This window comes from Clostridium rectalis (assembly GCF_900626095.1).
GTDB classification, from domain to species: Bacteria; Bacillota; Clostridia; order Clostridiales; family Clostridiaceae; genus Clostridium_AS; species Clostridium_AS rectalis.
Genome location: NZ_UYZZ01000006.1, coordinates 1 through 115,343 on the forward strand (window position 1 = coordinate 1; position 115,343 = coordinate 115,343).

General features: G+C 31.2%; 129 protein-coding genes, 3 tRNA genes, 1 rRNA gene, 2 riboswitches and 2 other annotated features (1 of these 137 running past the window's edge). Of the genes, 128 read left to right on the forward strand and 5 right to left on the reverse strand.

Going from position 1 to position 115,343, the window contains the following annotated elements; genetic code table 11:
- Nucleotides 1-38 precede the first annotated feature (38 nt).
- The 3 genes from rrf (at nt 39) to fusA (EJL03_RS10220) (ending at nt 2,578) form a co-directional block, all read left to right on the forward strand.
- Nucleotides 39-155: ribosomal RNA gene (gene rrf / locus EJL03_RS10210) — 5S ribosomal RNA — on the forward strand.
- 8 nt (nt 156-163) lie between these two features.
- A tRNA-Asn gene (locus EJL03_RS10215) sits at nt 164-238 on the forward strand.
- Nucleotides 239-499: 261 nt separating this feature from the next.
- Complete coding sequence (fusA, locus tag EJL03_RS10220) at nt 500-2,578, forward strand: elongation factor G (RefSeq protein ID WP_125153884.1); 2,079 nt, start codon at nt 500-502, stop codon at nt 2,576-2,578.
- A 37-nt stretch (nt 2,579-2,615) separates the two neighbouring features.
- On the opposite strand, the gene rbr is transcribed toward fusA (EJL03_RS10220), so the two are convergent.
- Nucleotides 2,616-3,200 (reverse strand): rubrerythrin, encoded by a 585-nt coding sequence (gene rbr, locus EJL03_RS10225; RefSeq protein WP_125153885.1) that lies wholly within the window; start codon nt 3,198-3,200, stop codon nt 2,616-2,618.
- Nucleotides 3,201-3,394: 194 nt separating this feature from the next.
- Between rbr and EJL03_RS10230 the strand changes: the two genes are divergently transcribed.
- From EJL03_RS10230 to disA, 11 genes are all read left to right on the forward strand, one after another.
- A complete protein-coding gene (locus tag EJL03_RS10230; RefSeq protein WP_125153886.1) occupies nt 3,395-3,637 on the forward strand; it encodes a hypothetical protein in 243 nt (80 codons plus the stop codon).
- A 49-nt stretch (nt 3,638-3,686) separates the two neighbouring features.
- Complete coding sequence (locus tag EJL03_RS10235) at nt 3,687-4,646, forward strand: ROK family protein (protein WP_125153887.1); 960 nt, start codon at nt 3,687-3,689, stop codon at nt 4,644-4,646.
- Entirely contained in the window at nt 4,643-5,278 is a 636-nt protein-coding gene (locus EJL03_RS10240; protein WP_125153888.1) for a histidine phosphatase family protein, read from the forward strand. Before EJL03_RS10235 ends, EJL03_RS10240 begins: the two co-directional genes overlap by 4 nt.
- A 215-nt stretch (nt 5,279-5,493) precedes the next feature.
- A complete protein-coding gene (locus tag EJL03_RS10245) occupies nt 5,494-5,952 on the forward strand; it encodes a CtsR family transcriptional regulator (RefSeq protein WP_125153889.1) in 459 nt (152 codons plus the stop codon).
- Nucleotides 5,953-6,014: 62 nt separating this feature from the next.
- Nucleotides 6,015-6,551, forward strand: a complete 537-nt coding sequence (locus tag EJL03_RS10250; RefSeq protein WP_125153890.1) for a UvrB/UvrC motif-containing protein — start codon at nt 6,015-6,017, stop codon at nt 6,549-6,551.
- The gene (locus tag EJL03_RS10255; RefSeq protein ID WP_243108705.1) at nt 6,544-7,575 is read left to right on the forward strand and encodes a protein arginine kinase; all 1,032 of its coding nucleotides are present in this window, start codon (nt 6,544-6,546) and stop codon (nt 7,573-7,575) included. Before EJL03_RS10250 ends, EJL03_RS10255 begins: the two co-directional genes overlap by 8 nt.
- A 29-nt stretch (nt 7,576-7,604) precedes the next feature.
- Entirely contained in the window at nt 7,605-10,037 is a 2,433-nt protein-coding gene (locus EJL03_RS10260; protein ID WP_125153892.1) for an ATP-dependent Clp protease ATP-binding subunit, read from the forward strand.
- 101 nt (nt 10,038-10,138) lie between these two features.
- On the forward strand, nt 10,139-10,864 hold the full coding sequence (locus tag EJL03_RS10265; protein WP_125153893.1) for a GntR family transcriptional regulator: 726 nt from the start codon (nt 10,139-10,141) through the stop codon (nt 10,862-10,864).
- The gene (nagB, locus tag EJL03_RS10270) at nt 10,861-11,595 is read left to right on the forward strand and encodes a glucosamine-6-phosphate deaminase (protein WP_125153894.1); all 735 of its coding nucleotides are present in this window, start codon (nt 10,861-10,863) and stop codon (nt 11,593-11,595) included. The genes EJL03_RS10265 and nagB overlap by 4 nt, the downstream gene beginning before the upstream one ends.
- A gap of 124 nt (nt 11,596-11,719) precedes the next feature.
- Nucleotides 11,720-13,084, forward strand: a complete 1,365-nt coding sequence (gene radA / locus EJL03_RS10275) for a DNA repair protein RadA (protein WP_125153895.1) — start codon at nt 11,720-11,722, stop codon at nt 13,082-13,084.
- Between the two features lie 16 nt (nt 13,085-13,100).
- Nucleotides 13,101-14,174 (forward strand): DNA integrity scanning diadenylate cyclase DisA, encoded by a 1,074-nt coding sequence (gene disA, locus EJL03_RS10280; RefSeq protein WP_125153896.1) that lies wholly within the window; start codon nt 13,101-13,103, stop codon nt 14,172-14,174.
- A 41-nt stretch (nt 14,175-14,215) separates the two neighbouring features.
- Here disA and EJL03_RS10285 read toward each other — a convergent pair whose 3' ends face one another.
- The gene (locus EJL03_RS10285) at nt 14,216-14,614 is read right to left on the reverse strand and encodes a nucleoside triphosphate pyrophosphohydrolase family protein (RefSeq protein ID WP_125153897.1); all 399 of its coding nucleotides are present in this window, start codon (nt 14,612-14,614) and stop codon (nt 14,216-14,218) included.
- A gap of 298 nt (nt 14,615-14,912) precedes the next feature.
- Between EJL03_RS10285 and EJL03_RS10290 the strand changes: the two genes are divergently transcribed.
- The 85 genes from EJL03_RS10290 (at nt 14,913) to EJL03_RS10710 (ending at nt 81,224) form a co-directional block, all read left to right on the forward strand.
- A complete protein-coding gene (locus tag EJL03_RS10290; RefSeq protein WP_125153898.1) occupies nt 14,913-16,013 on the forward strand; it encodes a PIN/TRAM domain-containing protein in 1,101 nt (366 codons plus the stop codon).
- Nucleotides 16,014-16,039: 26 nt separating this feature from the next.
- Nucleotides 16,040-16,726 carry a 2-C-methyl-D-erythritol 4-phosphate cytidylyltransferase gene (gene ispD, locus EJL03_RS10295; protein WP_125153899.1) on the forward strand — a complete coding sequence of 229 codons (687 nt, stop codon included), beginning with the start codon at nt 16,040-16,042 and terminating at the stop codon, nt 16,724-16,726.
- A gap of 65 nt (nt 16,727-16,791) precedes the next feature.
- Nucleotides 16,792-16,966: a binding site (T-box leader), on the forward strand.
- Nucleotides 16,967-17,046: 80 nt separating this feature from the next.
- Nucleotides 17,047-18,759 carry a proline--tRNA ligase gene (locus EJL03_RS10300; RefSeq protein ID WP_125153900.1) on the forward strand — a complete coding sequence of 571 codons (1,713 nt, stop codon included), beginning with the start codon at nt 17,047-17,049 and terminating at the stop codon, nt 18,757-18,759.
- Between the two features lie 43 nt (nt 18,760-18,802).
- Nucleotides 18,803-20,014: a threonine ammonia-lyase gene (ilvA, locus tag EJL03_RS10305; protein ID WP_125154075.1), complete on the forward strand. Its 1,212-nt coding sequence runs from the start codon at nt 18,803-18,805 to the stop codon at nt 20,012-20,014.
- An 18-nt stretch (nt 20,015-20,032) separates the two neighbouring features.
- Complete coding sequence (gene cysS, locus EJL03_RS10310) at nt 20,033-21,436, forward strand: cysteine--tRNA ligase (RefSeq protein WP_125153901.1); 1,404 nt, start codon at nt 20,033-20,035, stop codon at nt 21,434-21,436.
- Nucleotides 21,437-21,465: 29 nt separating this feature from the next.
- Nucleotides 21,466-21,909 (forward strand): Mini-ribonuclease 3, encoded by a 444-nt coding sequence (locus EJL03_RS10315; protein ID WP_125153902.1) that lies wholly within the window; start codon nt 21,466-21,468, stop codon nt 21,907-21,909.
- Nucleotides 21,893-22,627: an FAD-dependent thymidylate synthase gene (gene thyX, locus EJL03_RS10320; RefSeq protein WP_125153903.1), complete on the forward strand. Its 735-nt coding sequence runs from the start codon at nt 21,893-21,895 to the stop codon at nt 22,625-22,627. Before EJL03_RS10315 ends, thyX begins: the two co-directional genes overlap by 17 nt.
- A gap of 24 nt (nt 22,628-22,651) precedes the next feature.
- Nucleotides 22,652-23,401, forward strand: a complete 750-nt coding sequence (rlmB, locus tag EJL03_RS10325; protein ID WP_125153904.1) for a 23S rRNA (guanosine(2251)-2'-O)-methyltransferase RlmB — start codon at nt 22,652-22,654, stop codon at nt 23,399-23,401.
- On the forward strand, nt 23,398-23,910 hold the full coding sequence (locus tag EJL03_RS10330; protein ID WP_125153905.1) for an NYN domain-containing protein: 513 nt from the start codon (nt 23,398-23,400) through the stop codon (nt 23,908-23,910). Before rlmB ends, EJL03_RS10330 begins: the two co-directional genes overlap by 4 nt.
- Nucleotides 23,911-23,981: 71 nt before the next feature.
- A complete protein-coding gene (gene sigH, locus EJL03_RS10335; RefSeq protein ID WP_423243345.1) occupies nt 23,982-24,629 on the forward strand; it encodes an RNA polymerase sporulation sigma factor SigH in 648 nt (215 codons plus the stop codon).
- A 70-nt stretch (nt 24,630-24,699) separates the two neighbouring features.
- Nucleotides 24,700-24,774, forward strand: a tRNA-Gly gene (locus EJL03_RS10340).
- A 14-nt stretch (nt 24,775-24,788) separates the two neighbouring features.
- Nucleotides 24,789-24,864: transfer RNA gene (locus EJL03_RS10345), tRNA-Thr, on the forward strand.
- A gap of 78 nt (nt 24,865-24,942) precedes the next feature.
- On the forward strand, nt 24,943-26,136 hold the full coding sequence (gene tuf, locus EJL03_RS10350; protein WP_125153906.1) for an elongation factor Tu: 1,194 nt from the start codon (nt 24,943-24,945) through the stop codon (nt 26,134-26,136).
- Between the two features lie 193 nt (nt 26,137-26,329).
- Nucleotides 26,330-26,479 carry a 50S ribosomal protein L33 gene (rpmG, locus tag EJL03_RS10355; RefSeq protein WP_125153907.1) on the forward strand — a complete coding sequence of 50 codons (150 nt, stop codon included), beginning with the start codon at nt 26,330-26,332 and terminating at the stop codon, nt 26,477-26,479.
- A gap of 45 nt (nt 26,480-26,524) precedes the next feature.
- On the forward strand, nt 26,525-26,755 hold the full coding sequence (gene secE, locus EJL03_RS10360) for a preprotein translocase subunit SecE (protein WP_164509065.1): 231 nt from the start codon (nt 26,525-26,527) through the stop codon (nt 26,753-26,755).
- 49 nt (nt 26,756-26,804) lie between these two features.
- Nucleotides 26,805-27,326, forward strand: coding sequence for a transcription termination/antitermination protein NusG (gene nusG, locus EJL03_RS10365; protein ID WP_125153908.1), 522 nt, complete (start codon nt 26,805-26,807; stop codon nt 27,324-27,326).
- 73 nt (nt 27,327-27,399) lie between these two features.
- Nucleotides 27,400-27,825 carry a 50S ribosomal protein L11 gene (rplK, locus tag EJL03_RS10370; RefSeq protein ID WP_125153909.1) on the forward strand — a complete coding sequence of 142 codons (426 nt, stop codon included), beginning with the start codon at nt 27,400-27,402 and terminating at the stop codon, nt 27,823-27,825.
- A gap of 57 nt (nt 27,826-27,882) precedes the next feature.
- Nucleotides 27,883-28,572, forward strand: coding sequence for a 50S ribosomal protein L1 (gene rplA / locus EJL03_RS10375; protein WP_125153910.1), 690 nt, complete (start codon nt 27,883-27,885; stop codon nt 28,570-28,572).
- 38 nt (nt 28,573-28,610) lie between these two features.
- Nucleotides 28,611-28,743 (forward strand) — a sequence feature (ribosomal protein L10 leader region).
- A gap of 26 nt (nt 28,744-28,769) precedes the next feature.
- Nucleotides 28,770-29,270: a 50S ribosomal protein L10 gene (rplJ, locus tag EJL03_RS10380; protein ID WP_125153911.1), complete on the forward strand. Its 501-nt coding sequence runs from the start codon at nt 28,770-28,772 to the stop codon at nt 29,268-29,270.
- Between the two features lie 36 nt (nt 29,271-29,306).
- On the forward strand, nt 29,307-29,672 hold the full coding sequence (gene rplL / locus EJL03_RS10385) for a 50S ribosomal protein L7/L12 (RefSeq protein ID WP_125153912.1): 366 nt from the start codon (nt 29,307-29,309) through the stop codon (nt 29,670-29,672).
- A gap of 271 nt (nt 29,673-29,943) precedes the next feature.
- Nucleotides 29,944-33,666, forward strand: a complete 3,723-nt coding sequence (gene rpoB, locus EJL03_RS10390) for a DNA-directed RNA polymerase subunit beta (RefSeq protein WP_125153913.1) — start codon at nt 29,944-29,946, stop codon at nt 33,664-33,666.
- Between the two features lie 20 nt (nt 33,667-33,686).
- Nucleotides 33,687-37,244, forward strand: coding sequence for a DNA-directed RNA polymerase subunit beta' (gene rpoC / locus EJL03_RS10395; protein ID WP_125153914.1), 3,558 nt, complete (start codon nt 33,687-33,689; stop codon nt 37,242-37,244).
- 119 nt (nt 37,245-37,363) lie between these two features.
- Nucleotides 37,364-37,606 (forward strand): ribosomal L7Ae/L30e/S12e/Gadd45 family protein, encoded by a 243-nt coding sequence (locus tag EJL03_RS10400; protein ID WP_125153915.1) that lies wholly within the window; start codon nt 37,364-37,366, stop codon nt 37,604-37,606.
- A 53-nt stretch (nt 37,607-37,659) separates the two neighbouring features.
- Nucleotides 37,660-38,037, forward strand: coding sequence for a 30S ribosomal protein S12 (gene rpsL, locus EJL03_RS10405; protein WP_125153916.1), 378 nt, complete (start codon nt 37,660-37,662; stop codon nt 38,035-38,037).
- A 151-nt stretch (nt 38,038-38,188) separates the two neighbouring features.
- Complete coding sequence (rpsG, locus tag EJL03_RS10410; protein ID WP_125153917.1) at nt 38,189-38,659, forward strand: 30S ribosomal protein S7; 471 nt, start codon at nt 38,189-38,191, stop codon at nt 38,657-38,659.
- 101 nt (nt 38,660-38,760) lie between these two features.
- Nucleotides 38,761-40,824, forward strand: coding sequence for an elongation factor G (fusA, locus tag EJL03_RS10415; RefSeq protein ID WP_125153918.1), 2,064 nt, complete (start codon nt 38,761-38,763; stop codon nt 40,822-40,824).
- A gap of 40 nt (nt 40,825-40,864) precedes the next feature.
- Nucleotides 40,865-42,058, forward strand: coding sequence for an elongation factor Tu (gene tuf / locus EJL03_RS10420; RefSeq protein ID WP_125153906.1), 1,194 nt, complete (start codon nt 40,865-40,867; stop codon nt 42,056-42,058).
- 361 nt (nt 42,059-42,419) lie between these two features.
- Nucleotides 42,420-42,728: a 30S ribosomal protein S10 gene (gene rpsJ, locus EJL03_RS10425; protein ID WP_125153919.1), complete on the forward strand. Its 309-nt coding sequence runs from the start codon at nt 42,420-42,422 to the stop codon at nt 42,726-42,728.
- Nucleotides 42,729-42,804: 76 nt separating this feature from the next.
- Entirely contained in the window at nt 42,805-43,434 is a 630-nt protein-coding gene (gene rplC / locus EJL03_RS10430) for a 50S ribosomal protein L3 (protein WP_125153920.1), read from the forward strand.
- A 25-nt stretch (nt 43,435-43,459) separates the two neighbouring features.
- Nucleotides 43,460-44,080 carry a 50S ribosomal protein L4 gene (rplD, locus tag EJL03_RS10435; protein ID WP_125153921.1) on the forward strand — a complete coding sequence of 207 codons (621 nt, stop codon included), beginning with the start codon at nt 43,460-43,462 and terminating at the stop codon, nt 44,078-44,080.
- A complete protein-coding gene (gene rplW, locus EJL03_RS10440; RefSeq protein ID WP_125153922.1) occupies nt 44,080-44,376 on the forward strand; it encodes a 50S ribosomal protein L23 in 297 nt (98 codons plus the stop codon). Before rplD ends, rplW begins: the two co-directional genes overlap by 1 nt.
- A 72-nt stretch (nt 44,377-44,448) precedes the next feature.
- Nucleotides 44,449-45,279, forward strand: coding sequence for a 50S ribosomal protein L2 (rplB, locus tag EJL03_RS10445; protein ID WP_125153923.1), 831 nt, complete (start codon nt 44,449-44,451; stop codon nt 45,277-45,279).
- A gap of 68 nt (nt 45,280-45,347) precedes the next feature.
- Complete coding sequence (gene rpsS, locus EJL03_RS10450) at nt 45,348-45,632, forward strand: 30S ribosomal protein S19 (RefSeq protein WP_125153924.1); 285 nt, start codon at nt 45,348-45,350, stop codon at nt 45,630-45,632.
- Between the two features lie 22 nt (nt 45,633-45,654).
- Complete coding sequence (rplV, locus tag EJL03_RS10455) at nt 45,655-45,990, forward strand: 50S ribosomal protein L22 (RefSeq protein ID WP_125153925.1); 336 nt, start codon at nt 45,655-45,657, stop codon at nt 45,988-45,990.
- A gap of 17 nt (nt 45,991-46,007) precedes the next feature.
- Nucleotides 46,008-46,676, forward strand: a complete 669-nt coding sequence (gene rpsC / locus EJL03_RS10460; RefSeq protein ID WP_125153926.1) for a 30S ribosomal protein S3 — start codon at nt 46,008-46,010, stop codon at nt 46,674-46,676.
- A gap of 17 nt (nt 46,677-46,693) precedes the next feature.
- A complete protein-coding gene (gene rplP, locus EJL03_RS10465) occupies nt 46,694-47,137 on the forward strand; it encodes a 50S ribosomal protein L16 (RefSeq protein WP_125153927.1) in 444 nt (147 codons plus the stop codon).
- On the forward strand, nt 47,127-47,339 hold the full coding sequence (rpmC, locus tag EJL03_RS10470) for a 50S ribosomal protein L29 (protein ID WP_125153928.1): 213 nt from the start codon (nt 47,127-47,129) through the stop codon (nt 47,337-47,339). The genes rplP and rpmC overlap by 11 nt, the downstream gene beginning before the upstream one ends.
- Nucleotides 47,340-47,360: 21 nt before the next feature.
- Nucleotides 47,361-47,615 (forward strand): 30S ribosomal protein S17, encoded by a 255-nt coding sequence (rpsQ, locus tag EJL03_RS10475; RefSeq protein ID WP_125153929.1) that lies wholly within the window; start codon nt 47,361-47,363, stop codon nt 47,613-47,615.
- 29 nt (nt 47,616-47,644) lie between these two features.
- The gene (gene rplN / locus EJL03_RS10480) at nt 47,645-48,013 is read left to right on the forward strand and encodes a 50S ribosomal protein L14 (protein ID WP_125153930.1); all 369 of its coding nucleotides are present in this window, start codon (nt 47,645-47,647) and stop codon (nt 48,011-48,013) included.
- Between the two features lie 18 nt (nt 48,014-48,031).
- On the forward strand, nt 48,032-48,352 hold the full coding sequence (gene rplX / locus EJL03_RS10485; protein WP_125153931.1) for a 50S ribosomal protein L24: 321 nt from the start codon (nt 48,032-48,034) through the stop codon (nt 48,350-48,352).
- Between the two features lie 21 nt (nt 48,353-48,373).
- On the forward strand, nt 48,374-48,916 hold the full coding sequence (gene rplE, locus EJL03_RS10490; RefSeq protein ID WP_125153932.1) for a 50S ribosomal protein L5: 543 nt from the start codon (nt 48,374-48,376) through the stop codon (nt 48,914-48,916).
- A 15-nt stretch (nt 48,917-48,931) separates the two neighbouring features.
- A complete protein-coding gene (locus tag EJL03_RS10495) occupies nt 48,932-49,117 on the forward strand; it encodes a type Z 30S ribosomal protein S14 (protein WP_035147442.1) in 186 nt (61 codons plus the stop codon).
- Between the two features lie 30 nt (nt 49,118-49,147).
- On the forward strand, nt 49,148-49,546 hold the full coding sequence (rpsH, locus tag EJL03_RS10500) for a 30S ribosomal protein S8 (protein ID WP_125153933.1): 399 nt from the start codon (nt 49,148-49,150) through the stop codon (nt 49,544-49,546).
- Nucleotides 49,547-49,568: 22 nt separating this feature from the next.
- Complete coding sequence (rplF, locus tag EJL03_RS10505) at nt 49,569-50,111, forward strand: 50S ribosomal protein L6 (RefSeq protein ID WP_125153934.1); 543 nt, start codon at nt 49,569-49,571, stop codon at nt 50,109-50,111.
- 23 nt (nt 50,112-50,134) lie between these two features.
- Nucleotides 50,135-50,494 (forward strand): 50S ribosomal protein L18, encoded by a 360-nt coding sequence (gene rplR / locus EJL03_RS10510; protein WP_125153935.1) that lies wholly within the window; start codon nt 50,135-50,137, stop codon nt 50,492-50,494.
- 16 nt (nt 50,495-50,510) lie between these two features.
- Entirely contained in the window at nt 50,511-51,008 is a 498-nt protein-coding gene (rpsE, locus tag EJL03_RS10515) for a 30S ribosomal protein S5 (RefSeq protein ID WP_125153936.1), read from the forward strand.
- A gap of 11 nt (nt 51,009-51,019) precedes the next feature.
- Entirely contained in the window at nt 51,020-51,202 is a 183-nt protein-coding gene (rpmD, locus tag EJL03_RS10520; RefSeq protein WP_125153937.1) for a 50S ribosomal protein L30, read from the forward strand.
- Between the two features lie 19 nt (nt 51,203-51,221).
- Nucleotides 51,222-51,662 (forward strand): 50S ribosomal protein L15, encoded by a 441-nt coding sequence (rplO, locus tag EJL03_RS10525; protein ID WP_125153938.1) that lies wholly within the window; start codon nt 51,222-51,224, stop codon nt 51,660-51,662.
- A gap of 1 nt (nt 51,663) precedes the next feature.
- Complete coding sequence (gene secY / locus EJL03_RS10530; RefSeq protein WP_125153939.1) at nt 51,664-52,947, forward strand: preprotein translocase subunit SecY; 1,284 nt, start codon at nt 51,664-51,666, stop codon at nt 52,945-52,947.
- Nucleotides 52,948-52,969: 22 nt separating this feature from the next.
- A complete protein-coding gene (locus tag EJL03_RS10535; RefSeq protein WP_125153940.1) occupies nt 52,970-53,620 on the forward strand; it encodes an adenylate kinase in 651 nt (216 codons plus the stop codon).
- Complete coding sequence (map, locus tag EJL03_RS10540; RefSeq protein ID WP_125153941.1) at nt 53,621-54,370, forward strand: type I methionyl aminopeptidase; 750 nt, start codon at nt 53,621-53,623, stop codon at nt 54,368-54,370. It begins immediately after the preceding gene.
- Between the two features lie 5 nt (nt 54,371-54,375).
- Nucleotides 54,376-54,666 (forward strand): RNA-binding protein, encoded by a 291-nt coding sequence (locus EJL03_RS10545; RefSeq protein WP_423243346.1) that lies wholly within the window; start codon nt 54,376-54,378, stop codon nt 54,664-54,666.
- Between the two features lie 6 nt (nt 54,667-54,672).
- Nucleotides 54,673-54,891, forward strand: coding sequence for a translation initiation factor IF-1 (infA, locus tag EJL03_RS10550; RefSeq protein ID WP_027625101.1), 219 nt, complete (start codon nt 54,673-54,675; stop codon nt 54,889-54,891).
- A gap of 15 nt (nt 54,892-54,906) precedes the next feature.
- Nucleotides 54,907-55,020 (forward strand): 50S ribosomal protein L36, encoded by a 114-nt coding sequence (gene rpmJ, locus EJL03_RS10555; protein ID WP_035147466.1) that lies wholly within the window; start codon nt 54,907-54,909, stop codon nt 55,018-55,020.
- Nucleotides 55,021-55,149: 129 nt separating this feature from the next.
- Nucleotides 55,150-55,521: a 30S ribosomal protein S13 gene (rpsM, locus tag EJL03_RS10560; RefSeq protein ID WP_125153943.1), complete on the forward strand. Its 372-nt coding sequence runs from the start codon at nt 55,150-55,152 to the stop codon at nt 55,519-55,521.
- Between the two features lie 34 nt (nt 55,522-55,555).
- The gene (rpsK, locus tag EJL03_RS10565) at nt 55,556-55,954 is read left to right on the forward strand and encodes a 30S ribosomal protein S11 (RefSeq protein ID WP_125153944.1); all 399 of its coding nucleotides are present in this window, start codon (nt 55,556-55,558) and stop codon (nt 55,952-55,954) included.
- A gap of 28 nt (nt 55,955-55,982) precedes the next feature.
- Nucleotides 55,983-56,603, forward strand: a complete 621-nt coding sequence (gene rpsD, locus EJL03_RS10570) for a 30S ribosomal protein S4 (RefSeq protein ID WP_125153945.1) — start codon at nt 55,983-55,985, stop codon at nt 56,601-56,603.
- A 65-nt stretch (nt 56,604-56,668) separates the two neighbouring features.
- Entirely contained in the window at nt 56,669-57,616 is a 948-nt protein-coding gene (locus EJL03_RS10575) for a DNA-directed RNA polymerase subunit alpha (RefSeq protein WP_125153946.1), read from the forward strand.
- A gap of 47 nt (nt 57,617-57,663) precedes the next feature.
- The gene (rplQ, locus tag EJL03_RS10580; protein ID WP_125153947.1) at nt 57,664-58,005 is read left to right on the forward strand and encodes a 50S ribosomal protein L17; all 342 of its coding nucleotides are present in this window, start codon (nt 57,664-57,666) and stop codon (nt 58,003-58,005) included.
- Nucleotides 58,006-58,078: 73 nt separating this feature from the next.
- Nucleotides 58,079-58,924: an energy-coupling factor transporter ATPase gene (locus EJL03_RS10585; RefSeq protein WP_125153948.1), complete on the forward strand. Its 846-nt coding sequence runs from the start codon at nt 58,079-58,081 to the stop codon at nt 58,922-58,924.
- Nucleotides 58,909-59,766, forward strand: coding sequence for an energy-coupling factor transporter ATPase (locus tag EJL03_RS10590; RefSeq protein WP_125153949.1), 858 nt, complete (start codon nt 58,909-58,911; stop codon nt 59,764-59,766). Before EJL03_RS10585 ends, EJL03_RS10590 begins: the two co-directional genes overlap by 16 nt.
- A gap of 49 nt (nt 59,767-59,815) precedes the next feature.
- Complete coding sequence (locus EJL03_RS10595; protein ID WP_125153950.1) at nt 59,816-60,619, forward strand: energy-coupling factor transporter transmembrane component T family protein; 804 nt, start codon at nt 59,816-59,818, stop codon at nt 60,617-60,619.
- Complete coding sequence (gene truA, locus EJL03_RS10600; RefSeq protein ID WP_125154078.1) at nt 60,619-61,356, forward strand: tRNA pseudouridine(38-40) synthase TruA; 738 nt, start codon at nt 60,619-60,621, stop codon at nt 61,354-61,356. The genes EJL03_RS10595 and truA overlap by 1 nt, the downstream gene beginning before the upstream one ends.
- A 138-nt stretch (nt 61,357-61,494) precedes the next feature.
- On the forward strand, nt 61,495-61,929 hold the full coding sequence (rplM, locus tag EJL03_RS10605) for a 50S ribosomal protein L13 (RefSeq protein WP_125153951.1): 435 nt from the start codon (nt 61,495-61,497) through the stop codon (nt 61,927-61,929).
- A gap of 31 nt (nt 61,930-61,960) precedes the next feature.
- Complete coding sequence (gene rpsI / locus EJL03_RS10610) at nt 61,961-62,353, forward strand: 30S ribosomal protein S9 (protein WP_125153952.1); 393 nt, start codon at nt 61,961-61,963, stop codon at nt 62,351-62,353.
- Between the two features lie 128 nt (nt 62,354-62,481).
- Nucleotides 62,482-63,183 carry an N-acetylmuramoyl-L-alanine amidase CwlD gene (gene cwlD, locus EJL03_RS10615; protein WP_125153953.1) on the forward strand — a complete coding sequence of 234 codons (702 nt, stop codon included), beginning with the start codon at nt 62,482-62,484 and terminating at the stop codon, nt 63,181-63,183.
- Nucleotides 63,184-63,502: 319 nt separating this feature from the next.
- Nucleotides 63,503-64,441, forward strand: coding sequence for a GntR family transcriptional regulator (locus tag EJL03_RS10620; protein ID WP_341472424.1), 939 nt, complete (start codon nt 63,503-63,505; stop codon nt 64,439-64,441).
- A gap of 58 nt (nt 64,442-64,499) precedes the next feature.
- Nucleotides 64,500-64,913 carry a methylaspartate mutase subunit S gene (glmS, locus tag EJL03_RS10625; protein WP_125153955.1) on the forward strand — a complete coding sequence of 138 codons (414 nt, stop codon included), beginning with the start codon at nt 64,500-64,502 and terminating at the stop codon, nt 64,911-64,913.
- 45 nt (nt 64,914-64,958) lie between these two features.
- Complete coding sequence (glmL, locus tag EJL03_RS10630; protein ID WP_125153956.1) at nt 64,959-66,347, forward strand: methylaspartate mutase accessory protein GlmL; 1,389 nt, start codon at nt 64,959-64,961, stop codon at nt 66,345-66,347.
- Between the two features lie 15 nt (nt 66,348-66,362).
- Nucleotides 66,363-67,820 carry a methylaspartate mutase subunit E gene (locus tag EJL03_RS10635; protein WP_125153957.1) on the forward strand — a complete coding sequence of 486 codons (1,458 nt, stop codon included), beginning with the start codon at nt 66,363-66,365 and terminating at the stop codon, nt 67,818-67,820.
- Between the two features lie 115 nt (nt 67,821-67,935).
- Nucleotides 67,936-69,177 (forward strand): methylaspartate ammonia-lyase, encoded by a 1,242-nt coding sequence (locus tag EJL03_RS10640; protein WP_125153958.1) that lies wholly within the window; start codon nt 67,936-67,938, stop codon nt 69,175-69,177.
- Between the two features lie 141 nt (nt 69,178-69,318).
- On the forward strand, nt 69,319-70,161 hold the full coding sequence (locus tag EJL03_RS10645; protein ID WP_125153959.1) for a fumarate hydratase: 843 nt from the start codon (nt 69,319-69,321) through the stop codon (nt 70,159-70,161).
- Nucleotides 70,162-70,174: 13 nt separating this feature from the next.
- A complete protein-coding gene (locus EJL03_RS10650; RefSeq protein ID WP_125153960.1) occupies nt 70,175-70,732 on the forward strand; it encodes a Fe-S-containing hydro-lyase in 558 nt (185 codons plus the stop codon).
- Between the two features lie 78 nt (nt 70,733-70,810).
- Nucleotides 70,811-71,074 (forward strand): citrate lyase acyl carrier protein, encoded by a 264-nt coding sequence (gene citD / locus EJL03_RS10655; protein WP_125153961.1) that lies wholly within the window; start codon nt 70,811-70,813, stop codon nt 71,072-71,074.
- Between the two features lie 47 nt (nt 71,075-71,121).
- Nucleotides 71,122-71,997 (forward strand): HpcH/HpaI aldolase/citrate lyase family protein, encoded by an 876-nt coding sequence (locus EJL03_RS10660; RefSeq protein WP_125153962.1) that lies wholly within the window; start codon nt 71,122-71,124, stop codon nt 71,995-71,997.
- Nucleotides 71,998-72,045: 48 nt separating this feature from the next.
- The gene (citF, locus tag EJL03_RS10665; RefSeq protein ID WP_125153963.1) at nt 72,046-73,587 is read left to right on the forward strand and encodes a citrate lyase subunit alpha; all 1,542 of its coding nucleotides are present in this window, start codon (nt 72,046-72,048) and stop codon (nt 73,585-73,587) included.
- Nucleotides 73,588-73,735: 148 nt separating this feature from the next.
- Entirely contained in the window at nt 73,736-74,779 is a 1,044-nt protein-coding gene (gene citC / locus EJL03_RS10670) for a [citrate (pro-3S)-lyase] ligase (RefSeq protein WP_125153964.1), read from the forward strand.
- Nucleotides 74,780-74,781: 2 nt separating this feature from the next.
- Nucleotides 74,782-75,294 carry a citrate lyase holo-[acyl-carrier protein] synthase gene (gene citX / locus EJL03_RS10675; protein ID WP_164509066.1) on the forward strand — a complete coding sequence of 171 codons (513 nt, stop codon included), beginning with the start codon at nt 74,782-74,784 and terminating at the stop codon, nt 75,292-75,294.
- A 14-nt stretch (nt 75,295-75,308) separates the two neighbouring features.
- Nucleotides 75,309-76,217: a triphosphoribosyl-dephospho-CoA synthase CitG gene (gene citG, locus EJL03_RS10680; protein WP_125153966.1), complete on the forward strand. Its 909-nt coding sequence runs from the start codon at nt 75,309-75,311 to the stop codon at nt 76,215-76,217.
- Nucleotides 76,218-76,233: 16 nt separating this feature from the next.
- Nucleotides 76,234-76,899, forward strand: a complete 666-nt coding sequence (locus tag EJL03_RS10685; RefSeq protein WP_243108706.1) for a tetratricopeptide repeat protein — start codon at nt 76,234-76,236, stop codon at nt 76,897-76,899.
- A gap of 97 nt (nt 76,900-76,996) precedes the next feature.
- Nucleotides 76,997-77,554, forward strand: coding sequence for an RNA polymerase sigma factor (locus EJL03_RS10690; RefSeq protein ID WP_125153968.1), 558 nt, complete (start codon nt 76,997-76,999; stop codon nt 77,552-77,554).
- Nucleotides 77,551-78,522: a DUF4652 domain-containing protein gene (locus tag EJL03_RS10695; RefSeq protein ID WP_125153969.1), complete on the forward strand. Its 972-nt coding sequence runs from the start codon at nt 77,551-77,553 to the stop codon at nt 78,520-78,522. Before EJL03_RS10690 ends, EJL03_RS10695 begins: the two co-directional genes overlap by 4 nt.
- A gap of 106 nt (nt 78,523-78,628) precedes the next feature.
- Nucleotides 78,629-79,852: a tetratricopeptide repeat protein gene (locus tag EJL03_RS10700; protein WP_125153970.1), complete on the forward strand. Its 1,224-nt coding sequence runs from the start codon at nt 78,629-78,631 to the stop codon at nt 79,850-79,852.
- Between the two features lie 96 nt (nt 79,853-79,948).
- On the forward strand, nt 79,949-80,266 hold the full coding sequence (trxA, locus tag EJL03_RS10705; protein WP_125153971.1) for a thioredoxin: 318 nt from the start codon (nt 79,949-79,951) through the stop codon (nt 80,264-80,266).
- Nucleotides 80,267-80,360: 94 nt separating this feature from the next.
- Nucleotides 80,361-81,224, forward strand: coding sequence for an NAD(P)/FAD-dependent oxidoreductase (locus tag EJL03_RS10710; protein ID WP_125153972.1), 864 nt, complete (start codon nt 80,361-80,363; stop codon nt 81,222-81,224).
- A 79-nt stretch (nt 81,225-81,303) separates the two neighbouring features.
- Here the strand turns inward: EJL03_RS10710 and EJL03_RS10715 are convergent, their stop codons facing one another.
- Nucleotides 81,304-81,831 (reverse strand): cell wall hydrolase, encoded by a 528-nt coding sequence (locus EJL03_RS10715; RefSeq protein WP_125153973.1) that lies wholly within the window; start codon nt 81,829-81,831, stop codon nt 81,304-81,306.
- 1 nt (nt 81,832) lies between these two features.
- Nucleotides 81,833-81,958: riboswitch (cyclic di-AMP (ydaO/yuaA leader) on the reverse strand.
- A gap of 28 nt (nt 81,959-81,986) precedes the next feature.
- A complete protein-coding gene (locus EJL03_RS10720) occupies nt 81,987-82,970 on the reverse strand; it encodes a hypothetical protein (RefSeq protein WP_125153974.1) in 984 nt (327 codons plus the stop codon).
- 170 nt (nt 82,971-83,140) lie between these two features.
- Between EJL03_RS10720 and cdaA the strand changes: the two genes are divergently transcribed.
- The 15 genes from cdaA (at nt 83,141) to EJL03_RS10795 (ending at nt 103,113) form a co-directional block, all read left to right on the forward strand.
- On the forward strand, nt 83,141-83,989 hold the full coding sequence (gene cdaA, locus EJL03_RS10725; RefSeq protein WP_125153975.1) for a diadenylate cyclase CdaA: 849 nt from the start codon (nt 83,141-83,143) through the stop codon (nt 83,987-83,989).
- Nucleotides 83,959-85,215: a CdaR family protein gene (locus EJL03_RS10730; protein ID WP_125153976.1), complete on the forward strand. Its 1,257-nt coding sequence runs from the start codon at nt 83,959-83,961 to the stop codon at nt 85,213-85,215. Before cdaA ends, EJL03_RS10730 begins: the two co-directional genes overlap by 31 nt.
- Nucleotides 85,205-86,800 carry an NAD(P)/FAD-dependent oxidoreductase gene (locus EJL03_RS10735; protein WP_125153977.1) on the forward strand — a complete coding sequence of 532 codons (1,596 nt, stop codon included), beginning with the start codon at nt 85,205-85,207 and terminating at the stop codon, nt 86,798-86,800. The genes EJL03_RS10730 and EJL03_RS10735 overlap by 11 nt, the downstream gene beginning before the upstream one ends.
- Nucleotides 86,801-86,989: 189 nt before the next feature.
- The gene (gene ptb, locus EJL03_RS10740; protein WP_125153978.1) at nt 86,990-87,901 is read left to right on the forward strand and encodes a phosphate butyryltransferase; all 912 of its coding nucleotides are present in this window, start codon (nt 86,990-86,992) and stop codon (nt 87,899-87,901) included.
- A 28-nt stretch (nt 87,902-87,929) separates the two neighbouring features.
- Entirely contained in the window at nt 87,930-89,000 is a 1,071-nt protein-coding gene (buk, locus tag EJL03_RS10745) for a butyrate kinase (protein WP_125153979.1), read from the forward strand.
- 283 nt (nt 89,001-89,283) lie between these two features.
- Nucleotides 89,284-90,630 (forward strand): phosphoglucosamine mutase, encoded by a 1,347-nt coding sequence (glmM, locus tag EJL03_RS10750; RefSeq protein WP_125153980.1) that lies wholly within the window; start codon nt 89,284-89,286, stop codon nt 90,628-90,630.
- Between the two features lie 434 nt (nt 90,631-91,064).
- Complete coding sequence (glmS, locus tag EJL03_RS10755) at nt 91,065-92,891, forward strand: glutamine--fructose-6-phosphate transaminase (isomerizing) (RefSeq protein WP_125153981.1); 1,827 nt, start codon at nt 91,065-91,067, stop codon at nt 92,889-92,891.
- Nucleotides 92,892-93,422: 531 nt separating this feature from the next.
- Nucleotides 93,423-96,149, forward strand: coding sequence for a magnesium-translocating P-type ATPase (gene mgtA / locus EJL03_RS10760; protein ID WP_125153982.1), 2,727 nt, complete (start codon nt 93,423-93,425; stop codon nt 96,147-96,149).
- 455 nt (nt 96,150-96,604) lie between these two features.
- Nucleotides 96,605-96,952: a cupin domain-containing protein gene (locus EJL03_RS10765; RefSeq protein WP_125153983.1), complete on the forward strand. Its 348-nt coding sequence runs from the start codon at nt 96,605-96,607 to the stop codon at nt 96,950-96,952.
- 141 nt (nt 96,953-97,093) lie between these two features.
- Nucleotides 97,094-99,805 (forward strand): sigma-54-dependent transcriptional regulator, encoded by a 2,712-nt coding sequence (locus EJL03_RS10770; protein ID WP_125153984.1) that lies wholly within the window; start codon nt 97,094-97,096, stop codon nt 99,803-99,805.
- Between the two features lie 156 nt (nt 99,806-99,961).
- A complete protein-coding gene (locus EJL03_RS10775; protein ID WP_125153985.1) occupies nt 99,962-100,270 on the forward strand; it encodes a PTS sugar transporter subunit IIB in 309 nt (102 codons plus the stop codon).
- Between the two features lie 40 nt (nt 100,271-100,310).
- Nucleotides 100,311-100,607, forward strand: coding sequence for a PTS sugar transporter subunit IIA (locus EJL03_RS10780; protein WP_125153986.1), 297 nt, complete (start codon nt 100,311-100,313; stop codon nt 100,605-100,607).
- Nucleotides 100,608-100,678: 71 nt separating this feature from the next.
- Nucleotides 100,679-101,764 carry a DUF871 domain-containing protein gene (locus EJL03_RS10785; protein ID WP_125153987.1) on the forward strand — a complete coding sequence of 362 codons (1,086 nt, stop codon included), beginning with the start codon at nt 100,679-100,681 and terminating at the stop codon, nt 101,762-101,764.
- Nucleotides 101,765-102,026: 262 nt separating this feature from the next.
- A complete protein-coding gene (locus EJL03_RS10790; protein ID WP_125153988.1) occupies nt 102,027-102,548 on the forward strand; it encodes an ECF transporter S component in 522 nt (173 codons plus the stop codon).
- Nucleotides 102,541-103,113, forward strand: coding sequence for a class I SAM-dependent methyltransferase (locus tag EJL03_RS10795; protein ID WP_125153989.1), 573 nt, complete (start codon nt 102,541-102,543; stop codon nt 103,111-103,113). Before EJL03_RS10790 ends, EJL03_RS10795 begins: the two co-directional genes overlap by 8 nt.
- A gap of 14 nt (nt 103,114-103,127) precedes the next feature.
- Here the strand turns inward: EJL03_RS10795 and EJL03_RS10800 are convergent, their stop codons facing one another.
- A complete protein-coding gene (locus tag EJL03_RS10800) occupies nt 103,128-103,550 on the reverse strand; it encodes a DUF3842 family protein (RefSeq protein WP_125153990.1) in 423 nt (140 codons plus the stop codon).
- 156 nt (nt 103,551-103,706) lie between these two features.
- Between EJL03_RS10800 and EJL03_RS10805 the strand changes: the two genes are divergently transcribed.
- The 14 genes from EJL03_RS10805 to EJL03_RS10870 form a co-directional block, all read left to right on the forward strand.
- On the forward strand, nt 103,707-104,369 hold the full coding sequence (locus EJL03_RS10805) for a Dph6-related ATP pyrophosphatase (RefSeq protein WP_206427363.1): 663 nt from the start codon (nt 103,707-103,709) through the stop codon (nt 104,367-104,369).
- 69 nt (nt 104,370-104,438) lie between these two features.
- On the forward strand, nt 104,439-105,248 hold the full coding sequence (locus EJL03_RS10810; protein WP_279222077.1) for a YihY/virulence factor BrkB family protein: 810 nt from the start codon (nt 104,439-104,441) through the stop codon (nt 105,246-105,248).
- A gap of 119 nt (nt 105,249-105,367) precedes the next feature.
- A riboswitch (SAM riboswitch) is annotated at nt 105,368-105,477 on the forward strand.
- Nucleotides 105,478-105,552: 75 nt separating this feature from the next.
- Nucleotides 105,553-106,875, forward strand: coding sequence for a Na+/H+ antiporter NhaC family protein (locus EJL03_RS10815; RefSeq protein ID WP_125153992.1), 1,323 nt, complete (start codon nt 105,553-105,555; stop codon nt 106,873-106,875).
- 427 nt (nt 106,876-107,302) lie between these two features.
- Nucleotides 107,303-107,662 carry a DUF6514 family protein gene (locus EJL03_RS10820; protein WP_125153993.1) on the forward strand — a complete coding sequence of 120 codons (360 nt, stop codon included), beginning with the start codon at nt 107,303-107,305 and terminating at the stop codon, nt 107,660-107,662.
- Nucleotides 107,663-107,738: 76 nt separating this feature from the next.
- Nucleotides 107,739-108,143, forward strand: a complete 405-nt coding sequence (acpS, locus tag EJL03_RS10825; RefSeq protein WP_125153994.1) for a holo-ACP synthase — start codon at nt 107,739-107,741, stop codon at nt 108,141-108,143.
- Nucleotides 108,115-109,617 carry an NAD(P)H-hydrate dehydratase gene (locus EJL03_RS10830; protein ID WP_125153995.1) on the forward strand — a complete coding sequence of 501 codons (1,503 nt, stop codon included), beginning with the start codon at nt 108,115-108,117 and terminating at the stop codon, nt 109,615-109,617. Before acpS ends, EJL03_RS10830 begins: the two co-directional genes overlap by 29 nt.
- A 71-nt stretch (nt 109,618-109,688) precedes the next feature.
- A complete protein-coding gene (locus EJL03_RS10835; RefSeq protein WP_125153996.1) occupies nt 109,689-110,312 on the forward strand; it encodes a germination lipoprotein GerS-related protein in 624 nt (207 codons plus the stop codon).
- Between the two features lies 1 nt (nt 110,313).
- Nucleotides 110,314-111,474 carry an alanine racemase gene (alr, locus tag EJL03_RS10840; RefSeq protein ID WP_125153997.1) on the forward strand — a complete coding sequence of 387 codons (1,161 nt, stop codon included), beginning with the start codon at nt 110,314-110,316 and terminating at the stop codon, nt 111,472-111,474.
- A gap of 120 nt (nt 111,475-111,594) precedes the next feature.
- A complete protein-coding gene (locus EJL03_RS10845) occupies nt 111,595-111,915 on the forward strand; it encodes a CopG family ribbon-helix-helix protein (RefSeq protein ID WP_125153998.1) in 321 nt (106 codons plus the stop codon).
- A complete protein-coding gene (locus EJL03_RS10850) occupies nt 111,875-112,228 on the forward strand; it encodes a type II toxin-antitoxin system PemK/MazF family toxin (RefSeq protein WP_125153999.1) in 354 nt (117 codons plus the stop codon). The genes EJL03_RS10845 and EJL03_RS10850 overlap by 41 nt, the downstream gene beginning before the upstream one ends.
- Before the next feature lie 62 nt (nt 112,229-112,290).
- The gene (locus EJL03_RS10855) at nt 112,291-113,115 is read left to right on the forward strand and encodes a transketolase (protein ID WP_125154000.1); all 825 of its coding nucleotides are present in this window, start codon (nt 112,291-112,293) and stop codon (nt 113,113-113,115) included.
- Nucleotides 113,115-114,056 (forward strand): transketolase family protein, encoded by a 942-nt coding sequence (locus EJL03_RS10860; protein ID WP_125154001.1) that lies wholly within the window; start codon nt 113,115-113,117, stop codon nt 114,054-114,056. Before EJL03_RS10855 ends, EJL03_RS10860 begins: the two co-directional genes overlap by 1 nt.
- 82 nt (nt 114,057-114,138) lie before the next feature.
- Nucleotides 114,139-114,489 (forward strand): hypothetical protein, encoded by a 351-nt coding sequence (locus tag EJL03_RS10865; protein ID WP_125154002.1) that lies wholly within the window; start codon nt 114,139-114,141, stop codon nt 114,487-114,489.
- 20 nt (nt 114,490-114,509) lie between these two features.
- A protein-coding gene (locus tag EJL03_RS10870) for a YitT family protein (protein WP_125154003.1) crosses the window boundary here: on the forward strand, nt 114,510-115,343 show its 5' portion. It continues 21 nt past the right edge of the window; the window shows 834 of its 855 coding nt (coding positions 1-834); the start codon lies at nt 114,510-114,512; its stop codon lies off the right edge, out of view.

Here is a 115,343-nt window from a genome sequence, read left to right on the forward strand (position 1 = left end):
TGATTTAAAGTGAAATCGAAGATTTCTGTAAATCAGTATCTGGTGATTATGGCTTGAAGGTAACACCCGTTCCCATACCGAACACGAAGGTTAAGCTTCAAAGCGCCGATGGTACTGCAAGGGAGGCCTTGTGGGAGAGTAGGTCGTCGCCAGGTCAAAATGTTCCGTGGTAGCTCAATGGTGGAGCATTCGGCTGTTAACCGAAGGGCTGAAGGTTCAAATCCTTTCCACGGAGCCATTTTTTATTTTTTGACACTTTTTTATTTATTATTATATAAAAGTAATTTAACTTAATTTTAAGTTAAATTACTTTTTTTTTCACATAAAGTGAGTAATTAATTGTGGATAATGTGTATATATTTAAATGTATAAAGAGGTTTAATATTTACAAATATTAAATTCTAATAATTTTGAAAATTGTTTTTATTTAAAAGGATTTTTTAAACAGGGAATAGAATATATTATGGTAGGGACAAAAGTATGTTAGGGGGAATTGCTTATGAAAGAATATAAAACTAAAAACTTAAGAAATTTGGGAATTATAGGACACAGTGGTTCCGGAAAGACAACATTGGCAGAAGCAATACTTTATCGTACGAAGGCAATAGATAGATTTGGGAAAGTGGATGAAGAAAATAGTATATTAGACTATGATTTAGAAGAGAAGAAAAAGAAGATATCTATATCTACAGCTACAGCACAATGTGAATGGAAAGATGTAAAGATAAATTTAGTTGACATGCCAGGATATTTTGATTTTGTAGGAGAGATGATTCAGGGTTTAAGAGCCATGGATGTAGCTCTTATAGTACTTTCAGCTACTTCAGGTGTTCAAGTGGGTACTGAAAAATCTTGGAAATATGTTAATGAAAATGATTTCCCAAGAGCTTTCTATATAAATAAATTAGATAGAGAAAATAGTAATTATGAAAAAACTTTAGTTAGTTTGAAAGATAAGTTTGGAATATCAGTGGTTCCTATCCAATATCCTATAGGAGAAGAAGAAGGTTTCCAGGGAGTTATAGATCTTGTTTTAAACAAAGCTATGATTTATAATTCAAAAACAGATGATATAGAGGAAGTAGAAATTCCAGAAAATTTAAGGGATAAAGTAGAAGAGTATAAAAATATGATAATGGAAGCCGTAGCAGAGACTGATGAGGAGTTGTTAGATAAGTATTTTAGTGAAGGTACCTTAAGTGAGGAAGAGTTATTTAAGGGATTAGTAGAAGGATGTGCCACAGGAGAAATAGCCCCCGTAATGTGCGGATCGGCTTTAACTGGGAAAGGAATAAAGACTCTATTAGATGACATAATTCAATGTTTCCCATGTCCCGAAGATATATTAGCTTTAAAAGCTAAAGAGATAAGTTCTGGTAAAGAAATAGATGTAAAAATTGATGAAAATGGAGAATTTTCGGCCTTTGTATTTAAAACTATAGCGGATCCCTTTATAGGTAAGTTGTCTATGTTTAGAGTTATTACTGGAAAAGCAAAACAAGATATAATTGCCTATAATCCTAATAAAGATAAGCAAGAGAAATTTGGTGCCATATACTTCATGAAGGGTAAACAACAAGTTACTACACAAGAGATAATAGCTGGAGATATTGGTGCCGTAACTAAATTACAACATACTTGTACAGGAGATACATTATGCAATCCTAAATTTAAAATTATTTATAAAGAAATAAAATTCCCAGAGCCTTCAATGGCAATGGCAGTGATTCCTAAATCTAAAAACGATGAAGACAAGATATCATCAGGACTTTCAAAGTTACTAGATGAAGATCCAACTTTTAAAATATCTAGAGATGTAGAAAACGCTGAAACTATTATTTCTGGTATGGGGGAAACACATTTAGAGATAATAGCAAGTAAATTAAAAAATAAATTTGGGGTAGAAGTAGAATTACAATTACCTAAAGTTCCATATAGAGAGACTATAAGAAAAGTCTCAGATGTTCAGGGAAAACATAAGAAACAATCTGGTGGACATGGTCAGTATGGAGATGTTAAAATAAAATTTGAACCTAGAGTAGATGGTGACGAGTTAGAATTTGTTGATAAAATAGTAGGAGGAGTGGTACCAAGACAATACATTCCTGCAGTTGAAAAGGGATTAAAAGAATGTATAAATAAAGGAGTTTTAGCAGGATATCCTGTTATAAGATTAAAGGCAACATTGCATGATGGATCATATCATCCGGTGGATTCATCAGAAATGGCCTTTAAAATGGCAGCTTCTATAGCATATAAAAAGGGTATGAGAGAGGCAGAGCCTATTTTATTAGAGCCAATAATGCATGTTGAAATAATTGTACCAGATGAATATATGGGAGATATAATAGGAGACATAAATAAAAAGAGAGGTAGAGTTCTTGGTATGGAACAGTCATCCAATCTTCAGAAAGTAATCGCTGAAGTACCACAATCTGAAATGTTTAAGTATGCTACAGATTTAAGATCATTAACTCAAGCTAAAGGTAGTTTTACTATGAAATTTGAAAGATACGAGGAAGTGCCATTTACAGAGGCATCTAAAATTATAGATGAGAAAAAAGAAGAGACCTTATAAAATAAACCCCTGTTGATTCAGGGGTTTTTAACTTTAATTAATAATTTTCACAAAATACTTCAAAATAACTTTGGGGGTGAGAGCAGGCAGGACAAATTTCTGGAGCAGCATCTCCTTCATAAATATATCCACAGTTTCCACACTTCCACAATACTTTTGTATCCTTTTTAAATACTAGTTTTTTATTTAAGTTGTCTAATAGTTTTCTATATCTATTTTCATGCTTTTGTTCTACTTCAGCTATTTTTCTAAATGTATTTGCTATATTATGAAACCCTTCATCATCTGCTACTTTAGCAAACTCTGGGTAGAGCTTATTCCACTCCTCATTTTCACCATTAGCTGCATATTCTAAATTTGTCTTTGTATCACTTAATCCTACAGGATAGTCAGCATTTATTTGTAAAGCTTGTCCATTCAAATCCTCTGTTAAATATTTAAAAAATACTTTAGCATGTTCCTTTTCATTTTCTGCTGTTTCAAGAAATATGTTTGAAATTTGAACAAATCCTTCTTTTTTAGCTTTAGATGCATAGTAGGTGTATCTGTTTCTAGCCTGTGATTCACCAGCAAAGGCTTTCATTAAATTCTCTCTAGTTTTTGTATCTTTTAGTGACTTCATATATTTATACCTCCCTTTTTATACTTGTATAGATTATAGCATTATTAATTATAAGTTTAAAGTATATAAAAATCATATAGTTTTAGATTTTATGCTGTATATGAATATTATATATATATATAGAAAAAATATAGTTAACTAATAATAAAGTTTGATTATTAGGCATAGATTTAAATACGTAAGGGGGAGTTTATATGTCATATTATAAATTAGATATAAATGGTAATATTGATTTGTCAGATTATAGTAATATAAATGATTATATGGATGTTGTATCAGAGGAGGATAGTCTGCTTATTAATCTAATTGATGATAATAAAGAGAATTTTGATATTATATGTAGTATGTTAATAGATAAAGGATTTAATATTATAGATAGAGAACAACAAATGTATAAATATAAGATATTAGCTAATAAGAAACCAAAGGATTTTTGAAGCTATGGTATAATGTAAATAATAAATTTTGTATTGTGAGGGATTATTTATGGGGGGGAAATACGTTATAGGAATTGATTTAGGGGGAACTAAAATAAATTGTGCCCTTTCGGACTTTAAAGGAGATATAATTAGTCAATCAATAATATCTACAAAGGCTTATAAAGGAGAAGAGGGTGTGGTAAATAGAATAATAGGTTGTATAGATAATATTATATTTGATGCAAAAGTAGATATTTATGATATAGTATCTATAGGTATTGGTTCGCCAGGACCATTAGATTATAAAAAAGGTGTAATAATTACTACACCTAATCTACCTTTCAAAAATTTTAATATAGTACAACCTATAAGTAATAAATATAATATACCTACATATTTAGATAATGACGCCAATGTGGCTGCATTAGGAGAATATGTATTTGGTGCTGGGAAAAATACAAACAATATGGTTTATGTAACAGTAAGTACAGGAATAGGTGGAGGAGCAATAATTAATGGAAATGTATATAGAGGAAATACTTCTAATGCACTAGAAGTTGGACATATGACTATTAATCCTAATGGGCCAAAATGTAACTGTGGAAACTATGGATGTGCTGAAGCTTTAGCATCTGGGACAGCAATATCTAAAAATGCTAAAAAAATTGTAGAACAAGGTAAAAAAACTACATTGGTGAAATATGATAAAATAACCTCATATGAAGTATTTAAGGAGGCGAAAAAAGGGGATTATGAATCTTTAAAAATAGTGAATGAAAGTTTAAACTATTTAGGTATATGTATAGCTAATATAGTATCATGTTTTGACCCAGAACTAATTTTGATTGGGGGAGGAGTTTCAAAAGCTGGAGATATTGTTTTTGATAAAGTAAGAGAGGTAGTTAATAAAAGGTGTTTTAAGACTTTATCTAAATCTTGCAGAATTGATAAAGCAGGGTTAGAAACTGATGCAGGAGTAAAAGGGGCAATAGCATTAGCATTAATAGAAAAGGGGATAGAAATATGAAAACTATTATATATATAACTAGACATGGGCAAACATTATGGAATACTGAAAAGAGAATGCAAGGGTGGAAGGATTCACCTTTAACTGAAACAGGACTTGAGCAAGCGAAAGCTTTAAGAAAGAGATTAAACCATATTAATATAGATATAATTTATTCCAGCCCTATAGGAAGAGCATTTAAAACAGCAGAGATAATTAAAGCAGGAAGAGATATACCTATATTTGTGGATAATAGAATAAAAGAATTAAATATGGGAATATGGGAAGGAATGAACCAAGAAGAAATAAAAGAACTATACGATAAAGAACTGTATTATTTCTGGAATGAACCCCATAAATATAAGCCCTATGGAGGTGAAACTTTTTACCAGGTGAGAGATAGGGTAGGTGATTTTATAGATGAAATTTTAAAGAATAATCTGGGCAAAAGTATATTGGTGGTTACGCACACTATAGCTTTAAAATCTATAATGAGTTGCCTTAAAAGTATACCTATGGAAAATTTCTGGGAACCACCTTACATTCATCCAACTAGTTTAACTAAAATAGAGGTAGAAAGTAAAAATATAAAAGTAGTTCTTAATGCAGATGCATCTCACTTAGAAGATGTTAAGGAGATTACAGCAGTCTAATTATTATAAAAGTAGTTTTAACAAAATAAGTTAAGGCTACTTTTTTTAATTGATGCAATAATCCTTAGAGTTATTAAACAATTAAAAGATATATTTAGGTAATTAAGGAGAGTTATTATACATGAAAAAAAATCATTGTTGAATAATAATGTAATTGATATTAATATAATAATAAGATAAAAGTCAAAGAAAGGCAAAGTCAAGAGGGTGTTAGTATGGCAAGATTATCAGATATTATTGAAGAATTTATAAAAGAAATGCTACAAAATAATGAGGAAAAAGAATTGCAAATACAAAGAAATGAGTTAGCAAACTATTTTAGTTGTGCACCATCGCAGATAAATTATGTTCTTACTACTAGATTTACTACTGATAAAGGTTATTATGTGGAAAGTAAACGAGGTGGTGGAGGTTGTATAATAATAAAACATATACAACTTAATCATAATGAATCATTATTTCAAATCTTAAATGAGGAAATAGGAGATAGTATAACTTTTGACAAAGGGGTAAGAATTGTTAATAGCTTGATGGAGTCAAATATGATAGAGGATAATCAGGCAAAACTAATAAAAGTAGCTATAAATGATAGAACTTTATATCTTGCATTGGAAAATAGAAATAAGATAAGGGCAGAAATATTAAAAAATATGATATATGTATCTTTATTGTAATATGATATAATTATGTTAAATAAAGGGAAAATATTACTAATTTCTAAAATGGAGGAATTGATATGTTATGTGAAATGTGTAAAAAAAATAAAGCTAATGTTCATATAACTAGGATAATAAATGGAACGACAAAACAAGCTAATGTATGTGAGGAATGTGCTAAACAAATGAGTGGATTTAACATATCTGCAGATATGAATGTAAATTCTCCATTTACTTTTCAAAACATATTAGGTGGCATTATGGATTATATAAATCAACCGACTCAAGATAATATAGATTCTATTTCTATATGTGAAAACTGTAAAACAACCTATAAGGATTTTAGAGAAACAGGATTAGTAGGGTGTAGTGAATGTTATGAAAAATTTAATAATATGATTATGCCGGTGGTTAGAAGAGTACAGGGGAGTATAGAGCATTCTGGGAAAATTCCAAAAAAATTTGGTAAGGATATTTTATATAAAAAGAAAGTTAATAAGTTAAAAGAAGAATTACAAAAGGCTATAGCAGTTGAGGAATATGAAAGAGCTGCTGAAATAAGGGATATGATAAAAAGTATTACTAATAATGAGAACAGGGGGGATAAGCTTGAATAATTGGGTTAATAATACAGGTTCCAATGAAGATATAGTATTAAGTAGCAGAATAAGATTAGCACGAAACCTAAAAGATATAGCTTTTCCTCATAAACTTAGTAAAGAGGATGGAAAAAAGGTAATTGATAGATTAGAAAATGTTTTTGTAAAATATCCTATAAAAGGACAGAATTTCAAAACGTATAGATTGTGGGAATTAGACTCTTTAGAGAGTAAAGTATGTATTGATAGGCATTTAATAAGTAATAAACTTTTAATTAACAATGATAAGGCAGCATTTATATTAAATGATGATGAAACTATAAGTATAATGATAAATGAAGAGGATCATTTAAGAGTACAATGTATAACTGCTGGTATTCAGTTAGATGAAGCCTATAATTGGGCCACAAAAATTGATGATATTTTAGAAAATCAGGAGGAATTTGCTTTTAATGAAAAATTGGGGTATTTAACTGCATGTCCTACTAATATAGGAACAGGACTTAGAGCCTCGATAATGATTCATTTACCGGCAGTGACTATGACTAATAAAATCAATAGTGTATTAAATGTTATAACTCAAATAGGTATGACTATAAGAGGATTATTTGGAGAAGGGTCTAAAACTGTGGGAAACATTTATCAAATATCTAATCAAGTTACTTTAGGATTAAATGAAAATGAAATTATAACTAACTTAAAAGGGGTAGTTAACAAAATAATATCTCAGGAAAAATTAGAGAGACAAAGATTGATAGGTAATTATAAATATGAACTAGAGGATAAAATATATAGAGCATTGGGTATCTTAAAAAGTGCTATACTTTTAGGAGGCATAGAATGTTTAAATCTTTTATCAGACGTAAGACTTGGTATAGAAATGGGGTTAATTGAGGATGTAAACAAACAGGATATAAATGGACTTATAGTAGATGTGCAACCTGCTATGATACAGAAAAATTATGGTGGAGAATTATCTGATAGAGAAATAAGCATAAAAAGGGCTCAATTAGTTAGAGAAAAACTGAATTTTATTCAATAGCATAAACTGTTTAAAGGATGGTGAACAATATGATGTTTGGTAGATTTACCGAAAGATCACAGAAGGTTTTAATGTATGCACAACAAGAAGCACAATCTTTAAAGCATGGATATGTTGGAACAGAACATATACTTTTAGGTATATTAGAAGAAGATGGTGAGGCCAAAAATTTGTTGAGTAATGTGGGTATTGATATAGAGGACGTTAGGAATTTAATAGAGCAATATGAGGGAAAGGGAGAAATAGAAATATACAGTAATGAGATTCCTTTGACACCAAGAACTAAACGCTTGTTAGAATTAAGTTTACTTGAGGCTAGGAATTTAAATCATAACTTTATAAGTCCAGAGCATATATTACTTGCACTTATAAAGGAGTCGGAGGGAGTGGCTTTCACTATACTGAGCAATCTAGAGGTGGATTTTGAAAAACTAAGAAATGAAATTTTGCAGAGTTTATCTGGTGAACAAACTATAGTAAATAAAGGTTATAATAAAAGTACAAACCGAAATACTCCATCTCTAAACCAGTTTGGAAGAGATTTAACTGATATGGCTAGAGAGGGAAAGTTGGATCCTGTTATAGGAAGGGATAAGGAAACTCAAAGGGTATTAGAGATATTGTGTAGACGTACAAAGAATAATCCTTGTCTTATAGGTGATCCTGGAGTAGGAAAAACAGCTATAGCTGAAGGATTAGCACAAAAAATTATGGAGGGGAATATACCAGAAATTTTGAAGGATAAAAGAGTAGTAACTTTAGATTTATCATCTATGATTGCTGGTGCAAAATATAGAGGAGAGTTTGAAGACAGATTAAAAAAAGTAATGGAAGAGATAAGGAATGCAGGTAATATAATATTATTTATAGATGAAATACACACTATAATAGGTGCAGGAGCAGCGGAAGGTGCTATAGATGCATCAAATATTTTAAAACCAGCTTTAGCTAGAGGAGAAATACAATGTATAGGAGCGACAACTATAGATGAATATAGAAAATATATCGAAAAAGATGCTGCTTTAGAGAGAAGGTTTCAACCAATAACAGTTGGAGAACCTACAAAAGAGGAAGCAATATTAATATTAAAAGGGTTAAGAGATAAATACGAAGCACATCATAGAGTAAAGATAACAGATGATGCTATAGATGCGGCAGTTAATTTATCAGATAGATATATTACAGAAAGATATTTACCAGATAAGGCCATTGATTTAATTGATGAGGCTGCATCAAAAATTAGAATAGAGAATATGATAGCTCCTTCAGATGTAAAAGATTTAGAAGTTAAATTAACAAAAATAACCAATGAAAAAGAGGATGCTATAAGAGTTCAAGATTTTGAAAAAGCTGCTCAGTTAAGAGATAAGGAGAAATCATTAAAAGATAAACTTGAAAACATAAAATCAGATTGGAAGACTCAAAAACAGGTATCAACTCTAACCGTAGGAGAGGAACAAGTAGCTGCAGTGGTTTCCAAATGGACTAATATACCTGTTGAAAGATTAACAGAAAAAGAAGCTGAAAAATTATTAAAACTAGAGGAAATTTTGCATAGTAGAGTAATAGGTCAAAGTGAGGCTGTGAAGTCTGTATCAAGGGCAGTTAGAAGAGCTAGAGTTGGACTTAAAGATCCTAATAGACCTATAGGGTCATTTATATTCTTAGGACCAACAGGCGTAGGGAAAACTGAATTAACTAAAGCATTAGCGGAGGCTATGTTTGGTGATGAAAATAGTATGATTAGGGTAGATATGTCTGAATATATGGAAAAACATACTGTATCTAGATTAATAGGGTCTCCCCCTGGATATGTGGGTTATGATGAAGGAGGTCAATTAACAGAGAAGGTAAGAATGAAACCTTATTCTGTAGTTTTATTTGATGAAATAGAAAAGGCCCATCCCGATGTATTTAATATACTGCTTCAAATATTAGAAGATGGGCGATTAACAGATGGGAAAGGAAAGACTGTTAATTTTAAAAATACTATTGTAATCATGACTTCCAACGTAGGAGCATCTACAATCAAAAAGCAAAATTCAATGGGATTTAATATGATAACAAATGAAAGTGAAGATGAGTATGAGAGAATGAAAGAAAATGTAATGGAAGAATTGAGGCATTCATTTAGACCAGAATTTTTAAACAGAATTGATGATATAATTGTATTCCATAGTTTAGATGAAAAAGACTTACAAAAGATTGTAGGTTTGATGTTGAGTTCTGTAAATAAAAGATTAGAAGAACAAAATATAAATATAAGTTTCGATAAAAAGGCTGAGGAGATATTAGCAGAGAAAGGGTTTGATCCGGTTTATGGGGCAAGACCATTGAGAAGAGCTATAACCAAAATAGTGGAAGATAGATTATCAGAGGAGATTTTGAAAGGGAATATAAGTAAGGGAGATAAAGTTCAGGTTAGTGCCCAGGGAAAAGAACTACTATTTCATAAGGAATAAGGAATAAAAAATAGTGATATATTAAATATATCACTATTTTTTTACATTACTGGTATAGACATCTATAAGTGTATATATTATAATATTAATGGGTGATAAAGATGGGAATAGATAAAGATAGCCCAATACCAGTATATTATCAATTAAAAGAAAAAATAAAAAAGAAGATAAATAATGAGGTATGGAAAGTTGGGCAATGTATAGATAGCGAGAGAGAATTATCAGATCATTATCAGGTAAGTAGAATGACAGTAAGACAAGCATTAGGTGAATTAGTGCAAGAGGGAATTTTAGTAAGAGAAAAAGGCAAAGGAACTTTTGTATGTGAACCTAGAGTAAAGCAAAGAGATATTATGAGTTTTTCTGAAATAGCTAAGAGGAATGGATTTGAAGTTAAAACTAAGGTGTTAGAGTTTTATAAGATGAAAACACCAGAATATTTATCTGACATTTTGCCTTTTGAGTATGTGTATCATATAAGAAGATTAAGAAAAATAAAGGATGATAATATTGCAGTGGAAACTGTGAATATTCCTTGTGATTATTGTGGATATATAGATGAAGATTTGCTTAAAGGATCATTATACAAACTATTAAATGAATATGGGTACATAATAGACCATTCAGAGTCTTATATACAAGCCATACTTATAGATGGTGAATATAAAAGGATGCTAGATATTAAAGAGGACATACCATTACTTAAAATATATAGTGAAAATTTTACAGAAGATGGTAAGGTGCTTTTTACAGAAGAATCGGTTTATAGAGGAGATAAATATTTGTTAGAGGTTAATATTTTTAGAAGAGAGGGAAAGATAAAATGAGAATTTTGGTAAAGGAAGATTATGAAAATATGAGTTTAGAGGCTGCGCTGGAAATAAAAAAACTAATTAATGAAAAACCTAATTGTGTATTAGGGTTAGCAACAGGAGGAACACCAGTTGGTACTTATAAAAAACTTATAGAGTTTAATAATGAAAACAAAGTAGATTTTTCAAAAGTTACAACATTTAATTTAGATGAATATGTGGGCTTAGGGGAAGAACATAAGCAAAGTTATAGATATTTTATGAATGATACATTATTTAATCATATAAATATAGATAAAAGGAATACTTATGTACCTAATGGAGTAGCTAGAGATGTTATAGGTGAGTGTAAAAGATACGATGAAGCTTTAGAAGATATAAATGGAGTAGATTTACAGATACTTGGTATAGGTACAAATGGACATATAGGTTTTAATGAACCACATAATTTTTTACAAATAAATACACATTTAACTGATTTATCAGAAGAAACTATTAAATCTAATTGTAGATTCTTTAGTACCATAGAGGAGGTACCAGTAAAGGCGATAACTATGGGTATAGGCAGCATAATGAAAGCAAAAAAAATAATACTTTTAGCTAATGGAAAGAATAAGGCAGGTATAATTAAAAAGATGCTAGATAATAAAATATCTACTGATTTACCAGCATCAATATTAAGGGTTCATCCAAATTGTTTAGTAATATTAGATAAGGATGCAGCCTCAGATTTAGATGGTGAATAATAAAATAAATATGTTATATTATAGGAAGTTTTAAATTTTTAAAACTTCCTTGTTTATTCTTAACAAAACATTGCAATAATATTGTATAATAATAATTTGGATAGGAATAGTAGGAGTTGATGTAATGGCTAAGATAAAAACATGTTTTATATGTCAAGAATGTGGATATGAATTTCCTAAATGGGCAGGGAAATGTACTAATTGTGGTGAATGGAATACCTTAGTGGAAGAACAGAAGGTTTCATCTAAAGCTTTAAGTACTTCTTTTGTAAATACTAATAATGTTAATAAACCACAAAGTATAGTTGACATAAAGTCTATTGCATATGATAGATTGGATACAGGTATTTCAGAATTAAATAGAGTATTAGGTGGGGGAATTGTAAAGGGCTCATTAACATTAATATCGGGTGATCCTGGTATAGGTAAGTCCACTTTACTTTTACAGGCTGCAAATAACTTATCTAAAAGATATGGTAAGGTTTTATATGTATCAGGAGAAGAGTCTGAAGAGCAAATAAAGATACGAGGAGATAGACTTGGAACATTATCTAAAGATCTTTATATTCTTTCCGAAATAAATATGCAAAATATAGAAAGTCATATACAAAACACTAAGCCTATATTTGTGATAATTGATTCAATACAGACATTATATAATTCTGAAATTTCTTCAGCACCAGGTAGTGTGTCTCAAGTAAGGGAAAGTTCAAACGACATTATGCGTATAGGAAAAACAAACAATATACCATTTTTTATAGTGGCCCATGTTACTAAGCAAGGTGTATTAGCGGGACCAAAAGTTTTAGAACATATGGTAGACACAGTATTATCTTTTGAGGGAGAAAGAACAGAAGAATTTAGGGTGCTTAGAACTATAAAAAATCGTTTTGGAACTACTAGTGAAATAGGAGTTTTTGAAATGATGGAGAATGGGTTAGAAGAAGTTGCTAATCCTTCGGCTGTATTTTTAGAAGATGCAGATTTTCAAAAGGAAGGGTCTGCTATAATTGGTCTAATGGAGGGAACAAGACCTATATTAGTAGAAGTTCAGGCTCTTGTAAGTGAAACAAAAGCAGTTATGCCTAGAAGGACAGCAGTGGGAATTGATACAGCTAGATTAAATCTTATATTGGCGGTTTTAGAAAAAAAATTGAGAATACCTTTTTATAATTGTGATGTATATGTAAATGTGGTAGGAGGATTAAATATAGAAGGGACATTTGGAGATTTAGGAATAGCACTGGCGTTAATATCTAGCATAAAGAGTTGTGAGATTAAATTGGAAAAAATGATTGTAGTTGGGGAAATAGGATTAACTGGAGAAGTGAGACCTGTAACATTTTGTGATAGAATTGTAAATGAAGGAAGTAAAATGGGATTTAAAAATTTTGTTATACCAAATAGGAACTTAGATAAAATTAATTATAAGGATTCAAAAATTATAGGAGTTTCAACTTTAAAAGAAGTGGTGAATAAAGTATTTTAGTATAGGGTGAGTAAAAGTGAGATTAGAAAAAGATAAAGAATTAATTAATATTCTAAAAATAATGGCACCAGGTACATCTTTAAGGGATGGACTTGAAAATATTTTGAGAGCGAAAACAGGTGGACTTATAGTTTTAGGGGATAATGAACAGGTAATAAATTTAGTTGATGGTGGCTTTACTATTAATTCAGAATATAGTCCATCATATGTATATGAATTAGCAAAGATGGATGGTGCTATTGTTATAAGTAGCGATCTTAAAAGAATAATACGGGCTAATGCCCAACTTATGCCGGATTCTTCTATACCAACATTTGAAACTGGAACAAGGCATAGAACAGCGGATAGAATGGCTAAACAAACTAATATAGTAGTGATAGCTATCTCTCAAAGAAGAAATATTATAACTATTTATAAAGGTAATATAAAATACGTTTTAAGAGATAGTAGTATTATTTTAGGAAGAGCAAATCAGGCACTGCAGACATTGGAAAAATATGTTGTAGTTTTGGACAGAGTTGTGAATAATCTAAATGTGCTTGAATTCCAGGATTTAGTAACTTTGTTTGATGTAATGACAGCTATACAGAGAACTGAAATGGTTATGAGAATTGTATCTGAAATTGAGATGTATATATGTGAGTTAGGAAATGAAGGTAGGCTTATATCAATGCAATTAAATGAACTTATAAAATCCGTAGAGCAAGATGGGATACTTTTAATAAGAGATTATTGTGAAACTTATATGGATTATGAGGAAGTTTATAAGCAAATACAAAACATGTCTTCAGAAGAATTATTGAACTTAGATAGTATATCTAAAAATTTAGGATATGCAGGAGTACCATTGGTTGATACACTTATTTCTCCTAGAGGTTATAGGATGTTAAATAAAATACCTAGAATTCCTACTAACGTTATTGAAAATTTAGTTAAAAACTTTCAAGAATTAAAGGCTGTTATGGAAGCTTCATATGAGCAGTTGGATAAGGTAGAGGGAATAGGGGAGGCTAGAGCAAAGGCTATTAAGAATGGTTTAAGAAGGCTTAGAGAACAAATTATGATAGATAAACATCAAATATATAAATAAAATAGAATAAGTAACCCTGTTACTTATTCTATTTTAAATAATCATCTAAGTGTATATTTCCCTAACATATTAATTCTATCGTATTCTTTTAAAAGAGCATCATATAGATTTAAATCTAAAGTACTACATAGGGAAGATAAATAGAATAAATGATTACCTATTTCACGTTCAATTACCTCTCTGCAATTTTCACAAAGATCTCCTTTCAAATGGGTTTTAAGATTTTTAGTTAGTTCATTTATATCATCACTATCTTGTGAGATTTGCTGTTTTCTTGCATCTATTTTAATGCAGCCACAGTTAGTAACAGATTTAGCGATTGCCCTGTTTATTCTCGCTTGAGATTCTTGAAGTTTTGTAACTATATCTAAAATACTTTTATGTCTTAACAAAGATTCATCCACTGAGTTTTGAAAGTTGTCAAATATTATATCTTTCATTTGCTTCAACTCCTTATTTTAAATGTTACTTCTAAACCTAATTATAGGTTTTTTCAGACAATTTTGTCAACTGAATTATGTAACTAAACTATATCGTTAATCTAAACTACAGCTATATAATATGGTATATTTAGAAAAAATCATAGGGGGATTATAGATAGTAAATTAAATTTTAGTGAATAAATGATTAAATAATTTTATCACTTATTGAAAATTATGCGCTAGTAATATATATTAAGTATTAACAGAATTGAAAATAGAAAAAGTGTCAATAATTATATTAGGAGGTGAAATAAGGATGTTAAAGAAGATATTAAGAGGATTATTTACTATTGCAGGTTTTACATTTGGGTATTTAATAGGTGAGGAAATTCTTACTTCAAACATCAGTCAATTACAGTATCTTCATGGGAATCCTATAAAAGGAGCGTTATTTTTAATTTTATGTGTTTTATTATCTGGACTTATATTATATTTAGTATCTCCTTGGATTATTTTTGTCATTATAAAGGTTATGGACTATGTTGAAAAAAATATTCAAAGGTTACCGGCTAATGAGGTTTTAATTGGTACAGTAGGTGCTATTTTAGGTCTGGCTATTTCAGCATTATTTGTAAATTTATTAGCTCGGTTACCCGTAGTAGGTGTAGTACTAGCTGTAGTTATAGCCGTAGTTATGGCGGCATTAGGAGCTAATATAGCTTTAAGAAAAAGAGAAGATATAATGACCTTATTTGCAAATTTAAAGAGAACTGGAGGTTCATCAACAAAGGAAAAAAAACATAAAGGACATAAAGCGGAACCAAAGGTTTTAGATACTTCTGTTATTATAGATGGAAGAATATTTGATATATGCCAAACAGGGTTTATAGAGGGAAGTTTGATAATACCAAATTTTGTATTAGAAGAGCTTAGACATATAGCTGATTCATCAGATGGATTGAAAAGAAATAGGGGCAGAAGAGGATTAGATATATTAAATAAAATTCAAAAAGAATTAAATATAGATGTACAGATATATGAAAAAGATTTTCCAGATATAGCGGAAGTTGATAGTAAACTTTTAAAACTTGCCCAAGTATTAAGTGGTAAGGTTATAACTAATGATTACAATTTAAATAAGGTAGCTGAATTTCAAGGAGTACCTGTACTTAATATTAATGAATTGGCCAATGCTGTTAAGCCTGTAGTTTTACCAGGAGAGGAAATGAATATTCAAATAATCAAGGATGGAAAAGAATCGGGACAAGGGATTGCATATTTAGATGATGGAACAATGATTGTAGTTGAAGGTGGTAGGAGACATATAGGCGAAATAGTTGATGTAATTGTAACGTCTGTATTACAGACTGCAGCAGGTAGAATGATATTTGCAAGGCAAAAAAATGCTAATGAGTAAACCTGTAATATTAAGAGGAGATATATATGAATAAAAATTATGCTATCATTGTTGCTGCAGGCAAGGGTAGCAGAATGAAAGCAGATATTAATAAGCAATTTATAAATATTAAAGATAAGCCTATTTTATACTATACTTTAAAAGCTTTTGATAACCATAAAGATATAGAGGCAATAATATTAGTAGCGGCAAAAAATGAAATAGAATATTGCAAGGAAAATATAGTAGACAAATATGGAATAAAGAAAGTGATTACTATAGTAGAAGGGGGAAAAAATAGACAGGAGTCTGTATTTAATGGATTAAAGGCTGTTGAAAATTGTGATATAATTTTAATTCATGATGGTGCAAGACCCTTTGTTAGTAAAAAAATAATATCAGATGGAATAAACTATGCAAAAATATATGGAGCTTGTGCTTGTGGAGTTAAGCCTAAGGATACTATAAAAGTTAAGAGTAATGACGGATTTTCTATAGAAACTTTAGATAGGAATAGACTAATTAATATACAAACTCCACAATGTTTTAAATATGAATTAATTTATAGCTGCCACAGTAATATTATAAGAAAACATATAGAGTCTACAGATGATACGACGGTGGTAGAATATTTTGGGCATAGAGTATATATATATAATGGTGAATATGAAAATATTAAAATAACAACTCCAGAGGATTTATTTTTAGCTACAAAACTTATAGATAATAGATAAAAAATACTTTATAATCTTGACAGTATTTTAAATCTTAATATAGTATATATATAGTTAAAATTTTATAGATAGCTATGATAAAGAATAGTAAAAGCAATTTTACAGAGAGAAAATTCTATGGTGAAAGATTTTCAACTGCTTTGAACCCACTTTGGAGCTGTAGGAAAAACCTACCGGCGTAGACCGTTATTTGAAATAAGCACAAAATTAGGTGGTACCGCGAGAAAACTCGCCCTAAATTATTAGGGCGAGTTTTATTTATATTATTTTAAGAAAAATGTAATTTAATATAATTAAGATTTGTAAGGAGGAAAACATCTATGAAATTATCTAATATGTTAATAAGTACATTAAGAGAAACACCAGCAGAGGCGGAAATAGTGAGTCATCAATTAATGTTAAGATCAGGTATGATGAGAAAAATGGCATCGGGTATTTACAATTTTATGCCTTTAGGGTTAAGAGTTATAAAGAAAATTGAAGATATAGTAAGGGATGAAATGAATAAAGCTGGAGCTCAAGAGTTTTTAGCATCGGCTGTTATACCAGCAGAGTTATGGAAAGAGTCTGGAAGATGGGACGTATTTGGACCAGAGATGTTTAAATTAAAGGATCGAAATGAAAGAGAATTTTGTTTAGGACCAACACATGAAGAGGTATTTACTGATATAGCTAGAAATGAAATAAAATCTTACAAGCAATTACCTTTGAATCTATATCAAATACAAACTAAATATAGGGATGAAAGAAGAGCAAGATTTGGGGTTATGAGATCAAGAGAATTTATAATGAAGGATGCTTATAGTTTTGATAAAAATCAGGAAGGATTAGATACTACATATAATAAAATGTACGAAGCTTATCATAATATATTTAAAAGGTGCGGATTAGAGTGTAAATGTGTAGAGGCTGACTCAGGGGCTATGGGGGGGTCAGGATCAGCAGAGTTTATGGTTAAATCAGAGATAGGTGAGGATGAGATAGTATTTTGTACATCTTGTGATTATGCGGCAAATGTTGAAAAAGCTCCTGCTGCAGTTGAAAAACAAGCGGAAGAAGAAAAGTTAGAATTAGAAAAGGTGTCAACACCAGATGTAAGAACTATTGAGGAATTAATAAACTTTTTCAATATAGCCCCAGAAAAATTTGCTAAAACTCTTATATATAAAGCTGATGATAAAACTATAGCAGTTGTGGTAAGAGGGGATAGAGAAGTAAATGAAGTAAAAGTAATAAATAGTTTGGGTGGAGTAGTAAGTTTTGAGATGGCTAGTGCATTTTTAGTTAAAAGTGTGACTTCTGCGGAAGTTGGATTTGCAGGACCAATAGGAATAAAAACGGATTTATTATTTGTTGATGAAGAAGTAGCTAATATGTATAATTTTATTATAGGAGCTAATGAAACAGGTTATCATTATAAAAATGTTAACTATGGAAGAGATTTTGAAGGCCGAATTGGTGATTTTAGAAAAGTTGTTGAGGGGGATACATGTCCTAAGTGTAAAAAACAGTTAACAATAGCAAGAGGAATAGAGGTAGGGCACATATTTAAACTAGGTACTAAATACTCAAAAGCCATGAATGGCGTATTTTTAGATGAAAATGGTGAATCTAAGCCACTTATAATGGGATGTTATGGAATAGGTATCAATAGAACAATGGCTACTGTAATTGAACAAAATCATGATGAGAATGGCATTATATGGCCACTAGCAATAGCACCTTATCAAGTAATAATCGTACCTGCTGTAATGAAAAATGAACAACAGGTAGAAATTGCAAAGGATATTTATAGTAAATTAGATAACATGGGTGTAGAAGTTTTGTTAGATGATAGAAATGAAAGAACAGGGGTAAAATTTAAAGATGCGGATTTAATAGGAATACCTATGAGAATTACAGTGGGGAAGAAAGTAAACGAGGGAAAAGTAGAATTTAAATTAAGAAATTCATCAGATATAGAAAATATAGATATAAATGAAATTTATAATAGAATAAAGAAGGAATTTATAGAAAATAATTTAAAACTATAGTAGGGTAAAATAATTTTATATCAAGGGGATTGAAAATATGGAGATGAATTTAAGCTTAAAAATTATTGAAAAGGCACAAGAAAATATAAAGGATGTTATTAGAAGGACTCCTTTATTTTATTCAGGAACATTTTCAAGGGAAAGCGACAATAATATATACTTAAAGTGTGAAAATAAACAAAAGACTGGAGCTTTTAAATTAAGAGGGGCATATAATAAAATAGTAAATTTATCAGAGGAAGAGAGAAAAAAAGGTGTTATAGCATCTTCAGCAGGTAATCATGCACAAGGGGTAGCTTTAGCTGCTACTAAAATGGGGATAAAGTCAACTATAGTAATGCCAGTTACGGCACCCCAAGCCAAAGTTCATGCTACAAAAGGATATGGAGCTGAGGTGATACAATATGGGGAAGTTTACGATGAGTGTTATTCTAAAGCTTTAGAGGTTCAAAATGAAACTGGAGCTACATTTATACATCCATTTAATGATGAAGATGTTATTGCAGGGCAAGGAACAATAGCTCTTGAAATATTAGAGGATTTACCTAATGTGGATGCTATAGTAGTTCCAATAGGCGGTGGAGGACTTATATCCGGTATTGCTTTGGCGGCTAAATTATCTAAACCTGATATAAAAATTATAGGAGTTCAACCATCTATAATAGCTTCATCTAAGGCATCACTAGAAAAAGATAAAGTAGTGACTTTACCTGGGGTTAAATCTTTAGCAGATGGAATATCTGTAAGTACTCCTGGGTCATTAACATTTCAATACATGAGAAAGTATGTAGATCAGATAGTGACAGTTTCAGAAGATGAAATAGCTTATGGGATATTTTGTTTAATGGAGAGAGGGAAACTTATAGCTGAGGGAGCTGGAGCTTCAACTATTGCAGCTATTTTAAGTGGAAAAATAAATTTGAAAGATAAAAATATAGTAGCCGTAGTAAGTGGAGGAAATATAGATATAGCATCTGTGTCCAAAATTATAGATAGACAGCTTATAATCTTAAGAAGAAGAATAAGGTTTGTTGTTGAATTACAAGACAAAGTAGGACAATTAGGTCAAATAGTTACAAATGTAGTGTCTATGGGAGCCAATGTTGTAAAGGTAAGACAGGATACTAATTGGAATGAAAAAGGATTAGATTATGCGAATGTTTTATTTGAGATAGAAGTTCAAACAAGGCAACATGCAAATCAAGTTATAGATACTTTAAGAAAAAAAGGATATAATTTAGAAATAGTAGGTTGATAAGAAGGAGGCTAATACATGAAAGTTTTTAATACTTTAACTAGAAAAAAGGAAGAATTTATCCCATTAAAAGAAAATGAAGTTAGTATGTATGTGTGTGGTCCAACTGTGTATAATTTTTTCCATATTGGGAATGGAAGAACGTTTATAGTATTTGATACTGTTAGAAGATATTTAGAATATAGAGGATATAAAGTTACTTTTATACAAAATTTTACAGATATAGATGATAAGATGATAAAAAAGGCAAATGAAGAGAAAATTACAGTAAAGCAGCTTGGAGATAGATTTATTGAGGAATATTACAAAGATGCTGACGCATTAAATATAGAAAGAGCTTCTACAAATCCGAGGGCTACTGAATTTATAGAGGAAATAGTAAATTTTGTAAAAGACCTTATAGATAAAGGATATGCATATGAGGTAGATGGAGATGTGTATTTTGAGACAAAGAAATTTAATAATTATGGTAAGCTTTCAGGACAAAATTTAGAAGATTTGCAGGCGGGGGCAAGAATAAACATAGATGAAAGAAAAAAGGATCCTATGGATTTTGCCATATGGAAAAAGCAGAAACCAGGTGAACCAGCATGGGAAAGTCCGTGGGGTATGGGAAGACCAGGATGGCATATAGAATGTTCTTGCATGGCACATAAACTTTTAGGGGAAACAATTGACATACATGCAGGCGGATATGATTTGATTTTTCCACATCATGAAAATGAGATTGCTCAAAGTGAATGTAGAACAGGGAAAGCTTTTTCAAAATATTGGATGCACTCTGCTTTCTTAAATATAAATAACCAGAAGATGTCAAAATCTCTTAATAACTTCTTTACGGCAAGGGAAGTACTAGAAGAATTTGAGCCCGATGTAGTAAGATTATTTATGTTATCTGGACACTATAGAACTCAATTAAATTTCAGTAAAGAACTACTTGAATCTGCAAAATCTGGTTTGGAGAGATTGTACAATGCCATAGGAAATTTAGAAAATCTTATGGAAGAAGTAAAAAAAGATAAAATTATGGAAAAGGAAAAACAATATTTAAAACATCTAGAGGGATATAAAGATAAATATATAGAAAAAATGGATGATGATTTCAATACAGCGGATGCTATAGCTGTTATATATGATATGGTAAGAGATATAAATAGTAATATAGATGGAAAATCATCAAAAGAACTAATTAAATTTTCGTTAGACTTAATTAGAGAATTAGGGAAGCCTTTAGGCATACTACAAAAGTCTATTAAACAAGAATTAGATGGGGAAATAGAAAAGCTAGTAGAAGAAAGACAACAGGCAAGAAGGAATAAAAATTGGGCTTTAGCGGATAAAATTAGAGATGATTTAAAGTCTAGAGGAATAGTTCTTGAGGATACATCACAGGGTGTTAGATGGAAGCAGATTGAACAATAAAGTTTTAAATATTGGATTGGAGAATATTAATGGAAATTGATTTACTAAAAGGGAAATTCAATATGCAAGATGCAAATGCATTGAATCCACTGGTATTAGCCTTTGTAGGAGATGCTGTATATGAAGTTTTTGTTAGAACATTTTTAGTGTCTAACAATAGAGAAAGGTGTGTGCATAAACTTCACAAGAATGCAGTAGAGTTTGTAAAGGCACATGCCCAAAGTGAATTTATGAAGAATATACAACAGTACCTAAATGAAAAAGAAGTATCTATATATAAAAGAGGCAGAAATGCAAAATCAGGTACTGTTCCCAAAAATGCTAATGTTCAGGAGTATAGAATGGCTACCGGTTTTGAAGCGGTAATTGGATTTTTATACTTGACAGAAGAGACAGAGAGATTAAACTATATATTTAAAAAAATAGTAGAAATATATGATAAACAGGAGGTAAAAGATGAGTTTAAAAGTTAAATTATTAGAATACACACCAAACCCAGAAAAAGTTATAGCATCTGCTGCAAAATTATGTTATAGCCCTGTAGGAATAGATGAAATTCAAGAGGGTTTAGATGAAGAAAGAGTAAATAAATTTTTAAACACTCTTATGTCTTATGGGCATGAATCGCCTATAGAGCATGTAAGTTTTACATTTGCTGCAGAAGGAGTATCTAGAAGTTTAACCCACCAATTAGTTAGACATAGAATAGCTTCTTACTCTCAGCAAAGTCAAAGATATGTTAAGTTAGATCAATTTCAGTATGTTATGCCTCCTGCCATTTATGAAGATGAAAAAGCTAAAAAGTTATTTATTAAAGCTATGAATGATAGTCAAGAAAGTTATAATATTTTAGTAAATATGCTTAATAAAAAATATTTAAATGAGGGTATGACTAAAAATTCAGCAGAAAAGAAAGCTATAGAAGATGCTAGATATGTATTCCCTAATGCTTGCGAAACAAAAATAGTTTATACTATGAATGCAAGAAGTTTGATGAACTTTTTTAGGCATAGATGTTGTAGTAGAGCACAGTGGGAAATAAGACAGTTAGCAGATGAAATGCTAAAAGAAGTAAGAAAAGTTGCTCCAATTTTATTTAAATATACTGGTCCATCCTGTGTAAATGGAGATTGTCCAGAGGGAAGAATGAGTTGTGGTAAAATAAATGAAATGAAAGAAAAATATAGATAAAAAAATAATAAACGAGGTTTTAACATGAAGGAAAATATTATAGAAGGTAGAAATGCAGTGACGGAAGCACTTCGTTCAGATAGAACTATAGAACAAGTATTAGTAGCTAAAGGTGACGTTAAGGGCTCAATAAATGTGATTTTTGCATTGGCAAGGGAAAAGGGTATTGTAGTAAAAGAAGTTGATAGAAAAAAATTAGATCAACTATCAGAAAGTGGGAATCATCAAGGTGTTATAGCATATGTAACTCCCTACAATTATGTTGAAGTGGAAGATATACTTAAATATGCTAAGGGGAAAAATGAAGACCCTTTTATCGTAATTTTAGATGAGTTAGAGGATCCTCATAATTTTGGAGCTATTATACGAACTGCAGAAATATGTGGAGTACATGGTATAGTAATTCCTAAAAGAAGAAATGTGGGAGTAACTCCAACAGTATACAAATCTTCTGCGGGTGCTATTGAGTATATGAAAATTGCTAAAGTTTCAAATATAAATTCTGCAATAGATGATTTGAAAAAAAGAGGATTGTGGGTATATGGTGCAGATATGTGCACAGATAGTTATTGTTATGAATCCGATCTTACAGGTCCTATTGTATTAGTAATAGGTAGTGAAGGAAGAGGAATATCAAAACTTACCAAGGAAAAATGTGATGTAATTGTTAAAATACCTATGATAGGGCAGATAACATCTTTAAATGCATCTGTTGCAGGTGGAATACTTATGTATGAAATATTAAAACAAAGGATATGTAGAGGTAAAAAGTGAGACACATATTCATTGATGGCTATAACGTTGTAAATAGTTGGCCTGAATTGAGTGAAATTAAGAATTATAGTTTGGAATCTTCAAGACAAAAACTTATAGAGGTTTTACAAAATTATGCCTCTTATAAGGGATATAAAATTTTTCTTGTATTTGATGCTCATATGGTGCCTAAAAGTATGGAGAAAAGGGAAAGATATGGTGATAGTTTAGTTGTTATTTTTACAAAGGAAGGAGAAACAGCGGATAGTTTTATTGAAAGAAAAGTGAATAATTCTGGAAGGAAAATGGAAATATGCGTTGTTACTTCTGACGCATTGGAACAACAATTAGTTTTTCAAAGAGGGGCCATAAGAATGTCCTCTCTGGAATTTTATTATGAGGTAATTTCCACAAATCAAAGAATAAATACAAAAATAGAAAAAAATGAAGTGAAAAAGAGAAATACAATTGAGGATAGAATAACAGGTGAAATTTTGGAAAAACTTGAAAAAATTCGCAAAAGTAACTGAAATACCTTGACTATGAAAATGATTGTAGAGTATAATTTAACTTGTAGCATAGATATTTAGGGGGGAATATTGTGGGAAAAGGGGTTAATCAGCAAGAAATAACGCAAGAAGTTTCCTTTAAAAACATGTTAGATGAAGAAGTGGTGATAGAGGCTAAAAAAGGAAATGTTAGGGCACAGGAATATTTGATAAGTAAGTATGAAAATTTTGTTAAATCAAAGGCGAAATCCTATTTTTTAATAGGGGCAGATAAAGAGGATATATATCAAGAGGGAATGATTGGTTTATATAAAGCCATAAGAGATTTTAAAGCTGACAAATTATCTTCATTTAAGGCCTTTGCTGAATTGTGTGTAACTAGACAAATAATAACAGCTATAAAAACTGCTACAAGGCAAAAACATATACCTTTAAATACTTATGTTTCACTAAATAAACCTATATATGATGAAGAATCTGATAGAACATTGATGGATGTTTTGTCAGAGGCTAAAGTGGCTGATCCAGAAGAACTAATAATTAGTAGAGAGGAAATGGGACATATACAAAATGAAATAGGAGAGGTACTATCTAATTTAGAAATGGAAGTACTTATGTCGTACATAGATGGAAAGTCTTATCAAGAAATTGCTTGTGATTTAGATAGGCATGCTAAATCGATAGATAATGCTCTTCAGAGAGTAAAAAGAAAGCTTGAAAAATGTTTGAATATAAAATGAATTAAATATTGACAAAAAGGTACTATTGTATTAAAATTAGTAATCGGTATACACTGATTCAATTTTATGGGCGGGAGTAGTTCAGTGGTAGAACACTAGCTTCCCAAGCTAGTTGCCGCGGGTTCGATCCCCGTTTCCCGCTCCAGTATATGAAAAATTGCCCATATAGCTCAGTAGGCAGAGCGTCACCTTGGTAAGGTGGAGGTCACCGGTTCGATCCCGGTTATGGGCTCCAAAATTATATATATAATAATTACAACACACCAGGGTAAGTTTACTTACGTAATATGTATAAATAAAGGAGGAAACAAAAATGTCAAAAGAAAAGTTTGAAAGAAGTAAGCCACACGTAAATATAGGAACAATAGGACACGTAGACCATGGTAAGACAACATTAACAGCAGCAATCACAACAGTATTAGCAAACAAAGGATTTGCAGAAGCATTTAAATATGACCAGATAGATAAAGCACCAGAGGAAAAAGAAAGAGGAATCACAATCAACACATCACACGTAGAATATGAAACAGACAACAGACACTACGCACACGTTGACTGCCCAGGACATGCTGACTACGTAAAGAACATGATCACAGGAGCAGCGCAGATGGATGGAGCTATCTTAGTAGTAAGTGCAGCAGATGGTCCAATGCCACAGACAAGAGAACATATATTACTAGCATCAAGAGTTGGAGTTGAGCATATAGTAGTGTTCTTAAATAAAGCAGATATGGTAGATGATCCAGAACTAATCGAATTAGTAGAAATGGAAGTAAGAGAGCTATTAAATGAATATGGATTTCCAGGAGATGATGCTCCAATAATAGTAGGATCAGCATTAAAAGCATTAGAAAACCCAACAGATCCAGAATCAATAAAATGCATAGATGACTTAATGGCAGAAGTAGATACCTACATACCAACACCAGAAAGAGCAACTGATAAACCATTCTTAATGCCAGTAGAAGATATCTTCACAATAACAGGAAGAGGAACAGTTGCAACAGGAAGAGTGGAAAGAGGTATCCTAAAAGTAGGAGACGAAGTAGAAATAGTTGGATTAAGTGATGAAAACAAGAAGACTGTAATCACAGGAGTAGAAATGTTCAGAAAGCTTCTTGACCAGGCAATGGCAGGAGATAATATCGGAGCATTATTAAGAGGAGTACAGAGAGATGACATCGAAAGAGGTCAAGTACTAGCAGCAATAGGATCAGTACATCCACATAAGAAATTTGTAGGTCAAGTATATGTATTAAAGAAAGAAGAAGGTGGAAGACATACACCATTCTTTAACGGATACAGACCACAGTTCTACTTCAGAACAACAGACGTTACAGGTTCAATCAAATTACCAGATGGAGTAGAAATGGTAATGCCTGGAGATCACATTGACATGGATGTAGAATTAATCACTTCAATTGCAATGGATGAAGGATTAAGATTTGCAATCAGAGAAGGTGGAAGAACAGTAGGTTCAGGAGTTGTTACTACAATAAAAGAATAATAATATCTTAAATTAGGACTGGGTTTCTAGACCTAGTCCTTTTAAGGATTTTAAAAATATAAAAACATAGAAATATAAAACATTGACATATAAAATGAATTATGTTAAATTATTTAAGTAATGCTTAAATTAAAATAGAGTATCTCCCTGCGTTTTATATAAATACCAGGATAAGTACCAGGAGGTGTAAACAATGAGAGTAAAAGTTACATTAGCTTGTACTGAATGTAAGCAAAGAAATTACGATTCAATGAAAAACAAGAAAAATGATCCAGATAGATTAGAAATGAGAAAATATTGTAAATTCTGCCGTAAGCATACTATTCACAAAGAAACAAAATAGGTTTAATACATAGAGGCATTATTATATTCCGGGGATGTGAAAAAAATGAGTGCAGAACCAAAAATGAAAAAAAATAATAAGGTAGCTCCAGAAAAAAGAGGAGTTATCCAATTCTTCAAAGGTATAAAAAGTGAGATTAAAAGAATTACTTGGGCCTCTAAGACGGATGTTAAAAAGGCAATAGCTACTGTGTTTACATTTTGTTTAGTGTATATGGTGGCTATAGGGATAATAGACTTTGGATTTAACAAAATATCTACAATGTTATTAAAATAAAATGTTAAAGGAGGTAGGGGGTCGAGATAGGATTCCCGTCCCTTAGAATATGGCAGAGAGAACTAGATGGTATGTTGTTCATACGTATTCTGGTTATGAAAATAAGGTGAAGGCAAATCTTGAAAAGACTATAGAAAATAGAAACCTTCATGACTGGATATGTGATGTTCAGGTTCCCATGGAAGAACAGGTTGAAGTAAAAGATGGGAAAAAGAAAGTAACACTTAAAAAAATATTTCCAGGTTATGTTCTTGTAAAGATGGTTATGACTGACGACTCATGGTATGTAGTAAGAAATACTAGGGGAGTTACTGGATTTGTTGGTCCAGGATCAAAACCAGTTCCATTAACTGATGAGGAAGTTATGTCTATGGGTATAGTTGATAAACCAATAGATATGGATATTGAAATAGGTGAAAGTGTAAAAGTTGTTTCAGGTCCATTAGAAAATTTCCCAGCGGTTATACAAGAGATTAACGTTGAAAGACAAAAGATTAAAGTGCTAGTTAACATGTTTGGCAGGGAAACACCTGTTGAACTTGATTTTAATCAGATAGAAAAGCTAGACTAAGCAAAAGACAAAAAAGTCTTAAATAAGTGGGAGGATTCTAATCCGTATTACCACATTATAGGAGGTGTAATTTATGGCTAAAAAAGTTACAGGAATGATAAAACTTCAACTTCCTGCAGGAAAAGCAACTCCAGCACCACCAGTAGGACCTGCATTAGGTCAGCATGGTGTAAATATTATGGCATTCTGTAAAGAATTTAATGCTAAGACTGCTAATCAGGCTGGATTAATAATACCAGTTGTAATTACAGTTTATCAGGACAGATCTTTCAGTTTTATACTAAAGACTCCACCAGCAGCAGTTCTTATAAAGAAGGCAGCTGGAATAGAAAGTGGTTCTGGTGTTCCAAACAAAACAAAAGTTGCTAAATTAACTAAAGATCAGTTGAAGCAAATAGCTGAAACTAAGATGCCAGACTTAAATGCTGCATCAATTGAAGCTGCTATGAGAATGGTGGCTGGTACAGCAAGAAGCATGGGCGTAACTGTAGAAGAATAGTTACATGTTTAAAATGGTGGGAGGTAAAAACCGCTAAAACCACAAAGGAGGAACAGTATGGGAAAGAATTATATTGAAAGTTCAAAATTAGTTGATAAGAACGCTTTATATACACCATCAGAAACAATGGATCTTGTTGTAAAGACTTCTAAAGCTAAATTTGATGAAACTATAGAATTAGCTGTTAGACTTGGAGTAGATCCAAGACATGCAGATCAGCAGGTAAGAGGAGCAATTGTACTTCCTCATGGAACTGGTAAAACAGTTAAAGTTTTAGTATTCGCAAAAGGCGAAAAGGCTAAAGAGGCAGAAGAAGCAGGAGCAGATTACGTTGGTGCTGAAGAATACATGGAAAAAATTCAAAAAGAAAATTGGTTTGATTTTGATGTAGTTGTTGCTACCCCTGATATGATGGGATTAGTAGGTAGACTAGGTAGAGTGTTAGGACCTAAGGGTTTGATGCCAAATCCAAAATCAGGCACTGTTACATTTGATGTAGCTAAAGCTTTATCAGATATTAAAGCTGGTAAAGTTGAATACAGAGTTGATAAAACTTCTATAATCCATGTTCCAATGGGTAAAAAATCATTTGGCTGTGAAAAATTAGCTGATAACTTTCACACTTTAATGGAAGCGATAGTAAAGGCTAAACCAGCAGCTGCTAAAGGACAGTATATTAAGTCAGTATCTGTTTCAAGCACAATGGGACCTGGAATAAAAGTTAACCCAACAAAAGTATTAGAATAGTATTGACATAATTAAAAAAGTTTGATATTATTTTAAAGGTTGAATAAGTAAATATACCGTAGACAGTAGGTGCGTAAGCGTAACGGGCAACCAACCTACCGAGGGTTCCAATATATAACGAGATATATTTGGTTTCTCCACGTCTACGGAGAAACCTTTAATTATATACAGTAAAACTGTGAGGAGGTGGACACACAGTGAATAACAATAGACAGATAAAAGAAGCAAAAGTAGCTGAAATAAAAGAAAAAATGGAAAAAGCTCAAGGTATTATATTAGCTCAGTATCAGGGATTAACAGTTGAAGAGGATACTGAATTAAGAACAAAACTTAGAGAAGCAGGAGTAGAATATAAGGTATATAAAAATACTTTAAGTATTCTAGCAGCTAAAGAATTAGGATATGTTGGATTAGAAGAATTCTTAACAGGACCTATTTCAATAGCTTTTGGATACGATGATCCAACTGCACCAGCTAGAGTTCTTAATGATTTTGCAAAAAATCATAAGAAACTAGAATTAAAAGGTGGAATAGTTCAAGGTGAATTATTTGATGCAGAAAAGACAAAGCAGCTTGCTGCAATACCACCAAAAGATGTACTTATTGCAAAATTACTTGGAAGCTTCAAAGCTCCATTGTCAAATCTTGCATACTTATTGAATGCTATAAAAGAAAAGAAAGAATCAGAAGAAGTTTAATATTATTAGGAAGAAAAAATTTGGAGGTGCTTAATAATGACTAGAGAAGATATAATTCAAGCTATAAAAGAAATGAGCGTTTTAGAATTAAATGAATTAGTAGAAGCATGTGAAGAAGAATTTGGTGTAAGTGCAGCAGCACCAGTTGCTGCAGCAGGAGCAGCAGGAGCAGCAGGAGCTGTAGAAGAAAAGAGTGAATTTGATGTGGTACTAGCAAGTGCTGGATCAGAGAAGATAAAAGTTATAAAGGCTGTTAGAGAAATCACTGGATTAGGACTTAAAGAAGCTAAAGGAATAGTTGATGGAGCTCCTAAGACATTAAAAGAAGGAGTTGCTAAAGAAGAAGCTGAAGCTATGAAAGCTAAATTAGCAGAAGTTGGAGCAACTGTAGAATTAAAATAGTTTTAATGACATAAGAAGAGGTACTTTTTTAAGTGCCTCTTTTTTAAATAAAAGCTATTATGTACATAATCATTATTGACAAGAGTAAGTTGTTATGGTAATATAGTAAATTGCATTGATTATATAAACATAATATAGTATAATAAATTTTATTTCATAAAGGTGAATTTATTATACAAAAGTGGATATACTAATATGATGCAATATGTTAATCCAGAGACACCAGGGAGTGTTTTTGGTTATTTTTAGTTTATGCAAGGGGTGAAAGTTAATGGTACATCCTGTCCAGGTTGGTAAAAGAACTAGAATGAGCTTTTCTAAACTTAAAGAAGTCGGTGATATGCCTAATTTAATTGAAGTACAATTAGATTCTTATCAGTGGTTTTTAAAGGAAGGTTTGCAGGAAGTTTTCGATGATATTAATCCAATACAAGATTATACTGGTAACTTAAATCTAGAATTTATAGGTTATAAGTTAGACATGGATAATATCAAATATTTAGTTGAAGAGTGCAAGGAAAGAGATTCAACTTATGCAGCACCTTTAAAGGTAAGCGTTAGACTTATAAATAAGGAAACAGGAGAAGTTAAAGAACAGGAAGTGTTCATGGGAGATTTTCCGCTTATGACAGAGCAGGGAACTTTCATTATAAATGGAGCTGAAAGAGTAATTGTAAGCCAGCTTGTTAGATCTCCAGGTGTATATTATAATATGGCCTTAGATAAAACAGGTAAACAATTATTTTCATCCACTGTTATACCTAACAGAGGAGCTTGGCTTGAGTATGAAACGGATTCAAATGATATTATATATGTAAGAATAGACAAGACTAGAAAATTGCCTATTTCTATTCTTATAAGAGCATTAGGATATGGTACAGACGCAGAAATATTAGATTTATTTAGTGAAGATGAAAGATTGAAGGCAACAATTGAAAAAGATAATACAAAAACAAAAGAAGAAGCTTTACTAGAAATATATAAAAGATTAAGACCAGGTGAACCACCTACTGTTGATAGTGCTATTGCACTTATTGAATCTTTATTTTTTGATGCAAAGAGATATGATCTTTCTAGAGTTGGAAGATATAAGTTCAATAAAAAATTGGCACTAAATTTAAGAATAGCAAATCAAATTGCACATGAGGACGTAATAAACCCAGAAACTGGGGAAATATTAGTTGAAAAGGGCGAAAAAATAGAGAGAGAAAAGGCTATTGAGATACAGAACTCTGGAATTAATGCAGTTGATATAGAGGTAGAAGATAAAGTAGTCAGAGTAATAGGCAACCATTTTGTAGATATACATAAATTTTTAGATTTTAATATAGAGGAATTAAATATTAAAGAGCTTGTTCATTACCCAGTGTTAAGAGAAATTCTTGATAACTATAGTGATGAAGATAGTATTAAAGATCAAATAAAAAAGAATATTCATAGGTTAATACCTAAACATATTATTAGAGATGATATCTATGCAACAATAAGTTATGAATTAGGGTTACCATATGCAATAGGGTATATTGATGACATAGATCATTTAGGAAATAGAAGATTAAGATCTGTAGGAGAACTTCTACAGAACCAGTTTAGAATTGGTCTTTCAAGAATGGAAAGAGTAGTAAAAGAAAGAATGACTATTCAAGATCAGGATTCTATTACTCCTCAGGCTTTAATAAATATAAGGCCAGTTGCGGCTTCTATAAAAGAATTCTTTGGAAGTTCACAGCTTTCACAGTTCATGGATCAGACAAATCCGTTATCAGAATTAACACATAAGAGAAGATTATCCGCGTTAGGACCAGGTGGACTTTCAAGAGAAAGAGCTGGATTTGAAGTTAGAGACGTTCATTATTCTCATTATGGAAGAATGTGTCCTATAGAAACACCTGAAGGACCCAATATAGGGCTTATAAATTCGCTTGCTACTTATGCAAGAGTTAATGAATATGGTTTTATAGAGGCACCTTATAGAAAGATTGACAAAAAAGAAGGAAGGGTTACTAGTAATATTATATATATGACTGCTGATGAAGAGGATCAGTATTTAGTAGCTCAGGCTAATGAACCACTTGATGAGAATGGTTATTTTGTGGACGATAAAATAATAGTAAGGGATAAGGAAGATGTATTAGTAGTTCCAAAGTCAGAAGTTGATTTTATGGATGTATCTCCAAGACAGATAGTTTCTGTAGCTACTGCCATGATACCATTCCTTGAAAATGATGATGCCAGCCGTGCTCTTATGGGATCAAACATGCAACGTCAAGCGGTGCCATTATTAAAAGCTCAGGCACCAATTGTAGGAACTGGTATAGAGTTTAAAGCGGCTGTAGATTCAGGGGTTCTCCCTAAGGCGAAGAATCCAGGAACAGTAGTATATGTAAGCGCCAATGAGGTTAAGGTAAAAAGAGATTCTGATGGAGGCTTGGATACATACAGACTTCTTAAATTTAAAAGATCCAACCAAGGTACATGTATAAATCAAAGACCTATTGTTAGTAAGGGTGATAAAGTTGATAAGGGCACAGTTCTTGCAGATGGACCTTCAACTGATTTAGGAGAAATAGCTTTAGGTAAAAATATAAGAATAGGATTTATAACTTGGGAAGGATATAACTATGAGGATGCTATGCTTATATCAGAAGAACTTGTAAGAGAAGATGTATTTACATCCATCCACATAGAAGAGTATGAAGCTGAAGCAAGAGATACTAAGCTTGGCCCAGAAGAAATAACAAGAGATATACCAAATGTTGGTGAAGATGCTCTTAAAGATATAGATGAAAGAGGAATAATTAGAATAGGTGCAGAGGTAAGATCAGGAGATATACTAGTTGGTAAAGTAACACCAAAGGGAGAAACTGAACTTACTGCTGAAGAAAGATTATTAAGAGCTATTTTCGGGGAAAAGGCCAGAGAAGTTAGAGATACATCACTAAGGGTTCCTCATGGAGAAGCAGGAATAATTGTTGATGTTAAAATATTTACAAGAGAAAACGGTGATGAACTTCCACCAGGAGTTAACAAGCTAGTAAGATGTTATATAGCTCAGAAGAGAAAAATATCCGTTGGAGATAAAATGGCAGGTAGACATGGTAATAAAGGTGTTATTTCTAGAGTGTTACCAGAAGAGGATATGCCATTCTTACCAGATGGAAGACCTCTTCAAATATGTTTAAATCCACTAGGAGTTCCTTCACGTATGAATATAGGTCAGGTGTTAGAAGTTCACTTAGGATTAGCTGCGTCTAAATTAGGTTGGCATATAGCTACCCCTGTATTTGATGGTGCAACTGAACCAGAAATAGTTGAATGTTTAAAACAGGCAGGATATTCTGAAGATGGTAAAACTGTACTATATGATGGAAGAACAGGTCAACCTTTTGATAATAGAGTAACTGTAGGATATATGTATATATTAAAGCTTGCTCACTTAGTTGATGATAAGATTCATGCAAGATCTACAGGACCATATTCATTAGTAACTCAACAGCCATTAGGCGGTAAGGCACAATTTGGTGGTCAGAGATTCGGAGAAATGGAAGTTTGGGCACTAGAAGCTTATGGTGCGGCTCATACATTACAAGAAATACTTACAGTAAAATCTGACGATGTAGTTGGTAGAGTTAAAACTTATGAAGCTATAGTAAAAGGAGAAAACATACCAGAACCTGGAGTTCCAGAGTCGTTTAAGGTATTAATTAAAGAATTACAGGCGCTTTGTTTAGACGTAAAAGTTTTAAATGATGACAATCAAGAGATAAGACTTAAAGAGTCTGTTGAGGATGAATTAGAGGATTTAGATGTTAATATAGAAGGAACAGAAGATTACGTTCCACCTACTTCATCTGATAGCGCTGATAGTTCTGATAGCTATGTTGATGAGGAAGACAAAGAAGAAAATGTAGATGAAGAACTAGATTATGATGATTTGCCATTAGATGAATTTAAAAGTGAATTAGAACTTGATGATTTTAATGACGAACACTAATTTGAAGGGAGGATGTACCCTTGTTTGAGTTAAATAATTTTGATGCTTTACAAATAGGTTTAGCTTCACCTGAGCAGATTAGAGAGTGGTCAAGAGGAGAAGTTAAAAAGCCTGAAACTATAAATTACAGAACGTTAAAACCAGAAAGAGATGGATTATTCTGTGAAAGAATATTTGGACCAACAAAGGATTGGGAATGTCATTGTGGAAAATATAAGAGAGTAAGATATAAGGGAATAGTTTGTGATAGGTGTGGAGTAGAAGTCACTAAATCAAAGGTAAGACGTGAGAGAATGGGGCATATTGAACTTGCAGCCCCTGTATCTCATATATGGTATTTTAAAGGAATACCATCCCGTATGGGGCTTATACTAGATATGTCTCCTAGATCTTTAGAAAAAGTATTATATTTTGCTTCATATATAGTACTTGATCCTAAAGAAACTCCTTTATTAAAAAAACAGTTATTAAACGAAAAAGAATATAGAGAAGCTGTTGATAAATATGGTGAAGAGAGTTTCTCCGCTGGTATGGGTGCTGAATCAATAAAAGAACTTTTAAGGGGAATCGATTTAGAACAATTATCCAAAGAGTTAAAAGAAGGATTAAAGACCAGTACCGGTCAGAAGAAGGTAAGAATAATAAGAAGACTTGAGGTTGTAGAATCATTTAGAAAGTCAGGAAACAGACCTGACTGGATGATTATAGATGTAATCCCAGTAATCCCACCAGATTTAAGACCTATGGTTCAACTAGATGGTGGAAGATTTGCAACATCTGACTTAAATGATTTATACAGAAGAGTTATAAATAGAAATAATAGATTAAAAAAATTATTAGACTTAGGTGCACCAGACATTATAGTTAGAAATGAAAAGAGAATGCTTCAGGAAGCTGTAGACGCACTTATTGATAATGGTAGAAGAGGAAGACCCGTAACAGGACCAGGAAATAGACCTTTAAAATCGTTATCAGATATGTTAAAAGGTAAGCAAGGAAGATTTAGACAAAACTTACTTGGAAAGCGTGTAGACTACTCTGGACGTTCAGTTATAGTTGTTGGTCCTGAACTTAAAATGTATCAATGTGGTTTACCTAAGGAAATGGCACTAGAGTTATTTAAACCATTTGTAATGAAGAAATTAGTAGAAGGTGGTTTAGCACATAACATTAAAAGTGCGAAGAGAATGGTTGAAAGAGTTCAGCCACAAGTATGGGATGTATTAGAGGAAGTAATTTCAGATCATCCTGTATTATTAAACCGTGCTCCTACTCTACATAGATTAGGAATTCAGGCTTTCCAACCTGTATTAGTGGAAGGAAGGGCCATAAAGCTTCATCCATTAGCTTGTACTGCGTATAATGCAGACTTTGATGGTGACCAGATGGCAGTCCACGTTCCATTATCAGTTGAAGCCCAAGCGGAAGCAAGATTTTTAATGCTTGCAGCACATAATATATTAAAACCTTCAGATGGTAAACCAGTAGTAGTACCGACTCAGGATATGGTATTGGGTTCATACTATTTAACAATAGACAAAAATGGTGTAGAAGGAGAAGGAAGAGTCTTTTCATCACCAGATGAGGCTATAATGGCTTATCAAATAGGCGATATAAACATTCATGCTAAAATAAAGGTTAAATTAGAAAAGGAAAAAGATGGCGAGATAATATTTGGAATAATAGAAACTACTCCTGGTAAATTAATGTTTAATGAGTCCATTCCTCAGGATTTAGGATTTGTTGATAGAAGTAGACCAGAGAATGAGTTCAAGTTAGAAGTAGATTTTCTTGTAAATAAATCATCTTTAGGAAAAATAATTAATAAATGCTATATGAAGCATGGCCCAACAAAAACTTCAATTATGTTAGATAAAATAAAGGCAAAGGGATATCATTATTCGAGTATAGGAGCTATAACAGTTTCAACTTCGGATATGGTAGTACCAGAAGCTAAACAAACATTATTAGCAGAAGCTGATGAGGCTGTTAATAAGATTGAAAAGATGTATAGAAGAGGCTTTATATCAGAAGATGAGAGATATGAAAGAGTAATAGAAAAATGGACTAAAACTACAGATGATATTGCAGATGCTTTAATGGATAACTTGGATAATTTTAATCCAATATTTATGATGGCTGATTCTGGAGCCAGAGGTTCTAAAAGTCAGATTAAACAGTTAGCTGGTATGAGAGGACTTATGGCAAATCCATCAGGTAGAATTATAGAAATGCCTATAAGAGCATCCTTCAGAGAGGGGCTTGATGTTTTAGAATACTTTATTTCTACACATGGAGCTAGAAAAGGTAATGCAGATACAGCCTTGAAAACAGCTGACTCAGGGTATTTAACAAGAAGACTTGTTGATGTAAGCCAGGATGTTATAGTAAGAGAAGAAGATTGTGGAACTACTGAAGGATTTGAAGTATCCGAAATAAGAGAAGGTAATGAAATAATAGAAAGCTTAGCAGAAAGACTTAGCGGAAGATATCCAGCTGAAGATATAATAAGTCCTTTAACTGGTGAATTATTAGTTGCTAAGAATGAATATATAGATCCAAAATTAGCTGAAACTATTGAAGAGTCTGGGATAAAGAAGATTAAAATAAGGTCAGTGTTTACATGCAGATCTAAACATGGTGTATGCTCAAAGTGTTATGGAATGAACATGGCTACAGCTGAAAAAATCAATATAGGAGAATCTGTAGGAATTGTAGCAGCTCAGAGTATAGGAGAGCCTGGAACACAGCTTACAATGAGAACATTCCATACAGGTGGTGTTGCTGGATCAGATATAACTCAAGGTCTTCCAAGAGTTGAGGAATTGTTTGAGGCAAGAAAACCTAAAGGATTAGCTATAGTTTCTGAAATATCAGGTACAACTAGATTAGAAGAAACTAAAAAGAAGAGAATTGTTAATGTTACAAGTGATTCAGGAGAAGAAGTAAGTTATGATATACCATTTGGTTCAAGACTTAAAGTTTCAAATGGAGATGTAATAGAAGCTGGAGATGAAATAACAGAAGGGTCAATTAACCCTCACGACATAATAAGAATAAAAGGTGTTAAAGGAGTTAAAAACTATCTTTTATCTGAAGTTCAAAAAGTTTATAGGTTGCAGGGTGTTGATATAAATGATAAACATCTAGAGGTAGTAATCAGACAGATGACAAGAAAAGTTAAGATAGAGGATTCTGGAGATACTGAACTATTACCAGGTACTATGATAGATATTTTCGACTTTGAAGAAGAAAATAATAGAGTAGAAGCTTTAGGTGGAGAAACAGCTAAAGGAAGAATAGCCTTACTTGGTATTACAAAAGCAGCATTGGCTACAGAATCATTTTTATCTGCAGCATCATTCCAGGAAACAACTAGAGTGTTAACTGATGCGGCAATTAAAGGAAAAGTTGATCCATTATTAGGATTAAAAGAAAATGTTATAATTGGTAAATTAATTCCCGCAGGTACTGGAATGACAAGATATAGGTCTATAAAAATTAATACAGAAGATGAAGTTAAAATAGATAATGTTGACAGTGAGGGCACAGAATTAGCAAATGAAGTTCATGCTTAATTTTAAATTTATTGACAGGATAGATTTAAGGTGATAAAATACTTCTGTGTGTTTGTACAATGAGACAAAGCGCACTATGCTTTGTCTCAGAAACATCATATTATAGGGGGGGATCAAGGATGATCGACAGACTTGTAGGGAAAAAAGTTGTCGGTTTCAAACAGTCTTTTAAAGCTATTAAAAGTGGTAAGGCTAAGACTGTGTATGTAGCCAAAGATTCTGATGACAAAATACATAAGCAGGTGGAAGAAGCTGCCCAAGAGAACTCCTTTGATATAGTATACATAGGTACCATGAAGGAGTTAGGAAAGCTTTGTGGCATCGATGTTGGAGCAGCGATAGCTGTTTTGATAAATGAATAAGCTTACAACTAAATTTATTTTATAGATTTTAAATTCATTGAGGAGGTGTAAGTATGCCAACAATAAGCCAATTGGTAAGAAAAGGTAGAAAGACAATTAAATCTCAGTCAACAGCACCAGCATTAAAAGAATGTCCTCAGAAAAGAGGCGTTTGTACTGTAGTTAAAACTAGTACACCAAAGAAGCCTAACTCAGCGTTAAGAAAAATTGCTAGAGTTAGACTTACAAATGGTTATGAAGTATCTGCGTACATTCCAGGTGTTGGACACAACTTACAGGAGCACAGCGTTGTTCTTATAAGAGGTGGAAGAGTAAAGGACCTTCCAGGTGTTAGATATCACATTGTTAGAGGTGCCTTAGACTCAGCTGGAGTAGCTAACAGAATGCAGTCAAGATCAAAATACGGTGCTAAAAAGCCAAAACAAAAATAGTAAATTAGTTAAGTAAGATGGTGCTGTGTCTTCGAAATTTATATATAGATGCTTTTTTATTATAGATTTACAGAAGTCAAAGCACTTTGCGGTTAGAATTTAACCGAGTACCGATGAACTTAAATTATGAAATGTTAAGGAGGGAAGAAAAGTGCCAAGAAAAGGACATATAGCAAAGAGAGATGTATTACCAGATCCAATGTACAATAGTAAGGTTGTAACAAAATTAATAAACAACATAATGGAAGATGGAAAAAAAGGTGTAGCTCAGAAAATATGCTACGATGCTTTTGAAATAGTTGCTCAGAAAACTGGTAAAGAAGCAATAGAAGCTTTTGAAGAGGCTATGAACAACATAATGCCATTACTTGAAGTAAAGGCTAGAAGAATCGGTGGTGCTACATACCAGGTTCCAATAGAAGTTAGACCAGAAAGAAGACAGACATTAGGATTAAGATGGCTTCTTGATGCAGCAAGAAAAAGAGGCGAAAAGTACATGAGCGAAAGACTTGCTGGAGAATTAGTAGATGCATCAAACAATACTGGTGCAGCTGTTAAGAAAAGAGAAGATACTCATAAGATGGCTGAAGCAAATAAAGCTTTTGCGCATTACAGATATTAATATTAAAACTGTTTTGGCTTATAGCCAAAACAGTTTTCTCAAATTTATAAATCAGATTTATAAATATTAAATTACTTATAGTTCGAGAGGAGGAAACAAAAGTGGCAAGAGAATATCCATTAGAAAAGTTACGTAATATAGGAATAATGGCACATATTGATGCTGGTAAAACAACTACAACAGAACGTATTTTATTTTATACAGGTAAGACTCACAAAATAGGAGAAGTTCACGAAGGAGCTGCTACAATGGACTGGATGGTTCAGGAGCAGGAAAGAGGTATAACAATTACTTCTGCAGCAACAACATGTATGTGGAAAGATCATGTAATCAATATTATAGATACACCAGGACACGTAGACTTCACAGTAGAGGTTGAAAGATCACTAAGAGTTCTAGATGGAGCTGTAACAGTTTTAACAGCAAAAGGTGGAGTTGAACCACAGACTGAAACTGTTTGGAGACAGGCGGATAAGTATAAGGTTCCAAGAATGGCTTATGTAAATAAGATGGATATCATGGGAGCAGATTTCTTTAGAGTTGTTAACATGATGAGAGAAAGACTTCATGCTAATGCAGTTCCAATACAATTACCAATAGGAAAAGAAGATTCATTTAAAGGGTTCGTGGATTTAATAAAAAATGAAGCTGTTATATATGAAGATGATTTAGGAAGAACTATGGATACTGCAGAAATTCCAGAAGATATGAAAGAATTAACAGAAGAATACAGAGCTGCTATGATGGAAGCTGTAGTTGAATTAGATGAAGATTTAATGATGAAGTATCTTGAAGGAGAAGAAATAACAGTAGAAGAATTAGAAGTAGCACTTAGAAAAGGTGTTATAGCTAATAAAATAGTTCCTGTTATATGTGGTTCCTCATATAAGAACAAAGGTGTTCAGCCAATGATTGATGCTATAATTAAATTTATGCCATCACCATTAGATATTCCACCAATTAAAGCTCATCACCCTGAAACTGAAGTAGAAATGGAAAGAAAAGCATCTGATGACGAAGCAATGTCAACTTTAGCTTTTAAAATAGCAACTGATCCATTTATTGGAAAATTAGCTTTCGTAAGGGTTTACTCAGGTATATTGAAGAATGGTACATATGTATACAATTCCTCAAAGGGTAAAAGAGAAAGAATTGGAAGATTGGTTAAAATGCATGCTAATCATAGGGAAGAAGTTGAAGAATTATATGCTGGAGATTTAGGTGCAGTAGTTGGTTTGAAAGATACTACTACTGGAGATACACTTTGTGATGAAAAAGATCCAGTAATTCTTGAAAAAATGGAATTTCCAGAACCAGTTATTTCTATAGCTATTGAACCTAAGACAAAAGCTGGTCAGGAAAAAATGGGTATTGCTTTAGCAAAACTTGCAGAAGAGGATCCAACATTTAGAACATTTACAAACCAAGAAACGGGTCAGACTATTATAGAAGGTATGGGAGAACTACATCTTGAAATAATAGTTGATAGACTTCAAAGAGAGTTTAAGGTTGAATGTAATGTAGGCGCTCCACAGGTTGCTTATAAGGAAACTATTAGAAAAGCTGTTAAGGCTGAAGGTAAGTTTGTAAGACAGTCAGGTGGACGTGGACAGTATGGTCACTGTTGGATAGAAATGATTCCAAGCGAAGGAGAATATGAATTTGAAAACGCTATTGTTGGAGGAGCTATTCCAAGAGAATATGTACCAGCAGTTGATAATGGAATTAAAGAAGCTTCTGATAGTGGTATAATTGCAGGATATCCAGTTATAAACTTTAAGGTAAAATTATTTGATGGATCATATCATGATGTTGACTCATCAGAAATGGCATTTAAGATTGCCGGATCTATGGCATTTAAAAATGCTATGGCAAAAGCAGACCCAGTATTACTTGAGCCTGTAGAGAAGGTTGAAGTAGTTGTACCTGAAGAGTACATGGGAGATGTTATGGGAGATTTAAACTCAAGAAGAGGTATAATAGAAGGAATGGAAGCTTCTTCAGGGGCTCAAACTATAAAAGCATTTGTACCACTTTCTGAAATGTTTGGTTATGCTACTGTATTGAGATCAAGAACTCAAGGTAGGGGTAACTACTCAATGGAATTTGATCATTATGACGAAGTTCCTAAGAGCATACAGGAAAAGGTTATAGGAGAAAAGTAATTTCCAAAATAAATATGTATAAATAAAGGAGGAAACAAAAATGTCAAAAGAAAAGTTTGAAAGAAGTAAGCCACACGTAAATATAGGAACAATAGGACACGTAGACCATGGTAAGACAACATTAACAGCAGCAATCACAACAGTATTAGCAAACAAAGGATTTGCAGAAGCATTTAAATATGACCAGATAGATAAAGCACCAGAGGAAAAAGAAAGAGGAATCACAATCAACACATCACACGTAGAATATGAAACAGACAACAGACACTACGCACACGTTGACTGCCCAGGACATGCTGACTACGTAAAGAACATGATCACAGGAGCAGCGCAGATGGATGGAGCTATCTTAGTAGTAAGTGCAGCAGATGGTCCAATGCCACAGACAAGAGAACATATATTACTAGCATCAAGAGTTGGAGTTGAGCATATAGTAGTGTTCTTAAATAAAGCAGATATGGTAGATGATCCAGAACTAATCGAATTAGTAGAAATGGAAGTAAGAGAGCTATTAAATGAATATGGATTTCCAGGAGATGATGCTCCAATAATAGTAGGATCAGCATTAAAAGCATTAGAAAACCCAACAGATCCAGAATCAATAAAATGCATAGATGACTTAATGGCAGAAGTAGATACCTACATACCAACACCAGAAAGAGCAACTGATAAACCATTCTTAATGCCAGTAGAAGATATCTTCACAATAACAGGAAGAGGAACAGTTGCAACAGGAAGAGTGGAAAGAGGTATCCTAAAAGTAGGAGACGAAGTAGAAATAGTTGGATTAAGTGATGAAAACAAGAAGACTGTAATCACAGGAGTAGAAATGTTCAGAAAGCTTCTTGACCAGGCAATGGCAGGAGATAATATCGGAGCATTATTAAGAGGAGTACAGAGAGATGACATCGAAAGAGGTCAAGTACTAGCAGCAATAGGATCAGTACATCCACATAAGAAATTTGTAGGTCAAGTATATGTATTAAAGAAAGAAGAAGGTGGAAGACATACACCATTCTTTAACGGATACAGACCACAGTTCTACTTCAGAACAACAGACGTTACAGGTTCAATCAAATTACCAGATGGAGTAGAAATGGTAATGCCTGGAGATCACATTGACATGGATGTAGAATTAATCACTTCAATTGCAATGGATGAAGGATTAAGATTTGCAATCAGAGAAGGTGGAAGAACAGTAGGTTCAGGAGTTGTTACTACAATAAAAGAATAATTAATAGATAGTTTTAAGTATTATATTATCTTTTTTAATATAACTATGTATAATGTTGTGTGATATGTAAAAAGAAGAGTGAGTATCACTCTTCTTTTTATAACTAAAAAAAACTACTTGTCAAATTTAAAAAAATATTGTATACTATAGAAGTTGTAATGTGATAACAGCGATGAGGCAAGAGGTTGCCGGGCTTCCGGGTAATTCTTAGCTGAGTTAGTTTTGGTCTTGAACCAAGCGACGGTTATTCTGTGGAGTGTTTTTGTCACTTATAAGATGCAACACCCGGAACAGTTTACAGAATATATCCGCTGTTGTACGTATGAAGTAAAGCGTGCAGGAAAAAAGGAGGGAAATTAAAATGGCAAAACAGAAAATAAGAATAAGACTTAAGGCGTTTGATCATACGATACTTGATCAGTCAGCTGAAAAAATTGTAGAAACTGCAAAAGCATCAGGAGCAAAGGTAGCAGGACCAGTTCCACTACCAACAGAAAAAGATGTAGTAACTATACTAAGAGCTCCACATAAATATAAAGATGCAAGAGAGCAGTTCGAAATAAGAACACATAAGAGATTAATTGACATAATAAGTCCATCACCAAAGACTGTTGATTCTTTAATGAGATTAGATTTACCAGCTGGTGTAGATATTGAAATAAAATTATAATTGTAATAGATAGTACCTATTACGAACTATTATGATCACGAAGTGATCCGCTAATATGTTGAGGAGGTGTAAGGTAGTGAAAAAAGCTATAATTGGAAGAAAGCTTGGTATGACACAAATATTTGACGAAAATAATAAAGTTGTTCCTGTTACTGTAATTGAAGCAGGTCCATGTGTGGTTATTCAAAAGAAAACTACTGAAAAAGATGGTTATGATGCTGTACAAATTGGATATGGAACAATAAAAGATAAATTAGTTAACAAACCTTTAAAGGGACATTTTGCAAAAGCAGGTGTTGAAAATAAGAAGGTTATAAAAGAGTTTAAATTTGAGAATTCAAATGAATTTCAAGTTGGACAGGAAATAAAAGCAGATGTGTTCCAGGCAGGAGAAAAAGTTGATGTATCAGGAGTTTCAAAAGGTAAGGGGTTCCAGGGTACAATTAAGAGATGGAATGGTCATAGAGGTCCAATGACTCATGGTTCTAAATTCCATAGAGCAGTTGGTTCAATGGGTGCTTCATCAGATCCATCAAGAACATTTAAAAACAAGAAAATGCCAGGACATATGGGTAATGTGAATACAACTGTTTTAAACTTACAGGTTGTAAAAACAATGCCTGAAAAGAACATAATCTTAATCAAAGGCGGAGTACCAGGACCAAATAAAGGTTTTGTGGTAATAAGAAATACAGTTAAAGCTTAATTATCTGTAGAAAGGAGGATGCAGGATGCCTACAGTAGGATTATTTAATAAAGAAGGTCAAAAAGTTGGAGATATCCAGTTAGCAGAGGGTGTATTTGGCATAGAAGTAAATCAGTACGCTTTACATCAAGTTGTTGTTGCTCAGCTAGCTAATAAAAGACAGGGAACTCAGTCAGCAAAGACTAGATCTGAAGTTTCTGGAGGTGGAATAAAGCCTTGGAGACAAAAAGGAACTGGTAGAGCAAGACAAGGTTCAATTAGAGCTCCACAGTGGATACATGGTGGTGTAGTATTTGCACCAAAGCCAAGAGATTACAGGGTTTCAATACCAAAATCAATGAGAAGAGTTGCTATGAAATCAGCACTTACATCAAAAGTTTTGGATAACCAGATGGTTGTTTTAGAAAACCTTGAATTAGAAAGCCCAAAAACAAAAGAAATGGTTAAAATATTAAATGCATTTGATGCAAAGAAAACATTAATTGTTACAGCTGAATCAAATGAAAATATTTATAAATCAGCAAGAAATTTAGGAGAAGTAGCAGTACTTCCTGTAAATAACTTAAATGTTTACGATATATTAAAATACGATAAATTTATCGTAACTAAGGATGCTGTATCTAAGATTGAGGAGGTGTATGCATAATGAAGCTAACAAATTATGATATTATAAGAAGACCTATTATAACAGAAAAAAGCATGGCTTCTATGGCAGAAAAGAAATACACCTTTATCGTAGATAAGCATGTAAACAAATCCCAAATCAAATATGCAATAGAAGATGTATTTGGAGTTGAAGTTGCTGAAGTAAAAACTGCTAACTACTTAGGAAAAAATAAGAGAGTTGGAGTTCACTTTGGTAAGAGAGCAGACTACAAAAAAGCTATAGTTAAGCTAACAGAAGGAAGCAAGGCTATAGAATTCTTTGAAGGAATGCAATAGTAATTATATAGATATAGAATAAAGCGTTATTGGCGTTGGAGCCAGAGAAGCTCAAGATAAGGAGGTACTGAAATGGCAGTTAAAGGTTTTAGACCTACTACCCCTGCTAGAAGACATATGACTGTTTGTACATATACTGAAATTACAACAGATTCACCAGAAAAATCTCTTCTAGTGGCGCTAAAAAGAACTGGTGGTAGAAATAATAATGGTAAGATAACTGTTCGTCATCGTGGTGGCGGAGCAAAGAGAAAATATAGAATAATAGATTTCAAGAGAGATAAGGATGGTATACCAGCAAAGGTTGCTAGTGTTGAATATGATCCAAATAGAACTGCATTTATAGCTCTTGTTGTTTATACAGATGGTGAAAAGAGATACATCATAGCACCAGATGGTTTAAAAGTTGGAGATGTAATTATGTCAGGTGTAGACTCTGATATAAAGACAGGAAACTGTCTTCCAATAAAGAATATTCCTGTTGGTACATTTATACACAATATAGAGTTATCAAGAGGAAAAGGAGCTCAGCTTGTAAGATCAGCTGGAAGCTCAGCTCAGTTAATGGCAAAGGAAGGAGACTATTCAATAGTAAGACTTCCAAGTGGTGAGATGAGATATGTAAGAGTAGAATGTAGAGCAACTATAGGAACAGTTTCAAACTTAACAAATGAGATTGTCAGTATAGGTAAAGCTGGTAGAAAGAGACATATGGGATTCAGACCTACAGTTAGAGGTTCTGTAATGAACCCTAATGACCATCCACACGGTGGTGGTGAAGGTAGATCACCTATTGGACACCCAAGTCCACTTACTCCATGGGGTAAACCAGCTCTTGGATACAAGACAAGAAAGACTAAAAAGTACTCAGATAAATTCATTATTAAGAGAAGAAATAACTAATTTGAAGAGAATATATATATTCTCTTCAAAAGTTGTTAATAAGGTTTATATGAAGGGAGGCCAATAATTTGAGTAGATCTATTAAAAAAGGACCTTTTATTCATGAAGGACTTTTAAAGAAAATAAACGAAATGAATAAAAATGGTGAAAAGAAAGTAATAAAGACATGGTCAAGAAGTTCAACTATTTTTCCACAGATGATAGGTCACACTATAGCAGTTCATGATGGAAGAAAACATGTTCCTGTATATATTTCAGAAGATATGGTTGGACATAAGTTAGGAGAATTTGTTTTAACAAGAACATTCAAAGGCCACATAGATAAGTCAGAAAAGTCAAGTGGCGCGAGATAGTGCGGGAAGGAGGTAATATTTCATGGAAGCTAAAGCAATAGCTAAGTATGTAAGAATGTCCCCAAGAAAAGTAGCAGTAGTTCTTGATTTAATAAGAGATAAAAATGTAAATGAAGCTTTTGCAATTTTACAATATACTCCAAGGGATGCAGCTGTTTTGGTTAATAAGGTATTAAAATCAGCTGTAGCTAATGCTGAAAATAACTTTAATTTAGATTTAAATAGATTGTATGTTTCTGAAGCATATGCTTGCGGAGGTCCAATATTAAAGAGATTTCAACCACATGCTCAGGGAAGAGCATTTAGAATAAATAAAAGAACTAGCCACGTTACTTTAGTTGTTAAAGAGAGAGCTTAAAAGAAGGAGGGAAATAGATGGGACAGAAAGTACATCCACACGGCTTAAGAGTTGGAGTTATAAAAGATTGGGATGCTAAGTGGTATGCAGATAGTAAAAATTTTGCTGATTACTTAGTAGAAGATAATACTATAAGAGAATATGTTAAAAAAAGAACTTATTCAGCTGGAATTTCAAAAATAGAAATTGAAAGAGCAGCAAAGAGAGTTAAATTAAACATATATACAGCTAAGCCAGGTATGGTAATTGGAAAAGGTGGTCAAGGAATTGACGCTTTAAGAAAAGAAATCAAAACTTTAGTTAAAGAAGATAAAAATGTTTTAATAAATATAGTAGAAGTAAAGACACCAGAAGCTAATGCTCAGTTAGTTGCTGAAAACATCGCTCAACAGCTTGAAAGAAGAATTTCATTTAGAAGAGCAATGAAACAGACAATCCAAAGAGCTATGAGAACAGGTATTAAAGGTATTAAAACATCTTGTTCAGGAAGACTTGGAGGAGCGGATATTGCTAGAACAGAACAGTATCATGAAGGAACAATTCCTTTACAGACATTAAGAGCTGATATTGATTATGGGTTCGCTGAAGCAGATACTACATATGGAAAAATTGGTGTAAAGGTATGGCTTTATAGAGGCGAAGTTCTTCCTGTTAAGAAAGAATTAAAGAAGGAAGTTAATGCATAGGAAAGGAGGAATATGACATGTTAATGCCTAAAAGAGTTAAACATCGTAAGGTACAGCGTGGCAGAATGAAAGGTAAAGCTACAAGAGGTAACTTTATAGCATATGGTGATTTTGGTATTCAAGCCACTGAATGTGGTTGGATAACAAGCAACCAGATTGAAGCTGCCAGAATAGCTATAAATAGATATATAAAAAGAGGTGGAAAACTTTGGATAAAGATTTTCCCAGATAAACCAGTTACAGAAAAACCTGCTGAAACACGTATGGGTTCAGGTAAAGGTTCACCAGAATACTGGGTTGCAGTTGTAAAACCAGGTAGAGTTTTATTTGAATTAACAGGTGTTGATGAGAAAGTTGCAAGAGAAGCTATGAGACTTGCTGCACACAAACTTCCAGTATCAACTAAGTTTGTTAAGAGATCAGATTTTGAAGAAGTGGGTGGTGAAATCAATGAAGGCTAGAGAATTGCAAGAATTAAGACAGAGTAGTCCTCAAGATTTAAAAGTAAAATTAAATGATCTTAAGGGTGAATTATTCAACCTTAGATTTCAGTTAGCTACTGGTCAGTTAGAAAACCCAATGAGAATAAGAGAAGTAAAAAAATCTATAGCCCAGATTAAGACCATCCTTAGAGAAGAAGAGTTAAGGGCCTTTGAGCAGTAAAAGTGAAAGGAGGTTTGTCCTGTGGAACGAACAAATAGAAAATCAAGATTAGGAAAAGTAATTTCAGATAAAATGGATAAAACTGTAGTAGTTGCAGTTGAGACAAAGGTACGTCATCCACTATACGGAAAGACAATCAACAGAACTACTAAGTTTAAAGCTCACAATGAAAATAATGAAGCTAGAATGAATGATAAAGTTTTAATAATGGAAACAAGACCTTTATCTAAAGATAAAAGATGGAGAGTTGTAGAAATAGTTGAAAAGGCTAAATAGCTTTATGAACCTGAAAGGAGGGTATTTGAATGATTCAGCAGCAAACTATATTAAGAGTTGCAGATAATTCTGGTGCTAAAGAAATTATGTGTATAAGAGTTCTTGGTGGTTCCAAGAGAAAATGGGGCAACATCGGAGACGTAATAGTTGCTAGCGTTAAAAGTGCAACACCAGGCGGGGTTGTTAAAAAAGGTGAAGTTGTTAAAGCAGTAATTGTAAGATCTGTAAAAGGTTTAAGAAGAGCGGATGGCTCATACATCAGATTTGATGAAAATGCAGCTGTTATAATAAAAGATGATAAACAACCAAAAGGAACTCGTATCTTTGGACCTGTTGCTAGGGAGCTAAGAGATAAGGAATTTATAAAAATACTATCATTAGCACCTGAAGTTCTATAGGATAGGGAGGTGGCTTATATGCAGAACAAGATACATGTTAGAAAAAATGATACAGTTATGGTTATATCTGGAAAAGACAAGGGAAAGATAGGCGAAGTTCTAAGTGTGTTCCCTAAACATAATAAAGTATTAGTTAAAGATGTTAATGTAGTTACAAAACATCAGAAACCAAGTAAAGAAAATATGCAGGGCGGACTTATTCAAAAGGAAGCACCTATATATAGTGCAAAAGTTATGTTATATTGTACAAAATGCAAATCAGTGACTAGAATCAGTCATAAGTTGTTAGATGACGGTACTAAAGTTAGAATTTGTAAAAAGTGCGGAGAAACATTTTAATCTTGAAAGGAGGTTCAACTAATGATTCCAAGATTACAGGAAAAGTATGAAAAAGAAGTAGTATCAGCTTTAATGGAAAAGTTCGGATATAAGAATATAATGGAAGTTCCAAAGCTTGAAAAAATAGTTATCAACATGGGTGTTGGAGAAGCTAAGGAAAACCAAAAAGTATTAGAATCAGCAGTTAGTGATTTAACAATAATCGCAGGACAGAAGCCTGTTTTAACAAGAGCTAAAAAATCAGTAGCTAATTTCAAAATAAGAGAGAATATGCCAATCGGATGTAAAGTTACTTTAAGAAAGCAGAACATGTATGAATTTGCAGATAAGTTAATGAATGTTGCTTTACCAAGAGTTAGAGACTTTAGAGGTATATCTGATAAGGCATTTGATGGAAGAGGTAACTATTCATTAGGTGTTAAAGAACAGCTTATATTCCCTGAAATTGAATATGATAAAATTGATAAAGTAAGAGGTATGGATATAATATTCGTTACTACTGCAAAGACTGACGAGGAAGCAAGAGAATTATTAAGATTCCTTGGAATGCCATTTGCTCAATAATAAGGAGGGAAAATTGTGGCACGTAAGGCTTTAATAGAAAAATGGAAAAAAGAACCTAAATATTCAACAAGAGCTTACACAAGATGCAGAATTTGTGGAAGACCACATTCTGTTTTAAAGAAGTTTGGTATATGCCGTATTTGTTTTAGAGAGCTTGCATATAAAGGTCAAATACCTGGATGCAAAAAAGCAAGTTGGTAATTTTGTTTTAGGAAAGGAGGCACATTAAATATGGTAATGACTGACCCAATCGCAGATTTACTAACACGTATTAGAAATGCTAATATAGTTAGACATGCAACAGTAGAAGTTCCTTCATCAAACGTAAAGAAGGCTATCGCAAATATAATGATTCAAGAAGGTTATTTAAAGGAAATTGAGGAATATAATGATGGTTCAGTTCCAATGTTAAAATTGACAATGAAATATGGTCAGAATAAGGAAAGAGTTATAACTGGACTAAAGAGAATATCAAAGCCAGGTTTAAGAGTATATTGTAGAAAAGAAGAAACTCCTAAGGTTTTAAATGGTTTAGGAGTAGCTATAATATCTACATCAAGAGGAATAGTAACAGATAAGGAAGCAAGAAAGCTATCAGTAGGTGGAGAAGTACTTTGCTACATCTGGTAGTTAATGAACAGGAGGTGTAATCATGTCAAGAATAGGAAAACTTCCAGTAGCTATCCCAAACGGTGTAACAGTTACAGCAACACCAGATAACGTTGTTACTGTAAAAGGACCAAAGGGACAATTGACAAGAACAATGCATTCTAAAATTAATATAGCTATTGAAGATAATTCTATAGTAGTTACAAGAAATGATGATCATAAACAAAGCAGAGCTCTTCATGGATTAACAAGAGCATTAATCAATAACATGGTTATAGGAGTAACTGAAGGATACCAAAAAACATTAGAATTAGTTGGCGTAGGTTATAGAGCTCAGTTACAAGGTAAAAAATTAGTATTAAATCTAGGATTCTCACATCCAGTTGAAATAGATGCAGTTGAAGGTGTAGATTACCAGTTAGATGGAGCTAACAAGATAATTGTTAAAGGTATAGACAAAGAATTAGTAGGTAGAGTAGCTGCTAATATCAGAACATGGAGAAAACCTGAGCCTTACAAAGGAAAAGGTATTAAGTATGATAATGAAATTATCAGACGTAAGGAAGGTAAGACTGGTAAGAAATAAAAATATGAAAGGAGTGAGTCTCTATGTTTAAGAAAGATGACAGAAAACAATCAAGAGTAAAACGTCATTTAAGAGTTCGTAAAAAGATTTTTGGAACTCCCGAAATGCCAAGACTTTCAGTATATAGAAGTGAAAAAAATATATATGCTCAAGTTATAGATGATGTTAACGGATTAACACTAGTAGCAGCATCAAGCTTAGACAAAGGTGTTGATGTTGTTGGAAGCAACAAAGAAGGTGCTAAATTAGTAGGAGAAGTTGTGGCTAAGAAGGCACTTGAAAAGGGAATCAATAAAGTTGTTTTTGATAGAGGCGGATATATTTATCACGGAAGAGTAAAGGAACTTGCAGAAGGTGCGAGAGAAGCAGGTTTACAGTTCTAGAGAAGGAGGGAAATAAATGAGAATAGATCCTAGCACTTTGGAGTTAAAAGAAAAAGTTGTATTTATTAATAGAGTTGCTAAGGTTGTTAAAGGTGGTAGAAACTTCAGATTCAGTGCTCTTGTAGTTGTTGGAGATGAAAATGGCCATGTAGGTGTTGGAATGGGAAAATCTATCGAAATACCTGAAGCTATAAGAAAAGGCATAGAAGATGCTAAGAAAAACTTAATCGAAGTTTCAATCGTTGGAACAACAATACCACATGATATTCAAGGAGAATTTGGAACAGGAAGAGTTCTTCTTAAGACTGGTAAAGAAGGTACAGGAGTTATTGCTGGAGGTCCAGTAAGAGCGGTACTTGAACTTGCAGGATTAAAAGATGTTAGAGCTAAATCTTTAGGTTCTAATAATCCAAGAAACATGGTTAACGCTACTATTAACGGTTTATCAAGACTTAGAACAGTTGAAGATATTGCTAAGCTAAGAGGCAAAACCGTTGAAGAGATTTTAGGTTAGGAGGGATAGCCTTGGCTAAACTTAAAATAACTTTAAAAAAGAGTGTAATTGGTAGAAAGAAAGATCATATAGCTACAGTTAATGCTCTTGGATTAAAGAAAACAGGTAAGTCAGTTGAACAAAACGATACTCCTCAAATAAGAGGTATGATAAACAAAGTAAGCTATCTTTTAGAAGTAGAAGAAATACATTAGAAGAGGAGGTGTAACTTTTATGAAACTTCATGAATTAAAACCAGCAGTAGGAGCTAGAAAGGCTCCAAAGAGAGTAGGTAGAGGTACTGGTTCAGGTCTTGGAAGAAATGCAGGAAAAGGTGAAAAGGGACAGAACTCTAGATCCGGTGGTGGAGTAAGACCAGGATTTGAAGGTGGCCAGATGCCATTATATAGAAGATTACCTAAAAGAGGTTTCAAAAATATATTTGCCAAAAGATATGAAGCTATTAATGTTGATAGATTAAACATGTTTGAAGATGGAACTGTTGTTACTCCTGAGTTATTGGTACAAAAAGGAGTAATAGGCAAAATATATGATGGAGTTAAAATTTTAGGAAATGGCGAAATCGAAAAGAAATTAACAGTTAAAGCTACTAAGTTTTCTAAAGCAGCGGCTGAAAAGATTGAAGCAGCTGGAGGAAAAGTTGAGGTGATATAAGGTGTTATCAACCCTACGTAATGCCTGGAAAGTTCCCGACTTGAGAAAAAGGTTAATATTTACCTTTTTCATGTTGGTTATGTTCAGAATGGGAAATTTTATTCTCGTTCCTGGGATTGACCAAAGTAAGTTGAAAGCAATGACAGAAGGCGCAAGCTTACTTGGATTTTATGATTTAATATCTGGTGGTGCTTTTAGTAATTTTAGTATTTTTGCAATAGGAATAACTCCCTATATTAACTCATCTATAATTTTTCAATTATTAACAATAGCGTTACCTTCATTAGAACAACTTTCTAAAGAGGGAGAAGAGGGGAGAAAAAAGATACAGCAATATACTAGATATGCAGCGGTATTATTTGGAGTTTTTCAAGCCTTTGGTACATATTTTATAATTACTAGAGCAGGAGCACTTCAGGATATGTCAAAGTTAAATATGTTTTTAATAATACTTACTTTGACGACAGCCTCAACATTTTTGATGTGGTTTGGTGATAAGATAACTGAAAATGGAATAGGAAATGGTATTTCTCTACTTATTTTTATAAATATAGTATCAAGATTTCCGAAAACATTTGCTCAAGTAGTATTACTTCCTCAACAAAGCTCAGATGGCATAAATATTGTTCAAGTAGTAATGTTCTTTGCAATAGTAGCTGCACTTTTTGTTGCAACAGTTATTATGAGTCTTGCTGAAAGAAGAATTCCTGTACAATATGCAGGTAAAACAGTTGGTGGAAAGATGTATAAAGGACAGTCAACACATATTCCAGTTGGTGTTACGGCATCAGGTGTAATAGGAATTATATTTGCAATGTCAGTTATGCAATTCCCAGGAATTTTAGGTCAAATTTGGCCTAATTCAAAATTCTACTTGTTTATTTCAGGAAGTAAATATAGTGTATTTAGAGATGGTACTTGGCCATATACTATATGCTACTTTTTACTAATAATATTCTTTACTTGGTTCTATACTGAGGTTACATTTAAACCGGATGAAATGGCTGAAAACATGCATAAATCATCAGGATTTATACCAGGTATAAGACCAGGGGAACCTACTGCAGATTATATAGAAAAAGTTTTAACAAGAATATCAATATTTGGTGGTGTTTTTGCTGGGTTAATAGCAATAATACCAATGATAGTTGCAACAAGTACTACTTTCAAAGGAATTTATTTTGGAGGTACTAGTTTACTAATATTAGTTGGAGTTGCACTTGAATCTGTAAGACAAATTGAATCTCAATTGGTGATGAGACATTATCAAGGATTCTTAAAGTAATAAATAGTTGGAGATGGTTTAGTTGAAGATAATTTTACTAGGTCCTCCAGGAGCTGGAAAAGGGACACAGGCAAAATTAATAAGTGATAAATATTCCATACCACATATATCAACAGGGGATATATTTAGAAAGAATATATCAGAAAAAACGCCCCTTGGAGTTAAGGCCAAGAGTTATATTGATAAGGGCCAGTTAGTTCCAGATGAATTAACTATAGATATAGTTAATGATAGATTAAAGAATGATGATTGTAAAAAAGGATTTTTACTAGATGGTTTCCCAAGAACGGTGAAACAAGCTGAAGCATTAGATGATTTTTTAAATAATAATGGTAGTAAAATAGATACTGCCTTATTGATAGATGTTCCTGAGAAATTCATATTAGATAGGATGACAGGAAGAAGAGTGTGTACAGCATGTGGAGCTAGTTACCATATAAGATTTAATCCACCAAAAGTTGAATCCAAATGTGATGCTTGTGGAGGAGAACTTATTCAAAGAAAAGATGATACGGAAGAAACTGTTAAAGAAAGATTAACTGTTTATTCAAATCAAACACAGCCACTAGTTGAATACTATAAGAACAATGATTCACTTTCTATCGTTGATGGTACTCGCGAAATAAATGATGTTTTTAAAAACATCTCTAATATTCTAGGGAGCGATAAATAAATGATAATTATTAAAAACGACACAGAAATTGAATACATGAGACGTGCAGGTAAAGTTGTAGGAGATACCCTTGCAAAACTTGAAGAGATAGTGAAGCCAGGAATAACCACTAGAGAATTGGATAGAATAGCAGAAGAACTTATATTAAAGGAAAATGCTAAACCTTCTTTTAAGGGTTATTATGGATTTCCAGCTTCAATATGTGCATCTGTCAATAATGAAGTTGTTCATGGAATTCCAAATGATGATATTGTTTTACAAGAAGGCGATATAATTAGTGTTGATTGTGGAGCAATGTTAAATGGATATCATGGAGATGCAGCAAGGACTTTTGCTGTTGGAAATATTTCTAGTGAGGCTGAAAAGCTTATTGAAGTAACAAAACAAAGTTTCTTTAATGGTGTTGAAAAAGCAATAATTGGAAATAGATTGACAGATATATCTTCTTCAATTCAGCAATATGTTGAAAAATTTGGCTATTCTGTTGTTCGAGACTATGTTGGTCATGGTATTGGAAGAGATATGCATGAAGATCCTGAAGTTCCTAACTTCGGTAGGCCTGGTAGAGGCCCTAAATTAATCAAAGGTATGGTTATAGCTATCGAACCTATGGTTAATATAGGAGCTTATCATGTTGAAGTTAAACCAAATGGATGGACAGTTGTAACAAAAGACAATAGTTTATCGGCACATTATGAAAATACTGTTGCCATTCTAGAAAACGGACCTGAAATACTAACATTGAGTTAACAGGGGTGAATTGCTTGGAAGAAAATAGCCATATAGGTAAATTGGTCTTTTCTAAAACTGGAAGAGATAAAAATAAATTTTTTATTATTGTAGGAACACTAAATGAAGAATATGTTTATCTTTCTGATGGAAAGTTAAGACTTGTAGAAAAACCTAAAAAGAAAAAGGTTAAACATCTAGGCTTTACTAATGTAGTGGCTGATGAAATAAAAAATATGCTATTGTCAAATAATAAAGTTAGTAATTCATTAATCAGGGAATTTTTGCAGTCTCACGACATGAATAAGGAGGTTTGAGACCTTATGTCAAAAGAGGATGTTATAGAAATGCAGGGTACTGTTTTAGAAGCTTTACCTAATGCGATGTTTGAAGTAGAATTAGAAAGTGGGCATAAAATATTGGCTCATATTTCAGGAAAATTAAGAATGAATTTTATCAGGATATTACCAGGTGATAAAGTTACTGTGGAGCTTTCTCCATATGATTTAACTCGTGGAAGAATAACTTGGAGAGCAAAGTAATAAGGAGGGTTAGCTATGAAAGTAAGACCATCAGTTAAGCCTATATGTGAAAAATGTAAAGTTATAAAAAGAAAAGGACGATTAATGGTTATTTGTGAAAATCCAAAACATAAACAGAAACAAGGCTAATAACGTTTTAGGGGCGGCTGACATTTAGATTTGAATTTCTAATGGCCTAAAACTTTATATATATTTATGGATATAGGTGTAAGTATAAGATGAACCTTTTATTAAGACAATCAGGAGGTGTAAATTTTAATGGCAAGAATAGCAGGTGTTGATCTACCTAAAGAAAAAAGAGTAGAAATAGGTCTAACCTACATTTTAGGTATAGGATTATCAAGTTCACATAAAGTTCTTAGCGAAACAGGAGTAAATCCTGATACAAGAGTTAAGGATTTAACTGAAGAAGAAGTAAATGCATTAAGAGACTATATAAATAAGAACCTAAAGGTTGAAGGTGACTTAAGAAGAGAAGTAGCTCTTGATATAAAGAGATTAATGGAAATTGGATGCTATAGAGGCATAAGACATAGAAGAGGACTTCCAGTTAGAGGTCAGAAAACTAAGACTAATGCAAGAACTAGAAAAGGACCAAAGAAACTTGTTGGTGCTAAGAAGAAAAAATAGTTCTAAGATTAAACTAGATTAAGGAGGGAAAAAGATGGCAGCTGGATCAAAAGTTAAAAAGACAAGAAGAAGAAAAGAAAGAAAAAATATAGAAAATGGCTGTGCACATATTAAATCAACTTTCAATAACTCAATTGTTACATTAACTGATACTGTTGGTAACACACTATCATGGGCTAGTGCCGGTGGATTAGGATTTAGGGGTTCAAGAAAGAGTACTCCATTTGCTGCTCAAATGGCAGCTGAAACAGCAGCTAAAGCAGCTATGGAACACGGATTAAGAACTGTTGAGGTTTTTGTAAAAGGACCTGGAGCGGGCAGAGAAGCTGCTATAAGATCTTTACAGGCTGCGGGATTAGAAGTAACTTTAATAAAAGATGTTACTCCAATTCCACACAATGGTTGCAGACCACCAAAGAGAAGAAGAGTCTAATATTTAGTATAGGAGGTGTAGTTTTTAAATGGCAAGATACACTGGAGCAACTTGCAGATTATGCAGAAGAGAAGGATTAAAGTTATTCCTTAAAGGAGATAGATGTCATTCAGATAAGTGTGCATTCTCAAGAAGAGGATATGCACCTGGACAGCACGGACAGAGTAGAAAGAAGATTTCTAACTATGGTGTGCAGTTAAGAGAAAAACAGAAAGCTAAGAGAATATACGGAGTTTTAGAAAGTCAGTTTAGAACTTACTATGAAAAGGCTGAAAGAATGAGAGGAATAACAGGTGAAAACTTGTTAAAACTTTTAGAATTGAGACTTGATAATATAGTATATAGATTAGGATACGGTAATTCAAGAAAAGAAGCTAGACAGTTATTAACACATGGTCACTTCTTAGTAAATGGTAAAAAGGTTGATATTCCTTCATATATCGTTTCAGCTGATGATGTTGTTTCTGTTTGCGAAAAGAGCAGAGCTACAGAAAAGTTTAAAGTATTTGCTGAAAACCCAAAAACATTACCAAGTTGGTTAACTGCTAATCCAGAAAATTTTGAAGGAAAAGTTGTTAGTGAACCAACTAGAGCTGACATAGATGTTCCTGTTAACGAGACATTAATAGTTGAGTTATACAGCAAATAATAATTAGTATAAGAATCAGTTGCCCTCAATGTAGACTAATAGATTATAAATAAGGAGGGTTAGTAATGTTAGAAATTGAAAAGCCTAAAATAGAATGTGTAGAGATGGCTGAAGACGGTTCTTATGGCAGATTTGTAGTAGAACCACTAGAGAGAGGATATGGAATTACTCTAGGCAATGCATTAAGGAGGATACTCCTTTCTTCATTACCTGGAGTTGCTGTTAATTATGTAAAGATTGAAAATGTATTACACGAATTCTCTACAGTTAAGGGTGTTAAAGAAGATGTCACTCAATTAATTTTAAATCTTAAGGTATTAGCTCTTAAGATGACTGGAGAGGGCCCAAAGACTATATATATAGATGCTAATGGACCTGGAGAGGTTAAAGCTAGTGATATTAAAACTGATGGAGATGTTGAGGTAATAAATAAGGATTTACATATAGCAACTCTAGACGATGAGGGAAAGCTTTATGTAGAAATGGTTGTAAATAGAGGAAGAGGATACGTATCACAAAACAAAAACAAAGTAGAGGGTATGCCAATAGGAACCATCCCTGTAGATTCTATTTACACTCCTGTTAAAAGAGTTAACTTTAGTGTAGAAAATACAAGAGTTGGTCAAATTACTGATTATGATAAATTGACTCTTGAAGTATGGACTAATGGAACAATAATGCCTGATGAAGCGGTAAGTTTATCAGCTAAAATCTTAATAGAACACTTTAAGCTATTTATGACGTTAACTGACCATGCTAATAATGTAGAGATTATGGTCGAAAAGGAAGAAGATAAGAAAGAAAAAGTTCTTGAAATGACTATCGAAGAACTAGATCTTTCAGTTAGAAGTTATAATTGTTTAAAGAGAGCAGGTATAAATACTGTTCAGGAGTTAACTGAAAGAACTATGGATGATATGATGAAAGTTAGAAACTTAGGTAAGAAGTCATTAGAAGAAGTTGAACAAAAACTTGCAGCTTTAGGATTAGGCTTAAAGCAAAATGAGGAATAATTACACAAATACAAAAGGTGATAGATGGAACGTAAGGAGGTATAGAGATGGCAGGATATCGTAAGTTAGGTCGTCCAACTGACCAAAGAAAAGCGATGCTTAGAAGTCTTGTTACTAGTTTCTTAAAGCATGGTAAAATAGAAACTACAGAAACTAGAGCAAAGGAAACAAGAAATTTAGCTGAAAAAATGATCACTCTTGGAAAAAGAGGAGACTTACATGCAAGAAGACAAGCGCTTGCATTTATAACTGAAGAAGATGTTGTTAAAAAGTTATTCAGTGATATAGCCCCTAAATATGCAGAAAGAAATGGTGGATATACTAGAATGTATAAAGTAGGTCCAAGAAGAGGCGATGGGGCAGAAGTAGTTATACTAGAATTAGTATAATGTTTAGGGGATTAAGTAAAAATATAGCTTAGTCCCCGTTTTAATATATAGTCAATCATTATGAGGTGTTTAAATGAGTAAAAAAATGATTGAATGTAGGAATGTAGTGTATAAGTATGAAGATAGTAATGAAAATAAACTTAGGTTTGCAGTAGACAATGTGTCATTAGATATTTATAGTGGAGAATTTGTAGTAGTTTTAGGAAGAAATGGATCAGGTAAATCAACAATAGCTAAGCATATGAATGCATTATTAATTCCTGCAGAAGGAAAAGTATACGTAGATGAGATGGATACATCACTTCCAGAAAATACATGGAATATTAGAAATAAAGCAGGAATGGTATTCCAAAATCCAGACAATCAAATAGTTGCAACTATAGTAGAAGAAGATGTAGCCTTTGGACCTGAAAACCTTGGTATAGATCCAAAAGAAATACGACAAAGGGTGGATAATTCTTTAAAAAGAGTAAACATGTATGAGTATAGAAAGCACGCACCTCACTTGCTATCCGGTGGACAGAAACAACGAGTAGCTATAGCAGGGGTTTTGGCTATGAGACCAGATTGTATAATTTTTGATGAGCCTACAGCCATGCTTGATCCATCAGGTAGAAAAGAAGTGGTAAAAACCATAAAGGAATTGAACAAAAAATATGGAATTACCATTATACTAATAACTCATTATATGGAAGAAGCTGTAGAAGCAGATAGAATAGTTGTAATGGATTCGGGAAAGAAAATTATAGAAGGATCACCAAGAAAAATTTTTAGCAATGTAGAAACTATGAAAAAAATAGGTCTTGATGTGCCTCAGGTTACTGAGCTTTCGTATGAGTTGCAAAAAGAGGGAATAGATATAAATTCAGATATATTAACTATTGATGAGATGGTGAATGCATTATGTCAATTAAAATAGAAAATTTAGTTCATATATATATGCAAGGAACTCCTTTTGAAAAGAAAGCTATAGATAATGTATCTTTAGAAATAAATGACGGTGAATTTATAGCTTTGATTGGACATACGGGTTCTGGAAAATCCACATTAATACAACATATAAATGGACTTTTAAAGCCTCATTCAGGTAAAATAATAGTTGATGAAGTTGATATAACAGATAAACATACTAAACTTTCAGATATAAGAAAAAAAGTTGGTTTAGTATTTCAGTATCCAGAGTATCAATTATTCGAAGAAACTATAGAAAAAGACATTGCATTTGGACCTAGGAATTTAGGCCTAAATGATGAAGAGATATCTCTAAGAATAAAAAGGGCTATGAATATAGTTGGATTGGATTATAATACTTATAAAGATAAATCTCCATTTGAACTAAGTGGAGGGCAGAAAAGAAGAGTGGCAATAGCTGGAGTAGTGGCTATGGAGCCAGAAGTATTAATATTAGATGAACCTACCGCGGGACTAGATCCTAAAGGAAGAGATGATATATTAGGTAATATAAAGGATCTTCATAAAGAATACAATATGACTATTATTTTAGTCTCACATAGTATGGAAGATGTTGCTAAACTAGCTACTAGAATTTTAGTTATGCATAAAGGCAAATGTATTTTAGATGGAGAACCTGCAAAAATTTTCAGAGAAATTGATACTTTAGAAAGTGTGGGTTTGGCTGCCCCTCAAGTTACCTATCTAATTAAAAAGTTAAATGAGAAAGGATTTAATATATCTGAAAATGTGTTTACCATAGAACAAGCAAAATCTGAGATCATAAAGACTTTAAAAGAAAGACTATAGATTTTACATCTTTAGTTAATATAAACTAAATGTGTTAGGAGAGCTATAGATGATTAAAGATATTACATTAGGGCAATATATACCGGGTGATTCCTTTGTACATAAATTAGATCCAAGAATAAAAATATTAATATCTTTAATATATATAATAAATTTGTTTATAGTTAATAATTTAAAAGGATATATATTTGTTATAATATTTACATTGGCTGCGATACTTATATCTAAAGTTCCATTTAAGTTTATATATAGAGGATTAAAGCCAATATTTGTACTGATATTAATAACTGCTGTTCTTAATGTGTTTATGACTAGTGGTGGAAGGGTATTATTTAAATGGCGTTTTATTACTATATATGAAGAGGGACTAAAATTAGCAATTTTTATGGTTGTAAGATTAGTTTTCTTGATTATAGGAACATCACTGTTGACACTTACTACTTCACCTATAGAGTTGACAGATGGAATAGAAAAATTATTAAATCCATTAAAGAGAATAGGGGTTCCCGCTCATGAATTGGCTATGATGATGACAATAGCTTTAAGATTTATTCCTACATTAATGGATGAAACTGATAAAATTATGAAAGCTCAAATGGCAAGGGGAGCAGATTTTGAGTCTGGTAACCTATTGCAAAGAGCTAAAAGCTTGATTCCTTTATTAGTACCACTATTTATAAGTTCCTTTAGAAGAGCGGAGGAACTTGCAATGGCTATGGAAGCTAGATGCTATAGAGGTGGGGAAGGGCGTACAAGAATGAAGCAATTAAAGTTTGAGGGTAAAGATTTAGTTGCATCATTGTGTACAGTGGCTTTAGTTTCTTTATCTATATGGAGCAGAGCTTTTGTATGATTAGAAATATAAAACTACTGATTGAATATGATGGAACAAATTATTATGGATGGCAAAGGCAAAAGAATGTTAACAATACAATACAGCAAGCTATAGAGGATAGTATATGGAATCTAACTAAAGAAAATATAGATGTTATTGGGTGTAGTAGAACTGATACCGGAGTTCATGCTAATGGGTTTATCGCAAATTTTACTACCACAAGTAAAGTACCAGGGGAAAAATTCCAGTTTGCTTTAAATAATAGATTGCCTGAAGACATAATAATATTGAATTCAGAAGAAGTTTCATTAAATTTTCATTCGAGATTTAACTCTATAGGGAAAAGATATATATATAAAGTTTTAAATAGAAAATGGTGTTCTGCAATAATGAGGAACTATACTTATCATGTTAAAAATCACTTAGATTTGCAGAAAATGAATGAAGCAGCTAGTTATTTAATAGGAAGGCATGATTTTACTTCTTTTAGAAATTTAGGTAGCAGTGTCAAGTCTTCTATTAGAACTATTACAGATATTAGTGTTTTTAGAGAGGGAGACATTATAAATATAAGTGTCTCTGGAGATGGTTTTTTATATAATATGGTAAGAATTATAGTTGGTACATTATTAGACGTGGGAATGGGTAAAAAAATGCCAAAGGATATAAAAGATATATTAAATTCTTTAAATAGAGTTAATGCTGGTAAAACAGCACCAGCAAAGGGATTATATCTTGATGAAGTATTTTACTAAAGTATTAAAATTCATTGACACGCCAGGGACATTGTATTATAATATAAATGTTTGTATTGTAAAGTATAAGAGATCCACTAGCCCCGGATCTTTATATAGAACGAATGTTTTTATGTAAATATTTAAGGAGGGAAAAAGATGAAATCATACATCGCAAAACCACAAGAAGTTGATAGAAAATGGTATGTTATAGATGCTGCTGGAAAGCCGCTAGGAAGAGTAGCTAGCCAAGTTGCAACAATCTTAAGAGGAAAGCACAAGCCAACATTTACTCCAAATGTTGATACAGGAGATAATGTTATAGTAATAAATGCTGAACAGGTAGTTTTAACAGGAAAGAAATTAGATCAGAAAATGTTAAGACATCACTCATTATATCCAGGTGGATTAAAAGAAGTGCCTTACAGAGAGGCTTTAGCGAAGAAACCTGAATTTGTATTTGAAGAAGCTGTAAGAAGAATGCTTCCAAAAGGAGTACTTGGGAGAAAAATGTTAAAGAAACTAAAAGTATATAGAGACTCAGAACATAATCACGATGCTCAGAAACCAGAAGTATTAGAATTAAGATACTAATTTAGAAGAGCTGGGAGAAGGAGGAATAAAAATGGCAAAAGTTCAGTATAATGGAACTGGAAGAAGAAAGAAAGCTATTGCAAGAGTAAGACTTGTACCAGGAGAAGGTAAAGTAATTGTAAATAAAAGAGACATAGAAAATTATTTTGGATTAGAAACTTTAAGAGTTATAGTAAATCAGCCATTAGTTTTAACAGGAACTAAAGAAAAATTTGATGTATTAGTAAATGTTCATGGTGGTGGATTTACTGGTCAGGCGGGAGCTATAAGACATGGTATTTCAAGAGCTTTATTAAAAGCTGATGAAAGCTTAAGAGGAGACCTTAAAAAATCAGGATTTTTAACAAGAGACCCAAGAATGACAGAGAGAAAGAAATATGGTCTTAAAAAAGCAAGAAGAGCTCCACAGTTCTCAAAGAGATAGTTTGGAAGTTGCAAAGAGAGGAATTTTCCTCTCTTTTTTTTATTTTAAATATTATCATTTTTTACCATTATAAAAAAAAAATTAATGCAAACACTATTAAATGCAATGAAAGAGAGGTGTTTTTATATATGAGTAAAAAGGATAAATTTATGATTTCCTGCGTTGCACTATTTTTATTTTCAAGCATTTTATTTATAAGTAGAAGTATATTAGCTAAGAATAGCACATCAGAAAAGTATGAGAGAAAAGTAATTCTTATAGATCCAGGGCATGGAGGAATGGATGGAGGAGCAGTATCAAAAAATGGTACTGTTGAGAAAAATATAAATTTAAATATAAGTTTAAAATTAAAAAAACAACTTGAGAGTTGTGGAATGAAAGTTATTATGACAAGAGAAGAGGATAAAGGTCTTTATAGTGATAATGGTACTGTGAGACAAAAAAAGGTAGAAGATTTGAAAAATAGATGTAATATGAAAAAGGAATCAAAATGCGATATGTTTATAAGTATTCATTTAAATATGTTTCCGCAAAGTCAGTATTATGGAGCACAGGTGTGGTATTCTAATAGGGAAGATAGTAAAAAATTAGCCAATATAATACAATCCAATATGAAAATGGATTTAGATGAGAAAAATAAGAGAGTAGAAAAACCTGCAAAAAATGATTATAGAATATTTAGAGAGAATAATGATATGCCATCAGTTCTAGTGGAGTGTGGTTTCTTATCTAATGCTACAGAAGAAGCAAAATTAAAAGACAGTGAGTATCAAGAAAAGGTTGCTAAAAGTATTTCAAAGTCTGTAAAGCAGTATTTTAAAGATAAGTAAAAATCAGGGGTAAAATAATTTATTTTATTACTTTTTACAACAAATAAAAATAAAATAAAAGAGGAAATTTATCAAATAATTATAAAATTTATAATATGAGCTTATAAATTTAGAGAGACAACAGGTCCCAAAGTTATATTTTGCAGAAGAAATGACAAAAACTTAAAAAATATTTATGTTTTTTGAAAAAGATATTGATGTTGTACAATGGTTATGTTATTATTAATTTGGTTAATGGATTAGTCCATTAGTCAATTTAACTTTGGGAGTGATTTATATACAAATTGTAATTGATAAAGGGAATAAAGTACCTTTGTATTTGCAAGTTAAAAAGCAAATAATGGATTTGATAAAGAATGGATCTCTCAAGGTAGGATTTAAAATGCCAACAGAAAGAGATTTATCAGAACGACTTCGAGTGAGCAGAAATACTGTTAGTATGGCTTATAGGGAATTAGAACAAGATGGAGTTCTTAAATCTTATCAAGGCAGAGGTACTTTCGTAGCGGAAGAAGTAAAGTTATGGAAACACGAAGATATAAGAGAAAAAATAACAAAATTCGTGGATTTCGCTTTTGAAGAAGCAATAGAAGTAGGTATAGACGCAGATGAATTTTTAGAAATTGTTACTCAAAGAATAGAAGAAAAGAAAAAATTAATTCATGAAATAAGAGGCGTATATATTGAATGTAATATAGAACAATCAAAAATCTTTTCAGCCCAGTTAAGTGAAAGAACCGATATGGAGTTTAGACCAATAACGGTAAACGATTTAAATGGAATGAAAGAGGATACAAGAAAGCTTGTAGAAGAATCTCAGATTATAGTTACTACCTTCAATCATGTAAATGAAGTGAGAAGACTGACTAGAGGTTTTAACAAAAAGGTTTTAGGGGTTGCAATTACTCCTGATTTAGAAACTATAGTTAGAATTGCCAGATTTCCTATAGAAACAAAGTTTATTTTTGTATGTATCTCTGAGGAATTTATGTTTAAAGTTAGAGATGCATTGGAAAGTGCAGGATTGGGCAATATTAATATGAAATACACTAATAGTTATGATGTTAATGAACTGAAACAACATATAGATGAATGCGAAGTGATAATAACTTCACCAGGTAGATATAACGATTTAAATGATTTAATTGCTAACTTGGACATACAGGATAAGCAAATAGTAAATTTTTTATATAGCTTAGATGATGGATCTGTTAAAGCATTGAAATCAAAGTTATTGGAAATAAAGTATCAAAAGTAAATCAGGTTAAATATATAAATTTATTTATATATATAAAATATCTAGGAGGTTTTGAAAAATGGAGAAAAAGACTATAGTGCTTGGAGTTATTGGCGCAGATTGTCATGCAGTAGGAAATAAAATACTAGACCATGCATTTACAAATGCAGGCTTCAATGTTATCAACATAGGAGTTCTATCATCACAGGAAGATTTTATAAATGCAGCTATAGAAACTAAAGCAGAACTTATATGTGTTTCTTCACTTTATGGACAGGGAGAAATTGACTGTAGAGGATTAAGAGAAAAATGTGATGAAGCAGGACTTAAAGGAATAAAATTATTTGTTGGTGGAAACATCGTTGTTGGTAAACAGAACTGGCCAGATGTTGAACAGAGATTTAAAGCAATGGGATTTGATAGAGTATACCCACCAGGAACTGCTCCTGAAGTTACAATTGAAGATATGAAGGAAGTTTTAGGAGTAAAATAATAATTGGAAAAGTAATTAATTTCCATGAATTAGGAGTTGATTAGGGTGGATGCTTATTTACTTTTAGATTTTGGAAGCACCTATACAAAACTTACAGCAGTAGATATAGAAAATGAAGAAATATTAGCAACAGCAAAGGATATTACAACTGTAGAGGAAGATATAATGATAGGTTTTAATAAAGCTTATGAAAAACTTACAGAACAGTTGAAAGACAAGGATGTAAACTTTATTAAAAAATTAGCATGTTCTTCAGCTGCTGGCGGATTAAAAATGATTGCTATAGGGCTTGTGCCAGAACTTACAGCGGAAGCCGCTAAGAGAGCCGCACTTGGTGCAGGTGCTAGGGTGTTAAATGTATACAGTTATGATTTAACAACTAAAGAAATTGAGGAAATAAAGAATTCAAATTTAGATATAATACTTTTAGCAGGCGGTACAGATGGCGGAAACAAAGAATGTATGATACACAATGCTAAAATGCTTGCAGATCATGGTGTTAAACTTCCTGTAGTCGTAGCAGGAAATAAAGTAGCTAGTGATTCTGTATCAGATATATTTGATGAAGCTGGTATATTTTATAGAGTTACTGAGAATGTAATGCCAAAATTGAATATGTTAAACGTAGAACCTGCAAGAGAAGAAATAAGACAGATATTTATGAAAAGAATAGTAGAAGCAAAAGGAATGAAAGATGCTGAAAGTTTTATCAGTGGAATTCTTATGCCTACTCCAGCGGCGGTATTAAAAGCGGCTAGAGTATTGTCAGAAGGAACTGATAAGGAAGATGGTATTGGAGATTTAGTAGTAGTTGATATCGGTGGGGCAACTACAGATATACATTCTATTGCAGACGGAGAACCATCTAAACCAGGGGTTACATTAAGAGGACTTCAAGAGCCTTTTGCAAAAAGAACAGTTGAAGGTGATCTTGGAATGAGATACTCAGCTATATCTTTATGGGAAGCATCTGGAACAAGAAAGCTTCAAGGATATTTGCAGGATAAATCTGTAGATGTAGAAGCATCTTGTAAATACAGAGCTGATAACATAAAGATGGTACCTAAAACAGATGAAGAAATTAAGTTTGATGAGGCTATGGCTAAAGTGGCAACTGACATGGCTATGGAAAGACATGTAGGTGTCATAGAAAGCATGTATACCCCAATGGGAGTTGTTTATAGCCAAGTAGGAAAAGATCTATTAGATGTTAAATGTTTAATAGGAACCGGTGGTGTATTAGTACACAGTAAAAATCCTGGGGAAATATTAAAAGCAGGAGCATTTAATAAAGAAGATCCTACGCATCTAAAACCACAGCATCCAGAGTTCTACTTAGATAAATCATATATATTGTCAGCAATGGGTCTTTTAGCAGAAGATCTACCTGATGAAGCGGTTAGAATAATGAAAAAATATTTGGTTAAAGTTTGATAGGAGGGAATTTCATTGGAACTTAAAAATAAAAAATGGACAGATGAAGAGTTTTTTAAAATAAGAGAAGAAGTATTAAATCAGTGGCCAACAGGTAAGGAAGTAGATTTAAAGGAAGCTGTAGATTTCTTAAAGAAAATACCAGCAGAAAAGAATTTCGCAGATAAATTAGTTGCGGCTAAAAAAGCAGGTAAGACTTTAGCACAGCCAAGAGCAGGTGTTGCATTACTTGATGAACATATTGAATTATTAACTTTCTTACAAAATGAAGGAGGAGCAGATTTACTACCTTCAACAATAGATTCATATACAAGACAAAATAGATACGAAGAATGTGAAATTGGTATTCAGGAAAGTTTAAAAGCTGGAAGATCATTATTAAACGGTTTCCCAGGAGTTAACCATGGTGTTCAGGGATGTAGAAAAGTTTACAATGCTGTAAACCTACCATTACAGGCTAGACACGGTACACCAGATGGAAGATTACTTGCTGAAATAACTCATGCAGGTGGATATACTTCAAATGAAGGTGGCGGAATTTCTTATAATGTTCCTTATGCTAAATCTGTTACTTTAGAAAAAACACTTTTAGATTGGCAGTACTGTGACAGACTTGTTGGATTCTATGAAGAACAAGGAGTTCACATTAATAGAGAGCCATTTGGACCTTTAACAGGAACACTTGTACCACCATCAATGTCAAATGCTGTTGCTATAACAGAAGCTTTACTTGCAGCAGAACAGGGTGTTAAAAACATAACTGTTGGATATGGTGAATGTGGTAACATGATTCAGGATATAGCTGCTTTAAGATCATTAGAAGAACAAACTAATGAATATTTAAAAGCTTATGGATATAATGATGTATTTATAACTACAGTATTCCATCAGTGGATGGGTGGATTCCCACAGGATGAATCAAAAGCATTTGGAGTTATAGTTACTGCTACAACTATTGCATCTTTAGCTGGAGCAACTAAAGTTATAGTTAAGACTCCACACGAGGCTATTGGTATACCAACAAAAGAAGCTAATGCTTGTGGTATAAAGGCTACAAAGATGGCATTAAACATGTTAGAAGGACAGAGAATGCCAATGTCAAAAGAATTAGAAACTGAAATAGCTGTAATAAAAGCTGAAACTAAATGTATACTTGACAAAATGTTTGAATTAGGAAAAGGTGATTTAGCAGTTGGTACTGTTAAAGCATTTGAAACTGGTGTTATGGATATACCATTTGCACCAAGTAAGTATAATGCAGGTAAGATGTTACCAGTAAGAGATAACTTAGGTTGTGTAAGATACTTAGAATTAGGAAATGTTCCTCTAAGCGAAGAATTAAAAACATTTAATAGGGAAAGACTTCAAGAAAGAGGAAAATTCGAAGGAAGAGATATATCATTCCAGATGGTTATCGATGACATCTTCGCAGTAGGTAAGGGTAGACTTATCGGAAGACCTGAAGTTAAATAATTAATTTAATAAATTGTTATTTACCACATTTGTTGTTAACAGTATTCTGATAGCAACAAATGTGGATAAAAATATATGAAAATAAATTAAATTTAAAAAGGACAGGTGAATATTTATGAAAATTGTTGACGTACTTTGTACACCAGGATTAACTGGATTCTACTTTGATGACCAGAGAGCAATAAAAAAGGGAGCAGGACATGATGGATTTACATATACAGGTGAAACTGTTACAGAAGGATTCAATCAGGTAAGACAAAAAGGTGAATCAATATCAGTTATGCTAATACTTGAAGATGGTCAGGTTGCTCATGGAGATTGTGCAGCAGTTCAATACTCAGGAGCAGGCGGAAGAGATCCATTATTCTTAGCTAAAGATTTCATACCTGTTATAGAAAAAGAAATAGCACCAAAGCTAATTGGAAGAGAATTAACTGAATTCAAAGCATTAGCTGAAGAATTTGACGGAATGACTGTAAACGGTAAAAGATTACACACTGCTATTAGATACGGTATAACTCAGGCTATACTTGATGCAGTAGCTAAAACTAGAAAAGTAACTATGGCTGAAGTAATTAGAGATGAATACAATAAGGGAGCAGAAATCAATGCTGTACCTGTATTTGCTCAGTCAGGTGATAATAGATATGATAACGTTGATAAAATGATTATTAAAGAAGCTGATGTATTACCACATGCTTTAATCAACAACGTTTCAGAAAAATTAGGTAATAAAGGTGAAAAACTTCTTGAATATGTTAAATGGTTAAGAGATAGAATAATCAAATTAAGAGTAAGAGAAGACTATGCGCCAATATTCCACATTGATGTATATGGAACAATCGGAGCTGCTTTTGATGTTAATATCAAGGCTATGGCTGATTACATTCAGACTTTAGCAGAAGCTGCTAATCCATTCCACTTAAGAATCGAAGGACCAATGGACGTTGAAGATAGACAGAAACAGATGGAAGCTATGAGAGACTTAAGAGCAGAATTAGATAAAAGAGGAGTAAACGCAGAATTAGTTGCTGATGAATGGTGTAACACAGTTGATGATGTTAAATTCTTCACTGACAACAAAGCTGGACACATGGTTCAGATAAAGACTCCTGACCTTGGTGGAGTTAACAATATAGCAGATGCTATAATGTACTGTAAAGCAAATGGAATGGGAGCTTACTGTGGAGGAACTTGTAACGAAACTAACAGATCAGCTGAAGTTACAACTAACATAGGCATGGCTTGCGGAGCTAGACAGGTTCTTGCTAAACCAGGTATGGGTGTTGACGAAGGAATGATGATCGTTAAAAATGAAATGAACAGAGTATTAGCTCTTGTTAATAGAAGAAAGTAATTAAATACAACTAAGGCATTGGAAAGGCGGTTTACTTTTAAACTGCCTTTTCCACTATTAGATTCTAATTTATTATATTTTGAAAGGAGGCATTTATTAAACAAGTAATTAGAGGATTACTTATTTAATAAAGAAATGTATATGAAAGAAGTACAGATTTCAGATATAACAAAAGCTGTAAGAGAGCTATGTATAGAGGCAAATTATAGACTTCCTGCAGATGTAAAAGCAAAGCTTGAGGAGTATAAAGATAAAGAAAATTGGCCAATGGCTAAGGGGATCATTGAAAAAATATTACTGAATGTTGATATATCAGACAAAGAGGATAGACCAGCTTGTCAGGATACAGGAATGGCATGCGTGTTTGTTGAAATTGGTCAAGATGTACACGTTGTAGGTGGAAATCTTGAAGATGCAATCAACGAAGGAGTAAGACAAGGTTATATTGACGGATATTTAAGAAAATCAGTTGTCAATGATCCAATAGAAAGAGTAAATACAAAGGATAATACTCCAGCAGTTATATATTATGATATAGTTTCAGGAGATAAATTGAAAATAACTGTAGCACCTAAAGGATTTGGTTCAGAAAATATGAGCCAACAAAAAATGTTAAAACCTGCTGATGGGCTTAAAGGTGTTAAAGATTTTATAATTAAGGTTGTAAAAGAAGCAGGTCCAAATCCTTGCCCACCAATAGTTGTAGGTGTAGGTATAGGTGGAACTTTTGATAGATCTTGTAATTTAGCTAAAAAAGCTTTAATGAGACCACTAGATGAAAGAAATTCAAATCCGTTTTATGCTGATCTTGAAAAAGAATTATTGGAAACAATAAATTCTTTAGGAATAGGACCTCAAGGATTTGGAGGACTTACAACAGCAATAGCTGTTAATATAGAAACTTATGCAACTCATATAGCAGGACTTCCAGTAGCAGTAAATATAAACTGCCATGTAACAAGACATAAGAGTGTAGAATTTTAGGGGGGTGCTAATAATGGAAAAGAGAATAACTACTCCATTAACAGCAGAAAAAGTTAAGGACTTAAAAGCTGGAGACTCAGTACTTATATCAGGAGTTATATATACTTCCAGAGATGCTGGACATAAAAGATTAGTTGATTTACTAGATAAGGGAGAAAAACTTCCTATAGATGTTAAAGATCAGATTATATACTATGTGGGACCAACACCTGCAAAGCCAGGTCAGCCAATTGGCTCAGCAGGACCAACAACTAGTTATAGAATGGATCCTTATGCTCCAAGACTTTTGGATGTAGGATTAAAAGGAATGATTGGAAAAGGATTAAGATCAAAAGAAGTTATTGAGGCTATAAAGAAAAATACTGGTGTTTATTTTGCAGCTATAGGTGGTGCTGCTGCTTTAATGGGTAGAGCAGTTAAAAAAGCAGAAATCGTATGCTATGAAGATTTAGGAGCAGAAGCTTTAAGAAGATTAGAAGTTGAAGATTTACCAGTAGTTGTTGTTATAGATAGTGAAGGAAATAATCTTTATGAAATAGGACAGAAAAACTATCTTGATAGCTTAAAGTAATTTAAATCTATAATTGAAGCTGAGGATTATATATCTTCAGTTTTCAATTATTGGTTTTAGAAGGGAAGGGAAAAAGAAATGAAAATAAATAAGGTAGCTAAGGCTGGAACTTTAGAATCAAATGATGTTTTAATAATGGTTATGCCTAGTGATAAAGCTGGCGTAGAAGTTGAAATTGAAAGCATTGTTATGAAGCAATTCGGAGAACAAATCCATAAAGTATTAGTTGAAAAAGCTAAGGAATTAGGACTTGATGGAGTAAAAATTCAAGCTCAAGATAAAGGAGCTCTTGACTATACATTAAAAGCAAGATTAGAAACTGCTGTAATGAGAGCACAGTAATAAGTAATAATATTTATCTAAAATGTAAAATTGAGGTGAAATTATCCATGAAAACATTAAGAAGAACTATGTTATTTATGCCTGGTAATAACCCAGGAATGCTTCAGAATGCACCAATACTTGGAGCAGATGCTGTAATACTTGATTTAGAGGATGCTGTTAGTTTAACAGAAAAAGATGCTGCTAGAGAGTTAGTTAGTGGTGCTATAAAAACTTTAGATTATTCAAAAGTTGAATTAGTAGTAAGAATAAATCCATTAGATACTGAATTTGGTCACAAAGATTTAGAAAGAATGGCTAGAGTAAAACCAGATACTATTTTAGTACCAAAGGCAACAAAAGAACAGTTACAGGAAGCTGATGAAATAGTTACTAGAGTAGAAGAAGAAGAAGGATTTGAAAAAGGAAGCATAAACTTATTTGGACTTATTGAAACAGCTTATGGTTTAGAAACAGTTTATGATGTTGCTACTTCAACTAAGAGATTAGTTGGATTACTTCTTGGAGCAGAAGATTTAACTTCTGATTTTGGAATAAAGAGAACAAAAGAAAGTAATGAAATTTACTATGCAAGATGTAGATTTGCAGCAGCTTGTAGAGCAGCAAAAATTGATGCTATAGACACACCTTTTACTGATACAAATGATTATGAAGGTTTAAAAATTGATACTGAAAAAGCCAAATCTTTAGGATTTACTGGGAAAGCTTCAATAAATCCAAGACAAATCGATACAATTCATTCAGTTTATAATCCAACTGAAGCTGAAATTAAGCATGCTGTAAGAGTTCTTGAAGCAAGGGATGAGGCTTTCGCAAAGGGACTTGGAGTATTTTCTTTAGATGGAAAAATGATAGATGCTCCTGTAATCAACAGAGCAATTTCAACAGTAGAATTAGCTAAGAGATTAGGTCTTTTAAGATAATCTCAATATATTAAAATTGGAATATAAATTATAAAGCGAGGGATTAACATGAAAAACGTGCTTGGCAGAGAACTACCAGAAGTTATAGAAGGTTATGGTAAAGTAAAGCCATTTGAAGGTGCTTTTGCAAATTGTGGAGCTGCTGAAATAAAAGCAGTTAAAGTAAAAAGTGTAGTACCAGGTGAAAATAAAGTTTTAAATAGCATAGAAGAAGCTTTAGATAAAGTAGAAATAAAAGATGGAATGACAATATCCTTTCACCATCATTTAAGAAATGGTGATTATGTACTTAACATGGTTATGGAAGCTATAGCTAAAAGAGGAATAAAAGACATTACAATAGCTGCAAGTTCAATATTCCCAATTCATGAACCACTTGTTGAATATATGAAAAAGGGTATAGTTACAGGAGTATATGCAAACTATATGTCAGGTCCTGTTGCTGAAGCAATTTCAAAAGGTTATTTAAAGAAACCAGCAGTAATGATGACTCATGGTGGAAGACCAAGAGCAATTGAAAGTGGAGATTTACACATAGATGTAGCTTTTGTAGCTGCTCCAACAGCAGATACATATGGTAATTTAAATGGAGTTCAGGGTCCATCTGCATGTGGTACTTTAGGTTACGCGGTTCCAGATGCTGAATATGGTGATAAAGTTGTTGCTGTTACAGATAACTTAGTACCATATCCAGCATCACCAATAGACATTAGTCAGATACACATAGATTATGTTTTAAAGGTTGATTCTATAGGTAATCCAGCAGGTATTGTTTCTGGTACAACAAAAATAACTAAAGATCCTGTAGGATTAAAAATAGCTAAAATGGCAGCTGAAGTTATAAATGCTTCAGGACTAGTAAAGGATGGAATTTCATTTCAGACTGGAGCTGGTGGAACATCACTAGCTGTTGCAGCAGAACTAAAAGAAATAATGAAGAAAAAAGAAGTAGTGGGAAGTTTCGCAGCAGGTGGAGTTACTGGTTATATTGTAGATATGTTTGAAGAAGGGTTATTCAGAAGTATATTTGATGTACAGTGCTTTGACTTAAAGGCTATTGAATCATACAAGAAAAATGGAGCTCATATGCCAATGTCATCATCAATGTATGGTAACCCACATAATAAAGGATCAGTTGTTAATAATCTTGACGTTATGATATTAGGTGCAACAGAAATAGACACTAACTTTAATGTTAATGTTACAACTGGTTCAGATGGAGTAATTATGGGTGGATCTGGTGGACATAGTGATACTGCAGCAGGATCTAAACTTGCTATAATAGTTACTAATCTTGTAAAAGCAAGACTCCCTATAATAAAGGATACGGTAACTACAGTTACTACACCTGGAGAAAGCATAGATGTTTTAGTAACTGAAAGAGGTATTGCTGTAAATCCGAGAAGAACAGATTTAATCGAGAAACTAAAGGAAACAAATCTTCCAGTTATGACTATAAATGAATTGAAAGAAATTGCTGAAAAAATGACTGGAAAACCAGAACCAATAAGAACATCAGACGAAATAGTTGCTGTAATTGAATACAGAGATGGTACTATTATAGATGTAGTTAAAAAACCATTAGAATAATACACAAAAGATATGGACTGTAATTTATACAGTCCATATTTTTATAGTAACAAAACAATTAAATTATTGTTTTGTTAAATGTATTTAAGTAGGTTATAATAATATTTGATAAAAATTGTAGATAATAATAAAAAGTAGGTGTTATATTATGTATGGTTTACAGGTTAAGACAGTAAATTTAAAAAGAGAAGAAGAAAAACTAAGAGTACATAAGTTTTTAGAAAATTTTGATTTAAAATTAGATGATGATGTTGATTATACCTTAATTATAGAAAATCAGGGTGAAATAAAGGCAACTTGCTCTAAAGCTAAAAACATATTTAAATGTTTTGCTATTTCTGATGAGTTAAGAGGGGAAAATGTTACATCAACCTTAATATCTGCATTAGTGGATAAACTTTTTGAGGAGGGAATGTACCATAGTTTTGTTTTTACTAAACCTGATAAAATAAAGGTGTTTACTTCATTGAATTTTAAACCTATATACGAAGCAGAAAAAGCTGTATTTTTAGAATATGGAATATATGACATAAATAAATCATTGAATGATATGGTTAAAAAATATAATATTAATGATAAGTGTGAAAAAGGGGCATTGGTTATGAATTGTAATCCTTTCACACAAGGTCATAGATATCTTATAGAAAAGGCTTCAAAACAATGTGAAGAAGTATTGGTATTTATTGTACAAGAGGACAAATCATTGTTTCCATTTGAAGAAAGATATAAATTAGTTTTGGAGGGAACAAAAGATTTAAGAAATGTAAAAGTTATACCTGGAGGAGAGTATATAATTTCTTCAGCAACTTTCCCCACATATTTTATTAGGCAAGAAGATGTTAGATTAAAAGCGTATGCGGAAATTGATGCAGGGATTTTTGGTAAATACTTTGGTGAAAAATTCAATATAAAGAAAAGGTTTGTTGGAGAAGAACCTTATTGTAAAGTTACAAAGACTTATAATGAAACATTAAAGGAAGTACTACCTGAATATGATATGGAACTTATAGAAATTAAGAGAAAAGAGTTCCAAGGAAATTTTATAAGTGCTTCTCAGGTTAGAGAATTAATAAAAGAAAATAATATAAATGAAGTTAAAAATATAGTACCAGAAGTTACATGGAAGTTTTTAAATACAGAGAATGGAAAGGAGATAATGGAGAAAATAAAATTAAGCAATTCTCCACACTAATTATGAAAGAGATTACACCAGAAGACATATTAATAGCCAGAGAAAAACGAGTATTTTTTCAAGATGAATTAAGAAATAAGTATAATGTCCCTATGATTTCTATGAGGGTTAATTATCCAGGAGTAAATAAAAATAACTGTACAACTGAAGCTATAGGGAAAATAATTCATCAGGAAATAAAAAATAGATTTCAAGAAAATATTGTCTATGAGAATTTTGAATATACAGCAGAAGGACCTGTTTTGACAATGTTTATAAAAGATATTGCCGAGGAAATAAAAAATAAAACTGTAGATGTAGAAGAAAAACACATATTAGGTAGATGTGTTGACATAGATGTATATGATACTGATGGTAATGGAATAAGTAGAAGAGATTTAAGATTACCTTCAAGAAAATGTTTTATATGTGCAGATTATGCTCAAAATTGTGTTAGATCTAGGAAACATAGTTTTAAAGAAGTCACTAAATTTGTAGAAAGTAAATATAATGAGTACTTAAAAAATAATAAATAGTTTGGAGAGATTTTATGAAAAAATTATATGAAATATCAGATATTGCCTTTGATATAAGTAGTTTTGCAGTACAATCTATGTTATACGAAGTAGCATGCAATCCATCTCCAGGACTTGTGTCTATAGTTTCTATGGGTGCTCATAATGATATGGATCATTATACTTTTATTGATAGCACTTGTTCTTTATTAAAATATTTAACTTTATGCTGTGAAAAGGGTTTTTCTAATAAAACACCTAAAGAAATTTTAAAGGATGCTCGAAGCTTAGGAATTGATGCAGAAAACCGTATGTTTAAAAAGACTAATGGAGTTAATACCCATAAAGGAATGTTGTTTTTAATGGGAGTGGTATGTATTGCAACAGCAAAAGCTATACATGATAAAAAAGACTTTAAACACATCAAAAGTATAATAAAAGACATGTGTGAGGGATTAGTTGAAAAAGAGTTATGCATTTTAAAAGATAAATTAAATACATTTAATTCTTTGGAGGAAATGTGTAAAGAAATAAAGCTATCCTATGGAGAAAAATTATATTTGCTTTATGGTATAGAAGGAATAAGAGGAGAGGTTGAAAAGGGTCTGCCTATAATTTTTGATTTTGCTTTAAATTTTTATAAAGAAAATAATGACTTAAAACAAAACGATAGATTAGTACAAACACTTTTAGGTATTATGCAGCATTCAGAGGATTCCAATATTTTGCATAAACATTCTGTTAAAACCTTAAATGAAATGCAAGAAAAATCTAAAAATATTTTAAGTATAGGTGGAGTTAGAACTAAAAAAGGACGAAATGAAATTAATAATTTTGATAAGGAATTTAGTTTAAGGAAAATAAGCCCTGGTGGAAGTGCAGACTTATTAGCAATTACTGTATTTTTTTATTTGGTAGAAGAGTATATGGAAACATTAAATTAAAATTATGGAGGGATTTATGTTTAAAAAACTTCCTGTTAAAACAAAGGTTATTATTTTTATATGTTTAAGTGTAATTGGTATATATAGTATACTTAGAAATGAAATTAATAATAAAAATAAATATAATTTACCCAATACTTCTATGAAAAGTGTGGAAGAAGATAAAAAAGATAATATAGAAGATAAAAAAATTAAGAAGTTGGATGACATATATAGCAAAGCTTATAAAGCTTTTTTTGACAATAAGTATAATGAAGCTATAAAGTATGCACAAGAGAGTATAAAAATAGATAATAATTTTTATAAAGGTTATAACATTAAAGGAATAGCTATGTGCTTTAATGGAGATTTTGATGAAGGTATGAAAAATATTGATAAATCTTTAAGTATAAAGCCTGATTATGGGTATGCTAGGTTTAATAAAGCTTTGGCTTATGAATTATATGAGAAGTTTGATGAAGCATTAAAATGGTATGATAAAAATTTAGAAATCGAAAATTATATATGGAGTTATTATGGTAAAGCAAGCATATATGGAAGAAGAGGGGATGCTGTGAATGCTGTAAAATATTTAAAAACAGCTATAAACATGGATAAAACTGTAAAGGAAGAGGCGAAAAAAGAGAAAGATTTCGATCCTATTAGACAGAATAAGGCCTTTCAAGAACTAATAAAAAACTGAACCTAAAGTTCAGTTTTTTAATTTAACTAACTTAGTATTTGCAGTTTCGTATTAATATATAGAATTAAATATTTTTACAAAGGAGGGATAGAACGTAGTGGATGATGATTCAAAACTTATAGATGAAGTATTGGATGGAAATATAGATGGTTTTAATATATTAGTAAATAAATATGAAATGTCTATACTAAAATTTGTTTATAATATGGTAAATAATAAGGAGACTGCAGAAGATATAACACAGGAAGTATTTATAACTATTTATAATAAGCTTTATTTATATAAGAAACAATATAAATTTTCTAATTGGATATTTCAAATAGCCAAAAATAAATGTATAGATTATATAAGAAAGTATAAAAGAGTGTATGAGTCTAACATAGAGGATATGAATAATATGATATCTAAAGAACCAGGGCCAGAGCAATCTATAGAGTTTAAAGAGATAAAAGAAACTTTAGAAAAGTTTATAAATTCATTAGAAGAAGTAGATAAACAAATTATTTCACTAAGATACTCTAAAGATAATTTAACATTTTCAGATATATCTAACATAATGAATATGAGTGAGTCCTCTGTAAAAAGAAGATATTATAAAGCTAGGGAGAAGTTTAAAGAAGAAATTTCTTTTAAAGAAAAGAGGTGTACAATTTGAAATGCAGTACATTTAAAAAGAAACTAAATGATTTTATAGAAAATAATATTTCTAGTGATATAAAGAATGCTATGAATAAGCATTTAAGTAAGTGTAGTAATTGCAAAAAGGATTACGATGAAGAAATAAAGATAAATGAATTATTAAAAGGAGCGTTTAATGTAGACAATATACAATTTAATAGTTCTAGAATGGATATAATAAAAAATATAGATAAAAAAAGATATAGTAAAAATCCAATAAATAAATTATATTATAATCTGAAGAAATATAAAGTTCAATATATTTCTTCAATGGTTATAATAATGTTAATTATATTTTGTGCACCTTTTACTAATGGTAGAGTTTATCTTGGAAATATTAATGAAGAAAATAAGTTAGAAACTTCTCAAGACAATATAAAAAAAAATGAAGCATCAGATATACAAAAAAATGAAAGTGACAATAAAGCACATAAAAATCAAATAGATAAAAAAAATGAAACTGATGAAAATTTCAATGACAAAGTCAACGAACCAGTTAATGATAAAAAATATAATAAAGAAGTAAATAATATAGATAAAAATAGTATAAAAAAAGATAGTAAAGAAAGATCAATTGCTAATCAGTTAAAAGGAAAAGAGAATTTTGAAAATAAAGTTGAAAATAATGCAGAATCTGCAAAATTATTTCAATGGATTGATAATAAAAATATTTTATTAGTGATAGAAAATAATGAAGGGAATATTAATATAGGGGATAGTGTCTATTTATTGAATTTAGATACGGGAAAAAATATTTTGATTTATAATACAAAGGACAAAAAGAAAAAAATAATGAAATTGGAAAAAGTTAAAAAAGGGAATAATAATATTAATTTTAAACTATATATAAATATTTATGAAGATAATAGTTTTACCAAATCACATGTGAAAATAAAAACTATATCAAACATAAATGGTATTTTGAATAGAGATCGTAAAAAGTAGGGGCTTAAGAAGAAAGCTCCTTTTTCTTTGAGAAAATAGAAAATTGGGCATATAACATGTATAATTTATAATGATATATAGATAATTGAGGGATAAGGAGAATAATATGGATAAATCTAAAAAACTGTATAATAAAGCTTTAAAAAAGTATAACAATGGTTATATTGATGAAGCCATTAATATATGTGAGAAAAGTATATCTTTAAATATTAAAAATTCTGCTTCTATAAATTTAAAAGGATTGTTACTTTATCTAAAAGGAGACTTAGATTCATCAAGGAAATTATGGAAAATGAATTGGCATTTAAATAAAGATAGAGTAGCTGAGAAATACATATACGATAGTAAATATGATATTAAAAAATTACAAATGTATAATATAGCAGTTAAACTTATAAAAGAGATAAAAATTAATGAGGCATTAAAAATATTAAATAAATGTAAGGAAAGTGATTTTAATAGTATAAATGTTAACAATTATTTATCTGCGTGTTATATAAAAAAAGGAGAATACGAAAGAGCATTAGAACATATTAATAAAGTATTGAATATAAATAAAAAGAATAAAGTTGCTTTATTAAATAAAAAAACTCTTTTTAAATATGGCAGTAGTAATAATATAAAAATAAAAGTAGTTCCGGTTATGGGTATAATTATAACATCATTTATAATTATATTATTAATAATATATAAGCCTTTTATTTATAAAAAATCTACACCAGAATTAAGTTATGAGAGTAAAGAATTAACTACAGTGAATAAAACTAAGGAAAAAAACAAAAATAATAATGATATTATTAGCAAGAAGGAATTGTTCCCATATAATGAGATTAGAAAGGAAATTGATAGTAAAAATTTTAATTCTATATATAATTATGTGTTTAAATGGAAAGATAAACAATTGAGTATAAATGAAAGATCACTTTTAGGTAAGGCAATTGATATACTAAAATTAGAAAGTGGTGAATATTTCTATAGTAGTGGCTGCGAAAATATTAATAATAAAAATTATAGTGATGCTATAAAGGAATTGCAAAGGGCATGTGAATATGGTGAAAATCAGTGGTATTATCCTCATGCTGTATATATGTTAGCAATAGCCTATGAAAATACTTCAGATGTAGAAAGTGCAATTAGGTATTATAGCATGTATGAAAGTAATTTTAAAAACGATATTAAAGATTATGAAGAAACTGCTTTGTATAAATTATCTCTTTTGTATAAGAATATAAATATAGATAAATCAAAATTTTATGCAAAAAAACTTGTTTCAAATTTTCCAGAATCAATATATAATAATTCTAATATAGGAATAATAATAAATAACTAATAATTATTATTAAAAACTATTGACTTAATTTAAAATTTAATATAAAATTAAATCATGGATTATACCCTATAAGGGTATTTATGGAGGGATGAAATCATGATAAAAGAAATAAATGATTCTAATTTTAGCCAGGAAGTTTTAAATTCTCAAAAGGCTACAGTTGTGGATTTTTGGGCTTCATGGTGTGGACCATGTAAGATGTTATCACCGGTTATAGATGAAATAGCACAAGAGCTTAATGGGAAAGTTGAATTTGCAAAGGTTAATGTAGATGAGAATCCAATGATATCTACTCAGCTTAGAATAGCGAGCATACCTACATTATTGGTGTTTAAAGATGGGAAAATAGTAGATACTTTGGTTGGTTTTAGACCAAAACAGGCATTGAAAACAGCTATAGAAAAACATATTTAGTATATATAATAAGTTAACACCTATTGTGTTAACTTATTGTTTTATTTAAGTCATATGAAAGAATATAATAAATAATTTTAGAGAGGTGAAAAAATTGGAAACAAGATTTGATATAGCTATAATTGGTAGTGGTCCGTCTGGTTTGTCAGCTGCTGTTAATGCTAAAATAAGAAATAAAAATATAATTTTATTTGGAAATAAAAATTTAAGTAATAAGCTTCTTAAAGCTCCTCAAATAAATAATTATTTAGGTTTTTCAAGTATAACTGGGGCAGAGTTGAAAGATAAATTTTCGAATCATATAAAAAGTATGGGATTAAATATAACTGAAGAAAAAGTTAATTCAATATATGCTATGGGTGACTATTTTTCAATTATGGTGAATGAAAAAGTTTATGAGGCTAAGGCACTTATTTTAGCAACAGGTATGGAATATACTAAACCTCTAAAAGGAGAAGAAGAGTTTTTAGGAAGAGGAGTAGGGTATTGTGCTACTTGCGATGCGCCACTTTACAAAGGGAAAAAGGTAGCAATAATAGGATATAACAAAGAGGCAGAAAAAGATGCTAACTTTGTAAGTGAAGTTGCCTCCAAAGTATATTATGTACCAATGTATAAAAATGATGTTGAATTAAAGGAAACAATTAGTATTATAGAAGATATGCCTATAGAAATATCAGGAGATATTATGGCAAGAAAACTTATACTAAAGGGAAATGAAATTGAAGCTGATGGTATATTTGTGCTTAAGGATAGCGTTTCACCTGAACAATTAGTTCCTGGTTTAGAAGTAGAAAATGGACATATTAAGGTTGATAGAAATATGAAAACAAACATAGAGGGGTGTTATGCGGCAGGAGACTGCATAGGGAAACCGTATCAATATTTAAAAGCTGCAGGAGAAGGTCAAGTAGCCGCTTTAAATGCTGTAGCTTATATAGACTCAATGAAATTATAATACTAAAAGCCACGCTAATATGTATTGCGTGGCTTTTAGTATTATATTATTAGGTATAATGAGGAGGTCTTTAATATAATTACCTAATTATAAAAAAAACATGGTTACCTATAGATTTTATATTCTTTTTATCTATATTTTTCATCCATTTGGACGTAGCAATCTTAGGATTATAAAAGAATACAGATTTATTAGTTGGATCTTTACCATTTAAAGCATCTACAACGGCTTTATAACAAGCATCGTCAGGATTAGCTTTAATTTCACCATTTATTACGCAAGAAAAAGCATTACGTTGTTTTACAACGCCTTCTATAGATTTAGGAAAAGAGGGGTCTTTAACTCTGTTAAGAATTACTGATGCCACAGCTACTTTTCCTTCATAAGGTTCTCCACAGCTTTCTGCGTATACAACTTTGGCCATTAAATTTACATCTTTATCTGTAATATAAACTTTACCATTAGAATGGCTTAACACTTGTACGGTTTTAGGATCTGAATTAAATAAATCTGAATCTACATCTAGAGAAACACCAGCCTTTACAGTAAATCCATTAAGCAATACAAACAGAAAAATAAAAAAACAAAGTAAATTTTTTTTAGTCATAAAATCCTCTCCTTTTACCAACGGGGTTAGCTGACGGGTTCGGCAAAGGTTAGCCTACGTATATAAACGATTCACCCCAAATACATTGGTTCCCCCGCGTTATATTAAACTTAGGTTAATGGTAGTGTTCCCTAAAACTAATAAAAAATACACATTTAATTGTCAACTAAAGTTTTGAAGTTAGAGTATGAAGTAAGAAACTTATTGTAATTTGTGTCCATAATTTTATAGTTTAAGTTAGTTTCATTATATAATGCATCCACTGTTTTAGATTTGTTAGAACTAGAGTTTTTTTCTGTAGTGATGGCATATCTAAAATTTTGTATATAAGAATTATAATTATCAAGTGTTTTAGAAAAAAGAGTATAGCAGGATATTGCTTCAGAAGGAACAGTTATTTTTGAAAATTTATATAAGATATCTTCAAATTCGGTTTTCATATTATCTACCTTTGATAATATGTTATCATAACTAATACTGTTATTTTTTATATTGCATTTAGTTTCATTCATATCAATTTTTATTTCTAGAAAACAACTTAAGACTTCATCCATATTATCTATGAAAGTTCTATATTGACTTTGTTTAATTTCACCACTTTTTTGTGTGTTTTCCAATTCACCACTATATTTAATACATGTATTTAAATAATTTAAGTAGTCTTCTTTAAAATTAATCTTTACATTATTTATTTTACATAATGAATAATAATTTATACAGTGTTTATTATACATTTTGAGATTTTTACAGGAGTTTGAAATATCTTTAGCTTGAGGATTATTTACAATACCAAGTATTTGCTCGTATATATGTATATTGTTATCTAAACCTAAAAGAAAATTCTCCTGAGTTAGAGCATATTTTTCTGGAGCTTTTGTTTTGTTTAAATCATTTTTTATTGCGATTAATGATGAAATTTTTTTAGGAATATTTTTTTTGCAGTTATCAGTATCTATAGTTTGTCCTTTTATTAGAGGACTAATGTCATTATTAATACTATTAACTTTACGAATACTAGTTTTTAGATTGTATTCATATTTTTTTATAGGTGAGTTACAAAACCAAAAATACAGTAAAAATAAAGGTACTATAACTATAAAAATTATTCCCATATGAATAAAAATTTTTTTATTTTTCATATAAAATCCCCCCTATAAATATAACTATTCTTTTTTAAAACTTTAAATTACTATTTATAATAATTTATTAATATTTTTTGAAATAAAGTAAATTATGTTTTATAAAATATTGGAGTATAGTGTATAATTGATAATATATAGTGTATATAATCCTTAGAGGGGGTGAATATATGGAAATATTGAAAGTACTTATAAATTCTACAAAAAATATTAATTTTTTATCAATATTAGATATTTTAGCGGTATCATATATATTTTATAAAGGCTATAGTCTAATAAAGGAGACTAGAGCAGAACAGCTTTTAAAAGGGCTTATTTTTATTGTTATACTTATTCCTATTAGTAAATTATTAAACTTAGATATGCTAAATTGGATACTTAGTAATACTATAACTATAGGAGTTTTGTCTTTTATAATTATATTTCAACCGGAAATTCGTAGAGCATTAGAACATATTGGTAGGAGCACTTTTAGTGACAAACATATTTTAGAAGATGAAGAAATAATGGAAAAAGTAATAGGGGAAATAACAGATGCTGTAGAGAGTTTATCTAAATCTAAGACAGGCGCTTTAATTGTGGTAGAAAGATTAACTGGACTTGGTGAAACTATAAATACGGGAGTTAAACTTGATGCATTAGTGTCATCTTCTTTATTAGAAAATATATTTGTAGTTAATACCCCTCTTCATGATGGGGCTACAATAATTAGAAATGATAGGATAATTTCTGCAGGGTGTTTTTTGCCTTTGACTAGTAATAATAATTTAAATAAATCCTTAGGAACAAGACACAGAGCCGCCATAGGTATTTCAGAAACATCTGATGCTATGATAATAGTAGTATCAGAGGAAACAGGTATTGTATCACTAGCTGTAAACGGAATTTTAACTAGAAATTATGATAAAGAAAAATTAACTAATGTACTAATTAAATTAATTAAAAATAGAAAGAATAGGAAGTTAAATTTTAGAGAGCAGGTGATAACATGGATGAGAAAAATAAAAGACAGGATATAATGGTTAAAATTTGTTGTGTTATTACTGCTTTTGGATTATGGCTTTATACTACAAGTGTAGTAAATCCAATTAGAACATATAAAAAGAGTATTCCAGTAACTATAATAAATGAGGAAGCTTTATCTAAATATAATCTTGCATTAGTTCCTAATCAAAATTTTTATATAACATTGAATTTAAAGGGAACTGCTACGGATATTTATTCAGTAAAGGAAAATGATTTTAAAATTATTATAGATTTAGGAGCATATGTACTTCAAAAGGGAGAGAATAATATACCAGTAAAGATTGTAAAAAGTCCAAATAATATTGATATAGTTAATAAGGATAATTTATGGGTAAAGGTTCAATTAGATGATTTAATTGAAAAAACTGTGCCTTTAAAAGTGAAGTTAACTGGTAAAACTAAAGATGGCTATAATGCTACAACACCAACAACAAAATTATCCACTGTTACAGTAAGAGGGGCTTCTAATTTTGTTAAAAAAGTAGATAGAGCTGAAGCAACATACGATATAAGCAATGCATATAAAGATATAGATGCTAATGTACCCATTGTGGCTGTAGATGTAAATGGTAATAAAGTGGATCAAATAAAAGTTAAGCCTACTTTTGTAACAATGAATATTCCTATAAGAAGAGTAAAAAGTGTAGGAGTTAATATAAAAACCACTGGCACATTGAGTGGGAATAAGGTATTAAAATCTTTAGTATCATATCCAGAAAAGTTAGAAATAGCAGGAGATGAAAGAGTAATAGATAATATAACTGCATTGGATACAGAATTTATTGATTTAAATAGTATATCATCTGATGAAGTAAATGTTAGATTAGTTATACCTAAAGGTGTAACATTGATAAATAATAATGGATATGTGAAAGTTAAGATATCTTCTGATTCTAACTCAAATAATAATGAAAACAATATTATAAAAAAAGATTTTATAGTAAATGTAACAGCTTTAAATGAAAATAGTGAGTATACTACATCACTTGATGTTAATCAAGTTTCTATTACTGTATCCGGTGATAATAATATTATAGAAAACTTAAAAGCTGAGGATATAAAATGTAATGTAGATGTCGCAGGGTTAGGAGAAGGTAGCCATAGTGTTATTGTAAAAGTTATTGTCTCAGATGGAGTTAAAGTAGTTTCTACATCTCCACAGAGTATAACAGTGGATATAAAAAAGAAAGTAGTTTCGGAGGGTGAAAATGCCAATTAGAATAAATAATTTAATCTTAAACATAGATGAAGATATGGATTTTTTAAAAGAAAAGGTAACAAAAAAACTTAAAATATCTTCAGATTCTATAAAAGATTTTAAAATATTAAAGGAATCTATTGATGCAAGAAAAAAAAATTCTATAAAATTTAATTACACAGTAGAAGTTGCATGTGATAATGAGACAAAAATAGTAGCTAAGGCCAATAATAAGGATGTTTTAATAGAGCAGGTGAAGTATAATAAGGAATTAAAACTTGGTAATAAAAAAATGACTCATAGACCAATTATAGTTGGTATGGGACCGGCAGGTATGTTTGCCGGTCTTTTGATGGCAAAGAAGGGGTATAAACCTATAATATTTGAAAGAGGAGAAGATGTAGAAAATAGAACTATAAGTGTGAATGAATTTTGGCGTGAAGGCAAATTTAATAAAAATTCTAATGTACAATTTGGGGAAGGGGGAGCAGGTACTTTTTCAGATGGAAAACTTACTACAAGAATAAAGGATAGTAGGTGCGATTTTATATTAGAAGAATTTGTTAAATCAGGAGCCCCAGAAGAAATTTTATATATGGGAAAACCACATATAGGGACAGATATACTAAAGGAAGTAGTAAAAAATATTAGAAATAAAATAATTGGGCTAGGAGGGCATGTTTATTTCAATAGCAGATTGGAAGATATTGTTATAAAAGATAATAAGTTAAAATCTATTATCGTAAATAATAATGAAGTCCCCTGTGAGTCTTTAATAATGTCTATAGGGCACAGTGCAAGAGATACATATGAGATGTTATTTAAGAGAGGAATATTTATGGAATCAAAGCCTTTTGCCATAGGGGTTAGGGTTGAACATGACCAAAGTATGATAAATGAGAACCAATATGGGAAATATGCAATTCATCCAAGATTAAGAGCTGCAGATTATAGATTAGCATGTAAAACTAGTAACAATAGGTCAGTTTATAGCTTTTGTATGTGTCCTGGTGGGCAGGTAGTGGCTGCAGCTTCGGAAGATGGCATGCTTGTTACTAATGGTATGAGTTATCATAATAGAGATGGCAAAAATGCCAATGCGGCTATAGTTGTGGCCGTTGGAGGGGAAGATTTTCAAGGGGATTCTCCATTAAAAGGTATGGAGTTTCAAAGATATTATGAAAATTTAGCATATAAATTAGGAGGAAATAATTATTTTGCTCCAATACAGTTATTAGGAGATTTTCTAATAGATGAGAAAAGCAAAAAAATTGGTAAGATACAACCAACATATAAACCTGGCTATGAACTTACAGATCTTAGAAAGTGCTTGCCTAAATACGTAGTGCAATCATTAAAAGATGGTTTTGTAAATTTTGATAGGAAAATAAAGGGGTTTGGAGATAAAAATGCTATATTATCAGGTATAGAAACAAGGACTTCCGCACCTGTAAGAATTGTAAGAGGAGAAAATTTACAAAGTATTAGTGCACAAGGACTATACCCAGCAGGGGAGGGGGCAGGATATGCAGGTGGAATAATGTCTGCTGCAGTAGATGGATTAAAGGTAGCTGAAAGCATTATGAAACAATGGTCACCTCTTTGAATTTAAATAATTTAAGTTATTAATAATTTACAGAATTAGTAAGATAGAGAATACATAGTAATTTAATATTCTGAAAACGTGCACTTTTTAGCGAAAATTTGCTAAAATAGAATAGGGTATTTATAAAAATTTAAAATAGTTAAAAATTTATCAATATATAAATAAAATTTTAAGAAGAGGTGTATTTTAATGATTAAGAGTTTTGACGAAATACTACAAAAAGTTCAAAGCCAGGAAATTAAAAAAGTAGCAGTTGCAGTAGCACAAGATAAGCCAGTTTTAGAGGCTGTTAGAGACGCCAAAGAAAAAAATATAGCAGATGCAATACTTGTTGGAAATAAGGATGAAATAGAATCCATTGCAAAAGAAATAGAAATGGATATAAATAAATTTGAAATAGTGCATGAACCTAATCTTAAGAAGGCTGCATTAAAAGCAGTGGAGCTTGTATCAACAGGAAAAGCTGATATGGTTATGAAAGGATTAGTTGATACAGCGAACTTTTTAAGGGCTGTATTAAATAAAGAAGTAGGTTTAAGAACAGGTAAGCTAATGTCACACGTAGCTGTTTTCCAAACAGAAAAGTTTGATAGACTACTTTTCTTAACAGATGTTGCTTTTAATATGTATCCAGAATTAAAGGATAAGGTTGATATGATAAATAATGCAGTTTCAGTGGCTCATGCAATAGGAATAGATTGTCCAAAAGTTGCACCTGTATGCGCAGTTGAAGTTGTAAATCCAAACATGCCAGAAACTATAGATGCTTCAATTCTTTCTAAAATGAGTGATAGGGGACAGATTAAAGGTTGTGTAGTTGATGGTCCTTTAGCTTTAGATAATGCTTTATCACAAGAAGCAGCAAAACATAAAAAAGTAACAGGGGAAGTAGCGGGTAACGCTGATGTATTGTTACTTCCAAATATTCAGGCAGGAAATATTATGTATAAAACACTAACTTATACAACTGATTCTAAAAATGGTTGTTTACTTGTAGGTACCGCAGCACCAGTTGTTTTAACTTCAAGAAATGATAGCCATGAAACAAAAATGTATTCAATTGCTTTAGCAGCATTAGTTGCTGAAAGTATGAGAAAGTAAATAATTAATTTAAACGGAGGGGAAAGATATGTCACATAAGTTATTAATAATTAATCCAGGTTCTACATCAACAAAGATTGGTGTATTTGAAGACGAGACATTGTTATTAGAGGAAACTTTAAGACACTCAGCAGAAGAAATAGGAAGATATGCTACTATTTATGATCAGTTTGAATTTAGAAAAGAAGTTATATTAAATGTATTAAATGAAAAGGGTTTTGATATAAAAACTCTAAGTGCAATAGTAGGTAGAGGTGGGCTTTTAAAACCTGTTGAAGGTGGTACATATGCTGTAAACGATGCTATGCTTGAAGATTTAAAAGTAAGTGTAAGAGGACAGCATGCTTCAAATCTAGGTGGAATTATAGCAAATGAGATAGGAAAATCATTAGGAATTCCTGCATTTATAGTTGATCCTGTTGTTGTTGATGAACTTCAGGATGTAGCAAGAATTTCCGGTATGCCTGAAGTAGAAAGAAAAAGTATATTTCATGCATTAAACCAAAAAGCTGTAGCTAGAAGATATGCTAAAGAAAATGGAAAAGCATATACAGATGTAAATGTTATTGTAGGACACATGGGTGGTGGAGCATCAGTAGGTGCACATAAAAATGGAAGAATTGTAGATGTAAATAATGCATTAGATGGAGAAGGACCATTTTCACCAGAAAGAACCGGTGGGGTTCCAATAGGGGATTTAGCAAGACTTTGTTTTTCAGGGAAATACACTTTAGAAGAAATGATAAAGAAAATAAACGGAAAAGGTGGAGCAGTTGCTTATCTTGGAACTAATGACTTTAGAGATGTTGAAAACAAGGCATTAGAAGGTGATGAAAAGCACAAATTAATATTGGATGCATTTATATATCAGATGGCCAAAGAAATTGGTAAATGTGCAGTAGTACTAGAAGGAAAGATAGATGCTATAATTTTGACAGGTGGAATAGCTTATAGTAAGTACGTAACTAAAGAAATTAAGGAGAAGGTTGGATTCTTAGCTCCTGTAGTGATTTATGCTGGAGAAGATGAACTTTTAGCATTAACTCAAGGTGGACTAAGAGTGTTAAAAGGTGAAGAAAAAGCAAAAGAATATAAATAATTATTTATATGACCAGTATTAATTTACTGGTCATTTTTATTATATAGTATTACAGAATAAAATTTTAAACAACAATACTTACTGTGTATATAATATTAAATAAAATGCTATCTATTTTAATATTTTAATAAAAAATATGGAAAAACTTAAGAAACTGTTAATACTTACATTGAATTGATGTATTGTTCCCATAGGCAAAATATATTATAATTATTTAGTAAAGAGTAAAATGGATTTAAATATCTAAACGTTATGTAATAAGCAAAAAGAGAGGTATTTACTTATGAGTAGGATGTTTGGAACAGATGGTGTTAGAGGAATTGCTAATAGTGAACTAACATCAGATTTGGCATATAGTCTTGGAAAGGCAGGAGCTCATGTTTTAACAGAAGGGGCACATAAGCCTAAAATTTTAGTTGGCATGGATACAAGAATATCTGGACATATGCTTGAAAGTGCATTAGTAGCTGGAATACTTTCTGTAGGAGCAGAGGCCGTATGTCTAGGGGTTATACCCACTCCAGCTATAGCGTATTTAACAAGAAAGTATAAGGCAGATGCTGGAGTAATGATATCAGCTTCACACAATCCAGTAGAGTACAATGGCATAAAATTCTTTAATTCACAGGGATATAAATTATCAGATGAATTAGAAGATAGAATTCAAAGTATTATAGAAAATAATTTTGAAGGAGTACCTTGTCCTATAGGTGAAGATATAGGAAGAAAAGTAATAGCAGAAGGTGCACTAGAGGAATATATAGAATTTGCTAAATCAACTATAGATATTGATTTAAAGGGAATGAAAGTGGCATTAGACTGTGCAAATGGAGCAGCATATGAAGTTGCAGTAGAAACTTTTAAACAGTTAGGAGCAAAAGTTTCTGTAATAAATAATGATCCAGATGGTATTAATATAAATAAAAATTGTGGATCAACTCATCCAGAGGAACTTATGGAGTATGTGGTTAAAAAAGGATGCGATTTAGGATTAGCATTTGATGGAGATGCAGATAGGTGTTTAGCTGTTGATGAAAAAGGTAATTTAATCAACGGTGATTTTATAATGGGTATTTGCGGAAAGTATATGAAAGAAAAAAATAAGTTACATAAAAATACGGTAGTAGTAACAGTAATGAGCAATATGGGATTATTTATTGCCATGGATAAAGAGAATATAAATCTTATAAAAACAAAAGTTGGGGATAGGTATGTACTTGAAGAAATGCTTAAAGAGGATTATAAAATAGGTGGAGAACAATCAGGACATATTATTTTTTTAGATTATAATACGACTGGTGATGGATTGATAACTGGGCTTCAAATTTCATCAATAATTAAAAATACAGGTAATAAGTTATCACAATTGGCTTCAATAGTAAAGGAGTTACCTCAAGTATTAGTTAATGCAAAGATACCTAACCACAAGAAGGATATATATAAAACAGATAGTGAAATTATAGAAGAAATAAAAAAGATAGAGGAAAAAATGGCTGGAAGAGGAAGAGTTCTTATAAGACCATCAGGTACAGAACCATTAGTGAGAGTTATGCTTGAAGGTGAAGATCAGATGGAAATAGACAATTTGGCTCATTCATTAGCTAAATTGATAGAGAAGAAAACTAAATAAACAATAGAATTTAAATGGGAAGCACTGCTGTTCCATTATAGGTGGAATAGCAGTTTTTTAATAAATTATTGACCAATTTAGTTATAATAAATATAATAATTATATATTTATTTAAGGGGAGTGATGTTTATAGGAAAGAAGAATTAATATTTAAAAGCGCCAGGGCTTAAGTGATGATACATTAAATTGAGTAAGCTTGACTTTCTAAATCAAAGATTTAGAGTTTCACTTAAGTTGACGAGGATGGGGAGTATCGAATCTTCGGCGGGTGCCCCACGGTATCGCACTACCGTTAAAGGTTGATAAATCCAGAAAGTGATTTTTGGGACAAAATCAATCAGGTGTTAAAACCTTAAAAATATGGTTAAAGTAATAAAAATAAGTATAGTTATCTTTTGGGATAAATATACGTAAAAATTGAGAGGAAGATTAATATGTGCGGAATAGTAGGATATATAGGCAAAAGGCAGGCATCGGCTATACTAGTTGAGGGTCTTTCAAAACTTGAATATAGAGGATATGATTCAGCGGGAGTTGCTATTATAGATAATAATAGTATTGACGTAATGAAATGTAAGGGTAGGTTAGCTAATTTAGAAGAGAAGTTAAAAGAAACTCCAATAGAAGGAACAATAGGTATTGGGCATACAAGATGGGCTACTCATGGAGAGCCATCAGACTTAAATTCACATCCTCATAGTAATGAAGATGGAACTATAAGTGTTGTTCACAATGGAATAATTGAAAATTATATTCATTTAAGAGAATGGTTAACATCTAAAGGCTATAAGTTTAAATCGGAAACTGATACAGAAGTTATTCCTCATTTAGTAGATTACTTTTATAATGGAGATTTATTAGATGCTGTTATGAAGGCAGTAGGTAAAATGGAAGGAAGCTATGCCATTGGAGTAATATGCAATAGTGACCCAGATAAGATTGTAGCTGTAAGAAAAGATAGTCCAATGATAGTTGGTCTTGGAGAAAATGAATTTTTTATAGCTTCTGATATACCAGCAGTATTAAATCATACAAGAGATGTATATCTTCTTAATGATAAAGAATTTGTTGTATTGACAAAGGATGGAGTAAAATTATTTACTGAAGAAAAAGAAGAAATTAGAAGGGATATATATCATGTAACTTGGAATGCAGATGCAGCTGAAAAGGGTGGATATGAAGATTTCATGTTAAAGGAAATACATGAGCAACCAAAGGCTATTAAAGACACTATGACTTCTAGAATAATGCCGGGTAAACCAATAACTCTTGATGAGATAAAGATAACAAGGGAAGAATTAGAAAATATAAATAAAATATACGTTGTTGCATGCGGAACTGCTTATCATGCGGGAATAGTTGGTAAGTATGTTATAGAAAAATTATCTAGAATACCAGTTGAAGTAGATATAGCATCAGAATTTAGATATAGAAACCCTATAATAGATAAAAACACCTTAATGATAGTAATAAGCCAAAGTGGAGAAACGGCAGATACTTTAGCAGCTTTAAGAGAGGCTAAAAATCATGGTGCTAGGGTAATTGCAGTAACTAATGTTGTTGGAAGCTCTGTTTCAAGGGAAGCAGATGATGTATTATACACTTGGGCAGGACCAGAAATAGCTGTTGCTTCTACAAAAGCTTATGAAACTCAACTTGTAGCAATGTATATAATAGCACTATTTTTCGCAGAAAATAAGAAAACTTTAAGTAAAGAGGAATTAGAAGATTTAAAAAAAGAAATGCTTCTTTTACCTGAAAAGGCAGAAGAATGTTTAAAAAATAAAGAAATAATACAAAGATATGCAGCTCAGACTTATACTCATAAAGATATGTTCTTTTTAGGAAGAGGTTTAGACTATGCAGTAGCTATGGAAGGATCATTAAAGCTTAAAGAAATTTCTTATATTCATTCAGAAGCATATGCTGGTGGAGAACTTAAGCATGGTCCAATAGCTTTAATAGAAAAGGGAACAGTAGTAGTGGCTTTAGCTACACAGGATGAACTATTCGAGAAAATGGTAAGTAATGTAAAAGAAGTTACAACTAGGGGTGCTCATGTTTTGGGGGTTACTTTTGAAGGCAATGAAAGTATAGAAAAAACAGTGGATTCAGCAATATATTTGCCCAGAATTAATCCTTTCTTTTCACCATTACTTTCAGTTATACCTTTGCAGTTATTTTCGTACTATGTTGCAGTACAAAAGGGCTGCGATGTGGATAAACCAAGAAATCTTGCAAAGTCAGTTACAGTTGAGTAATATAAACTATTAGATTATTAGATATAAAAGATGGTTTAAAGAAAAATAAACTTGTTTATATAGAAAAAATTTTAAAATGGAGAAAAAATCAGGCTCTAATCTTGATTTTTTCTCCATTTTTCATGAGAAGAAATTAGGAAGAAAGAACCTTATATAGAGCAGTTATTTATTCAACCAATAAAAGTAAGCCAATATTTTTTAATATTGGCTTACTTTTATATGAATGTTTTAGGTAGTAAATGTTTATTAAACGTAAAAATGTATATCTACATATAAGTTTTGTTTGATATTGAAAAGTGATATAAAAATAATAATTGAATAGTTATAGGGGAAAATAAAGAAAGGTAGACAATTTTTTTATTATTTAAATAGCAAAAATGCCTTAAAGTTATTTTAAAATTGAATAAGTATTCTTATTTGATGCTTGTAAGGAGTATAAATCTTAAGAAATCTGTTATAAGGCTTAATGGAAATAGAAACTCCTTATAAATGAAGGGAATCTTTAAAGCAAAGGAGGAAAGAGGAGTGTAAATGAGTATGTGGAAAAATAGAAATGAGAAAAGGGTTGAAAATAAGGGAAGTTATAATGAAACTAAAAAGCTTATGAATGAAGTTGCAACAAAAGAGGTAGAGGTGCTTTTAAGAGATATGGGCACAAATGAGGACGGCTTATCTATTGAGAAGGTAGAAGAAAATCGTCAGATATATGGTATAAATAAAATTACACAACAGAAAAAGGAATCATTTTGGAAAAGATTAATTGATGCATTCATTAATCCTTTTACATGTGTATTAATATTTTTAGCAATAATATCTGCGTATATGGATATTATTCTTGCTGAGCCTGAGGACAAAAATCCAGCTACTGTAATTATAATATCTTCTATGATATTTATAAGTGGAGTTTTGCGTTTTGTACAGGAAACGCGTTCTGGTAATGCCGCAGAAAGCTTGTTAAAGCTTATAAGAACAACGTGTACAGTGAAACGAGTAGGAAAACAACAAGAGATTTTACTAGATGATGTTGTGGTTGGAGATATAGTATATCTTTCAGCAGGTGATATGGTACCTGCTGATATGAGAATACTTTATTCTAAGGATTTATTTATAAGTGAGGCATCATTAACAGGAGAAAGTGAACCTGTGGAAAAAACCTCTATTGCATCCACCAAAAAAGATTCTACTATAAATTACAATTGTCTTGCATTTATGGGAAGTAACGTTATTAGTGGTTCTGCTACAGGAATAGTAATTTCAGTGGGGGACCATACAATTTTTGGTGCCATGGCAAAAGATATTCAACAAAAGCCTACAGTTACTAGTTTTCAAAAAGGGGTTAATGCTGTATCATGGGTTCTTATTCGTTTTATGCTTATTATGGTTCCAATTGTTTTCTTTATAAATGGTATTACAAAGGGGAATTGGGTAGATGCATTTACATTTGCAGTGTCTGTTGCTGTTGGATTAACACCAGAAATGTTACCCATGATTGTTACTACGTGCCTTGCAAAGGGAGCAGTAGCTATGTCTAAGGAAAAAACAGTGGTAAAAAATTTAAATTCTATTCAAAACTTTGGAGCTATTGATATATTATGCACAGATAAAACAGGAACTTTAACTCAAGATAAAGTTATATTAGAGTACCATATGGATGTTTCAGGAAATGAAAATCTAAGGGTTTTAAAACATGCTTTTTTAAATAGCTATTTTCAGACTGGTTTAAAAAATTTAATGGATATTGCTGTTATTGATAGTGTAAAATCAACAAGTAGTGAGAAAAAATTTTTGTATGATATAGAGCACAATTATAGAAAAGTAGATGAAATTCCCTTTGACTTTAATCGCAGAAGGATGAGTGTTGTTGTGCAAGATCAATTAGGGAAAACTCAAATGATTACTAAAGGGGCAGTAGAAGAAATGTTATCTATTTGTACTTATGTAGATTATGAGGGAAGGGTAATTGAGCTTACAAGTGAAATTAAAAAAACTGTACTTAAAACAGTGGATGATTTAAATGATGATGGCATGCGTGTTATTGCAGTAGCGCAAAAGACTAATCCTTCTCCTGTAGGAACTTTTTCTATTAGGGATGAAAGTGAAATGGTTCTAATAGGCTATTTAGCATTTCTTGATCCTCCTAAAGAGTCTACAAAGGTAGCTATTGAAGCTTTAGCTGAGTATGGTGTAGGGGTAAAAATTCTTACTGGAGATAATCAGCGAGTGACACGATGTATATGCAAAATGGTAGGATTAAAAGTGGATAATTTATTAACTGGTTCTGATATTGAGAATATGAGTGAAGATATATTAAAAAAGGAAATAGAAAAAACAACGGTATTTGCAAAACTATCCCCCTCTCAGAAATCTAGAATTGTTACTTTATTACGTAACAATGGCCATACCGTTGGATTTATGGGAGATGGTATTAATGATGCTGCTGCTATGAAGTCAGCAGATGTTGGTATTTCTGTAGATACAGCAGTGGATATCGCAAAAGAATCGGCGGATGTTATTCTCTTAGAAAAGGATTTAATGGTATTAGAAAAGGGAATAATTGAAGGTAGAAAGACTTACGCTAATATGATTAAATATATTAAGATGACGGCAAGTTCCAACTTTGGTAATATGTTTTCTGTGCTTATTGCTAGCGCCTTTATTCCATATACACCTATGGCTAGTATACATCTTATTTTATTAAATCTTATTTATGATATTTCTTGCACTGCTATACCTTGGGATAATGTGGATAAGGAATTTATAGAAAAACCCAAAAAATGGGATGCCTCAAGTATTGGTAGTTTTATGATTTGGATTGGGCCAACTAGTTCCGTTTTTGATGTTACCACATACTTATTATCTTATTTTTTAATTTGTCCGTTTTTCGTACCAGGTGCATTAGGAAGAACATTTAACAAAATTCCAGCGTCTGAGGAAATGGTAAGAGATATATATGTTATGATGGCACAGGCTATTTGGTTTGTAGAATCAATGTGGACACAAACCCTGGTTATTCATATGATTCGTACTGCAAAGGTACCTTTTGTACAAAGTAGAGCCTCATTTCAAGTGATTACTCTAACATTTACTGGTATTGTGGCCCTTACAGTTATACCTTTTACGAGTTTTGGAAGGGTGTTAGGATTATATCCATTCCCTAGCATTTTCTTTTTATGGCTTGCTATAACTATTATTTTTTATATGATTTTGGTTACTATAATGAAAAAAATTTATATTAAAAGATATGGCGAATTATTATAAAATAATAAATATTTTTACTGTTCTTTTTGTCATTGGATTATATTTCAAAGAGAGCAGTTTTTCTTATATAGACAAATACATAATTCATAGTAATAATTCATCTATAACTTGTATTAATACTTGTTTAGTTTTATATCTAAAAGCATATAAAATAGGGGAATGTAGATGAGTTTGAAGAATAATTGATGGAGTAGTATTTATTGGAGGAAGATAAAATGAAAAGATAAGTAAGTCAAACTGAAGCTTATATATCTATATTATTAATAATCTTTTTTTATAATAAGTATTAATAAAAGTTTCAAAAAATTATTAAGATATTAGAACATAGAAAATGATATCTCATTAAGTCAGTAACTAAGGTTACGGATATTATTCATATACGGGGTTAATATATAAATATAATTTAAAATAGTTTTTAAATAAATAACAACCTAATTAAATTAAGGAGGATAATTATGAAAAGTATAAATTTAATAAAAAATATTGACTTTTCAAAAGTTTTAGTATTGGGGGATTTAGTAGAATATAGAGGAGGGCAAGTAGTAAGTAGAACTTTATCCCAGGGGAAAAATCTTAGTGTTACATTATTTGCCTTTGATAAGAATGAAGAGATAAGTTCACATTCATCCCAAGGTGATGCACTGGTATATATATTGGATGGGGAAGCGGAAATAATGGTTGGTGAAGAGAAATTTAGTTTAAAAAAGGGAGAAACTATAGTTATGCCATCAGGCATAGCACATGCACTATACGCAATAGAGAAATTTAAAATGTTGTTAGTAGTTGTATTTAAATTGAATTAAAGTGTTATACAAATGGTAGAAAAAATGATAATCTACCGTTTTTTTTATAAAAATTAATTTATTGTTAATATATGTCTGTAAAAGAAGTTATTATATGTTAAAATATGGGTAGGAGCATAAGTTTATTAAAGAGGGATGAATATGAGAAAGATTGATGAGGTATATGAAGCACTAATAAAGTTGGAAGGAGAAAATGAAAAAAATATATCTGCTATAGAATTAAGTGAATATTTAAATATAGATAGATCTAATGTAAGCAGATATTTAAATAAACTTCATAAAGAAGGAAAAGTCAAAAAAATTGATGGTAGACCAGTATTGTATCATTCTTTAGAATTTAGAAATACAAAAGAGAAAAACAATACAAATAAACTTAATAGTTTAGATAAAATTATAGGTGCACAACTAAGCCTAAGAGTACCCATACAACAGGCTAAAGCTGCTATTTTATACCCACCTAGGGGACTACATACGCTTATTTTAGGAAAAACTGGTGTTGGAAAATCAATGTTTGCAGAATTAATGTATCAGTTTGCTAAAGAGGCAAAAGTAATAAGTGAAAAAGCACCATTTATCACTTTCAACTGTGCAGATTATGCGGATAATCCACAGCTTGTAGTTTCACAAATTTTTGGTGTGAAAAAGGGAGCATACACTGGAGCAGATAGTGATAAGGAGGGGTTATTAAAGAAAGCTAATGGAGGTATATTGTTTTTAGATGAAATTCATAGATTATCCCCTCAAGGTCAGGAAATGTTATTTACCTATATAGATAAAGGCTTTTTTAGGTTATTAGGAGATACGGAAAAAGTGACTAAGTCAGAAGTGCAAATTATTGCTGCTACTACAGAAGATCCTCAGTCTTATTTATTAAAAACATTTACACGTAGAATACCGATGATGATAAAGTTACCATGCTTAAAAGAAAGAACTTTGCAGGAAAAGTATAATCTATTAAAAGAATTTATTACAACGGAGTCTAAGAGATTATCAAAAAACATATATATGGATAAGAATGCATTAGTATCCTTTCTTTTGTATGATTGCACAAATAATATAGGTCAACTTAAAAGTGATATTCAATTGTCTTGTGCCAAGGCATTTCTAGATTTTAAAACTAAAAATTTGGATTATATATTTATAGAACAAGGAGATTTACCTAAAAGCACAAAAAAAGGGTTTATGAAGATACAAACTTATAGAGAAGAAATAAATAAATTACTAAAAAATAAAGGGGATATTTTAGTATTTTATCATGATATAAATGAAAACGATGGACAAGATTTAGATGAAGAGGATGAGAACGAGGATAAATACTTTTATGACTGTATAGAAAAAAAGTTAATTATTTTAAAAAATCAAGGAATGAATGAAAATGAAATAAACGATATATTGAATATAGATATAGAAAGTCATTTTAGAAAATATATGAGTGATTTGCCAGAGTTTTTTCAAAAAGAAGAGATAACTAAAATAGTAAATGTAGAAATAATGACTATAGTTGATAAGATATTATCTATTGCAAAAGAAAAACTTGATAGGGAATTTGACAAAAAAATATATTTAGGTTTAGCACTTCATTTACAAGGAAGTATCGATAGAATAAAGCAGGGAAACAGCATATACAATCCAAAACTGAATTTTATTAGGGCACAATATGCAGAAGAATTTATGGTTGCTATTGAAATAGCACGAGTTATTGATAAAAATTTTAACATTGAAACTCCCTTAGATGAGATTGGATATTTAACCATGTTTTTAGCATCTAACCAATATGAAAGTGATATGAAATATAAGGAAACGGTGAGTATATTAGTAATAATGCATGGAAAGTCTACTGCTAGTAGTATGGTACAAGTGGCTAATGAATTATTAGGAGAAGAGTGTGCTGAAGCGTTAGATATGCCTCTAAATATGAAGGCAGAAACCATGTATGATATAGCCAAAAGAAAGGTTTTGGAAATGAATCGCGGTAAAGGTATATTAATTTTAGTAGATATGGGGTCTTTAACAAACTTTGCCAATATGATATATGAGGAAACTGGTATTAGTACCAAAACTATAGATATGGCTAGTACTCCAATGGTAATTGAAGCTTGTAGAAAAGCTATGTTAGGACATGATTTAGATGCGGTTTATAATTCTTGTAAAGAATTAGATAGGTATGGTATACAGGTTAACGTAACAGATAATCAATATAAAAAATTTTTGATAATAACTGCTTGCTTTACAGGGGAGGGGGCTTCGGAAAAGCTTAGAGATATTATAACTAAGAGTTTAGGAGAGAATTCACAACTTGATATAGTATCACTAAATATATTAGATAAAGGAGATTTCTTATATCATGTAGAAATCTTAAATAGAAAATATAATATACTAGCTGTTGTAGGGACAATTAATATATTTATTAAAAATGTACCATTTATTTCTGCATCGGATATTTTATCTGGTACTGGATTAAATAAACTAAGAAACTTAATAAAAAGGGAAGAGCAATATAGAAGTATAAAGACTTCACTTAAACCACATATAAATATAGAAAATATTGAAGGCATGGTAGATGAGATAAGAAATATAGTAGAAGAAATAGAGAGTAAATTAAATATCTCTTTATCTCATGATGTAAAGGTTGGTATTTTACTTCATATTGGTTTTGTTATAGATAGAGCTAAGAACGGTGGAAAGGGAATTATATTCAATGATGTAGACAACTATATAAATAAATATATTAAAGAGTTTAATATTATAAAACAATGTCTTAAATCCTTGGAAAAAATTTATGATATTAATATTTCTAAAGATGAGGAAGCATATATACTTAAAATGTTTATAGAAAATAGTAAGAGTGTGTAGAATCATAGTTTAGTGTAAAAGTGTGTAAGTAATATTACACACTTTTATTGCTATATATCAATGTTTTAACAGGATGTTTATGGCATGTAAATTGCTTTTATAATAAATATACATACAATTTAAAGTTTTGCAAAATAGGACTAAGGGGGAATTATTATGAAAAATATTCTACTAGTTTGTTCAGCAGGGATGTCTACAAGTTTATTGGTTACTAAAATGAATACAGCGGCTATAAAGCTTGATGCAAATGTAAAAATAAAAGCTATCCCAGAAGCTGAGTTAAAGACAAATATGGATAGTGCCAATGTAATTTTATTAGGACCTCAAGTTAGATATCTTTTAAAGAAAATAAAACTTGATGCAGAACCTAAAGGAATAAGAGTAGATGTTATAAATAGTATGGATTATGGAACTATGAATGGAGAAAAGGTTTTAAAATACGCATTAAGTTTAATGGAAAAATAAATAGATTTACTAAAAGTTAAAAAAAGGAGAGCGTATTAGTATGGAGGAAATTATACTAAATATTATTACTTATAGTGGAGAGGCTAGAAGTTCTGCAATGGAAGCAATACAATTTGCAAAGAGTGGTAATTTTGATAAAGCTATAGGATTAATGGAAGAGGCTAATAGACAGTTGAGTTTAGCCCATAAGCATCAAACTACATTAATTCAAGAGGAGGCTCAAGGTAAGAAAAAAGAAGTCTCATTACTATTAATACATGCTCAAGATCATCTAATGAATACTTTAACATTAAGGGATCTTGCAAGTGAGCTAATAGACATATATAAAAGACTATAATATTATATATTAGGCTCTAACAGAGATTAAAACTGTTAGAGTTTAATCATTGGTATATAAGGAGTGGTTAAATGAGAAACTTAGGAATATCAATATATCCATCTAATTCTAGTAAAGAAAGAATAAAAGATTATATAAGTACAGCATCTATTTATGGTTATAAAAGAATATTTACATGCTTGATTTCTTCTCAGGAAAACACTGTAGAAGAGACAATAGAAAATTTTAAAGAGATAGTTGAATTTGCTAATAGTAAAAATATGGAAGTGGTTGCAGACGTTGAACCTGATGTATTTAAGAGATTAGGGATATCCTTTAATGATTTGTATATTTTTAAGGAAATGGGATTACATGGTATAAGATTAGATATAGGATTTAGCGGTTTAGAAGAGTCTATAATGTCTTTTAATAAATATGGTATAAAAATTGAATTAAATATGAGTAATGGAACTAAATATATTGATAATATTTTATCTTATAAGGCTAACACGGAAAATATATTAGGGTGTCATAATTTTTATCCTCATGTTTATACAGGGTTAGGTTATGAGCATTTTATTAAGTGTAGCAAACAATTTAAGGACCTAGGAATAAGAACAGCGGCTTTTGTTAATTCTAAAGAAGCTAAATTTGGACCATGGCCTGTAAATGAAGGACTTTGTACTTTAGAAATACATAGAGATTTACCTATAGATGTACAAGCTAAACACTTATTTGCCACTGGTTTAATAGATGATGTTATTATAGCTAATCAGTTTGCATCTGAGGAAGAATTGAAAACTTTAAGTAAAATTAATAAAAATATGCTGGAGTTTAAAGTAGAACTTAATGAAGATATACCAGAACTTGAGAGAAAAATAGTTTTAGAAGAACCCCATTTTAATAGAGGAGATGTATCAGACTATCTTGTAAGATCAACTCAAAGTAGAGTGAAATATAAAGATAGTAAATTTAACCCATTTAATATAGTGGACATAAAAAGAGGGGATATTCTAATAGAATCATCATTATATAAAAGATATGCAGGAGAACTTCAGATTGCTTTAAAGGATATGAAAAATACTGGAAAAACCAATGTTGTGGGAAGAATAGCGGAAGATGAATTATTTTTATTAGATTATATAGAACCTTGGATGAAATTTAGTTTTCTGATATAGTATGCTAATACTAGGAAGATTTATAAACCTTTTAAAATGGTTTATAAATCTTTTTTATTATAACTAATTATTTCGAAGGGTTAAAAATAGACTTAGTTTTCATTATCAAAATAAAAAATGAATATTTTATCTTTTCAGATAATATGGTATAATAATTAAGGGTTACGAAAACTCTTTATTTTATTAAAATTATATAGAATTTGAATTAAAGCCACGAAGGTAGAGTAATACTCTATCTTTTATTTTTTGGGGAGGGGACTATATGAATACCAAATCATTAGTAAAAGCATCTTTATTTTTAGCACTAGGATTAATAGTGCCTTATATTTTTCACATATCTGGTATACCAGGGCAGATATTTTTACCTATGCATATACCAGTTTTGCTATGTGGTTTTATTGTAGGCAAAAGGGAAGGATTAATAGTAGGATTTATAACTCCAGTAATAAGTTCTTTGTTAACAGGTATGCCTCCAATATATCCCGTAGGAATTTCGATGGCTTTTGAGTTAGCTGCTTATGGATGGGTAGCTGGATACATGTACAATAATAAAGAACATAACATTTACTTAGCATTGATAGTAGCTATGCTTTTAGGAAGAGCTGTATCTGGTTTATTGAATTTTTTACTGCTAACTTCTGGAGGAAAGGCATTTGTTTTGTATATGTTTATGGCAAATTCCTTTGTGAAAGCATTTTTAGGAATTTTACTACAACTTATTATAGTACCTTTAATAGTAAAATTAGTTGCAAGAAATAGTAAAGGGGTTAGTATAAATGGATAATAAAGAATTTTTTAATGAACTTGCACCAAGATGGGATAAGATTTCTATTCACGATGAAGATAAGTTAAGAAAAATCATGAGTATGTCTAAAGTTAGAAGTAATTCAAATATCTTAGATGTAGGAACAGGTACAGGTGTTTTGATAAAATATTTTATAGAGACTAGTCCCAAAAAAATAGTTGCTTTAGATATTTCCGAAAATATGTTAGAAATAGCAAAGAAAAAATTTAAAGATAAAAGAATAGAATTTATTATGGATGATATAATGAATTTTAAAGGTGAAAATTTTGATTATATATTTTTGTATTCTGTTTATCCTCATATAGAAAATAAAGATAGATTATTTAATCATTTGTATAATATATTAAGACAAAAAGGAAAAGTTATAATAGCTCATTCTGATAGTAAAGATAAAATAAATGCGATACATTCATCTAATGAAACTGTAAAAAAACATAGATTGGCATCGGCTAAGGATACTTCAAAGTTAATGAGTAATTATTTTTATGTTAATGAAATTATTGATAATAATGAAATGTATTATATATCAGGAATTAAAAAATAGTTTTAGCATTAGGATTACCTAATGCTATTTGTTTTTTCTATGTGGTATATTATTTCATTGATTATCTGTTTGATTTGTAAATTTCTAGTACCAGGTATAAATATTCCATGTTTTTGCAAAGGAATTATGTATTTTGTACATTTTATATCAAAAATACATTTTGATATAGATGAGCTTATTTCTCCGTTTATTCCTCCGTTACATAGTATACCGATAGGACCTATTATTGCATCAATAGTTTTATTTAAAAAAAATGAACATATTGATTCTTCACCAGTTATACCTTCATCTGCACCAGATTTTAGCATATTATTTGTAGCAGTGGAATTAGTACCTAATGCTATTATGTAGATATTATCTTTAAAAGATTTTTTTAATTTCTTTATAATGGTCTGACCAATGCCGGCACCACGACCATCAATAACCGCTATATTCATATAATACCCCCTAAGTCATACATAGTATGTTTAATAATATTATATAATTCTTCATTTATTCTTACTACTCCTTTTTAAAAATAATAAATTAAATACATTATGGTATAATTGACTATAATAAAATGTAGGTTATTTTGAAAAAAGGAGGTGTAAATTATGAATATACAAAATAAGAGATTTTTTTGTTCATGGAGTGGAGGAAAGGATTCCTGCTTGGCATTATATAAGGCTATAAAAGAAGGAGGGAGGCTAGTAGCATTATTTACTATGTTTACAGAGGAGGGAGTACGATCAAGATCACATGGGTTAGATAAAAAAATAATAGAGCAGCAAGCAAAAGTTTTAAAAATTAATTTAATAACTGCGTCTGCATCTTGGAATGATTATGAAGAAGTTTTTTTAAAGGAGCTACTTAATATGAAAGATAAGGGAATAGAAGTAGGAGTATTTGGAGATATAGATTTAGAAAGTAGTAAACAGTGGGTAAATATGATCTGTGATAAGGCTTGTATTAAATCGATGCTCCCATTATGGCAGGAGAAAAGAGAAGAATTAGTAAAAGAATTTATAGACTTAGGCTTTAAAGCTAAAATAGTTTCTTTAAAAAGTAGTGTAATGGATAAAAGTTATCTTGGACAAATTTTGGATAAAAAACTTATGAATGAGTTGAAAGATATAGGTGTTGATCCTTGTGGGGAAAATGGGGAATTTCATACAGTAGTTATAGATGGTCCAATATTTAATAATCCTTTAAATCTAGTGATTAAGGATACTGTTTTAAAAGATGGTTATTGGTTTTTAGATATGGATATTCAGTAGCTTTATGTATTAATATTTAATTATTAATATATACTAGTTAGTACTCTGTATATTATAAGGAGGGAAATAGTGAAAAAACAATTAATTAATCTTATAAAGAGAATTATGGATGATGAAGTGGCAGCATTGGCATCACAATTATCTTATAGTTTATTAATGGCTTTCTTTCCTTTCTTGATATTTTTAATGACTTTGATTGGTTTTAGTTCTATTGACGCAGAGTATATATTAATAGAATTGAAAAGGATATTACCAAACCAAGCATATGAATTAGTATATAATACAGTAATAGAAATATTTGAGACAAAAAATAGTAATCTATTGTCTTTTGGTCTTATATTAGCTATATGGACTTCATCTACAGGATTTAGAAGTGTTATAAAAGGGTTAAATAAAGCTTATGATGAAAAGGAAAAAAGGTCTTATATACGAGTAGTAACTATATCCATAATAAGCACTTTAGGATTAGGTTTTCTGATAATAATAACATTGTTATTACTGGTATTTGGGCAGATATTTGGAGAGTTTATAGTAAAGAAAACTGGTGTTAATATATATTTTTTTAATATTACTTGGAATATTTTAAGATATGCTATTATATTGTTTTCTATGATATTTATTTTTGCTTTAATTTATAGATATACTCCCAGTAAAAAACTTCAATGGGATGAAGTTTTGCCAGGTGCTATATTTACAACTGTAGGATGGATTGTAGCATCCTTAGGATTTGCTTTTTATGTAAATAATTTTGGGAACTATTCTAGATTTTATGGAAGTATAGGGGCTGTGATAGTTCTATTGACTTGGATTTATTTAACTTCCATTATAATCATAACTGGGGGAGAGATAAATGCTTGGTGGGCTCTAGATAGATTATAATAATGTAATGTTTTATTTATACCATATAAAAGTTAATGTACAATGTTTATTATAAATTAAAATCCTTATTGACTACAGACTTTGGTTATGATAAAATTGACTTAAAATTGAATATGCGTTTCTTATCAAGAGCGGTGGAGGGACTGGCCCAATGAAACCCGGCAACCCAAAAGCTATTATAGCTTTTATGGTGCTAAATCCAGCAGGTGGATTACCTGACAGATAAGAATAGAAGGTTACTTCTTGTATTATCTGCAAGAAGTTTTTTATTTTATGTAAAAATATTTATGGGAGGATAGATTGAATGAATAAGAACAAAAATGGGAAAGCAATAGCTTTATTGCCTTTATTAATATTTATAGGACTTTATCTGGGTGTAGCTCTAATTTCAAATGACTTCTATGCTATGCCAGTTAGCGTACCATTTTTAATTTCGGCTATTATTGCATTACTAATGAATAGAAAAGAAACTATAACAAAAAAGGTTAATATATTTTGCAAAGGTGCAGGGGATTCTAATATTATATTAATGTGTATAATTTTTATATTAGCAGGAGCCTTTGCGCAGGTGGCAAAGGATATGGGGGCAGTTGAATCTACAGTGAATTTAGGGCTAACTATATTACCAAGTAACATATTAGTATCTGGAATTTTTATTATAGGCTGTTTTATATCAATATCTATAGGCACTTCTGTAGGAACAATTGTTGCATTATCTCCTATGGCTGTAGGAGTTGCAGAAAAAGTAGGACTACCAGTAGCTCTAGTTATAGGTGCAGTAATTGGAGGAGCTATGTTTGGGGATAATCTTTCAATGATATCAGATACAACTATAGCAGCTACAAGAACCCAAGGGTGTGATTTAAAGGATAAGTTTAAAACCAACTTCTATATAGTAGTTCCGGCAGCAATAATTACCGCTATTATATTTGCAATTATAACTTCAGGTTCTGGTACTATTTTAGAGGGAGAATATAGTTATAATATTGTAAAGGTAATGCCTTATGTTTCAGTACTTATAGCGGCCCTTCTTGGAGTAAATGTTTTGATTGTATTAATTGGAGGTACTGTATTTTCTGGAATAATAGGGATAGCATATGGGTCATTTAGCTTTATAGGTTTTCTTCAATCCATAGCTAAAGGGATAAATGGTATGTCAGAATTAGTTATTATATCCTTGATTGTAGGGGGAACGGTAGAGGTAATTAAATTTAATGGAGGTATAAATTTCTTATTAAATTTTATTACAAGTAGAGTAAAAACAAGAAAAGGTGCTGAATTTGGTATAGCATTACTAGTAGGATTAGTTGACATATGTACTGCAAATAATACTATAGCTATAGTTATGACGGGACCATTAGCAAAGAATATATCAGATCAGTATGGAATAGAACCAGAGAAAACATCTAGTTTATTAGATACATTTTCATGCTTTTCACAAGGAATAATTCCTTATGGAGCACAGTTATTAGCAGCAGCAGGGCTGGCTAATATATCACCATTTGCAATTATGAGGTATTTGTATTATCCATATCTAATGGCTTTATGTGCTATCATAGCTATATTTTTAGGATTACCTAAAATAAAAAAAAGAGTAGATAAAGAAAAACTGGTAAAAGGAGCATAGATTATAAAACCAAATGTGTAAATAATATTTATATATTTGGTTTTTTATTGTGTTATTATTTAAAGGATTTATATGTAATGTGATTTAAGTTATATTAGATTCAATTATTATAACTATAATATGTATGATTTTGGGAAGTTTTCTATCAGTATAGCTTATAGAATAAATATATAGGTTAAATATAAATTTTTTTTATATTTATATATAAATATATAGTCAAATTGGTTAAACTTTCGACAGTGATAAACTTTTTTAATAACATATATTGCCATAAGTGTAATATATGATTAATGAATATTAATATTTAAAGAACTTAATGTCATATTTACAGGAGAATTTCTAAATTCCAATTATCATGAAGTGACACCTTTTTTTAATAATAAGTGTTAAGATAATACTAAAGTTAAGTGTATGGGGGGATAAAGTTATGGTAGTTGTTGAAAATTTGACACGTTATGTAAAAGAGGGAGAAGTCGAATACATTTATTCTTATAGATTGCTTAAAGGCAAGATATCTTTAAATTATGGCGCAGATTCAATAGATGTACAAGCTTACGGCATTGAAATAGAAAGACAGGATAAATTAAATGGCAATGTTTTTAATATTGAAAGAGATAGGGTTAAAAGCATAAGTCCTCAGCGTCATAAGGTACATAATTTATTAAGGCTTATGTATGATAACTCGGTGTCTCCTATCCATTTAATAGAGATACTGGGTGATTATATTGATGAATATATAATAGATTTTGATAATGTAGTAAAAGATATAGCTATAGCGAATAATTAATGAAATAATATTATGGTAAAATAGAGGTGAGAGCCTCTTTTTCTTTTTTATTATATATTTTATTGGAGGTGTGTACATGATAGCAGGAATAGGGACTGATATAGTTGAAATCGAAAGAATAAGAAAAGCTATAAAACGAAATCCTAATTTCATTAAAAAATTATTTACTTTAAAAGAAATAGAATATTTTAAAAGTAGAAATTTTAGTAATGAATTTATTGCAGGAAGATTTGCTGCAAAAGAAGCAGTATCAAAAGCTTTAGGTACCGGTTTTAGAGGTTTTTCAATTAAAGATATTGAAATAGACAGGGATGAATTGGGAAAACCATTAGTAAATTTAGATGAAAACATTGAGAATAGATTTTTTTCAGGGGAATATTACCGTATACATGTAAGTATTTCTCATAGTAGAGATAATGCTATTGCATATGCAATATTGGAGGTAGATAAGGATGAAAATAGGAACTTGTCAGGTGTCTAAAAATATAGATAAATACTGCATAGAAGATTTAAGTATTCCAAGTATTGTATTAATGGAGAATGCAGCCATAAAGATAATTAAAAATATAGATTTGAGCAAATTTAATTCATTTGTGATTATATGCGGCAAGGGAAATAATGGAGGAGATGGATTTGCTGTAGCAAGACATCTACATATTTTAAACAAAAACATAGAAGTTTTTTTAATTGGCGGGGATAATGGGTTAAGTAAGGACTGTGAAATAAATTATAGAATATTAAAAAACATGGGAATAGGGGTAAATAGCATAAGTAATATAGAAGATATATTTAATTTGAGAGAAACTTTAGAAAAGAGTGATATAAGTATTGATGCTTTATTTGGCACAGGACTTACAAGAAAAATAGAGGGAATATATAATGATGTAATATCTGTAATAAATGAAAATAGTAAATATATTATATCTATTGATGTTCCATCTGGTTTTCAGAGTAATACTGGAAAAATATTAGGAAATTGTATTAGGGCAAATAAAACAATTTCATTTGAATTATATAAAAAAGGTTTTTTAGAGTATGGTTCTGACAAATTGTTAGGAGATATTATGATAGAAAAAATAGGGGTACCTGAATTTGTTATTAATAAATTTCATGAAAGAGAATTTATGTTAGATAAGGAACTTGTGAAGAAAAGTATAAGAAGAAGAGATGTATATGGTCATAAGGGTGATTATGGAAGAGTACTAATTATAGCAGGTTCTTGTGGTCTTTCAGGAGCAGCTTATATTTCAACCCAGGCAGCAGTTAGAAGTGGAGCAGGTTTGGTTACATTATGTAGTTATGAAGAAATACAAAATATATTAAGTAATAAACTAATAGAAGCTATGACAATATCATTTAAAGATGGAGATAAACTATTTAATTTATTTAACAATAGTAATGCCATTGCTATAGGACCGGGCTTGGGTAATAATGAAACTACCTTTCAATTAGTTAAGGACACTATACTTAATTCTAATTGCCCTATAATTTTAGATGCAGATGGAATAAATGTATTAAAAAATAATACTGATTTACTTATGAAAAAAAGTAGTGAAATCATTCTAACTCCTCATATAGGAGAAATGTCAAAAATTACAGGGATATCTATAGAATATATAAAAGAACATAGATTAGAAGTGGCAAAAAAATTTGCTAAAAAATATAGTGTTATTGTATTACTTAAAGGGTATAATACAATAATAACTGACGGCGATGAAATGGTTATTAATCCCACTGGGAATAGCTCTATGGCTTCTGGTGGAATGGGAGATTGTTTAACTGGAATTATAGCTTCTTTTATAGCTCAAGGATATACCCCTATGATAGCAGCGTGTATATCTGCATTTATTCATGGATATACCGGAGAAAAGCTGTCTAAAAGAATGTTTTGTGTAAATGCTAGTCATGTATTGGAGGAATTACCTTTCATTATAAAACAAATCCAAAATTTATAAATCTTTATCAGAATATTAATTTTATAACAGGAATAGTATTAATAATAAGCTTATTTTATAGGGGGATTTTTATGAAAAAGAGATTATTAATACTAGCTGTTATTTTTTTTGTGTTTTCGCCTATGTTATATTCTTGCAAACAGGATAATAATAATAGTGAAAAATGTATAGATTTTATAAAAAATATAAAGAGTTATAAGTGCGATGCAGTTATTACTTTATTAAATGATAGACAAAATTTAGAATATAATTGTAAACAGTTTTTTAAAAAAGATCTTGGAGGAAGAATAGATTTAGAAAAGGATAGAATCTTACTATATAAAGATGATAAAATATATATAAACGATAAGAATTCCGGTTTTAAATATACTATAGATAGAGATTTTGATACTATATTTAGGATGAGCCTTGTAGGAGAATATATTCATTTGATGTATACTAATGAAGAGATAAAAAAATCTTTAAAAAATATTGATGGATTAGAATATCAAATAGTGGAACTAGATATACCCGGTATGAATAGAAATATAAGTAGGGGGAAGATGTATATCAATACAAAGGATTGTTTACCTGAAAAATTAATATTATATGATGGTAGTAATAAAGAAAAAGCTACAATTAAGTATAAACAATTCACTGCCAATTTAGAATTGGAAGATAAACTATTTGATGTTGGCAAGAAAGGTGGAGAATAGCTTGTTTAGACATCTAAGACCTGTTTGGGCAGAAATAAATTTAGATAATTTAGCTTATAATATGCAACAAATTAGAAAACTATCTAGAAGTAAGGATATAATAGCAGTAGTAAAAGCTGACGCTTATGGCCACGGGGCTTTAGATATAGTGCCAACACTTTTGGAGAATGGAGCTACACGTCTTGCCGTAGCTGTTATAAATGAAGCAGTGGAGTTAAGAAGAGGAGGAATAACATGTCCTATAATGATTTTAGGATTTACTCCTGAAAGTCTAATAGATAATCTTATAAGATATGATATAGAACAGACTGTTTTTAACTATGATCTAGCTAAAAAAATTTCAGACATGGCAGTAGAAAAACACAAGAGAGCTAAGATACACATAGCATTAGATACTGGCATGGGAAGAATAGGTTTTGCTTCGGATAAAAGAGGGATAGATGAAGTATACAAAATAAGTAAATTGCCCAATATAGTAATAGAGGGATTATTTTCCCATTTTTCTACTGCAGATGAATCGGATAAGGATTATACAATTAAACAATTTGACAAGTTTAATTGGTTTTATAATGAACTGCAAAAAAAGGATGTAAAAGTAAATATCAGACATATTGCTAATAGTGCGGCAATTATAGATTTACCTGAAACTCATTTAGATGCAGTTCGTCCGGGAATAATACTTTATGGATATTATCCATCAAAAGAAGTATGCAAAGATAATCTGGATTTAAAACCAGTAATGACATTAAAAACTAATATTGTACACATAAAAAAATTGCAAAAGGATAATTATATAAGTTATGGTAGGAAATTTAGAACAGATAAAGAAAGTTTGATAGCTACTTTACCAGTAGGATATGCAGATGGATACATTAGAGCTTTATTCAATAAAGCTAAAGTTATTGTAAATGGGAGGTTTGCTCCGGTAGTAGGCAAAGTATGTATGGATCAATGTATGATAGATATTACAGAAATAGGGGAGACAAATATCGGAGATGAGGTTATAATAATGGGGGAGTATAATAATATAAAAATGACAGCAAACGAAATAGCAGATATTTTAGGAACAATAAACTATGAAATTTTGTGTATGATAAGTAAAAGAGTTCCTAGAGTTTATATAAATAAACAAGAAATAATCAAAATAAGAAATTATGTATAAATTTTCAATAAAGTATAGTAATTAACACGGTAAAACCCTTTGACATTATTATAAGAATAGGATTATAATTGTTCTGTATACATATCTTTTGCAAAGGTTAATAGGAGGTATTAATTTTTAATGTCAGATTCAAAAAGATTAGTTGTAAACCTCTCAGAAACACTAAATAATGAATTTAATAAAGCACTAAAAGAAGATTCTAAAAAAAGAAGTGAATTTATTCGTGAAGTTATAATACTATATATTGAGGAGAAAAAAAGGTTAAAAGAATTAGAACAAATGAAAAAAGGTTATATGGAAATGAGCAAAATTAATTTAGAAATTGCAGAGATAGGCTTTGCAAATGACATTAAAGAATTAAAAGAATATGAAGCGAAGCTTTCGGAGTGTGATTGGTCCGATGACAACAATAGTGAAAAGAGGAGATATATTTTATGCTGATTTGAGCCCAGTTGTTGGCTCAGAGCAGGGAGGAATAAGGCCTGTTATTATTATACAGAACGATGTAGGCAATAAATACAGTCCAACTGTTATTGTTGCAGCGATTACTTCCCAGATAAATAAAGCAAAATTGCCAACTCATGTAGAAATATCATCAGAAGAATATGGGCTAAATAAAGATTCAGTAGTTTTACTTGAACAAATAAGAACTTTAGATAAAAGAAGACTAAAAGAGAAAATCGGTCATATGACAAACAGTGATATGAAAAAAGTAGATGATGCACTTTTAATAAGTATAGGATTAAAACAGTAAGGGCTTCTAGCCCTTACTTTTGTATATACTATATATTTAAACTTTATTTAGGAGGGGAAAATATGATAAATAATACAGAAGAACTAAAGAGCATAGCGAAACAAGTAAGAAAAGATATTGTAACTATGCTTACAGAGTCACATTCAGGACATCCTGGTGGATCATTATCAGCAGTGGAAATTTTAGTTACGTTATATTTCCATGAGATGAATGTGAACCCTGAAAATCCTAAGGATTTAAACAGGGATAGATTTGTTCTTTCAAAGGGACATGCGGCACCTGTTTTATACAGTACATTAGCAAGGAAAGGTTTTTTTAATGTAGAGGAGTTAAATACCCTTAGAAAAATAGGTTCAATATTACAAGGACATCCAAATATGAATGAGGTTCCAGGAGTAGACATGTCTACTGGATCATTAGGACAGGGTATATCTGCTGCAGTAGGCATGGCATTAGCAGGAAAAATAGATAAAAAAGATTATAAAGTGTATGCTCTACTTGGAGATGGTGAATTAGAAGAAGGTCAAGTATGGGAAGCGTCTATGGCAGCTGCTCATTATGGGTTAGATAACTTAGTTGCTTTTGTAGACCATAATGGATTACAAATAGATGGGGAATGTAAAAACGTTATGTCACCAGAGCCTGTTTCAGACAAATTTAGAGCATTTAGATGGAATGTTATAGATGTTGATGGTCATGATTTTCAACAATTAATAGATGCTTTACAAGAAGCTAAAAAAGTTAAAAATAAACCTACAGTTATAGTTTGTAAAACTATAAAAGGAAAAGGTGTATCATTTATGGAAAATGAAGCTGGATGGCATGGTACTGCCCCTACCTTAGAACAGTGCGAACAAGCATTAACAGAGATAGGAGGGGAAGAATAATGTCAAATAAGATTGCAACAAGAGAAGCTTATGGAAAGACTTTAGCAAAGATAGGAAAAGAAAACAATAAGATTGTAGTTTTGGATGCGGATTTATCAAAATCAACTAAAACTGCTGATTTTAAAAAAGTATGTCCAGAAAGATTTATAAATATGGGTATAGCTGAAGGAAATATGATGGCTGTAGCGGCAGGAATGGCATCATGTGGGAAAATACCTTTTACTAGTACATTTGCTATTTTTGCAACAGGAAGAGCCTATGAACAAATAAGAAATTCCATATGTTATCCAAAACTAAATGTAAAAGTATGTGCAACCCATGCGGGAATAACTGTGGGAGAGGATGGTGCATCTCATCAGTCAATAGAAGATATTTCTTTAATGAGAAGCATACCAAACATGGTAGTAATTTCACCATCTGATGCAATAGAAACTGAAGCTGCTATAAAAGCAGTTGCAGAATATGATGGACCTTGTTATGTTAGATTAGGTAGATCAAAAGTATCATCAGTAAATGATTTTAGTGATTATAAATTTGAAATAGGAAAAGCAGTTAAACATAGAGAAGGAAAAGATGCTACTATTATTGCTACGGGTATAATGGTTGATGCAGCATTAGAGGCATACAATATACTAGCTGAAGAAGGAATAAAAGTAAAAGTTATAAATATACACACTATAAAACCAATAGACGAAAAGGCTATTGTAGATGCTGCAAGAGAGACTGGGCTTATAATAACGGCAGAGGAACATAGTATAATTGGTGGACTTGGCTCTGCTGTATGCGAGGTAGTATCTGAAAATCATCCTGTACATGTAATTAGAGTAGGAATAAGAGATACTTTTGGTGAGAGTGGGAAACCAGATGAACTTATAAAAGCTTATAAGTTAACTGCTGAAGATATAGTTAAAGAAGTTAAAAGAGGATTGAATTTAAAATAATAATTTTTATATTGCTTTAGAGGTTTTACTTCTAAGGCAATATTTATATACTTATATAAATATAATAGAAGAGAGGAACATAATGAAAAAATATTTTATGGATATACTATATTGTATAAAAATAGCAGTATATATTTTTATAGCAGTATTTTTAATTGGAGCAATGATTGGTTTTATAGTTTCAAAAGGCAATATTTTTAATGCCATAAATTTAGGTTCAAAGTTAAATATGTATTTGTCTTTGTTTGGTTTATTTATATCTGCCATATCTTTTACAAATGAAAAATTTATGAGACCTTTAAACTATGAGGAAACATGGAAAAATTATTTTCATAGATTAAATTTAGCTTTTGTTATATTTATAATATGTATAGTTTTATTGATTTCGTCAGTAATTTTACAAGATATAATATGGGCTTATCTTAATAAATAAATCGAGAGTAAGGTGTTAAAGTGAAGAGATATAAAGAGTATCTGGTTATTACATTTGGAGTACTTTTAGTAGCATTAGCCACTGCAATATTTTTGGCACCAAATAAAATAGCATCTGGTGGAATTGTAGGGTTAGCTATAATAATAAATGATTTTATCCCGGCTTTAAATATAGGAATGCTGTCACTTATTATGAATGCCATATTATTTATTGTAGCATTTATGTTTATAAGTAGTAAATTTGGTGGAAAAACTATTTATGCTAGCTTAATGCTATCTGTATTTTTATGGATATTTGAAAAAGTTATTCCTACTAATTTACTAGTGACTCATGATTTATTTTTGGCATCTTCTTTTGGTACACTTGTATCAGGAATAGGTATGGGGATTGTATTTAACAACAATGCTTCTACTGGTGGTACAGATATATTGGCTAAAATATTTAGTAAATTAACACATGTTGCAATTGGAAAATCTCTTTTAATAGTTGATTTTGCCATAACAGTCTTTTCAGCTATATCTTTTGGCATAGAGATAGGGATGTATTCACTGTTATCTGTTATTTTCACCGGTTTTGTCATAGATGTTATTATAGAAGGAATAAATGTATGTAAGCAAGTTATAGTAGTAAGTGAACAGAATAGTAAAATAAATGATTATGTTATAAATACATTAGAAAGAGGATGTACTATTGTGGAAGGTAAAGGTGGATACACTAAAAATAATGTAGATATATTATATATGGTGTTAAATAGAAGAGAATTTATTAAATTAAAGGAATACATAAGGAAGATAGATAGTAAGGCTTTTATAACTGTTTCAGATGTACATGAAGTTTTAGGAGAAGGATTTAAA

Bases quoted from the DNA above. Each gene is read 5' to 3' on its own strand.
- cwlD (WP_125153953.1), top strand. From the start codon at position 62,482: ATGAGTAAAAAGGATAAATTTATGATTTCCTGCGTTGCACTATTTTTA.
- EJL03_RS10595 (WP_125153950.1), top strand. From the start codon at position 59,816: ATGATTAAAGATATTACATTAGGGCAATATATACCGGGTGATTCCTTT.
- rplD (WP_125153921.1), top strand. From the start codon at position 43,460: ATGCCTACAGTAGGATTATTTAATAAAGAAGGTCAAAAAGTTGGAGAT.
- EJL03_RS10700 (WP_125153970.1), top strand. From the start codon at position 78,629: ATGGATAAATCTAAAAAACTGTATAATAAAGCTTTAAAAAAGTATAAC.
- EJL03_RS10765 (WP_125153983.1), top strand. From the start codon at position 96,605: ATGAAAAGTATAAATTTAATAAAAAATATTGACTTTTCAAAAGTTTTA.
- EJL03_RS10730 (WP_125153976.1), top strand. From the start codon at position 83,959: ATGGATGAGAAAAATAAAAGACAGGATATAATGGTTAAAATTTGTTGT.
- citF (WP_125153963.1), top strand. From the start codon at position 72,046: ATGAAAAACGTGCTTGGCAGAGAACTACCAGAAGTTATAGAAGGTTAT.
- EJL03_RS10290 (WP_125153898.1), top strand. From the start codon at position 14,913: ATGTTAAAGAAGATATTAAGAGGATTATTTACTATTGCAGGTTTTACA.
- thyX (WP_125153903.1), top strand. From the start codon at position 21,893: ATGAGTTTAAAAGTTAAATTATTAGAATACACACCAAACCCAGAAAAA.
- EJL03_RS10720 (WP_125153974.1), bottom strand. From the start codon at position 82,970: ATGAAAAATAAAAAAATTTTTATTCATATGGGAATAATTTTTATAGTT.
- EJL03_RS10250 (WP_125153890.1), top strand. From the start codon at position 6,015: ATGTTATGTGAAATGTGTAAAAAAAATAAAGCTAATGTTCATATAACT.
- glmS (WP_125153981.1), top strand. From the start codon at position 91,065: ATGTGCGGAATAGTAGGATATATAGGCAAAAGGCAGGCATCGGCTATA.
- rbr (WP_125153885.1), bottom strand. From the start codon at position 3,200: ATGAAGTCACTAAAAGATACAAAAACTAGAGAGAATTTAATGAAAGCC.
- rpmG (WP_125153907.1), top strand. From the start codon at position 26,330: ATGAGAGTAAAAGTTACATTAGCTTGTACTGAATGTAAGCAAAGAAAT.
- glmS (WP_125153955.1), top strand. From the start codon at position 64,500: ATGGAGAAAAAGACTATAGTGCTTGGAGTTATTGGCGCAGATTGTCAT.
- EJL03_RS10650 (WP_125153960.1), top strand. From the start codon at position 70,175: ATGGAAAAGAGAATAACTACTCCATTAACAGCAGAAAAAGTTAAGGAC.
- EJL03_RS10285 (WP_125153897.1), bottom strand. From the start codon at position 14,614: ATGAAAGATATAATATTTGACAACTTTCAAAACTCAGTGGATGAATCT.
- EJL03_RS10660 (WP_125153962.1), top strand. From the start codon at position 71,122: ATGAAAACATTAAGAAGAACTATGTTATTTATGCCTGGTAATAACCCA.
- EJL03_RS10795 (WP_125153989.1), top strand. From the start codon at position 102,541: ATGGATAATAAAGAATTTTTTAATGAACTTGCACCAAGATGGGATAAG.
- rplA (WP_125153910.1), top strand. From the start codon at position 27,883: ATGGGAAAGAATTATATTGAAAGTTCAAAATTAGTTGATAAGAACGCT.
- rpsL (WP_125153916.1), top strand. From the start codon at position 37,660: ATGCCAACAATAAGCCAATTGGTAAGAAAAGGTAGAAAGACAATTAAA.
- rplN (WP_125153930.1), top strand. From the start codon at position 47,645: ATGATTCAGCAGCAAACTATATTAAGAGTTGCAGATAATTCTGGTGCT.
- EJL03_RS10315 (WP_125153902.1), top strand. From the start codon at position 21,466: ATGGAAATTGATTTACTAAAAGGGAAATTCAATATGCAAGATGCAAAT.
- ptb (WP_125153978.1), top strand. From the start codon at position 86,990: ATGATTAAGAGTTTTGACGAAATACTACAAAAAGTTCAAAGCCAGGAA.
- trxA (WP_125153971.1), top strand. From the start codon at position 79,949: ATGATAAAAGAAATAAATGATTCTAATTTTAGCCAGGAAGTTTTAAAT.
- citD (WP_125153961.1), top strand. From the start codon at position 70,811: ATGAAAATAAATAAGGTAGCTAAGGCTGGAACTTTAGAATCAAATGAT.
- rpsD (WP_125153945.1), top strand. From the start codon at position 55,983: ATGGCAAGATACACTGGAGCAACTTGCAGATTATGCAGAAGAGAAGGA.
- rplW (WP_125153922.1), top strand. From the start codon at position 44,080: ATGAAGCTAACAAATTATGATATTATAAGAAGACCTATTATAACAGAA.
- EJL03_RS10835 (WP_125153996.1), top strand. From the start codon at position 109,689: ATGAAAAAGAGATTATTAATACTAGCTGTTATTTTTTTTGTGTTTTCG.
- map (WP_125153941.1), top strand. From the start codon at position 53,621: ATGATAATTATTAAAAACGACACAGAAATTGAATACATGAGACGTGCA.
- ilvA (WP_125154075.1), top strand. From the start codon at position 18,803: ATGAATTTAAGCTTAAAAATTATTGAAAAGGCACAAGAAAATATAAAG.
- tuf (WP_125153906.1), top strand. From the start codon at position 40,865: ATGTCAAAAGAAAAGTTTGAAAGAAGTAAGCCACACGTAAATATAGGA.
- rpsE (WP_125153936.1), top strand. From the start codon at position 50,511: ATGAGAATAGATCCTAGCACTTTGGAGTTAAAAGAAAAAGTTGTATTT.
- rplF (WP_125153934.1), top strand. From the start codon at position 49,569: ATGTCAAGAATAGGAAAACTTCCAGTAGCTATCCCAAACGGTGTAACA.
- rplX (WP_125153931.1), top strand. From the start codon at position 48,032: ATGCAGAACAAGATACATGTTAGAAAAAATGATACAGTTATGGTTATA.
- EJL03_RS10685 (WP_243108706.1), top strand. From the start codon at position 76,234: ATGTTTAAAAAACTTCCTGTTAAAACAAAGGTTATTATTTTTATATGT.
- acpS (WP_125153994.1), top strand. From the start codon at position 107,739: ATGATAGCAGGAATAGGGACTGATATAGTTGAAATCGAAAGAATAAGA.
- EJL03_RS10860 (WP_125154001.1), top strand. From the start codon at position 113,115: ATGTCAAATAAGATTGCAACAAGAGAAGCTTATGGAAAGACTTTAGCA.
- nusG (WP_125153908.1), top strand. From the start codon at position 26,805: ATGGCAGAGAGAACTAGATGGTATGTTGTTCATACGTATTCTGGTTAT.
- EJL03_RS10590 (WP_125153949.1), top strand. From the start codon at position 58,909: ATGTCAATTAAAATAGAAAATTTAGTTCATATATATATGCAAGGAACT.
- rplO (WP_125153938.1), top strand. From the start codon at position 51,222: ATGAAACTTCATGAATTAAAACCAGCAGTAGGAGCTAGAAAGGCTCCA.
- rpmC (WP_125153928.1), top strand. From the start codon at position 47,127: ATGAAGGCTAGAGAATTGCAAGAATTAAGACAGAGTAGTCCTCAAGAT.
- nagB (WP_125153894.1), top strand. From the start codon at position 10,861: ATGAGAATTTTGGTAAAGGAAGATTATGAAAATATGAGTTTAGAGGCT.
- radA (WP_125153895.1), top strand. From the start codon at position 11,720: ATGGCTAAGATAAAAACATGTTTTATATGTCAAGAATGTGGATATGAA.
- EJL03_RS10780 (WP_125153986.1), top strand. From the start codon at position 100,311: ATGGAGGAAATTATACTAAATATTATTACTTATAGTGGAGAGGCTAGA.
- EJL03_RS10790 (WP_125153988.1), top strand. From the start codon at position 102,027: ATGAATACCAAATCATTAGTAAAAGCATCTTTATTTTTAGCACTAGGA.
- EJL03_RS10640 (WP_125153958.1), top strand. From the start codon at position 67,936: ATGAAAATTGTTGACGTACTTTGTACACCAGGATTAACTGGATTCTAC.
- rplQ (WP_125153947.1), top strand. From the start codon at position 57,664: ATGGCAGGATATCGTAAGTTAGGTCGTCCAACTGACCAAAGAAAAGCG.
- rplE (WP_125153932.1), top strand. From the start codon at position 48,374: ATGATTCCAAGATTACAGGAAAAGTATGAAAAAGAAGTAGTATCAGCT.
- cdaA (WP_125153975.1), top strand. From the start codon at position 83,141: ATGGAAATATTGAAAGTACTTATAAATTCTACAAAAAATATTAATTTT.
- EJL03_RS10800 (WP_125153990.1), bottom strand. From the start codon at position 103,550: ATGAATATAGCGGTTATTGATGGTCGTGGTGCCGGCATTGGTCAGACC.
- EJL03_RS10770 (WP_125153984.1), top strand. From the start codon at position 97,094: ATGAGAAAGATTGATGAGGTATATGAAGCACTAATAAAGTTGGAAGGA.
- fusA (WP_125153884.1), top strand. From the start codon at position 500: ATGAAAGAATATAAAACTAAAAACTTAAGAAATTTGGGAATTATAGGA.
- EJL03_RS10815 (WP_125153992.1), top strand. From the start codon at position 105,553: ATGAATAAGAACAAAAATGGGAAAGCAATAGCTTTATTGCCTTTATTA.
- citC (WP_125153964.1), top strand. From the start codon at position 73,736: ATGTATGGTTTACAGGTTAAGACAGTAAATTTAAAAAGAGAAGAAGAA.
- EJL03_RS10820 (WP_125153993.1), top strand. From the start codon at position 107,303: ATGGTAGTTGTTGAAAATTTGACACGTTATGTAAAAGAGGGAGAAGTC.
- citX (WP_164509066.1), top strand. From the start codon at position 74,782: ATGAAAGAGATTACACCAGAAGACATATTAATAGCCAGAGAAAAACGA.
- rpsK (WP_125153944.1), top strand. From the start codon at position 55,556: ATGGCAGCTGGATCAAAAGTTAAAAAGACAAGAAGAAGAAAAGAAAGA.
- infA (WP_027625101.1), top strand. From the start codon at position 54,673: ATGTCAAAAGAGGATGTTATAGAAATGCAGGGTACTGTTTTAGAAGCT.
- EJL03_RS10845 (WP_125153998.1), top strand. From the start codon at position 111,595: ATGTCAGATTCAAAAAGATTAGTTGTAAACCTCTCAGAAACACTAAAT.
- EJL03_RS10855 (WP_125154000.1), top strand. From the start codon at position 112,291: ATGATAAATAATACAGAAGAACTAAAGAGCATAGCGAAACAAGTAAGA.
- rpsC (WP_125153926.1), top strand. From the start codon at position 46,008: ATGGGACAGAAAGTACATCCACACGGCTTAAGAGTTGGAGTTATAAAA.
- rplB (WP_125153923.1), top strand. From the start codon at position 44,449: ATGGCAGTTAAAGGTTTTAGACCTACTACCCCTGCTAGAAGACATATG.
- rpmJ (WP_035147466.1), top strand. From the start codon at position 54,907: ATGAAAGTAAGACCATCAGTTAAGCCTATATGTGAAAAATGTAAAGTT.
- buk (WP_125153979.1), top strand. From the start codon at position 87,930: ATGTCACATAAGTTATTAATAATTAATCCAGGTTCTACATCAACAAAG.
- cysS (WP_125153901.1), top strand. From the start codon at position 20,033: ATGAAAGTTTTTAATACTTTAACTAGAAAAAAGGAAGAATTTATCCCA.
- EJL03_RS10715 (WP_125153973.1), bottom strand. From the start codon at position 81,831: ATGACTAAAAAAAATTTACTTTGTTTTTTTATTTTTCTGTTTGTATTG.
- rplV (WP_125153925.1), top strand. From the start codon at position 45,655: ATGGAAGCTAAAGCAATAGCTAAGTATGTAAGAATGTCCCCAAGAAAA.
- ispD (WP_125153899.1), top strand. From the start codon at position 16,040: ATGAATAAAAATTATGCTATCATTGTTGCTGCAGGCAAGGGTAGCAGA.
- rpsI (WP_125153952.1), top strand. From the start codon at position 61,961: ATGGCAAAAGTTCAGTATAATGGAACTGGAAGAAGAAAGAAAGCTATT.
- EJL03_RS10775 (WP_125153985.1), top strand. From the start codon at position 99,962: ATGAAAAATATTCTACTAGTTTGTTCAGCAGGGATGTCTACAAGTTTA.
- EJL03_RS10400 (WP_125153915.1), top strand. From the start codon at position 37,364: ATGATCGACAGACTTGTAGGGAAAAAAGTTGTCGGTTTCAAACAGTCT.
- citG (WP_125153966.1), top strand. From the start codon at position 75,309: ATGAAAAAATTATATGAAATATCAGATATTGCCTTTGATATAAGTAGT.
- rpoB (WP_125153913.1), top strand. From the start codon at position 29,944: ATGGTACATCCTGTCCAGGTTGGTAAAAGAACTAGAATGAGCTTTTCT.
- EJL03_RS10575 (WP_125153946.1), top strand. From the start codon at position 56,669: ATGTTAGAAATTGAAAAGCCTAAAATAGAATGTGTAGAGATGGCTGAA.
- EJL03_RS10850 (WP_125153999.1), top strand. From the start codon at position 111,875: ATGACAACAATAGTGAAAAGAGGAGATATATTTTATGCTGATTTGAGC.
- rpsM (WP_125153943.1), top strand. From the start codon at position 55,150: ATGGCAAGAATAGCAGGTGTTGATCTACCTAAAGAAAAAAGAGTAGAA.
- EJL03_RS10865 (WP_125154002.1), top strand. From the start codon at position 114,139: ATGAAAAAATATTTTATGGATATACTATATTGTATAAAAATAGCAGTA.
- EJL03_RS10805 (WP_206427363.1), top strand. From the start codon at position 103,707: ATGAATATACAAAATAAGAGATTTTTTTGTTCATGGAGTGGAGGAAAG.
- rplP (WP_125153927.1), top strand. From the start codon at position 46,694: ATGTTAATGCCTAAAAGAGTTAAACATCGTAAGGTACAGCGTGGCAGA.
- rplM (WP_125153951.1), top strand. From the start codon at position 61,495: ATGAAATCATACATCGCAAAACCACAAGAAGTTGATAGAAAATGGTAT.
- EJL03_RS10735 (WP_125153977.1), top strand. From the start codon at position 85,205: ATGCCAATTAGAATAAATAATTTAATCTTAAACATAGATGAAGATATG.
- rplL (WP_125153912.1), top strand. From the start codon at position 29,307: ATGACTAGAGAAGATATAATTCAAGCTATAAAAGAAATGAGCGTTTTA.
- rplK (WP_125153909.1), top strand. From the start codon at position 27,400: ATGGCTAAAAAAGTTACAGGAATGATAAAACTTCAACTTCCTGCAGGA.
- EJL03_RS10585 (WP_125153948.1), top strand. From the start codon at position 58,079: ATGAGTAAAAAAATGATTGAATGTAGGAATGTAGTGTATAAGTATGAA.
- rpsH (WP_125153933.1), top strand. From the start codon at position 49,148: ATGGTAATGACTGACCCAATCGCAGATTTACTAACACGTATTAGAAAT.
- EJL03_RS10645 (WP_125153959.1), top strand. From the start codon at position 69,319: ATGAAAGAAGTACAGATTTCAGATATAACAAAAGCTGTAAGAGAGCTA.
- rlmB (WP_125153904.1), top strand. From the start codon at position 22,652: ATGAAGGAAAATATTATAGAAGGTAGAAATGCAGTGACGGAAGCACTT.
- rplR (WP_125153935.1), top strand. From the start codon at position 50,135: ATGTTTAAGAAAGATGACAGAAAACAATCAAGAGTAAAACGTCATTTA.
- EJL03_RS10235 (WP_125153887.1), top strand. From the start codon at position 3,687: ATGGGGGGGAAATACGTTATAGGAATTGATTTAGGGGGAACTAAAATA.
- secE (WP_164509065.1), top strand. From the start codon at position 26,525: ATGAGTGCAGAACCAAAAATGAAAAAAAATAATAAGGTAGCTCCAGAA.
- glmM (WP_125153980.1), top strand. From the start codon at position 89,284: ATGAGTAGGATGTTTGGAACAGATGGTGTTAGAGGAATTGCTAATAGT.
- EJL03_RS10265 (WP_125153893.1), top strand. From the start codon at position 10,139: ATGGGAATAGATAAAGATAGCCCAATACCAGTATATTATCAATTAAAA.
- EJL03_RS10830 (WP_125153995.1), top strand. From the start codon at position 108,115: ATGAAAATAGGAACTTGTCAGGTGTCTAAAAATATAGATAAATACTGC.
- EJL03_RS10230 (WP_125153886.1), top strand. From the start codon at position 3,395: ATGTCATATTATAAATTAGATATAAATGGTAATATTGATTTGTCAGAT.
- EJL03_RS10260 (WP_125153892.1), top strand. From the start codon at position 7,605: ATGATGTTTGGTAGATTTACCGAAAGATCACAGAAGGTTTTAATGTAT.
- EJL03_RS10300 (WP_125153900.1), top strand. From the start codon at position 17,047: ATGAAATTATCTAATATGTTAATAAGTACATTAAGAGAAACACCAGCA.
- tuf (WP_125153906.1), top strand. From the start codon at position 24,943: ATGTCAAAAGAAAAGTTTGAAAGAAGTAAGCCACACGTAAATATAGGA.
- EJL03_RS10240 (WP_125153888.1), top strand. From the start codon at position 4,643: ATGAAAACTATTATATATATAACTAGACATGGGCAAACATTATGGAAT.
- EJL03_RS10785 (WP_125153987.1), top strand. From the start codon at position 100,679: ATGAGAAACTTAGGAATATCAATATATCCATCTAATTCTAGTAAAGAA.
- EJL03_RS10245 (WP_125153889.1), top strand. From the start codon at position 5,494: ATGGCAAGATTATCAGATATTATTGAAGAATTTATAAAAGAAATGCTA.
- mgtA (WP_125153982.1), top strand. From the start codon at position 93,423: ATGAGTATGTGGAAAAATAGAAATGAGAAAAGGGTTGAAAATAAGGGA.
- rpsJ (WP_125153919.1), top strand. From the start codon at position 42,420: ATGGCAAAACAGAAAATAAGAATAAGACTTAAGGCGTTTGATCATACG.